Below are 115,343 nucleotides of genomic sequence, written 5' to 3' on the forward strand. Positions count from 1 at the left end.
GTCTTAGCTCATTGTCTGAAGAATGAGATGGTTCATCACCGTACATTTTTTTCACTGTACTCATAAAGTTTGAGACAGAACCATTGTGATTACCAAGGAACCACTTAATATGATTCGACAGATAGGCTTCTCTGATTTTTTTATCATTCAAATCTTTCGGAACTCTTTCCATTCTCGAATCAATACTGTCAAAGCCGAGGCAGGGCTTTTTGAGTCTTTGTTTTATCATTTCAACATATTCAGGATTCAGTTCAATGCCAAGACATTTTCTTTTCAGTTGCTGACAGACTCTTAATGTTGTCCCGCTTCCGGCAAAAGGATCAACAATTAAATCCGCCTCATCAGATGAAGCCAGCACCATTCTTTCAATCAGGCCCTCTGGTTTCTGGGTGGGATGATTTTGCCTGTTTTCATTACAATAATGAACATGAAAAAAGTCCAGACATCTCCGGGATTGGCTCCTCTCATGTTGTTTCTTGACCGGTAATATTTCTGAGGAACTCTGACATTATTTAAATTAAATTTGAATTTTTCTGATTTGGCGAACATCAGGATGTCATCATGTCGCGGAGAAAAGCCTTTGGTTTTGCCGATGCCCTGTGTATAATGCCAAGTGATCCAGCTATTAAAATACATTCCTAATTTTCGCTCTAAAATATCATACAGGTATGAGATAAATCTGACTCCCATGAACACATAAAGCGTGCCTGTACTCTTTAAAATGTGATGTGCTTCTCCGAGCCAACAGACCGAGAAATCCAAATATTCATTAAATCCCTTGAGATCATGGTTCATAATTTCTACCTAAATTATAAGGCGAAGCTGCAATAACAAGATCAACAGATGCGCTTTTAATATTCTTCAGTTCTGACAAGGCATCACTTTGAATAATTTGAATTTTATTGTTCATTATTTGATCCATTCATGTTTTTCCGCTATTTCCAGCCATTGTTGGTATCCCTTCTTTGAGGCAATAAATTTTCTGTCTAATAACTGACAAAACGCCCACACATTTCGATTTTCTCTTGTAACATAGTGAATATCTTTTATTTGTAGTTGTCCTGTCTCTAAGGCCGGGTTATAACTGATATCAGACTCAGAGATATATTTCAGATCATAAGCATTAAAGTCAACAACTTCCATAACTCCCATCATCATTTTTGTTTCTGAGTTCTTCTGACTAAAAACTTTATATTTTATTGAAAAAATAACAAAAATATAGTCAGGATCTTTTATGTACGCAGTTCTTATTCGGGCAAAAGAGGTTATATTCGGGGATATTGCACTATTTTTGATGTCTTTGCTTGTCGCTTTGACATCCACATTTGCTGTCACAGATGTCTGACGCTTTCTTTTCCTTTTGAACTGAAGAATGACATCAGCCATATTCAGACGTTCACCTGCTTCAACATTTATAAGCTGATATTCATTATTCTCATCTTCAAGAACCTCAGAAAAAGTTTCAAAAGCCCATGCTTCAATGAAAGGTCCGGCGATTTTATTAATATTCTCCATCGGAAGACCGAGTTTAAGGTTTGTGTTTATGATGATCTTATTTCGGTTCTCATCCATAGCAGTTCGCATAATATTCTCAATTGAATTTATTATAAAATCAGAATATTCCATGTAGTCTTCAGATTCCAGAGGAATTTTAAATTCGAGTTCATCATAAATCTTACTCAATTGATTTTTCTCCTTATATAATAAATTAAAGGCGCACAATCATAGCTTTTCAAAAGTTAAATTTCACAAGCAACTCACATGCGAAATGCTCCTGCTATTTTGTTGTAAACCCCAGTTGGTCAACGATCTCCAAATCCTGTTGCAAGGTCTGACCCGTTGTTGTGAGATAGTTTCCTGTCATGATGCCGCTTGCGCCTGCATAAAAAACCATCGGGTGGAGAGATTTGAGATTGGCTGTTCTGCCGCCGCAAATAAAAATATCCTTATTGGGTAAGATATATCGAAACAACGCAATGATTTTCAGACATCGGAGCGGTGTGAGTCCGCTGTGATTTTCCAGCGGTGTTCCTTTGATCGGAACCAGAAAATTAATCGGAACAGCATCAACATCCAAGTCCCTGAGTGCCAGTGCCAGTTCAAGTATCTGTAAATCTGTTTCTCCGATGCCGAATATACCGCCGGCGCACACAGAAAGCCCTGCTGCCTTGGCTGCCATAATTGTATCCACACGCTCCTGATATGTGTGCGTATTGCAGATATTTTTGAAAAAGCTTTCTGCTGTCTCCAAATTATGATGATATCTGCTCACGCCTGCGGCTTTCAATGTTTCAAAATCCTCCTGATCAAGAATTCCCAGGGAAGCGCAGTAACTCACCTTATCTGAGTCAAGCTCGGAAAACGCCTCAGCTACAGCCTCAACTTCTTTTTTGGAGAGACGCTTCCCGCTTGTGACAATGGAATATCTGTTTACAGGGGCCTCGGCAGCATATAATGCCCCTTCCTGAAGTTTCTCTTTTGACAGCAGCGGATAAACAGGCACGTCTGTTTGTGAAAATTTGGACTGGGAGCAGAACGTGCAGTTTTCTGTGCATCTGCCGGATTTGCCGTTGCAGATATTACAAAGATGAACTGTTTTGCCAAAATAATGATTGCGGATCATGTCCGCACCCGGCAGAAGGGTAAATGCGTCATGTTCGGGAATGCTTGCCAGTGTTTTACAAGTTTCAATCTCCGGGGCATTCCCGGCTATAATATCTTTTGCAAGCTGTAATAAAGTATTTTTATCCATGTGTTAAGCCTCAGCCTCAGCCTCAGCATAAGAAGCAGCCTCAGAGGTTTGAATGACAGGCCGCAATGCTTTTGCAATGGCAACAGCAGCCGCAATCTTCAAAACATCCCCCAAAAGAAAAGGAAGCATGCCCCCGATCAGTGCTTCGCCAAATCCCATGCCTGTTACGATTTTCAGCCATGTCACCCCCAGAGCATAGACAATGACTACCCCGCAGATCATTGCCACAATATCAAAAAGAACCCGGCCGTTGGCTTTTTCTGTTATCAGACCGATAATGTAAACAGCGGGAAGATAAGAAATAAGATAACCGCCGGTGGGACCTGCAAAGCGGCCGATCCCTCCGGCACCTCCGGCAAATACGGGAAGACCGCAGGCACCTGCCAGAAGATACACTGCCACACTTGCAAGCCCCCATCTGCTTCCCAGCAGAAGTGCGGAAAGCATGACAAAAAGGTTCTGAAGCACTATGGGAACAGGACCTATGGCAACTGAAATATAGGATCCGACTGCAATTAATGCAGCAAAAAGTGAAGCATACACAGTCATTCGAAGCTGGTTGGAAAGATTCATAATTTTTTTATTTTCCTTTGGTAATTTGAAACTTAAAACTTGAAATTCGGAGGCTCGGGGGATTTTCATGTATGTGACTGTTCCGAGTTTCAAGTTTCAGGTTTCATTGTTTCTCTTTTGATAATTTCTGGCAGAAAAAACCTGCTGTTTTGATTTTTATTAACAAATTAATTTTTCAGTGAAAATCATCAGCCATGCCACAGACTTCCGAGTGCAATACTGTGACCATAAGTTTATAAAGATACCTCAAATGTTCCAATGGGTCAAATATTATTTTTGTAGGGTTTTGCAATATATCGGTACAGGTTTGCTTAAATTGGGATTATTTTAAAATCAGATAGTTATTGAACGAATTAGACTGAACTTCGGACCGCTGAAAAAAATTTTTCCAGGGAATTAATTTGTTTCAAAAAACAACATTTCTATTCAGTGTGATATTTTTTTGGTTGACCTGACAGCTTTAAAAAGCTTAAAAAATGTTTTAAAATTAAAACTTGAAAATGCCATACAATAAGATAAGAAATCAGCAGATGCCGATTTTTCCTTGTTTTTAAAGGGATATGGAACAGTTTTGTCAATTTTATACCTTTGTAGCAATGACATCATTTAAATTTTAAAAAAGGAGAATTTTTAATGTCCTTTGAGACGATTTTGATTGAAAAAAAAGATAAGATGGGATTTGTCACGCTCAACCGTCCTGACCAGTTCAACACATTCAGCACACAAATGGGCCAGGAGATGAACGCTGCCCTGCTTGAACTGGAGGAAGACAGTGAGATTAGGGTAATAATTATCAGGGGAGCGGGCAAGGTATTTTCAACAGGGATTGACGTCAGCGAATTTCCCGAAAAAACACCGTCTGAGTATCAGAAATGGATCAGCCAGATGGAAGAGATGCACCTGACCATTGCATCTATGGGAAAACCTGTGATTGCCATGGCTCACAGATTTGCGGTGGCAAACGGTGCCGGACTTCTGGCGGCTGCGGATTTCGCTTTTGTGGCAGAAGGCACAAAAATAGGAACCACTGCCATTAACGTGGGATTGCTCTGTACCGGGCCGATTATTCCTATGAGTTATGTCCTAGGTAAACATAAAACCCTGGAGATGCTTCTGAGCGGAGATATGATTGAAGCTGAAGAGGCGGAGAGACTGGGACTGATCAATAAAGTTGTGCCTGCGGAAAAACTGGAGGAAGAAACAGTGGCGTTCGCTCAGAAGCTTGTTGACAAAAGCCCTGTGGCAGTTCAGATGGGGAAATCATTTTACTATAAAATGATTGACATGCCTTTCCGACAGCGGTTTGCCTATAACAGCGAAGTCTTTGGCAGATTGTGTACCACGGAAGATGCTAAAGAAGGTGTAAATGCGTTTCTTGAGAAACGGAAACCTGTTTGGAAAGGAAGATAAAGAAAAGCTCCTCTGCACAGATTAGTGATAAACAGGGGTTTCACATATGAACATTTCAAAAATGCAGCAGGTTTGCAGACCCCCGCCAGGCCCCTGGGGGGGCATATTTGTACATGTAAACATGCCATCTCCACGGGATTTTCCCGGCCCAGCATGATTTGCTACAAATATGCCCCCCTACGGGGTTTTCCCGGCTTCCCCAAAATCCGTTATAATCAGTGATTCTGTTCTCCGGCTCTCCGACAAACTGTCCCGTTTTTAACGATTTTAAAAATTTTTCAATTTAGACATCCTTCACAAAAGCTGAAAAGTAGTTTACACTTTTTTCGAGCTGTAAACTGTCAAATGAAGGATGCCGATAATTACCTCACTTTCACTGAACAACTATTCGGGATCATCTTCAATTCTGCCCCTTATCCCCCCGATAAATTTCATCAAACAGCTCTTCCGGAGTGGAAATGTCGCTGTTGCGTTTTATGGCATCCGCAATCAGTTGTTTTGCCTCCGGGGTTTTATGGCCCAACTGGGAAACAAGCACATCCAGCACCTGTTCCGCAAAATCTTCCACAACCGGATTTTCTTTTTGTTTAACATCCTGAAGCAGCGTAAATTTGCCCATTTTGCCGCCAAGTGTGGCAATAATCTTCTGGGCGGTTCTGGCTCCGATTCCTTTCAGATTCTTCAGCTTGCCGACATCTTCCGATTCAATGGCGTCTGCAATTTCAGAAACAGGGATATTCAGGGCTTTTACTGCTTTAAGAGGGCCGATGGCTTCAACAGAAACAAAATATTGAAAAAATTCTTTTTCAATTTCAGAATTAAAACCGATTAACACCGGCTTGGGCTGCCGTTCGGTCTGCTGATAATAAATATAAAGAGAAAGAGAATCACCAATGGCCTTTGTTTTGAGCGTTTGCATTACAATGGCGGGGAGCATCACCTCATAGCCCACCTGATTTGCAAGAAGAAGAATTCGCTCTTCCTCTTTTTTCAAGAGTTTGCCTTCTATATAACCAATCATTTTTATTTAACCGAAAAACTGATTTTTTTTCAGACTGTGTTCTGGTAGCGATATAAACCGATAAGGGCCAATGCCATTGCATCGGAAGCGTGAAAAGGTTTAATGGGAGTTTTCAGATTTAATACATGTCGAACGGCTTTTTCCAACTGAGCTTTGCTTGCGTTGCCGTTCCCGGTCAGCACCTGCTTGGCCTCACGAACCGGAACCTCTGTAACAGGGACATTCATCTGATAGCCGGCGAGCAGAATAACACCTGTGGCCTTTCCCAAGGTGATCCCTGATTTTGGATATTTTTCCACGGAAAAAATATCTTCCACAACCATCAGGTCGGGTTTCTCATCTTTCAATACAAGAAGAAGCCTGGAATATATATGACTGAGACGCTCCGGCAGCGGAAGCTTTTGGGATGTGTAAATAGTTCCAAATGAAAAGCCGTCAGCCTTAAGTCGCTTTCCCCGCACAACTCCCACCCCTGTCGCCGCCAGCCCCGGATCTATGCCGATAATTTTTATCACTTTGATTTAAACAGTTGTGACTCTGCGGCCACAACGAAATATAAAAATTTCAATATGTTTTTTAATAGTTAAACCTGGGGCATCCGTTCACTTCAATGAGCCTCCCTGTAAAATCAGGATATTATGCGAGAACCCCAGTTATCCGACAGCTTGCTGTTTTTTAGGTAAATCCGGGTAATTTTTCCGAAAAACCCCATTGAGTTGAACCAGCACTGGCGCGATACACATGGCATAATTTATTATTCACTCGTGCTGATTCTCATTCATCAAGGGTGTATCGCTAGATTATGCCCTTTTGGCAATCTGATTCACTTCATATATTAACCTTCTAATTTGACAAGTAAAACATAATTTTTAAATTTAAAATTCAGTATAGCCCTGTCCGATTCAATTAATTTTGGAAAAATGAGTTCAAAATTTTTTGTTTCATTATTGGCTATTATTACAGTTTTCTTAATTGTTGGATCGAAACGTTTCTTATTGTTATCAATAAGATAAAAATTACGGCTTTTGTTATTTTCAATATGAGTATATAATTTATGACTGTTTTTCATTACAACTCGAAGAGTTATGTTTTTTTGCCTTTTCTCATATTTTTCAATTTTAATACACAATCCCTCAATTGAAGTAAATTCCCCTATCCTTCCCCAAACAATCTTCTGATTATAACCTATCAATATTGATACAAGTTTATCTACATCAGTATAAGGATTAATTTTATAAATTTTCCCACCATTTTGTTTTAATTCATTTTCCATTTTATGACGCAGCCATGCTGCATTTTCCATTGCCCTGTCTATCTTATTTTTTAATTTATGATAAATTTGGGTTGCCTTTTCATACTCAGGATAGTGATCAGAACTATCCAAATAATTTATAATATCTTGAGATTTTGAAAATGGACTTTTGTTTTTCTCATAATGCAGTAACACCCAATGTTCAAAACATATACTTGAAAAACCAATCTTTACCTGTTTTCCTCTTTTTTTTGCGATTTTAAATGCTTCTGCATGTTTTGTATATCCATCTTTATCAAAAACTGCCCAGTATTGTGCGTCTTTATCATCCTTGCTTATATGAGACTGGGCCAATTCTACGAGTTCAAGTGCAGTGGTTTTATCAGTGTCTTTTACAATTACATCGAAGGCATAATCAGATTTTTCAATATCTTCTTTGATGCTTTTAAAGTATATTTCCTCTGTTTCACCTTCACAGACAATCAGTATGTAAGGTTTTAATTTCCGTTTTTTTCCTTTTCTTCTCATGCTATTCATCACCAAAAATAAATTGGATTTCCTTGATATTCGGAAGACCTCCGAATTTGCCTTTCATATACCATTGTTCAAATGGAATATCATCCGGTACCCCTTCAAAATCAGTAACAGAGAATAAATCGGTCTCTCCATATTTATTTTTTTCAGTAATCCATATCTGGTCCTTTCTGAATAATTCTTTATCTAACAATGTTGTCTCATGCGTAGAGAAGATCAGTTGGACATTTCTGGGGTTAACTTTGGGATGATGAAATAATTTAACAATAAACTTACATAATTTAGGATGTAAGCTACTTTCTAATTCATCAAAAAAAATAACGCCTCCGGTTTCAAATTTTTCCAGTATTAATCCGCCTAAAGCATATAATACTTTAGTACCATTAGATTCCTCATCAAAATTAAAAGGTGTTGCTTTTAAAATTTCTCCATTGTCATATACATTATGAACAGATTCAATTTTATACTTATTTTGACGAAAAATTTCCTGCTTTAATTCGTTAGGAAAATTTTCCGGGAGAATAAACTCATGTTCTTTTTTTTCACTAATTGATATACTATTTATTTGAGTATCTGCAATCCTGATGAATTTATCTAAGCGACGTTTTAGTTTGGCATTATCTTCTTTAACCAAAATTTCTAACATTTGTTTTGTATAACCTAGTTTTCTTATTAAATCTCCTGTTTTTATTCTGTTTTTAAAGTAGTTATAAATTCCGTTCATCTGTTTATGAGGGCTGTTACCAGTTTCGGACAGATACAAGTGATTTTCAAGTATCTTTTTGGGAACCTGCCTTTTGTCAGTAAAGTACCCACCTAGCTTAACCTCATCATTATTTGTTCGGATAAACAGATTAGCCTTCTGTCCTTTAGGATAAAAATCCAGTATTTCAGAAAAAATTTTCTTTTTATCAAATGATATAGAATAGTTGTATTTTATATTATCTATCCCTAAAAAAACGATTTTAAAATGTGAGGGCGAGGTCCGATATGACTCATCAAACTCAAAAGGTTCATAATAGAAAATATCGTCACCAATATATAATTTTGAAGAATCAAGAATAAATGAAGTTAAAGCAAAAAACGCCTTTATAATGTTTGTCTTTCCGGACGCATTAGCACCGTAAATCACTGCTGATTTTAGCAGGCATAATTTATTTTTACTCTCCGGAACAAAAGTGTTCTCTAATTTGAGTTTTCCAGAATCAGCAACCATCGTCAGAGTTTGCTCTTCTTTTATTGATCTGAAATTGCTTACCGAAAATTCAATCAACATATTAGCATACTCCTAATCGAAAAGACTTCTGTAATATTTGGTATTTTATGAAGTCCATTTTTTTTGGAAAAAAAATAATGTTTTGTATAACTCGACGTTCAATTTTTTTCTTGTTGACTGAATTTATTGATATTTTTTCAACAGGTGATTTTATATCCCAATCAATAAATTCAATAGGTTATATTTATACAATCTTAAAAACAGGATTGACTGAGTTTTTTAACCTCTTGGAAATAAGCATGTTTTAAAGTCAAGATCAAAAAATTTGAACATCGAGTTAAAAGATTGTTTTTGTCAGGATTAAGATACTGACACCTGATCCCCTATAACTGTTCAACATTAAAAACTGTTTAATTTTTGCTCCGCGATATCCGCTTCATGAGACTGAGGATATCTGTCAATCAGTTCCTGCAGGATAAGACGGCCATTGGCTTTGTCGCCTAAATTTAAAAAAGAGAATCCCTGCTTTAAAAGCGCAGCTTTCACCTTATTGCCAGTCGGATATTTTTCTATCACGGATTGGTATTCTAAGATCGCTTTTTCATACCATTTTTGCTGATAATAGATTTCACCGAGCCAGAACTGAGAATTGTCAGCTCGTTTTGAATTGGGATATTTTTCCAGTAAAAGTTTAAACCCATCACGGGCTTTTTCATACGCTTTCTGATCAAATGCCTGTTTTGACAAGACATAGAGTTCATTATCCGAAAGCCCCTGGTCAAAGCGGCCTCTCGAATCTCCGGACTCCCGGTTCCCGGAAGGCATTCCCGGTTCAGATCCGGGGGACATGGCTTCGGGGGTCCTGATTCCTGAATCATCTCTTTGAAATGTCCTGGAACGCAAATTCCGGTCTAACGCTTCTAATCTTTTTTGATTCTTTTTTACAGTGTCTTCAAAAGCAGCTATTTTTCGTTTCAGCAGATAATCAGATTCTTCAAGTTTTCCTCTCAGGGACTGGATTTCCTCTCTGAACTCGTCAAACATGGCTTGCAGGCCCGCGGATTGCTTTCTCAGCACCTGCTCTTTTTCTTCGCGGGTTTTGCTGTAATCTTCAATGCGGGATTTAATATCCCTTTTGGCCTGGGCTTCGCGTTGTTCCAATTCCCTGTTACGCTGTTCCATCAGAAGGATACGCTCATTAAGCGCGACTAAGTCACGTTGCAACGCACATCCGCATAAAACGGAACAACACATTGAAATAATAAAAATTTTAAGTGTCATGGTAGATACGCTTTCAAAAAGTATGATGAAAAGATGTTCAGTGTTTCGGGAATCAGCCAGCCGGCAACCGTGTCGTGTTCTCTCCGGAGTTTGCGAGTGCGTCTGTCCGATCCGCCGAGGCACGCAGTTCGGCTTCAACAAGTGCTTCCAACTCAGACTGTTTGCCTCATCATCATTAACGACAGTTACGGCGATTCACATATGTTACGCATATCGTCCTTCTTAGTTCCCACCCGGCCTGCGATGCTGCCGGAGTTGAGAATTCCTCACGGTTTTCTCTCCCACGCCTTGCGGCATGAGGGTTACATTGTCCTCCGGGCTCTCACACCCCGCCGTTACCGGCGACGCATGCCGGAGTAAGAAACTGTCGGCAACACGACAGGTTGAACTTTCACTCCTCATAATGAGGAATGAAATCAACAATCAGATCAGCGACTTCATGTCGCACCCGCTCCATTTCATGGTTAGGCTTTTTTATAAACGATATAAGAGTTTCTCATAATCAGAATGTAAACCTGCCCAGAACCAGATGAGTGTGTTTCCTTTTTTTACCCCCACAGCCCGATAATTGTCACTTATCCTGACAGAATAAACAAGACTTGTCCTGCTGAACTTTTTTGAAATGAAGGCTCGGATGATAAGGATCTTTACGGAATTGTTTATAAGTATTTCTTGCCTGTTTTCTGACATTGCCCGGCAGCTTCGCCATTGCTTTGCGAAATCGTTCTGTGGTGTGTGAGACAATCACAGTTTTTCAGGCTCCAGCAGTTCGGTTCTGCCCTCCTCAAACTCCGCAACAGCCTCATCCGCAAGCTGAGCCAGCAAATCCTGTGATTCGGCAAAAAGCCTGCTCCAGCGTTTTTCAGAAGCAAGTTCGTTAAGAAGCCATCTGCCCAACATATTCTGATCAGCTTCCGGCAGCTTCGAAGCCTCCGCAAATGCCTGTGTAAGAAGATGTGTCATCTAAGCACCTCTTTATTTTTATTGAAGTTAATAAATTATTTGGGATCCCGACTTAACAGAAAACCTGCAAGTGTCAATATTGAGAAAATTAGCCACTCTCTATCAATTGATTGTTTGTTGATGTTCATATTCCAATTTTATGTTTTCCAATTCTGAGCATGAGATATACAAAAAATTTTCCGCCTTTTCCCTATATTCTGTTGAGTGCCATAGAACATTACTGCTTTTCCATCCGCAAAATCTGATAACATTCAGACAATCAAGACATATACTCGGAAGGCCAGTCACTTCAATTGTCCATGTCTTCGGTTGAAAATGAATAAACTCATTTCGTAATGAATTAAGCTTTTTAATGCTCCAACCCTCGTTAGCTTCAGGAGCATATTTTTTGCTGTTGATATACTGAAGCATTAATTCGCTTTTAATCTTTTTGTAGAGATTCAGAAAATAATCCATTTTTTTCATTTGGAATATATATATTGCCATTTGCATAGTCATCAAGCCAAGATTTTTTATCATTACCAGACCGGATATACACCCAAATATTTTTTTAGAATTGCTTTTTTATGTTTTATATCTGTTTTCATTTTTCAGAGACTCCAATGATAAAATTTCATATTATGGTTTAAAGCCTAACCAGTTGATGTACGATTTTTTTTCGGCAACAATCCGCAACCGCATATTGGCCGGAAAGTTTGTTTTTAACATATGCCAAAGATAATTATATCTAAGTACCCGGCCAAAAGTTTTCCCATATTTTATCGGCGCTGTCCTATGACAATTCAAAATCTGATTCTGGAAAACATATGGCCGGGAACTTATGAAATGACAGATGAAAAATCAAATTTTTTTTCCGAATTTTTCGGATAAAAGATTTTTATATGCAAATTGGCATGAAATATAAATGATTGTCTTGTTGTCGAACAAATGTTGGAATTTTTACGGACTTGTTCCGGTTGTCATGGCTCTGTTTTTGCATTTTGTCCAACATGCAATTTTTAATATTGGCCGGAAGATGACCAGCTTCTCCAAGTTCCGCAATGATTTATGCCCATGTGGTGAACAAAGGCGGAAAAGGGGTTCGGGTCCCGGCCGCCGGACGAAGTTTGAAACCCCCATCCGGCAATCGAAATCTCTTTGCCCCCTTTGCGAGCAGATTTACTCTGCGACAAAATGGGCACGTCTGTTTTTTCTCCAGGCACGTTCATTACTTCCCGGATCCAAAGGACGTTCCTCACCATAGCTGATGGTGGTTAATCGTGACGGTGAAATTCCCAAATGCGTCAGGAAACTCTTTGCACTTTCGGCACGCCTGTCTCCCAGCGCCAAGTTATATTCATTGGTACCCCGTTCATCACAATGTCCTTCAATCACCACGGAAACCCCCGGATGATTCCGGAGCCATTCCGCTTTTTGTCTCAAAATATCCTGCGCCATCGAAGATAACGCTGCACTGTCATAATCAAAACGGATATCTTCCGCCATGACTGATCTTCTCTCAGCCATCGTACCCGGGGCAACAGATGCCTGATGACGACCGCCTCTGAGCTGTCTCTCTCGCTCCTGTCTGAGTCGCTCCTGCCTCAGACGTTCCTGCTCAATTGCCTGCTGCCTTGCCAGCCTATCCTTTTCAGAATTTCTCGGTGTTGTCTGTCTCGGCATCATTGTATCCTGAAGAAGCGCCTCTTCAGCCTTAATTTTTTTTTTTGCACATGAAGCCGTAAACATCAATCCGGTGACGACAAACACCAGAGCCAACATCATACACATTTTCCTTCGCATCCGTCCTCCTTTCTGAACAAAGTGTTAGGTGTTAGGTGTTAAGTGTTAGGAAAAACATCAAAACTTTCATCATTCGTTGTGACCGGCAGATCATGCCCGTTTATATTAAAAAAGGCGGCATTTCCCTGATAGGGAATAAACAGGAAAATTATTTCATCTTTCATCTTAATTATCCATATTTCCCCATTTGGGGTTTGTCTGCTGGCCTGGCAGGGTAAGCAGACGCCTCTGGTCCGTGCCATAAGCGGTCATCACATAAATTCTGGAGGGTCCCTCACGGGTTGAACTGAAAACAATCATGCTTCCGTCCGGAGACCATGAGGGCGACTCATTATCTCTTGCTTTATAGGTCAGTCGGACCGGACCCCTGCCATCAAAACCGACAACGCAGATATTGAACTCCCCGCTTTTTTCTCTGGCTGAATACGAAACCTTATCGCCCCTGGGGGACCAGGCAGGCTGGGTATTGTACTGACCCTGAAATGTCAGCCTTTCAACTCTTCCTGAATTGATATGCTTGATATAAATCTGAGGAGTTCCTGACCTGTTTGAAACAAAGGCCATTTTTGCGCCGTCAGGAGACCACGCGGGAGATGTGTCAATTCCCCATTGATTGGTCAGTTTTTTAATCTTTTCTCCTCTTCCGGTCAACAGATAAATATCCTGGTCCCCTTCATAAGAAAGCGTGGCAGCCAGTTTGAACTGACCCGGAACCCATGCGGGCGTGATGTTGATTCCCTTATTCTGAATTACAAATCCTCGTTTTTCTTGCAGATGTTTTATGAATATGTCGGGTTTGCCTCTTGCATATGAGGTGTAGGCGATCCATTTTCCATCTGAGGACCATGCCGGAAAAAGCGTGATTGTTTTGTGATGAGTGAACGCTCTGGAATTCTGGCCGTCAAAATCGCACAGGTATATTTCTTTGTTCCCTGAGCTTGTGGATACAAAAGCAATGTCACTGTCAAAAATGCCCTGTCTGCCGGTAAGATAATAAATCACCTCATTGCAGAAGGTTCGCATCACTTTCTTCAGCTTATCTTTCCCTGCCGTGTATTTTTTTCCAAGCAGTATCTGGCTTTTGAAAGTGTCAAACAGACGGAGTTCCATTGTCAGGGTTCCGTCATTTATCCAGATACCGCCTGTGATCAGCAGTTCGGCACCAATGCCCGTCCAGTTCCGGAAATTGGTGGTTGAGCCGGTAATATCGGATTCACGGGGATTTTCAAGAAAAGCGCCTCGGTCAAGTATTTTGAAATAGCCTGTAAACTCCAAATTTTCCGCACACAGGTCCGGAGCGTTTCTTGATACCTGCGTATTCACCTGGCCCTGAGGCATGATCCTGAATAAAGGGATGGCAATGGGAATTCTTCGCAATGAGGGATTGGTGATATCAATATAGTCCTGTTCTGCCAGACACGGGGCTGAAAAAATAAAAAGAAACGCCATTGCAATTTGGCAGATTAATTTAATACGACCTCCTGTCATAAGAATATCCATTATTTTTCGTTCAAAGCTTTGCTTCATTTTCTAGTTAAATCCCTCCGGCCCGAATCTCAGCCTGAGTTCACGAGAGGGTTCTCCTCCCGGAAGCGGGGGAAAGGGAGCTGATTTTCTGACGGCTTTGTATGCTGATTCATCCAAATATCTGTTTCCGGACTTTTTTTCAAACCAGACATCTGCTATGTTGCCGTCTGACAAAACCTTAACCGCCAAGATCGCTCGCAAGTCACTGCGTCCTCCGGCCAGATGCTCCGCAAATGCCCAGTTTTTCTCAATATGATACCGAAGCTGGGCTTTATATATTTCTGGCAGTTCTGAGGAGTAGCCGCCAGTGCCTCCCCGGCCTGTTCCCCCGGGTACGCCTCCCTTCTGACCGGTTCTGCTTTTTTTCTTTTTACTCACGGTCTTCTTTATTCCGGCAATAGCATTGCTAATCTGTTCAGACCTTTTCAGGCTTTCAGATTTTTTACTGAGCTTCTTCAGATTCTTAGGTTTCTTATTTGCCCATACCTTTGGTTTTTTCTTTTTCGGTTTTTTCGGCTTCTCTTCCAGCTTTTTCACAGGTTCCGGCTTTTTTACCGGTTCACATGCAAGGTCGCGGCCATTACAGTTCTGATCTATGCCATCACCGCATATTTCAGGCGCTCCCGGATGAACACTCGGGTCATTATCATTGCAGTCTCCCTGATTCTTTGTGTATCCGTCACCGTCATTATCTGTTTCTCCCGGATCCGGCTCCTTTGGCGTTTCCAGCTTTGCCAACTGAACTTCGGGTTCTTCAGGTTCTGCCACTTCTTTTTCCGGCGCTTCCGACGCTTCCGGCACTTCGGGTTCCGGAGTTACTTCTTCTTCGGGTTCCGGTTCTGCAACGGCTTCCTCAGCGACTTCTTGTTCCGGCGATTCCGGTGTCGCTGTCACCTCTTCAAATTCTTCAGGTGGTTCAGATGCATCATCCGTTGGTAATGTAATCATACTGACGTTTATAACAGAAGGCGAAAAATTTTTAACCGGCGCATGTGCGGGTGCAAAAATCAGACCTGCAAAAAAAATCAGATGAAATATTAATGAGATAACAAATGTTAAAGAAAATGTGCGAAAATTGTTTTCCATTCCATATCAACCCCCCTTCTGTCTCTTTTTTTATTATAAATCTGATCAGAAGTACAAGGAAATCAGATAAGAAAAGGAAAAAAAATTCCTCTTCTTATCCTTTTTCCTTGTACTTTTTTTACAGAGACAGAACGGCTGTTCTTTCATCAGCCTGTCGGGTTCTTATCTTCCTTATTTTGATCAGACGGCACTGTCACCAGCCCCAGATTTGTCACCCCGGCCCCTTTTATTTCAGACATAATGTGAATGGCGATCCCATAAGCGATATCTTTATCCGCCCGGAAATAGACCTCACGATCTGTGCGGCCATCGAGGACTTTTACCAGTTTCTCCTGAAGCATATCAAGAGGCACCTGATAATTATTAATATATACATGATTGGTTTTGTCAATAGTAACCACAAGCTGTTCCTGTTCCGAAGGAAGGGCTTCGGAACTCGCTTCCGGCAAGGCCACATCCACGCCCTGGGTCATCATCGGGGCCGTTACCATAAAAATAATCAAAAGGACCAGCATGACATCAACAAAAGGCGTCACGTTAATGTCAGACATAAGACGGTCGTTGTTTGTTCCCATTGCCATTAGTCTATCCTCAGTTGTCAGTGACAAGTCACAAATCACAATCAAGTTTTAAATCACAAATCAACATAAAGCTAACCGGCGGGCGGTGTTTACCCCGGCGTTTCAATGCCGGTCAGCCCGCCCGTCCGGTTGAGCGCTGGGTTAGGGCCAATTGAGACCGCTACAACATATTTCAATAGACCCTTCCTCGGGTATTCTTGTCCAATCATAAATATCCAATTTCGTTATAGCTTCAAATAGTTCAGGAATAACGATAAGTAATGGTTTAAAAGTTTCGGGTTCTAGCTTATCCCAAAGTTCCATTATGTTTACCCAAGGTTGGTTCCCTCTATGGGCACCAATGTTATTTCTAATTTCAATAATATCCTTTTCTACATCTTTCTTTGTGATGTGATACTTTTTAAAAAGAGATTTTATTTCTTCTGCCTCGGGTTCAGAGATATAACCTTTCGGCACTTTATTTTTTGGCTCACCCTTTATGATTGTAAAAATAATACCTTGAAGCTTTTCAAGCTGTTCAACAATCGAGCGAAGTTCGACAACGATATATTTAAAGAGCAGTTTTCTTTCATAATCTGTTTTGGTGTTCTTTCTGATTTTGGATAAACACAGAATGTCTTCCCAAGTGTGAGATATAATGCTTGGGTGGTGTTCCAAAACTGGATTTGACCCCATATTTGCAGAACTGATTCAATGGGTTAAAAAAGTTTAAGTCCATTTTCAGAACACTAGCCCTAATATTGCTGTTACCGAATATCCCGCTCAATGATATTTAAAAAATCAGCAGAAAAGCTTTCCAATTCAGATTCAATGATTTTTATCTTTTGCATGAAATAATTAAACCCAATTACCGCAGGTATTGCAACTGCGAGTCCTGCAGCAGTCGCCACAAGTGCTTCGGATATTCCGGGAGCCACAACAGCAAGGCTGGCAGAACCTCTCAGGCCAATGCCATGAAAAGAATTCATGATCCCCCATACCGTACCGAACAAACCAATAAATGGTGTTGTGTTTCCGGTTGTGGCAAGAAAAGGGATCATTTGCGTCATTCGGGTGACTTCCGTGTTAATGGCCCGTTTCAAAGAGCGTTTTACATTGTCTATCCCGGTAAATCTGCCGCTCAGGGTCGCATCAGCTTCTTTGTCAGACGGCAGCTGCGGCCCTGCCTCACTCAGTTTTTTCAGTTCAAGGTATCCAATACGGAATATTCTTGCAACAGGGCTTCCGCGAAGCTCCTGAGCCTCTTTAAACGCAACAGCAAGATCACGGCTTTCCCAAAAAATATCTGTAAAAAAGGCAGATTCTCTGTAGGCTCTTCTGATATAACGATACTTGATAAGAATGATTGTCCATGATGTGATGGAAAAAAAAAGTAAAAGAAGCAACACCATCTGAACCATAAGGCCGGCGTTGCGTATCATGTGGATGATATCTAATTCTCCGAAAACCATTAAAACAACTCCGATTTAACAAGGTGTTAAGTGTTAGGTGTTAAGTGTCAGGTGTTAAGTGTCAGGTGTTAAGTGTCAGGTGTTAAGTGTTAAAAAAAAAATTGTGAAACTTTTATGTTTTCACAGGGAATTTACCTGATTGTTCTGATTTAGTCATACTTACTTCGCAAATTGTTTTTAAATATTTTAGAATATAGCAATTCAATCATACTGTCAAGAAGTTTGACATGACTTCAATGGCATCCAAAGATCAAAAATCTGTTGACAGACTGAATCGGATTTAATAAAGAATGTAGTTTTAATTTTAAATTCTTATTTAGCAATACTTCGGATAATTTTTGGAGATGAAGGGATTCCTAAATTTTAACCTATTGAAATTAAAGATTTTTATGACTCTCATAAAATCAATATGTTATAAAAAAACCGTCCGACGTGCTGATGTGGAAAATGTGAATTTTATCTTCAAAATTAACTGATGATAACGGATTTAGGGGAGATTCGGCCAGGCCCTGTAAGGGCGACATATTTGCAGCAGCCAAGTGAATATGCCGCCTGACGGGGCCTGGCCGACCTCCCCGGAATTCGTTATCATCAGAAAATTGATATTTAAATTCTTAAACAAGGAGGAAAGAGATGAATTGGTTTGTAAACACGCTTGGAACCTCCATCGGGAAGAAGCTGATGATGGCCTTTACCGGCCTTTGCTTCTGCGGTTTCCTGGTGGTACACCTTGCCGGCAATCTTACTTTGTACGGAGGGAAAGATTTTTTTAACGGGTATGTGGCGCATCTGCATTCTTACGGGCCGTTAATCAACGTAGCGGAATTGATTCTTCTGACACTGGCGATCATCCATGTCCTGACAGGAACATTTTTGTTTTTTGGAAACCTGAGCGCAAGACCGAAAAGATACGCTGTCAATAAAAGCGCCGGGGGCCGCACCATCGGATCAGCAACCATGCCTTATACCGGCTTTCTTATGCTGATTTTTATTATTTTCCACCTTTTCAATTTCCATTTTGCAGATCATGCGACTCAGACTGTTTTTGATATCGTATCCAATGCATTTGCAGCAGGCGGATATGTTACCATTTACATCATCTCAATGGTTATTGTCGCCATCCATGTCAGCCACGGATTTTGGAGCGCATTCCAGACCCTCGGTGCCAATCACCCGAAATACATGCCCCTTATCCAGGGACTTGGCACTGCATTCAGTCTGATTGTCGGAATCGGTTTTGGTTTTATTCCGATTTATGTTTTTACGGCATAGAATCGGGGCGATGGGCAAGAGGCAAGGGGCTTGGGGATTGGAAAAAATCATAAATCAGACCCCCAACCCCCTCTCGCCTCTCGCCCCTCGCCTCATACCCCAAATCTAGAAAGGAAAAAATATGCGGCTTGACGCAAAAATGCCGGGAGGCCCTCTTGAGAAAAAATGGGATAAACACCGTTTTGAACTGAAGCTGGTGAACCCGGCCAATAAAAGAAAATTTAATATCATCGTCGTGGGCACCGGCCTCGCCGGAGGCTCGGCAGCGGCGACACTTGCCGAACTTGGCTATAATGTAAAAAATTTCTGCATTCAGGACAGCCCCCGCCGGGCGCACAGCATCGCGGCCCAGGGCGGTATCAACGCAGCAAAAAATTATACCAACGAAGGCGACAGCATCTGGCGTCTGTTTTATGACACTGTGAAAGGCGGCGATTTCAGAGCCAGGGAAGCCAATGTGTATCGTCTGGCCCAGGTCAGTAATAATATTATTGACCAGTGTGTGGCCCAGGGCGTGCCTTTTGCACGGGATTACGGGGGACTGCTTGCAAACCGCTCTTTTGGCGGCGCGCAGGTCTCAAGGACCTTTTACGCCAGAGGTCAGACAGGCCAGCAGCTTCTTCTGGGAGCTTACAGTTCATTGTCACGCCAGATCGCAGCCGGAAAGGTGGAAATGTTCCCCCGCCGGGAAATGCTTGATCTGGTTGTCATCAACGGACAGGCCAGGGGAATTGTGGTCAGAAATCTGATCACCGGTGAGATTGAAAATCACGAAGCGCACGCGGTTGTATTGTGTACTGGCGGCTATGGAAATGTGTTCTTTCTTTCCACCAATGCCATGGCATCCAACGTAACCGCTGCCTATCGGGCTTACAAACGGGGAGCGTTCTTTGCCAACCCGTGCTTCACGCAGATTCACCCCACCTGTATTCCTGTTCACGGCGATTATCAGTCCAAACTGACCCTCATGAGCGAGAGTCTGAGAAATGACGGCCGGGTATGGGTTCCCAAAAAGCCCGGGGACAAACGTCCGCCTCACCAGATTCCTGAATCTGAGCGGGATTATTATTTGGAGAACAAATATCCCAGCTTCGGAAACCTGGTTCCCCGGGATGTGGCATCCCGTAACGCCAAAGAGCAGTGCGACATGGGAAAAGGCGCGGGGGAAACCGGACTGGCGGTATATCTGGACTTTGAAGATGCCATCAAAAGAGACGGAAAAGATGTCATTGAGAAAAAATATGGCAACCTTTTCCAGATGTATGAGAAAATTACCGATCAGAATCCTTATGAGACCCCGATGATGATCTTCCCCGCGGTTCATTATACCATGGGCGGCCTGTGGGTGGATTACAACCTTATGAGTACCGTTGACGGTCTGTTTGTTCTGGGTGAGGCCAATTTTTCAGATCACGGCGCAAACCGTCTCGGAGCCAGCGCGCTCATGCAGGGCCTCGCGGACGGTTATTTTGTCATTCCTTATACCATTGGCGGCTACCTTACCGGCACATCCCTTCCGGATGTGGGAACCGATCACCCCGCGTTCAGAGATGCGGCCGGACAGGCAAGGAGTCGTATTAACAAACTTCTCTCCGTAAAAGGAAAGCGGACCGTTGATGATTTCCACAGAGAACTGGGACTGATCATGTGGGACCACTGCGGCATGGGCAGAAATGACGAAGGACTCCGAAAGGCGAAAAAGATGATTCAGGAACTTCGCGGGGAATTCTGGGAAAATGTGCTTGTTCCGGGTTCGGACGGCGATTTTAACCAGAGTCTTGAAAGAGCCGGCCGTGTGGCAGATTTTCTTGAGTTCAGCGAACTGATGATCAGGGACGCGCTTGACCGGAGAGAATCCTGCGGGGGTCATTTCAATGAAGCGTTCCAGACAGAAGAGAACGAAGCCATGCGGGATGATGAAAATTTCTGTCATGTTGCAGCGTGGGAATATGCGGGTGATGACAAGGAACCTGAATTTCATAAGGAACCGCTGGTTTTTGAAAACGTCGAATTAACGCAAAGGAGTTACAAGTGACAACAGCAAAGACCATCAATCTGACATTAAAGGTCTGGCGACAGAAAGGACCCAAAGACAAGGGCAAATTTGAAACTTATCAGGCAAAGGCCATACCGACGGATATGTCCTTTCTGGAGATGCTCGATGTGGTCAATGAGCAACTGACGCTTGAGGGAAAAGAACCTATTGCGTTTGATCATGACTGCCGGGAAGGGATCTGCGGCATGTGCGGAACGGTTGTCAACGGCCGTGCGCACGGTCCTGAAAAGGGAACCACCCTCTGCCAGCTCCATATGCGGCGTTTTTCTGACGGAGACACCATCGCGATTGAGCCGTGGCGGGCCATGGCGTTCAAGGTGGTCAAAGACCTGGTCGTGGATCGCAGCGCGTTTGACAAGCTCATCCAGGCCGGAGGGTATGTTTCCGTAAACGCAGGCGGTGCCCAGGATGCCAATTCTCTTCCCATTTCTCAGGAATTTGCTGAGAAATCCATGGATGCGGCCGCATGTATCGGATGCGGCGCGTGTGTGGCATCCTGTCCCAATGCGTCTGCCATGCTTTTTGTGGGCGCAAAGGTGTCTCAGCTTGCACTGCTGCCCCAGGGAAGACCGGAAGCTGCCCAGCGTGCCTTGTCAATGGTGAGAAAAATGGATGAACTCGGTTTTGGGAACTGCACAAACGAAAGAGAATGCGAGGCAGAATGTCCCAAAGAAATTTCCATCTCCAATATCGCGCGTCTGAATCGTGAATTTCTTAAAGCAGGCCTTTTTTCGTCTGTGAAATAGGGTTGTATTCTGAGCTTGCTACAGGGATGTTATACAAGAAAGATATAAAAATCAAATTGTTATAATCCTTTTATTCTATAGCATTCTTGTAGCAAAACCCAAAAATTCCACTTTCCTGCCTGATCGGAAAATGTGAACATCCGATCTCCGCTCCGTTTTGATCATCCCTTTGCTGTGGTACGGATCCACCCTGTTCTCCTCAATTGTCTGCCCCTGGCTACAGACCGACCGAAAATAACCCGGGCCCGGCTCAGATATTCGGGACGGATTTTCTCAGTTTCTCCGGTCCCGAAAAGATGGCTGAAAGGTTCGGGCTGCTTTGTTCTCCCTCCGGGACTCGGGAATCGGCAAATCTCACTTGAAAAAATCCTGAAAATCATTTAGCATGAAACTGTATGTTGAAAAAATCAGGTCTTCGGCTCCGACAGAAATCGGATTTTCGTGTTTTCATGACCGGGGATGAAACGTATTTTAATCGCTGACAAAAGGAGCGGAACAAGGCTGAGAACATGACAGAAAAACACGACTATGACACGCCCTGGAAAGAGGTGGTGGAACATTATTTTCCGGAGTTCGTGGCCTTCTTTTTTCCGAAAGCATTTCAGGATATTGACTGGAAAAGGGGCTATGAATTTCTGGACAAGGAACTGCAAAAAATAGCAAAGGATGCGGAGACTGGGCGGAGATATGTGGACAAACTGGTGAAGGTGTGGCTTAAAAACGGGGAGGATGCCTGGGCACTGATTCATGCGGACATTCAGATCGAAGGGGAAAAGAATTTTTCCGAGCGCATGTATATTTACAATTACAGACTGTATGACCGTTACCGCCGCCATGCGGCGAGTTTCGCCGTGATCGGATATGCGGGAAAGGCAGAGGACACCGGGAAGTTTGAAAAAAAGCTGTGGGACTGCGAAGTCAGGTTCCGCTTTCCGGTGGTTAGGCTGGGGGATTACGCAAAAGACCCGGAATCGCTGGAAAAAAGCGATAATCCTTTTGCGGTGGTCGTTCTGGCGCATCTGAAAACAAAGGCGACAGTCAGAGACAGCAAAAAACGGATGCGGGAGAAGATTGCCCTGATCAGGCATCTTTATCGCAAGGGCTTCTCAAAACAGGATATTGTCAGTCTGTTCCGGTTCATAGACTGGGTGATGTTCCTGCCGGAAAAGGAGGACGATCTGTTCTGGGAAGAAGTGTCAGTTTTTGAAAAGGAGGGAAAAATGCCGTATATCACAAGTGTCGAAAGAATCGGATATAAAAGGGGGATTCAGCAGGGAAGAACTGAGCAGGGACAGTCAATGTTGGCGAGGATGATTGCCAAAAAATTCAGAGTTCTGCCGGAGCAGGAGCTGTCAAAACTGGAAAAGCTGGGACCGGATGACCTGCTGGATCTGGGGGAGCAGCTTCTTGATTTTGAATCCCTGGAAGCGGTTTATCAGTGGATTGACAGGCGGACTGCGTGATTTACAGTCCCGGAGGGACAACCAAGCTGTGGGGTGGTCCTGGGGTCGGGGGCCGGAGTCGGGGGCGGACCATTCCAACCTCCTGAATATCAACAAAATATCTTCGAAAACACGCATCTCAAAGGCTTAGAACCCTGTTTTCTGGTATGAAATTGGCTGTTTAAGAAATTGCCCCTCTCTTAAAATGACGATTTTGCCCTCTGGAAACAGCGGTCTAAGTCTGAAAATCGCCTGTTTTTTGATGAATGCTTTTCCTGAAATAGCAATGAGATAACGTGGTCCGATCCTGAATCATTGACTGAATCACTGAATGAGATAACGTGGTCCGACCCTGAATCACTGAGAAGGACGATAATGTCTTAATTTCACGAGATGATTAAATGTCCATGTTTGTATCATCATATTTTTACTTCGTGTATTGTTTTAAACCAGTCTTTTGTTTTCATGATTACCTATCCTTCTCTCATACCATTCATCAATCTCGTTAATCAGCATATTCATACTTTCCTCTGTCAGCCTCTCAAATGGAACAGACTGGGTTTTCAGACTCAGATTTACGGCTTGGTCAAGCTTTGTTCTGTTAATCCAATTATAGTATCCGCTGTCATCCTCCATAACCATCAGCAAAAGTACCACAGGGAAAGGGATATCTCTGATGATTTCCAACGTGCTTACCGGATAACGGTATGTGATCAGATTATGACTTACCCTTCTGATATGCGACGCTGATCTTTCTGCTCTGATCCGAACCCCGAAAACCCTTCCGGTCAGAGTGCCGCTATGACAAATATCAATCAGTATGTCAATTCCTCTGTCATGCGTATGATTCTGTCTTTCGATAATCAGATCGTCTCTTCGGGATAAATACATATTTGCAAGGTATTCGGCACGCTGGTCAATATACCATAAGTTATTTTTATTCATTGTTTTGCTCCTTTCCATTCAGGGTCAGAAAAATATGAACAAAATCGGGGAAACTCCGAGTTCTCCCAAAAATTTCTAACCTCTTCCCATAAGATATTCTGAGTTTTCTCATTAATAGGATTATCCGTGGGTATGCTTGATATTCCACTCAATGACTCTCCGTTAGCAGAAATGACAAACCCCTCCTCTGATACTTCATCAATTCCCACAATATAGGTCGGGGCCGGATATGAAGATAGCGATAAAACATGTTTCTTCCTAACCTTTACTTTTAACCTTTGTTTTATCTTCGTATAACCTGATTTCGTTGATTTTACCTGAACAAAGAAAAACGGTTTGATTTTACCTGAATAATCTTCCAGTTCCACTATGAAATCCACATTTTGCCATTTATCTCCTAAAAACTGAGGTCTGAATATAGGTTTGTCTCTTCCGTAAAATTTCGTTATCAGCACGTAAAATATGGCTTCTCCTCGCTGTCCCACGCTATTTTTCATAGAACAATTACCTCATAATCTTTGGATAGTAACGCGTCAGAATGACATACATAATTTTCTGACAAAACAGAATCGTTGGGTTTTCTCGTTCCCATCTACATGGATTAGTGATAAGCAGGGATTTCACGCATATGCAGCGAAAAAATCCCTGTTTATCGCTAATCCCTGTAGATTGGCGGTGATAAGCAGGGACTGGTGACCTACTATCCGACCAAATAAATTCTGACGGGTAAGTCGGACATGAGACCTCCGAGGTTTTTAAAACCTCGGAGGTCTCTTAAACGGTCAGAGTCGCTGATCAGCCCCGCTATCCGATCCCAATCAGCGGCAAAAAAAAAGGGGGGGGCGATGTCCGGTGTTGATACAATTTCCCGATTTGGCATGACAGAATCCTTCCTGCTTTTAAGTCCTGTAGGGACGGCATGTTTGTAGTGATATGCCCCGTGTTTCCGAGTCCTGTAGGGACGGCATCTTTGTAGCATTTTCTCTGAAGTGTCAGGCGGGAAGGGGCTGAACCACAGATTCTCACGGATTACACGGATTCTTCGGATTGGAAAAATCCGTGTAACCCATATCACGAACCACAAATCACAAATTCCAAATCACAAATTCCAAATTCCAGATTTTCTCAGAGCCCTTCCTGTAACCATCAGTATTAATGCAATAACAAACCCGATACCGAGGTAAGAGATATTAATTTTTGAATTATCCGCGGCAGTGCTGATAAAACAGTTCGTATCTCCCTCACCTCCGCCATTTGAATTTACATCCGATCTTCTGGACATGATAGTTGTGGTTGTTGTCTCCTGAACTGTAGTTGTTGTACTCTGCACTGTGGTTGATGTCGTCGTCGTGTTCTGAACCGTGGTGGTGGTATTCGGAGCAGTCGTCGAGGTCGTTGTCGTATTCTGAACCGTGGTGGTGGTATTCGGAACAGTCGTTGAGGTCGTACTCGTGTTCTGAACTGTGGTGGTGGTATTCGGAACAGTCGTTGAGGTCGTCGTCGTGTTCTGAACTGTGGTCGTAGTTGTCGGAACAGTCGTTGAGGTCGTCGTCGTACTCTGAACCGTGGTGGTGGTATTCGGAACAGTCGTCGAGGTCGTGCTTGTACTCGATGTGGTCGAGGTGGTTGAGGTCGAAGTGGTTGTTGTAGTATCCGCAGAGAATACTGTTACGGTGTCCTTTGCAATAGCTTTAAGTCCTTCATTATCTGTTACGGTAAGCGTAATCTCAGGCTGTCCTGGTTCTGAAAAGGTATAGACAAAAGGATTTCCAGAGCCTACGGACTGACCTTTAACTGACCATTCATAAGACTCTATTGAACCATCCGGATCAAAGGAATCTTCCGCATCTAATTCCACTGTCAGAGGAGCCTTGCCTTCCCGGGGTGTGATGATGAAAGCGGCATGAGGCGGTTCCGGCGGTGCTTCATTACCGATTACGATACATTCATAATTATCATCAAACGGACCTAACCTGTCATCTGAATCATCACAATCTTTCTCAGGCTTGCAGGAATCGGGACAGGTTTCAGGTTTCTCTTCTGAGATTCCCCAGTTGCAATAGCCGTCTTCATCATTATCAACACATTGTATTTGACGAGACTTTGAAGTTATTATGGGATGCTTTACCGCATTGGTATTCATACTGAAATTATCCATATTAAGTTTGATATAGGCATATCCGTTTTCAGCATATCCTTGTTCCCAATATTCGCCCCATTGACTGCCACCATACTGTTTTAATCCTGCTTCTGCTCCCCAGCCTTTGCCCCAACTGTTTTTAAATATCCAGATTGTCCGCCCATCATTAGGGTCTTTTTTAAAGCCAACCAAATTCATGGCATGCCCCAGACTACTAATTGAGGCAGTGATGGGACCATTCTCAATTATCATCTCCTTCAAAATATCCTCAGTCTGCGGAGAGCCATAACCATCACGAGAATAAAATGCGATTCTTCCACTTATTCTGACTGATTCGCTTGGGTTACTACACTTATTACTACAAGGTTGATAAGCATCATACTTATTGGAGTATTCGGCATAGGGAAAACAAGCTTCATCTGAGATGCTGTTATCAATAAGATATTCTAACAATGTAAGTGCATACCCTCCGCTGTTACAAGTTCCGTCAGCACTAGCTATATTAGCACAAGAAAGCAAATCTTGTTCAGCCAAATCCAAATCCAAATGTTGATTGAAATAAACATTTGCGACAGCTTCCACTGCACCAGCGGTTGAAAACGTATAACAACTTCCACACTTACCCTGACCTTCACGGACAAGAGTTGTCCAATCTTCTCCATGTCTGTTCCTCCAATCAAAATTGTCAACTAACGAACTTTGTCTGGAAGTGTGTGATCTGCTTTCAGAGGAATTTTTTAATTCTGTCTCAAACGTACCCCCCCGATAATATTCAAAGCCGTGTAAATTGAATTCACCATCTGTTTCAGACGGATTCACCAAACGCTTTTTCTCCTCATAGGTCAGATTTGAAACCGAAGTCTCCCCCGCAATCCATCCCAGATCCTGCCGATTCAGTTCCCATATTTTTTTGGCATTCTGCTTTCGCCTCAGTTCCACGGGATCCCCGGGCACGGGCTTTTCAACATAAGCGATTTCACTGATTGAAACAGCGGCGTTTCTTCCTTCCAGCTTCAGTGAAAAGGAGCTGATAACTTCCGGCAGGATGCAGGTCTCCTCACATACGGATTCTATTTTTAACGGACTGCTGCTGTTATACTCCTCATCTGACAAATCCCGTAAAGATTTCTGAAAGACCAGATACTCCCGGTCATTGCTGTCATCAATGAGGACAATCCTGACAAACGCATTGGGATCATCTTCCAGATAGGTGACATTACCGGAACCGTCTGTAATTGAGGCCCGAAGACCGAATTCACCTGTTATGGAGAGGCCGTAAATGTTCTGCGGCGTGTCAATGGGAAATACTTCTGAGTCGTATTCATACAAACCCGTTTGCAGGCTTATATCTGCCTGTTCTGTCTTTATTTCGTCAGGCGGGGCAGGTATTGAGAACGGATAGTTGGAAACATTTATCACTATGCGAACAGTGTCCGTATCCGTCAGCGGCCCTCCCTCACCGGTGTGTCCCAAGTCATTTATCACGATTCTCAGTTCAGCTTCGCCGGTCCAGCCCGGCAGGGGGGTATATGTGAGTCCCGGTGGTGTTCTAAAACTGGACTTGTCCCAGTATTTACAGAATTGATTCAGAGAGTTATAAAGTTTAGCTCCATTTTTAGAACACTACCTGAGTCCCTTCAGTCGAGCGTTGATATCAGGAATGGTGTCTGTAATGGTGATCTCTCCTATTCCTTCGTCTGTACGTTCACCGTCCGGCAGCGAAAGGGTTCCCTGATCAACGCTGAGAGTCATCTGAACATCATCATCCACCCGGTTGTCATTCTCATCATAATGATATGCGTCAATATCGCTGATGAAAATCCGATTGTCCAAAGCTTCGCTGAAGGTCAGCGGCGTATTTGCGGGAGTGGATTGCAGCCCGGGCACATAGTTCACCGGAGGGTCATTCACAGCAATAACATTAACCCAGCATGTTGCCGTATCACTGCTTACTCCTTTTGCATCCGTGGCTACAAACTCAATGACACGTTCCGTCTCAATAGGATTCTCAGATGTGTTCTCAAAGGTGATTCTGCGAAAAACATTTGTGTAGTTATCATCCGTATCTCTCCCGCTGAGTGTCAGAACACCGTTCGCAGCGTCATAGCTGGCGGCGGTGATATTCGTACCCGAGGTGTCCGCGGCCAGCACATCACCGTCTTTTAAATTTGCAATTGTCACCGTGAGCGAGTCAATGTAATTCCCATCAGGATTCTCTATTATCGCATCATCATCCGTAAGCCTTACCGGAGAATCACCTTCCATAAATGTTGTGTCGAAGTCATACCCGGGTCTTCCGGGTACACCTCCGGGACCGTCCCCCCCGTCATCGTCAACATCAATATCCACTATGGGTCTGACAGAGATGACATCAATGGTCATCGTGGCCGCTGCGTCGGCTATTCCATCGTTTATATTTACAATCAGTGTGTAATCATCTGTTGTGTCGTGATTTTCCGGGTATGCCCCCTCTGCCACGGTAATCTGACCGGTCACGGGATCGATGTCAAACAATCCCTCACCGGTTCCGCCGGTTATGGTATAAGTCAGATCATCCGGCCCGTCCTCGTCAGTGGCAATGACCGATCCCGGGGCCAATTCCGTACCGGCCGGACTTCCCTCGTCAACCGTGAAAGGCTGAGGCTCAATAACCGGAGGCTCGTTCGGAAGGATGACCAGGATATCAAAGGCCAGCGAGTCGGACAGCCGAGGTTGTCCGGGTTCTTTATTTCCGTCATCATACACGGTGATCACGATATCCCTCCACAGTCCCACATGGCCTCCGTCATTAATCATGGCATTGTCCGTGGGGGTTCCGGACAGAGTTCCGGTTACCGAATCAAATGTGGCCCAGTCAGGCTTGTTCTGGATACTGTAAGTCAGTTCTTCCCAACCTGTGGGCATCTGCCAGTAATCATCTATGTCAACAGCCGAAGGAATATATTCATAGTCGGTTCCGAGACGCACCTTGTCCCGGGGCACACTGGCAATCTCAGGCGCATCATTGACATCCTCGACAAAAATATTAAATGCCAGGGTGTCGCTCAGTCCGGCGCTGTCCGTCACCGTGATCTCCACATTGCTGTAATACCCGACATCCTCATTTCCCGGCGTGCCGGTCAGCCTGCCGGTTGCCGGGTCAAATGTCGCATCCGCCGTCCAGGCTGGCTGATTCGAGATGCTGAAAACAAGTTCATCCCCATCCGGATCGTAAGCCGTGGGCTGAAAAAAGTAATCCCCGCCCTGTTTTATGACCGTGGGCGGATCCCCCTCAATTATGGGAGAATTAGCATCAGCCTTCAGTGGTTCAACCGTAATATTAAATGCTGGAAGCGAGGCTTTCAGACCAATCCTGTCTGCCACTGTAATCATGATGTCTGTGGTAGTTCCAATATTTTCTTTGCCCGGTGTGCCGGAAAGTACACCGGTCTCCGGGTCAAAACTAGCCCAGGCAGGCTTGTTTTCAATGCTGAAGGTGTGTTCATCCCCGCCAATGTGAAGCAGATCGGGATCATCAAGTATGGGGGTGAAATTGTAAGATTTGTTTTCCTGTAAAGTCTCCGCAGGTGTGCCGCTGATGCTGGGCGGATCATTCAGATTGTCAACGATGAGGTCAAACGGAGCCAGCGAAGCACTTAGGCCGGTGCTGTCTGTTACTGTAATCGTGATGTTGCGATATACTCCCACATTCTCATTCGTGGGAGTTCCTGCCAGCTCCCCCGTGGACGGATCAAACGCCGTCCACGCTGGCTGGTTTGAAATGCTGAAATCAATGGAGTCGCCGTCCGGGTCACTGGTTGTTGGTTTAAAACTGTAAAAGGTTCCCTGGATGGCGTTGCCTGATGGTTCGCCGCTGATAACTGGCGACGAATCTGCAAAAGCCAGACTCGCTGTCAAAATAAAAATTAACACAACTGCCCAAAAACTTTTTCGCCTAATAACATTCAACTGCATCTTAATCCTCCTTTTTTTAAAATGGTTATTAAATCCCTGGATAAAATTGGACATATTTACAAGTCAGGAGGAGCGTTTTTCAGTCCCTCCGGGACTGAAATTACTCCCCCAAAAATCATAAATACACCCAACAAAACTTTTCCACCTATAATTTTTTCAGTAATAAGACTTTTCTGATTATAACGGATTTGGGGGAGGCCGGTAAAGCCCCGTGGGGGCGGCATGTTTGTAGCAAATTATGTTGCGAATATGCCGCCCCCACGGGGCTTGGCGGGGGTCTGCAAACCTGTTGCTACAAATATGCCGCCCCTACAGGGCTTGGTCGGCCCTCCCCTAAATCCGTTATAATCAGAAAAATTCTGATTCTGACGAATTTTGCTGACATCGTCATATCCTGTACCAAAAGTACAGGGAAAGGGGATAAGAAAAGAAACCTCCCTTCCTCTTCTTATCCTTTTTCCTTGTAGTTTTCCCATACGAGCCGCCCCTCGGCACCCAGAACCAACCAGAATCAAAGTGATTTTTCCATTCTCACTTCCCCGTGCCTACGAACACCGGCACAACCCTGACACCTGTTTCCTCATCAATATAATCCGTCTCATACTGCCGTCGGTGTTCGTCGCCGATCTGCTCCACAAAAACCACAAGATGGATCACTTCCAGTTTCAGCGAATATGCGTAATCGGCGGCCTGTCTCAGGGCTTTCCGATAATCTCTTTCGTGAGTGAAGCTCTTGAGTTCGAGACCGTATGTTTCTCCGGCGTATCGGATGATAAGATCAATTACACCGTTTCCCGTGGGAAACTCGGGCCACACTTTGGCATCCGTGTTGGCGAGAAACCGGTTCAGATATTCGTAAAGATTGAAATGGAAGACCGCCTCGAATACACTCAGGTCTTTGCGCCGAGGCGCATCCTCCAGCATCCAGTCACGATTCTTCCGCAGATGTTTTTCATATCGTCGGATGAGATTTCTGATATTCAGTCCCTCTTCGGTGATGGTATCGCTCGTGTCCTCAAAGGGCTCGAATATCTGACCCATGTAGTCAAATATCTCGCCGGAGAAGTAGTTAAACAGCCGTTTCTGGATAAAAGGACAGGAGAACCGGATTATGCTGCCGGAACCCGGGATCCTTTTCCGGTCAATGACACCGTTCATATAGAGAAAATTCATCCGGGGCGCATCGAATCTGAACCGCATGACTTCCCGAGTCTTGAACAATTCCAGCACAACCTCCCTGTGAGGAGCCTGCTTCGCCTTGCTGATGATGTTCAGGACGGTGTTGTTGGGCAGCACATCAACTGCGTCTGTGAACACCTCCTCGAAATCCTTTGCAGTGAGGGACCTGCTGTGATCCGGCCGATAGTCCTCATATCCCTCGGTGAGCAGCTCCCCGAACCATGAGACCAGCCCCGGCTGTCCCCGGGTTTCGTAAAACAGCCTTTCAGGAACTGCCTGTTCCACCTTTTGGCCGCTCTCCCGCTCGTACCATTCAAACATGCTGCGAACCTCCTCATCCGTGAGGTTCGGAATGTGCAGGCTCCGCTGGACATTGAACGGTGAGCCTTTGACGTTCTCTATGCCCAGCACGCTCCGCACACCGATCAGGGCCACGCTGTGAAGCAGATACTCCTTTTTGGCCGAGGGGTTCGGATCCTTCTGGCGCATGTTGTGAATGTTTCTGAACACGCCGGCAAGCCCGCTGATGGCCTCCTCGGTCAGCGCGTCGAACTCGTCCAGAATCAAAATGAGTGGTTTGTCAAGCACACCGTTTCCGAACAGCCGTGTGAACTCCTTCAGCGTGCTGACACGAACATTTTTCAGATTCAGATATCTGATAATATCCTCAGCGATGTATGAGACGATCTCATCAGTGTCCTCAGTCGTTTTCAGGTCTTCCAGTTCCAGCTTCAGCACATGAAACCGTTCGTCCTTTCCCAGTCTGTGAAGCGTCTCGTTCATAATCCATGTCTTGCCGCACTGACGGGGTGCCCAGACCGTGATATAATGACCGCCTTCCTCCTCAGGGGATTCTCCGAGGAGCTGAGAACATCCCCTCTGAATCAGCTCTTCCCTTGGCACATAATAATGCAGGCTTTTGCTAACCGGCCCGTAAGATGAAAATTTTCGCATAACAAGCTCCTTTCCTGTAAGATTTCAGTCTTATATTGACGTAAATTTCAGGAAACCGCAAGGAGTCCTTCATGTCTGAAGAATTTTTTTTCTGACTGACTTATGAGCGATATGCGAAATGCTGTCTGTTTTCTGAAGCCACCGCGGAACTGAGAAATTCCGGGTAACAAAAAAATTTCTGATTCTGACGAATTCTGTTGATCCTGTCATATCCTGTTTCCCAAATTACAGGGAAAGGGGATAAGAAAAGGAAAACCGGCAGTAGTCCTGTTCCGAATATAAACGCTGTAATACCCTGAATCAATATGGTAAATATCGAAAAATATCCACGTTTGGAACCCAACCAATTTTTCTGAGATCAGTCCCTTCATAATAATTATATGTCATAAAAAAAATTTTCTTATATTTTAATCATTATTTTTTGGAATTTATTTTTGCTTACTCACCACTGGCAAAAATTGGCAGAATATTCTGAGGCCGAACCGAGATAATTCAATGCAGGAGGATACCATTTCAGCAGGATAAGCAGCGAAGAAGTGAGGAGTGGTGTGACCGTCAGGTCATGCCCATTTATATGAAAGTGTTAGGTGTTAGGTGTCAGGTGTCAGGTGTCAGGTGTCAGGTGTCAGGTGTTAGGAAAAAATGTATAATTTTCATTATTCGTTGTGACCGGCAGCTCATGCCCGTTTATATAATTTTTTCTTATTATAACGGATTTGGGGGAGGCTGGCCAAGCCCCAAAGGGGCGGCATATTTCTGGTAATTCATCATCCCGGGCCGTTCAAGCCCCGTGGGGGCGGCATATTTGTAGCATTCATCATGCCGGGCCGTTCAAGCCCCGTGGGGGCGGCATATTTGTGGCATTCATCATGCCGGGCCGTTCAAGCCCCGTAGGGGCGGCATATTCGCCTGGTTGCTACAAATATGCCGCCCCCACGGGGCTTGGCGGGCATATGCATCAGGCTAAGAATGCGGGACGGCTGCCGGACGGGGTTTGCAACCCCGTCCGAAACGTTTGCGGGCGGCGATCCGGAAAATATTCCGGACGGGGTTGCAAACCCCGTCCGGCAAAATCAGAGTTAATAAAAACAGTAGGTTGTAATCTTAGCCTGATGCATATGGGCTTGGCGGGGGCTTGCAAACCTGCTGCTACAAATATGCCGCCCCCACGGGGCTTGACCGGCCTCCCCCAAATCCGTTATAATCAGATTTTTTTTAAAAAAATTGGGATCAGCCAAATATAACAAACTGATTTATAATAAAATTAATCAGGAAGGCATATATTTCAGGCTGTAAGGCCGGAATGTCTGTGTTTTTCAAATGCATTCCCTGATAAATCTGTTTATTATTATGGTCTGACCCCGATGACCAGTTTATTTTATTCGTTTTTCAATGTATTTCATCAGGCCTCCGCTTTGCACAAGTTCCTGCATAAACGGCGGAATTGGTTTTGTTGAATAAGATTTCTCTGAATCCAGGAGGATAATCTCACCTGTGTCAAAATCAACAGAAAGCCTGTCTCCTGTTTTAAACGTATCCGCATCCTCACACTCAAGAATAGCAAGGCCCATGTTAAAGGCGTTTCTGTAAAAAATTCGTGCAAAACTTTTGGCAATCACACAGGAGACGCCCGCGGCTTTTATGGCGATGGGCGCATGTTCCCGTGAAGAACCGCATCCGAAATTCTTATCCGCCACAATAATATCGCCAGAGGCCACTTTGCCTGCAAATCCCGGATCAGCATCTTCCATGCAGTGTTTGGCAAGCTCGTTCGGATCACTGGTTGTTAAATATCTCGCGGGTATGATCAGATCAGTATCAATATCATCCCCGAATTTCCATACATTTCCTGTTACTTTCATTAGATACCTTTCTTCAGGTGCATTCCCGGAAAGTAAAAACTCCTCGTTCCCAGGCTCTGCCTGGGAATGCATTCTCAGAGGCTCCGCCTCGTGTGTCATGGTTCTGCCGATGTTTGCCGCACGAGGCAGAGCCTCGGGTATGCGTTCCCAGGCAGAGCCTGGGAACGAGGAGTTTTTGGTTTTTGGGAATGTCTCGTTTTTCTTCAGTGAAAAGTTGACGGTTATCAGTGATCAGTTGTCAGTGTTTACTTTTTGCTGATAACGGACTCGGGTCCGGCGATTTTTCCCATTATGGCAGACGCGGCCGCCACAACAGGGCTGGCAAGATAGACTTCGCTTTCAGGATGCCCCATGCGGCCCACAAAATTCCGGTTGGTGGTGGCCACTGCCCGCTCTCCTTTTGCAAGGATTCCCATATGTCCCCCGAGACAGGGACCGCAGGTGGGCGGACTGATGATCGCGCCCGCGTCCAAAAATATGTCAAACAACCCTTCACTCAGCGCCCCTCTGTAACTATAAGGCGTGGCCGGTATGACAATAAGGCGTGTGCCTTGTGCAACTTTGTTTCCCTTGAGAACGGACGCGGCCGAGCGCAAATCCTCCAGTCTTCCGTTTGTACATGAACCAATAACCACCTGGTCTATCCGTATGTCTTCCACCTCGCTGATGCCTTTGGTATTTTCAGGAAGATGGGGAAATGCCACCTGGGGCTCGATATTGCTCACATCGTATTCTTTTATCTCAGCATATACCGCGTCCTCGTCACTTTTGAGAAACGAATATTCCCGTACCGCACGGCCTGAAACATATGCTTCCGTGGTCTCATCCGGGGTGATAATCCCGTTTTTTGCGCCTGCTTCGATGGCCATGTTGGCCATGGTGAGCCTGCCTGCCATGCCAAGGGCTTCAATCACGGGTCCCGTGAGTTCCATGGCTTTATAAAGCGCGCCGTCCACACCAATGTCACCGATGGTATAGAGAATCAGGTCTTTTGCTTCGACCCAGGGATTCAGTTTTCCCTTATAGACAAACTTGATGGATTCAGGAACCTTGAGCCAGACCTCTCCGGTGATCATTGCGGCTGCGAGGTCTGTGCTTCCGGTGCCTGTGGCAAACGCGCCGAGTCCACCATAAGTGCAGGTATGGCTGTCCGCTCCGATGACAAGGTCTCCCGGGAGAACCAGCCCTTTTTCAGGCAGAAGTGCGTGTTCCACACCCATCTCCCCCGCGTCAAAAAAATAGGTAAGTTCCTGCTCCCCTGCAAATTCCCGAACCACCTTAGCCTGCATGGCCGAACTGATATCTTTGTTGGGCACAAAATGATCCGGAACAAGGACAACCCTGTCTTTGTCAAAAACTTTTTTTGCGCCGATCTTACGGAACCGTTCAATGGCAATGGGAGCCGTGATATCATTTCCCAGCGCAATGTCAACCCTTGCATTGATGAGATCACCAGGCTCCGTATGATCAAGCCCCGCATGAGCTGCAAGAATTTTTTCTGTTATGGTCATTCCCATTTGTAAAATCTCCTGGTTATTTAGATGATTAAGTGTTCAGCAGATCAATTTTTTTTTCCGGAGTGCAAAAATAGAGCGAAGCGGTTTTTTGCACCGGATATTAAAAAAATTCCATTTTTTTTCCGGAGTGCAAAAATAGAGCGAAGCGGTTTTTTGCACCGGATATTAAAAAAATTCCATTTTTTTTCCGAAGTGCAAAAATAGAGCGAAGCGGTTTTTTGCACCGGATATTAAAAAAATTCCGGCAGGATGCAAGAAACCGCTTTGCTTAATTTTTTGCACTCCGGATTTATGAAAATTTTCGAAGAAGCACTTAATCTTTATCTGTTTTTAATACCGACAAAAATGCCGACTGGGGAATCATGATTTTCCCCACCATTTTCATTCGTTTTTTTCCTTTTCTCTGCTTCTCAAGGAGCTTGCGTTTTCGAGAAATATCACCGCCGTAACATTTTGCCGTAACATCTTTTCTGAAGGGCGACACCGTCTTGCGGGCAATTATTTTTCCGCCGATGGCACCCTGTATGGCGATTTTAAACATCTGTCTCGGAATTTCTTCCCTGAGTTTTTCACACGCGTGCCTTGCCCGTTCAACAGACCGGTCTCTGTGAACCAGTTGGGACAGAGCATCCACGCGCTCTCCGTTAATGAGAATGTCCAGTTTTACAAGGTCTGTCTCCCTGTAGTCTATGATCTCATAGTCAAAAGACCCGTACCCCTGGGTCACGGATTTGAGCTTGTCATAAAAATCATAAACCACCTCAGCCAGGGGCAGCTCAAATATCATTTCCAGGCGGTTGTTGGTCAGATACTGATAATTTCTATTAATCCCGCGGCGATCCAGACAGAGTTTCATGACCGCTCCCATGTAATGATCCGGTATGATAATGGCAGCGCGGATAAACGGCTCTTTTGTGAGACTGATCATCGTGGGATCAGGATATAAGGCAGGATTGTCTATGATCAGAAGCGAGCCGTCATTCAGGACAATTTCATATTGCACAGAAGGGGCTGTCAGTATCAGGGAAAGATCATATTCCCGTTCAAGACGCTCCTGAACCACCTCAAGATGAAGCAGTCCCAGGAAACCGCAGCGAAATCCAAATCCCAGGGCGGCTGAGGTATCTTTTTCATAAATCAGGGACGCGTCATTTAATTTCAGCTTTTCCAGGGCCGTGACCAGGTCTTCGTATCCGTCAGAAGCCACAGGATATATAGAAGAAAAGACCACCGGCTTTGTTTCCATGAATCCGGGCATGGGCGTGTCACATTTTTGTTTCTTTAATGTGATGGTGTCACCGCACCGGGTATCGCTGACCGTTTTTATTCCTGCGATCATATAGCCGACCTGCCCGGCAGAAAGGGTCTTCTGGGGAACCCGGACAATCTGAAATATCCCGACTTCCTCAACTTTATACGTCGCGTTATTGGACATGAAGCAAATGCTATCCCCTGCCTTTATTTTCCCCTGATAGACTCGAAAATGAACCACAGTGCCCCGGAAAGGATCATAATGGGAATCAAAGATCAGCGCTTTAAGAGGCGCTTCGGTATCTCCCACAGGCGGCGGCAGATGGGTTACAACGCCCTCAAGCACGTCCTCAATACCGGTTCCTTCCTTGGCAGACACAAGAATTGCTGTTTCAGGGTCCAGCCCCAGGTCATCTTCTATCTGGTTTTTGACCCTTTCAATGTCCGCGGACGGCAGATCAATCTTGTTGATCACGGGAATGATTTCAAGATCATGCTCCAAAGCAAGATACAAATTGGCAAGGGTCTGAGCTTCCACGCCCTGACTCGCGTCAACCAGAAGCAGCGCGCCTTCGCACGAGGCCAGCGCGCGGGAAACTTCATAGCTGAAATCCACATGCCCGGGCGTGTCTATCAGGTTCAGAAAATAAGTCTGTCCGTCTTTTGCAGTGTACGGAAGGCAGACGGTCTGGCTTTTGATGGTGATCCCCCGCTCCCGCTCAATATCCATGCTGTCAAGTATCTGATCCTGAAAATCCCGGTCAGACACGATATCTGTTGTCTGAATAAGGCGGTCGGACAGCGTTGATTTTCCGTGGTCAATATGTGCGATAATACTAAAATTTCGGATGTTTTCCATATTTTATGATTAAAAGTCAGTTGACATGATTTAATTTTTTAATTATAGTAAAAAGTTATGGTCAGAAGCATAAGTCTTTTACCAAATTGTTGTTAATCATGTCAACCCCCAAAAATACTGATTAGACAATCAAAAATGAATATTCAGGTCTTAATAGTTGATGACGATGTTGCCCTGTGCGACGCAATGTATGAATTTATTAAGATGTTCGGATATCAAACCGCCCGGGTTTACAGCGCTGAACAGGCCATTGAATTATTAGAAAAACGCGGTTTTCACATTGTCATAACAGATATCATTCTGCCTGAAATGAGCGGTCTTGAGCTGACATGCCTGATAAAAGAAAAGTATGACGCTGATGTCATTGTAATGACAGGGCACAGAGAAGATTATTCTTATAAAGAAGCCATTGACAAAGGCGCAAGTGATTTTCTCTTTAAACCGCTACGGTTTGAAGAACTGCTGCTCCGATTGAAAAGAGTTTTAAGAGAACAGTTGCTCATCAAAGAGCGTGACCGGATGCTCAAAAACCTGCAAGCATTGGTCATAACAGATGATCTCACAGGACTTTATAACTCAAGGCATTTTCATGAAAGATTAAAAACAGAGGCGGACAGAGCCATTCGTTACAAGCGTCCGGTATCGCTTCTGTTTCTGGATGTTGACAGTTTTAAACAATATAATGATACTTACGGACATATGGAAGGTGACAGAATCCTGACCAGAATCGGTCAGATTATGAAGTCTGGCCTCAGAAAGACAGATTCCATATACCGATACGGGGGAGATGAATTTACAGCCATCCTGCCGGAAACCACAGGCAGGGATGCCCATGTCGCGGCTCAACGGATCATCCGCATGATGGAAACTGAAACATTTTTTACAGAAATCGGGAAATCGCTCGACATAACTGTCAGCATAGGTATTACAGAATATTATGCAGGAGAAGACTTGGCAGCATTTATAAAAAGAGCGGACATGGCAATGTTTCGCTCAAAACAACAAGGACGAAACAAAATTACATCGTTGTATGCTGAAAAACCTTCATAATCCGGATAAACCGGAAACAAGAAATTTCAAATAACAAAATACAAATAAATTCCAAATAACAAAATACAAATAAATCTCAATGCTCAAAAAACAAAATACAAATAAATTCCAAATCCCAATATCCGAATCTCAGATAAGACTAAATTTCAGTCATTGCAATTTGAGATTTATTTGTTATTTGTTTTTTGAGCATTGAGATTTATTTGTCATTTGTCATTTGAGCATTGTGATTTAAATGAAAATACCAACCTTCACTTTTCTGTCTGATCCGATGCCGGAACAGATATCCCAAATAACTGCCCTTTATCGTGCCGAAGGGTGGTGGACAGCAGACGCATCAGATAATCCTGAGATGGTAGCAGGAATTATTGCAGGCAGTCATTGTTTCATGGTTGCGACGATAGGAGATGAGATCATCGGCATGGGGAGGGCCATCAGCGACCGCGCCAGCGACGCATATATTCAGGATGTCACCGTAAAAGACGCATACCGGGATCAGGGAATCGGATCGGAAATTATCAAATTGTTAGTTGAACGGCTTCAGGGAGATGGGTTGTGCTGGATCGGTCTGATTGCGGAACGAGGCTCTCATGAGTTTTATATGGGGCTTGGATTTGAAAAAATGCCAGATTCCACGCCAATGCTGAAAATCATACCTGCTTAAATCATTTCAGTCGCTTACCCGCTCCAATGTTTTTCTTAAACGACGATGAAAAACTCAGTTTTTTAAGCGATGCGTTTTCATGGCAATGCCTAATAAAATAACAACCGGAATTTTTTTTGTAAATAATATTATGAAATCAGAACCTTTAACACCTTCGGATTATACAAGATTAGAAAATTTTTTTCAGCAACAGAAATATGAACTCTGTGCGTATTCACTCTCATCAATTCTTGTCTGGAGTACCAAAGTATATCAGCCTGTCGGTATCACAGACGGAGAAACTCTGATCATCGGCGTTGAATTCGACGCGACGCATGAGGACAAAAATCATCTGATACTTCCTGTTTCTCCGGTGAGAGAATATTCCCCGGAAGAATTACATGATCTTGCTGTAAACCTCGGATTTGAGAGATTCTGGTTTGTTCCGGGTGATTATATTGAGAGATATGGACAAAACCAGTTGGATGCTTTTTTTGAAACAGAGGAGCAGCCGGAGCTGGATGATTATGTTTATCTGACAGAAAACCTCGCGGAACTGAAAGGAAACAAATATTCCAAAAAACGGAATCTGATCAGTCAGTTTAAAAAAGAATATCGCGACAGAATTCTGATTGAAAAAATCACATCCTCCGCCATGTCGGAATGCGTTGATTTTCTTGAGGAATGGTGCGAAGAGCGTGACTGCGAAGCGGACCCCGAGACGGACCTTGCCTGTGAAAAACAGGCTGCAAAAAATGCACTTGAATATATAGACATTCTGGGAATGAACGGCATCCTGCTTCGTGTTGACGGTGTGGTCAGCGCGTTCGGGATCATGTCACGTCTCACTGAAAATATGGGGGTGCTTCATTTTGAAAAGGCATTTTCCCACATAAAAGGGCTTTATCAGTTTTTTGACAGGGCATGTGCGAGAACCCTTTTTAATGGCTGTAAATATATCAACAAAGAAAGTGACATGGGGATCCCGGGCCTTGCCAAAGCCAAACAGTCATATTATCCTGTTAAAATGATGAAATCATATAAACTGACTATTTCCCCAGCCGGATCACCTCAGTCTTAACCTTGACAATTCCCTTTCGTATCATACTGATTTTTTGAGCCGCACGGGCAGATAAGTCTATAATGCGGCCTTTGATGAACGGCCCGCGGTCGTTTACGCGTACCGTGACAATTTTCCCATTGAGCAAATTTGTAACACGGAGAACTGTTCCATGGGGATAAAATCGGTGTGCGGCCGTGAGCTTATTTTTGAGATATCGTTCGCCGTTAGCAGTCAGGCGGTTCTGAAACCTGTTACTGTAATAAGAGGCAATACCAATTTGTACTTTTGGATACTCAGCCAGACATTCCGAGAAAAAAAATGTCCATACAATCAATACAGTTATCAAAGGAATAATTTTTTTCATAGCATTTCCGATCCAATTAACACGTTAATCTTAAAAGTTATGCCATCTGAAAATTCCGACACTGATTGCTTTTCTCACAAAACAAAGGAATGCGTCAATGGGGGGAAAGATGTATTCAGGGGGGGATAAAAGGAGTAGTGAGGGGGTATAAAAAGACCACGCTATTGTTCCGTCCGGTAACGTCCGTAAGTTTTACAACACCCGCAAAAGGCTTTTAATCTCCTTTTTTGTCAGATAACGCCATGAGCCCTCGGCAAGTTTTCCCAGCTTTATATCTGAAATCCTTATGCGCCTCAATCTGACAACCCGGTTTCCCACCTTTCTGACCATGCGACGTATCTGCCTGTTTTTTCCCTCTTTCAGCACAATACGAAAAATTTTTGAGGAAATTCTTCTGACACGCGCAGGCCGGGTTATTGTTCCCATCATTGGCAGCCCCTTTGCCATCTTCCGAAGCGCGCCTTCAGGTATGGGGCTTGAAACAATCACCTCATATTCTTTTTCATGATCAAAAGAAGGATGTAACAGTCTGTGATGAATTCTGCCGTCATTGGTCAGCAGCAGAAGGCCGGTTGAGTCTTTATCAAGCCGCCCTATCGGATAAACGCGTTCCGGAATATCAATGAGATTCAGGACAATATTATCTCCGGGCTGATTGCAGCTTGTGACATATCCTTTTGGCTTGTTCAGCACAATATAGATCAGATCATCCTTTGCCTTTATCAATTTGCCCTGAACTTCCACCTGGGCTTTGTCCGGCTCAATCTTTGTGCCAAGTTCGGTGACAACTGCCCCGTTCACCCTGACATGCCCGTCTTTTATATATTTTTCACCTTTCCGCCTGGAACAGAATCCTGCTTCTGAAAGGAATTTTTGTAATCGTATTAACGCCATAATAAAAAAATCTACTTAATTCTTACTAAACTCAATCTCTGTGGTACAGCAGCTCATCAGCCAGGACCACACCCGTGTATATGTTCCTGTCCGGCTTTGCAAAGGGTATCTTGCCAATAAGCGCTCGTATAAAAATATTTTAAAATTTATATAATCTTTATTATTATTTTGAGACTATTCTTTTAATATAAGTGCTTAGGATAAAATGAACAGCCCGCCATGTCAATATGTTCCTAAAAATTTTAATTCCAGCATACTTTTGAACCGGAACCCGGTCAGTCATCTGAACGATGTTTATGTTCTGATTCTCTTCTTCTTTACGCCAGTAACCATCTGGAAAAATGAGATTTTTGCGAATTTTACGAAAAATATATTTCCCTTGGTTGACTGGGGCATAAATGTGGTGTATGAATTTTATTTATGGGTATGTTTTTATGGCTGTCAAGAGCGCGTTTTATCCTGACATTCCTATTCATGAAGGGACAACTCGTCCCATTCACATGACCGCCCCCTGAAAGAAGCATGATCAGTTGCAGCTTTTCGGCTGCGGTGGCCGCTCCGATACGGGCGGGCCATTTTCATGACCGAGATGGTTTTAAGGCATTATCCGTAGCCGAACCTGACCGTATTATCTCGGACAATGGTCATCACTGCGCGATTTTCCCTGCCAACGGAGCAAATACGCCCGCAAAAATCCTTGAGAGCAATACGCCGTTTTTGGCAGAAGCAAGAAAAATTGTCTGCGACTCCGGATGTCCCGGAAAAATGCGGGGCGGTCTGGACAGACCAATGGTAATCTGAATTCCGGATGATGAATACAGTCCTTTCGGGCCGGTCACGGTCGCGATTCATGCGGGCCATTTTCAATATCCCCCCTGGTGAATATTCGGAGAACCTTCCGGAACCAACGTAAATTTTCTCCGAGACAACCTGCCCGGATATCCCGGAGACGGATATCATTTTTACATTGCCAGCGGCCGATACGGAAACGCTCTGAACAGAGACCCGGTGTGCTGTTGAAAAAGTTGTCCTGTGCAAATATGTAAGCATTAACCGGGTCAAGGAAGGATTACGGGATTGTGACTGACCCTGTCACACTGAAAGCAAATACCGAAGCAAGAGAAATTGAAAGCTTCGCACTACACAAAACATTAAGGATCAATTAATGAAAAAAACCTTTATGCCGTCCTTTAGGGACATTGAGGAATTACAAGAACATCAGTTAAAAGGTCTCCGATGGACAGTGAACCATGCATATCATGGATCTCCTTTTTACAAAAAAAGACTTGAACAGGCAGGGGTCCGGCCGGATGATATTCAATCTCTGGATGATATAAGGCGTCTCCCCTTTACCACGGCAGATGATATGCGGGAAGGCTATCCTTTTCCGCTTTTGTCTGTTCCTGAATCCCAAGTGGTGAGAATTCATACCTCATCCGGTTCCACGGGAAAAAGAAAAATTCTTACTTATACACAAAAAGATATTGAAGACTGGGCGCATTTCTTTGCCAGATGTTATGAAATGGCCGAACTCACAGAAAACGACAGAGTTCAGATTGCCGTGGGATATGGTATCTGGACAGCAGGTGTGGGGTTTCAGATGGCCTGTGAAAAATTCGGAGCCATGGCCCTTCCCCTGGGACCCGGAATCATTGATATGCAATGCGAAATTCTTGTTGATCTTCAGCCTACGGTGATGTGTTCCACAGCATCCATGGCCCTGCTGATGGCCGAGGAGATTGAAAAACGAAATCTCAAGGATAAAATCGCCCTGAAAAAACTCATCTTCGGATCAGAGAGAAGCGGCGATGCCATCAAAAAGAGAATTAAAGAACTGACCGGCGTGGAAGATATGTTTGACATTCCGGGGATGACCGAACTTTACGGACCCGGCACAGGTCTGGATTGTCCGAAACATGAGGGAATCCATTACTGGGCTGATTATTATATCCTGGAGATATTAAACCCTGAGACATTGGAGCCGGTCGGAGAGGGAGAAATCGGAGAGATGGTTGTGACCACGCTTTGCAAAGAGGCTGCCCCGCTTATTCGTTATCGGACTCGTGACCTGACGCGGTGGATTGACCACCCGTGTTCCTGTGGAAATATTCTTCCTATGCACGACAGAATCATGGGACGCTCTGACGATGTGGTTATTTTCCGGGCCGTGAACATCTATCCCAAACAAATTGAAGATGTGCTTTCTTCTTTTCCCGAGGTGGGCAGCGAATACCAGCTCATTTTGGAAAGAAAAACAGATGGCAAGGATTATATGACTCTCAGAACAGAGCGTTATCAGGGGAACATCGGCGTGTCAGATGCCGAGCTGAAAGAAAAAATTGCCAGACGAATAAAGACAAAGATTTTCGTGAGCGCAGATGTGGAAATCGTAGATTATCAAACCTTGCCAAGAACCGACAGAAAAAGCAAGCGTGTGTTTGACAACCGAGAAAATTGAGAAGTGAGAAGTGAGTCGGATGGGTAAATCCGAACCCGGTTCGCCGAAATTACCACTCCCGCGAGAGGAATCTCGGACTTGAAATGAGACTTATCCGGAGTGCCAAACTTGCAGTTTGGCAGGAACAGTGTTTTGCTTTTCGAGCATCGGAAAAAATTGCCAAACTGCAAGTTTGGGACTCCGGATGGATAAATTTTTTTTCTGATTATAACGGATTCAGGGGAGGCCCCGCCATTCCGGGGAAAATCGTGATATTCTCAGAAAGTCGGACCGTATGCGACTTTTTTTTAACCGAAAAGAGAATGCCACAAAGACACGAAGACACAAAGAGACACGGAGAGCCTTCGTGAGACTTCGCGTCTTTGTGCCTTCGTGGCTTATAAGCCGCACATAGCGTCAGTTTTTCCCGGAATGACATTCGGAGAGAACAGCATGTTCTGATATGATAATTTCAGAAAGTTATATTCTCCCCTGAATCCGTTATAATTAGTTTTTTTTAAACTCATAAACCCAAAAAGGAGAATTTGAGTATGAAGCAAAAATCAGGATGGATTCTTATTGGAATATTTATCGCCACATTGCTTGTGGCGGCCTTTGTGAGCTCGCCTGCTACGGCGGGTCCCGCCACACTGAGTTACGCGAATTTTCCACCCGCCCCCACGTTTCCATGCGTTCAGATGGAAAGATGGAAAAAAGAAGTTGAAAAACGAACCGAGGGAAAAGTGGTCATTAACACCTTTCCCGGAGGCACGCTGCTCGGGGCCAAGAACATGATGGACGGTGTTATCGCGGGACAGGCGGATATCGGCTGTCTGTGTATGGCGTATCAGCCGGGGCGTTTTATGATTACCAACGCCACCAGTCTCCCGCTGGGAATACCCAGTGCAAAGGCCGGAAGCCTCGCACTCTGGGAGCTTTATAAAAAATACAAGCCCAAAGCGTTTGCCAAAGTAAAGGTGCTGACCATGTTCACCACAGCACCGTCAAATATCATGTCCAAAAAACCCGTAAAAACTTTGGCTGATATCAAAGGGCTGGATCTGAGAGCATCCGGCGGCGCGGCCCAGATTCTCAAAGCCTGGGGCGCAAATCAGGTGGGAATGCCCATGTCCGCAACACCGGAAGCCTTGCAAAAAGGCGTGGTTCAGGGCTTGTTTTCCTCCCTTGAAGTGATGAAGGATTTCAAATATGCGGAACTTTGCCGGTATGTCACAATGACCGACACGGTGATTTATCCCTTTGCCGTGGTCATGAACATGGATTCATGGAACAGCCTGCCCGAAGATGTCCGAAAAGTGATAGCGGATATGGGCGAGGAGCAGTCAGCGTGGACAGGGACTTATATGGATGCTCATGTCAAGGAATCTGTTGAATGGTCAAAAAAGAGCTTTAATGTTGAGTTTACAGAACTGCCAAAAGAGGAGAAGGCTAAGTGGGACAGCTTGCTTTCGCCGATTGTTGATGAATGGATCAGGGAGGCAAAATCAAAAGGGTTTCCTGCGGAAGCCATTGCAGAGGATATAAAGGCGTTTACCTGTAAAGAAAGTTCAGATAAATAATATACAGCCGAAGGCTGGGCGCTGACTAAGAAATAGTCAATAAATCGAAAATCTTTTCCGGAGTGCAAAAATAGAGCGAAGCGTTTTTTTGCAGCCTTCGGAAATCTTTTAATATTCTCCGGAGTGCAAAAATAGAGCGAAGCGGTTTTTTGCAGCCTTCGGAAATCTTTTAATCTTCTCCGGAGTGCAAAAATAGAGCGAAGCGGTTTTTTGCAGCCTTCGGAAATCTTTTAATCTTTTCCGGAGTGCAAAAATAGAGCGAAGCGTTTTTTTGCAGCCTTCGGAAATCTTTTAATCTTTTCCGGAGTGCAAAAATAGAGCGAAGCGTTTTTTTGCAGCCTTCGGAAATCTTTTAATCTTCTCCGGAGTGCAAAAATAGAGCGAAGCGGTTTTTTGCAGCCTTCGGAAATCTTTTAATCTTTTCCGGAGTGCAAAAATAGAGCGAAGCGGTTTTTTGCAGCCTTCGGAAATCTTTTAATCTTCTCCGGATGGACGGATGCAAAAAACCGCTTCGCTCTATTTTTGCACTCCTTTTTATCCTTTCTATTTTAATTAGACTTGATTTTTCCGGATGGACGGATGCAAAAAACCGCTTCGCTCTATTTTTGCACTCCTTTTTATCCTTTCTATTTTAATTAGACTTGATTTTTCCGGATGGACGGATGCAAAAAACCGCTTCGCTCTATTTTTGCACTCCTTTTTATCCTTTCTATTTTAATGAGACTTGACAATGGAATTTTTGAATAAGCTAAATGAACGGTTAAACCAGCTTCTTATTCAGATCGCTGGTTTTTTCCTGGTGATAATGATTCTCCTGACCTGCGCCAACATTTTTTTCCGGCTTGTCTGGGTTCCGGTTCGGGGCACATTTGAACTGATGGGTTTTTTTCAGGCCATTGTGGCCGCGTTTGCCCTGGGCTATACACAGATGAAGCAGGGGCATATTTCCGTTGATATTCTGATCAACAATTTTTCAGAAAAAACAAAACGCATTTTAAATGCGATAAATGACCTGATATGCTTTGTGTTCTTTGTTTTTGTGGCATGGCAGATGGTAAAAATGGCGGAAACGCTCAGGACGACCGGAGAAGTCACAGAAACGCTCAGGATCATATATTATCCGTTCACATATGCCGTGGCTTTCGGATGCTTAACGCTTGCGCTTGTGTTTCTCACCGGACTGATGAGTGCTATGATTTCAGGAGAAGGGGGGAAAAATTGAGTCTTGCAATGGTGGGGATCACAGGGATCATGGCCCTGCTCCTGATTTTATTCTTCCTGGGGATGCCGGTGGGATTTGCCATGGGCGTTGTGGGATTCTGCGGATTTTGCTATGTGGTTTCATTCAAAGCAGGGCTGAACATGATCAGCATGGTCATGTGGGAGACATTTTCCAAATATGGGCTTACGGTCATTCCTCTTTTTATCTTTATGGGGCAAATCGCATATTATTCCGGCGTGAATGAGAAATTATACAACGCGGCTTACAAATGGGTGGGTCAGATTCGCGGGGGCATTGCCATGTCCACCATTATGGCCTGCTCTGCTTTTTCCGCGATATGCGGATCAAACGCGGCCACGGCCGCGACCATGACCACGGTCGCGCTGCCTGAGATGAAAAAATACAAATACGACTCAAAACTCAGCACTGGAGCCATTGCATGCGGTTCCACCCTGGGCGTTGTCATTCCGCCCAGTGTCGTTCTCATTGTGATCGGCCTGTCCACGGAACAGTCCATCGCAAAGCTTTTTTATGGCGGAATCGGAGCAGGCGTGGTTCTGGCGATGCTCATGATGATCACCATTTATTTTGTCTGCACCCTGCATCCGGACTGGGGTCCTGTGGCACCGAAAAGCAGTTTTGTGGAAAAACTGAAGGCGCTTTCAGGCGCGTCTGAGATGCTTCTTCTTTTTTTGCTGGTCATGCTGGGGCTGTATCTGGGATTTTTCACGCCTGCCGAAGCCGGGGCCGCGGGATCTTTTTTCGCGGTGGTGATCAGTCTGGTCCAAGGCAAACTGACTTGGAAGGGTTTTACAGATTCGGTGACAGACACCCTGAGAATATCCTGCATGGTGATCGTCATTGTAAGCGGGGCCATGATATTTGGCCGTTTCCTGGCGGTCACCCGAATTCCTTTTGATATTGCCACATGGGTGGTGGGGCTTCCTGTGCCAAATGTGGTGATCATGGCGATTATTTTCTTTATTTATATTGTGGGCGGTGCGGTCATGGATGCGCTTGCCCTGCTTCTCATTACGATTCCCATTTTCTTTCCAGTGGCAATGAAACTGGGATATGATCCCATATGGTTCGGTGTGACCATCACCGTGATCACCACTTTGGGAGCGGTTACGCCGCCTGTGGGCGCGACCGTTTATGTGGTGGGAGGAATGGCCCCGGATATTCCGATGCGGAATGTGTTCCGAGGCGTGATCTTCTTTTTGCCTGCATACATTATCTGCGTCTTTCTTCTGATGATTTTTCCCCAAATGATACTGTTCCTGCCCGCAATGCTGCGTTAGTCATAAATTTCACTAGCGTATACTTTTTTAAGTAATATTACTAATTGAAATTGATATAAAAAATATAGACAAAACAATCTGACCATGATATGACAGCTTTAAAAAAAACAACCCGATAGTCAGATGGGAACACATCAGTATGTAACGGGCATCTCCGCCGGTGATGAAAATAAAACGGATGATATCCCCGACCGGTTTCCACAAAAGATACCATGTGAGACATCTGACGGTTCCGAGGTTTCCGGAGATCATCACTTCGGTTTCTCCGAACCACTCGGAGAAACTGAAGACTTTCGCGAGGCTCACCTTGTCTTTTTCCTGAAATTTTTTTTCGAACTGTCTTCGGGAACGAAGTATCCCACATAATTATTCTTCGCACGCGTAATAAGATGGACAGACTGTTCGCCATTTTCATTGACGGTGTCCTTAAAGGTCAGAAAAGCGGGCCCTGCGGAGAAATAAGCGTCGGGAGCGACGTAACACGGAAATCCCGTCTGTTCCGCTGTCCGGATGACAAGATTCGCCATCCGGGTCACTATGGTCGGTTCTCCTCCGATTTTTATGTCATGGCGTTTCGCACCGACCCCCTCATGAATCTGTCCGTGAAGCGGAAGACAGAAGGTTTTTTCGGGACCTCCGACAAGGAGACCGAGGTAGTGTTCTAAAACTGGACTTAATTTTTTTAAGGCATTGAATCAATTTAGCAAATATCGGATCAAGTCCAGTTTTAGAACACCACCGAGACCGACATATCCGAAGTGATGCCCCTTTATATGTTCGCCCTTTCCGCTGTTCTCCGAATCCTGGCGCAGAGATTTCACGCCCGGCGTCTTCGAGGATTCCTTCGTTATTTTTATGCCGTCCCCGATGAGAAGGGGGCGTCCGTTGAACGTGATGAGAGGATAGCGGCTGACTGCCGTCCGTGTCCAATGTTTCAGGAGTTCCTCCGACTCCCGCGAGTAGGCCCTGAAAAAGCGCGGCATCGGGTCATAACATGCCGGATCAAGCATAAGCCATCGGACAATGCTGCTTATTCCGTGATGGTCAAATCGGATTATAAGACCGAAAATAACAATCGAAAACCAGGAAAAAGCGGCATCACGGGAAAAACATTGACGAAATTCCGATATGACGGATTCAATAATACTGATCATAATAAAAACTCCTTTTATAATTGAATTTATTTTGCTATTATGATCACATCATATAATATAGTTTCACAAAAAAATCCACCGATTTTTTTATGAATTACTCAATTTACTAGTCAGAACTTTCTACTGTCCAGTGTAAAGAATGACCCGTAAGTTAAGTTGAACTGATTTCCGAATTGACTAAGTTCCTGAAACATTCTATTAACTCGATTATCAAGTTTTTTTGTCATTCCTGCGAAAGCAGGAATCCACGGCCTCCGGATTCGTAACAGCCGCAACAGATTCCTGCTTTCCCAAGAATGACAGGCCCTTTGATCGAAGCGGCTTAGAAAAACTGATTATTGAGATTACGCCATCTGTTCACAGAAATCTCAAACACTCTTAGCCCCGAGACCATCGTAAACATGCAATTTATACCCGACATCAACAATAGTGGATAAAAAAATGAAAAATAACAAACCCCATTCTGATTTACTCTCCCACCATAAAAAGTATCTTGCATCCTTAACGCGAAAATCGTCTTATGTACTTCGTATCGGGGAGAAAGCCAAATATCCTGTTCCTGTCCTTATTATCAAAGAAAGGCGTCAGCATCCTGACAAGAAAAATAAAACCAGACAGCTTCAGCTGCCTACGGAAGAAACTGTTAAAAAAACGCTGGTAGAAATTGGCTATCTGGCAGGAGAAGCCCAGCGCCGATGTCTTCCCATCCTGCGAAATATTGTTGCCAAAGTCCGAGATGACGCGGATATTTCTCTGAAGCTTCAGCGATATCTGACCAAAGAGGGATTGCAGCATCGTCTGACGCTTCCTTTGGATGAGGAAGCCGGAGCAAAACTGGGACTGATTTTCAGATTGCATTCAAGAATCAAGGAAATGGACCGGGTGGAGATCATCGCTCGGAGGGTTTCAAAATTTACCCGGGAAGAGGCGATTTACTGGCTCTCCCGTACAACAAGTTTTGGCCCTGATGCGAATCGCTGGGCCCTCGCGGGTCTGAGAATATTGTTGAGCGGACAGCCCGGAGACAAGGGGGCAGAAAGAATGCTTGAGAGCTTGCGGGAAAGTATTAAAGATTAACGGATTGAATTTAAAAACTCAAAGACAAGGAACAAGAAAACCAAAAGGCTTCTGATTCATAAATACCTGAGCAAAAGTTTTTTATACATATGTTTTTCTGCGAACCGCGGAGAAACCCGGCTTTTTCCTTCACGGGCGGCGGCTCATTCCGGGAAAAAAGCCGGGTTTCTTTCCCGTGTGAATATCGGAAACTTATGGCTAGTACTTATCAAGGGGCAGATGACGTTCGTATTGAATTTGAACCGACAACAATGATGATGATGATGATGATGATGATGGTGGTGGTGGTGGTGGTGGTGGTGGTGGTGGTGGTGGTGGTGGTGGTGGTGGTGGTGGTGGTGGTGGTGGTTAGGTGAGTTTCAGTTCGTAGTTCCGTTCATAGTTTCGTTCGTAGTTCCGCCTTTAGGCGGTGTCACACCGCCTAAAGGCGGAACTACGAATTGAGTCTTTTTCGAAAATTGCCTTAATGATATTCATTATAACTGGGAAATAATAAAAACGTATTGTTTTCTAAGCGAAAAGCTTATGTTAAGGAGGAATGACATGAAACTCAGTAAAGAAAGGCTGATGATTGTGTTGCTGGTTTCTTTTGTATCAATGCTTGCCGAAGGAATAGTATTCGGAGATGAACACGCTGTTCCGGAGGATCTGACGGAGCTGAGTATTGAGGAGCTGATGGAGGTTGAGGTGACATTGACTGCAAGAAAACCCCGAAAACTCTCTCACTCAGCCGCGGCGATTTTCGTAATTACAGCAGAAGACATTCGCCGTTCCGGTGTCACAAGCATTCCTGACGCATTACGCATGGCCCCGGGAATTCAGGTATGCAGGATTGATTCAAACAAGTGGGCTGTCACCTCCCGGGGATTTAACAGCCGTTACGCAGCCAAGCTGCTCGTTCTTATGGACGGGCGTACCATTTACTCTCCGCTTTTTTCCGGAACCTTTTGGGAAGTTCAGGACACGCTCTTGGAAGACATTAAACAAATTGAGGTCATACGGGGTCCCGGGGCGAGTCTCTGGGGGGCCAACGCAGTGAACGGAATCATCAATATCATTACCAAGTCCTCTGAAAAGACCCGGGGAGGGCTGGCATTCACGGGCTTTGGCACGGAAGAACAAGGTTTTGGGGGCGCACGTTACGGAGATACGCTCGGTGAGAAAGGCGACTACCGAATCTATGTCAAATATTTTGACCGTGATGAGGCAGCGAATGCCAACGGAGATGGGACTTCTGATGATTGGCGAATGTTTCGGACAGGATTCCGGGCGGATCAGAAACTGGCGGAAAAAAATTCGTTCACTTTGCAGGGAGATATTTACAGCGGAAAAAATGACAACAGGTCTGTCTTACCTTCTGTGAATCCTCCGTATGCGGAAATATATAATGAACAAGACAGTCGCATGTCAGGGGGAAACATATTAGGAAGGTGGCAGCACATCTTTTCAGGCACCTCTGATATGACCCTTCAGATTTACTATGATTACACTGAAAAAGAGGAATTCAGAGCTTCCTGGAACGGGGATCTTTTTGACATGGATTTCCAGCATCACTTTGCGCTGGGAAGGCGACAGGAAATGATGTGGGGACTGGGTTACCGTTATTATCAGAACGATATCCGACCTTCCTTTATCGTCACGTTTGACCCGCCCGAGCGGAAAGATCATCTTTTCAGCGCGTTCATTCAGGATGATATTACCCTTGTGAAAGAGCGGCTCTGGCTGACCCTGGGGGCCCGATTTGAGCATAATGACTCCACCGGGTTTGAATTTCAGCCCAATGTGCGTATCCTGTGGATGCCTTATGAAAAGAATACCTTATGGGCAGCCATATCCCGCGCGGTAAAAACCCCTTCGCAGGTTGATGATGATATAAAATTTACAGGGCAGATTATTCCGCCGAATACACCTGAAAATCAGCATCTGCTTCCTGTCGCGATCACTTTTACTGGTGATCGGAATATTCTTTCTGAAGAAATTATCGCACTGGAACTTGGATACCGTCTGCATGTTGCTGATCAGCTATCTTTTGACACGACTGCTTTTTATAATGTTTATGATAATCTCATAGCCACCGTTCCAGGATTGCCTGAAATCTGTCTTCAGCCGCAGTATGTGTCTGTTCCTTATGTTTTTACCAATATTATGAAAGGGGAAATCCGAGGAGTGGAAATTGCCGCGAATTGGAATTTGTCGGAGCAGTGGCGTCTGAAAGCCGCTTATACATATTTTGAATCGGATCTGCGCTTCAAAGGAAATGGCGTTCCCGAAGTTACCCCGCTGACAAAAGGTGTTCCCCCCTCGCATCAGTTTTCGCTGCGATCTTTCACGGATTTGCCTTGGAATCTGGAATGCGATCTTTGGCTTCGTTATGCAGATGATATCCAGGAAGGAGAGGTGGATGCTTACACCACACTGGATGCCCGCCTGGGCTGGAACCCTTTGAAAAATCTGGAGCTATCCATTGTAGGACAAAATCTCCTTGAACCACAGCACCCTGAATTTATTGAAATGTTTCTGTTCAGCGAGCCGACTCAGGTGGAACGTTGCGTGTATGGAAAAATAACCTGGCAATTTTAAGAGAGGGGTGTGAATGCGTCGAAAATATTTGGTTTATCTGTGGCTAATGATATTTATACCCCTGAATACAGCATCACAAACTGTAAAATCATCAGAATACGTTGTGAAAGCGACGTTTCTCTACAATTTTGCCAAATTTGTGGAATGGCCGGCCCATGCGTTTGAACGTCCTGATACCCCTGTGATTCTTTGCATCCTTGGCAAAGATATTTTCGGAGACGCACTGAAAACCATAGAAAATAAAGTCATCAGAGGAAGAACACTTTTAATCAGGCACTGTCAGGATACCAATGAGGCAAAGGGATGTCATATCCTTTTTATCAGTCCGTCGGGAGATAAAAATTTACAGGAAATACTGTCAGACATAAAAGACACGCCCTGTCTGACAGTCAGCGACACAGAGGCGTTCGCACAACGCGGCGGAATCATCCGTTTTTTCACAATGGGCAATAAAATCCGTTTTGAAATCAACCCGGAGGCTGCAAAACGATCTCATCTCAAAATCAGCTCCAGGTTGCTGAAACTTGCAAGAATATTTAAAGAGCCCCCTGAAAAAAAAGGAAACTAATCATGAAAACCTTTCGTTATTTTTTGATCAGACAAAAGCTGATTTCTTTAAGTATGTTGACAAGTTGTATTGTTCTGATGCTGGCGTCCGTGTTCCTCTTGGTGAACGAAGTCTTCACATTTCGGCACGGCATGATGGAGGAACTTTCCACACTCACCAAAGTCATCGGGAGCAACAGTGTCGCGGCACTCACTTTCAATGATCATATTGCCGCGGAGGAGACGCTGGCAGCCCTGCGTGTCGAACCCAATATTGTTTTTGCCGGGATATATACTTCGACAGGTGATCCGTTCGCTGAATATTATAAAAGAGGAGACATGGGGGATGATTTGCCCAATACAGAGAGAGAAGAGAGCAAAAAAATTTCCGAATTAAAAAAAACAGAGGATCAGGGTCTGCTGGAAGGGTACCCGCTTTTTGATGATTATTTTGATGTGTTTGAGGAGATTGTTTTTGATTCCGAGATTATGGGAATCGTCTATGTCCGGGCAAACATGAAAGAATTCCATTCCCGCATGAATTGGTATCTGCTGATCTTCGGGCTTGTCATACTGCTCTCTGTTTTTCTGGCGTATTACCTTTCTTCAAGACTTCAGGGGATTATTTCCACGCCTATTCTGGAACTGACCCGGACGATAAAAGTTGTTTCCGCCAGGCAGAACTATACCATTCGTGCGGAAAAGAAGAGTTATGACGAACTGGGCACACTGATAGACGGATTTAATGAAATGCTGAATCAGATTCAGTTGAGAGATCATAAACTGGAGGAGCATCGGGATCATCTCGAAGAGGAGGTGGCCATGCGAACGGCCGAACTTGCGGAAGCCAACAAAGGACTGGAAAAAACAGTGATCGAACTGAAACAGGCCAAAGAAGCCGCCGAAGTCGCTAACCGGGCAAAAAGTGAATTTCTTGCCAACATGAGCCATGAAATCCGCACTCCTATGAACGCGATTTTGGGTTTCAGTGAGATATTGCTGGATAAGAATGATGATCCGGATCAGAAAAACTGTCTGGAAAACATTCAATCCAGCGGAAATGCTTTGCTAGCTTTAATCAACGATATTCTTGATCTTTCAAAAATTGAAGCAGGCAGGTTGGAAATCTGCCCGGAACCTTTGAATATCAGAACTGTGTTAGATGAAATACATCTGTTATTTTTGAGAGAATTTCAGGAAAAAAGGTTAGAATTTAAGTTGGATGTGGGCCAGGAAATAACCAGGGCGTTGCTTCTGGATGCGATAAGAATTCGCCAGATTCTGATCAATCTGGTGGGAAATGCGATAAAATTCACATCGCGGGGATATGTGAAGGTATCAGTAAAGACTTATCAGTTCTCAGGACAGAAGCAGGTCTCGGAAGTCCTGAAAACAAATGTGCTCTTCGAAATTGAGGACACTGGCATCGGAATTCCCAAAAATCAGCAGGAACTGATTTTTGAGAACTTCCGTCAGCAGGATGGTCAGGCAGCTCGGAAATACGGCGGGACAGGTCTCGGACTGGCCATAACAAAGAAACTGACCGAACTGATGAACGGGGAGATATCTGTTGAGAGTGAGGTGGGCCAAGGGAGCATATTCCGGATTATTTTTTCCAATGTCTGTATGTCCGAAGAATTAAATCCCACTGAAATTTTTTCAGAATCAGATGGAATTCATTCAGAAATCGAATTCAGACCCGCGTCAATTATGATTGTTGATGACATTCGTTTTAACAGGGAAGTAATAAAAAAGTTTTTGAAAGACGCTCCTTTTTCCATAACCGAGACGGAAAACGGCGAAGAGGCTCTGTCGCTGCTCGGCAGTCCTCACGCTCACAATCCCACGCCTCACGCCTCACGCCTCACGCCCCGCTTTGATCTTATCCTGATGGATATGAAAATGCCTGACAGAAGCGGTTACGAAGTCACGGCGATCATCAAAAATGATGATACGTTAAAAGATATCCCGGTAATTGCGGTAACTGCTTCAGCCATGAAAGATACGGAAGACAAAATAAGAGACCTGTGTGACGGATATGTAAGGAAACCCCTCAGCAAAGCTGAACTGATTTTTGAACTGAAGAGGCATCTGCCTCATACTGTTAAAAAAAGACCGTCTGTCGCTGAAAAGAAAACCGCGGAAGACATTGTATCCGAGGATACTATTTCCCCTGAGATGGCCGCCCGGCTCCCGGAACTCATACAAATCCTTGAGAATGAATTTATTGCAAAATGGGAAGATATCAGAGAGACGCTTATTTTTGACGAGCTCAGAGAGTTCGCAGATCAGGTAAGCGCGGAAGGGATGAAATGTGCGTGCGGACCACTGACAGACTGGAGTAAAGCGGTGATTCGTCAGATGCAGAATTTTGAGTTGGAGTATCTGGCGGTTACTTTTGAGAATTTTCCTGAGATAATCAAAATGTTGAAAAAAATTGCAGATTCATAACATCTCTTCAAAATCCCTTTGACAACCTGAACCGCGGATTCAACAGTGAGTTCACGGCCATCACAATCCTGGTCTGTTCCGTGCCCGCAGATTTCTCCAGTTGCTCCTTCCGCAGGCTTATTTTTTGTTTCGGAGAAGTATTTTCCGAACGGGGAACACCTGTAAATAGCATCCGGCAGTCTCCTGGCATGAGCCGCAGGCAAAAACAAAAATCATGCCAATCCTCAAATCAGGTGAATCAGGGTTCGGGTAGCTACAATGACAAAATCGTTATGTGTTCCCACACGGAACAAGAGCCAAAGCAATAAGGCTTTACATAAATAAAATCTGATTATAACGGACTTAGAGGAGGCAGGCAAAGCCCCGCGGGGGCGAGGCGGGGCAATGCTGCTGTCTTAATAGGAGGCGAATTTTTCCGGAGTGCGAAAAATGCTTTTTCGCAAGTGCAAAAATAAAATTTTTGCACTCCGGATCCGCCCGTAACTTCTTAATCGGGGTGGGAGGGCTTGCGAACCTCATGCTGCAAATATGCTGCCCTTACAGGGCTTGGTCGGCCCTCCCCTGAATCCGTTATAATCAGAATCATAAAATCATATACCGGATAAAAATTTACTTTTGGTGGCATAAGTCATAAAATTTAAAGAAATATTCAGAGGAAACGGAGAAAACTTGAATCGCATCAGTAAATTCATCAGCATACTCGCTCAGATTGAGAAGAACGCGTCTGAGATGGTCAAATCCGAGTCTGAAAATGCTTTTTACGCGCTAGCCGTGTTTTTTGAGAGTGACAGGCTTTGTTTCATCCGATTTGTCACCGATGAGATAAACCCATACGAAAGCTATTGCCACAATTCCGAGCAGTTTGTCTGTCTTCCCGAAAATCCTGAGATGAGTGGATTCGAATCTGAATCCCCGGGTTTTGAGACAGGCGAACATAGTCTCAATCTGTCACCGTCTGGCATATGTTTCCAAAGCTTTCCCCGGAGCCTCGAAGGTTACGACAATGAGGAATTCTCCGCCCGGCAGTCTTATGCCGCAGACGTAAACTTCCGCATCTCCTATTTTCCGAAGACCTCTGAGAATACGGTTTTCTCCGGTTTTCAGATCACGGAAAAGCTGAGATGCCCGTGTGAAAATTCCTCGGGAATTGGTGACATTCTGATTTTCTCTGATTCGGATGACAATACCTATGTTATTAGCCTTCAGCCACAGAAACCACAGATTCCCGATAAATTCACGGTCGGCGATAACGGATTTTATCCGCTCTTTTCCGAACAGCCTGATAAACCGTTCCGTCAGATCCTTCCGCTCTCCGGTATTCGAATGGCCTTTTTTTCCGCTGTCCGGATCATTTTTTTCTGATTATAACGGATTTAGGAGAGGGCCGGCAAAGCCCTGTGGGGGGCGACATGTTTGTAGCATCCGTCATGCCGGGGCGGCCGAGCCCTGTAAGGGCTTGGCAGGGAGTCCGCAAATCTGCTGCTACAAATATGCCGCCCTTACAGGGCTTGATCGCCCCTCCCCTAAATCCGTTATAATCAGAAAATATGAAATTAAAAGTCAGCAGGGAAACTGTGGAACGGCTGAAAAAAGAACTCGGCATTGCCCAACGTCTTAATAATCTCAGACTTTATAAAATAGTGAAGGCTCTGCTGCTGATTTACGAAGAGGAACCTGCTGAGAACATAGCGAGGCTCCTCGGTGTCACCGTCAGAACGGTTTTCAACTGGTTAAAACGATTTATGTGGGAAAGATTTTCATGGCCGGGACGGATGCATTCTAAAGGAAAAGGACGTAAGCCGAAGCTGAACGGAGAACAGAAAAGAAAGTTGTACAGGATTGTCGAAGGCGGACCTGGGAAATACGGATCTGACTGCGGAATTTGGAATTCGGCGATGATTCTCATAGTCATAAGGAAAGAATTCAATGTCACATGTAATCCGAGATATGTCAGTACGTTGCTGAAAAGTATCGGACTGACGTGTCAGAAGGCAAAATTTGTCTCAGACAGGTCGGATGATGAGAAACATCGCAGGAAGAGGAAACAGCGGGATGAGGAAACATGGCCGGAAATTCTGGAAAAAGCGGATGAGATGAAGGGGGGGATACTTTTTACCGACGAGGTGTCATTCGCCCGGTGGGGATCATTGGCAAGGACATGGGCTCCGAAAGGAAAGCAGCCGGTGGTAAAAACGTGCGGAAAACGGAAAGGACTGAAAATGTTCGGAGCTGTCGAATTCAGAGGAGGAGGCTTTGTATATGAGGAATGTGACGGAAAATTCAACGGAGACTCTTATATGAAGTTTTTAAAACAGGTTCTGAGCGGCTGTTGCTGTCCGGTTTTTCTTATCGAAGACGGCGCTCCGTATCACAGAAGAAAAGATGTGAACGAGTTCAGAAAAGAGATGGAAATAAGGAAACGGATGTTTGTTTACATACTGCCGTCTTACTCTCCCGACAAAAATCCGATTGAAAAACTGTGGAAAAATACCAAAAGAGATGCCACGCATCTGAAATACTTCCCGACTTTCGACGATCTGCGTTCCGCAGTAGTCGGAGCATTTGAAAAATATCTCACAGATGCGACAAAAGTGATCTGTGTCATGAAAAAATTACGAAAAAAAGCAGGTATTGCCTGATAAATAAGTACCTCACCAAAAGTTTTTTATAAATCTCATTGCCTGTTGTCTGCTTATTCTCAGATCGGAAAATATTAAAAACTTTTGCACAGGTACTTATGTTGTGAAATTATTTTTCTGAAAAACTATAAAAGGGGTTCGTCAGACTGACTAACCCCTTTTTTGATTCCGGATTTTTTTTATGAACATTGGCAAACCTCTCAATGCTATAAATATGCCGTTCCTACAGGATTTTTTCATCATCCGAACAGTTCCCTCCATGACTGAAATTTCGTAATCTTATCCTGCCCGAACGGCTCAAGTTCACGCTTAATATCGTCAACAGACTTTTCACTTGCAACTGAATCCCGATTTTTGGAAAAGAATTTATCTGCATAGCATACAATTTGCTCCTCTGTTGAAATCGGAACCATATCATAAACAGGAAGCGGAAGATGTCGGGCTTTGATATCTTTGACAGTGATCCCGACCCCCACATGACGCTCACACACAAGCGCGTGTTTCGGCAGTCCTTTTTTTTCAAGAATCACCCGCCCTAAAAAACCGTGACAAATATATGGATGCTGGCCTGTGCAGCCCAGACCCGGGGCATTTGTCATAAAAATTCCGATATCATGCAACATGGCCGCCTCTTCAATAAATTTAAGATCAGGGTTGAGATGGCTCACTTTGGCGGCTGCGTCAAGAGCCTTTTGAGCGACATGCTCACTATGCTGAACGAGAATTTCATAAGCTTTGGAACCAGGTTTGTAAAATTCACTTATTATATCAATTGGATTTGTCATTTATGGTTTGTGGTTTATGATTCGTGGTTTGTGGTTCGTGATTTGTCATTTGTAAAATGGTCCGCTGCAACTGACAACGGACCGCAGACAGATACTACTACCTGACCAAATAAATTATGACGGGTGGAAATTTTCGAAAATCCTTTTATAAAAGGGGGTTGCAGAATCCGGAACCCTCCATAATTTATTTGGTCATGTATTACTAAAATTTCTTTGAAAGCAGTACCTCTTCTATAAACGGATCAATTCCTCCGTCAAGGACACTGCTGACATTACCGATTTCAAGGTTGATCCGATGATCTTTTGCCATTTGGTAAGGATGCAGAACATAAGAGCGGATCTGACTGCCCCAGGCGATATCATCCTTGCTGTTGTGCATTTCCTGCCATTTCTCATTCTGCTTATTTTTTTCCTGTTGGTACAGTCTGGCTTTGAGAACCTTCATTGCCATATCCTTGTTTCTGTGCTGGGATTTTTCCTGCTGGCATTGTACAACAATTCCGGTCGGAAGATGGGTAATACGAACCGCGCTGCTTGTTTTATTTACATGCTGACCTCCGGCACCGCTGGCCCTGAAAACATCAATACGCAGTTCCTTTTCCTCAATATCAATCACAATCTGGTTATCAAATTCAGGATAAACAAACACTGAGGCAAAAGACGTGTGCCGCTTTCCGTTCGCATTAAAAGGTGAAATTCTTACCAGACGATGGACGCCTGTTTCTGTTTTCAGATACCCATACGCATAGTCACCGGCTGCTGTAAACGTGACACTCTTAATTCCGGCTTCGTCACCTGGCTGAAAGTCAATAATATTGCTCTTAAACCCTTTTTGCTCGACCCATCGGGTGTACATTCTGAAGAGCATTTCCGCCCAGTCCTGGGCCTCGGTTCCGCCAGCACCTGCGTTGATAGAAATAATGGCGTTATTTTCATCGTCCTCACCGTCCAGCATAAGGTCAAGTGAAAATTGTTTTATCCGTTTCTCAATTATCTGAATTTCCTGATGAACCTCTTTGATGGTTTCCGGGTCAGATTCGTCTGTGGCAAGCTCCAGCAGAATTTCACTTTCTTCAAGGTCGTTGGAAAGCTTGTGAAAGCTTTCGATCTTTCCGGATAATAACGTGCGCTCTTTCAAAAAAGATTTGGTGGCGTCAGGATTATCCCAAAAACCATCTTTGGCGATAATGGTTTCAATTTCCGCTAATCGTTTTTCTTTGTCAGACAGGTCAAAGACAACCTCTTAATTGTTCCAATTTCGAGTAAAGTTCCCTGACGGTCTGTTTAAGTTCTAATGACATTTTATGTTTCTCCTTCCTCTGAAATAATGATCAAAAGTGAAATTTATTTCCATGTATGAAAAAAATATAATATAATAAGATTATTATGATGTCAAGAACACTGTTTGTTTCAATGGTCTGATGTTTCAACTATCTGATATAAAATCTTTTTTATGTCAGACAAAAGCATATTTCATTAAAAAAAAGAAATGAATGTGTTTTGCATTTTTAACATCCAGTGAAAAAAATCTTGACTTAACAATATTTATACATTATATAACTTATTGAATTTATAAATATGAATAAACATAAACACATCATTTTTCATTTCTCATACCTAACTTAAAGGAGTTATACATTAAATGAGAAAATTTTTTTTCCTTTGCATTCCCGTATTGTTTTTTTTTATGAGTTGCTTTGACAACTCCGCCAAAGATGAAAAAAACGAACTGCTTCTTATGGAACTTAAAGAACAACAAATTGAGATGATGAAGCAGATCAGAGAAAACAGCGACACCCTTAAAAGGCTGGAAACTCAGAACCAGAAACTGCAAAGGCTTGTTGAACGCCAGCAAATTTTGTCTGACAGACGTTTTGAAAGAAAGCGACGCTCCTCAAATGCCCACCGTCTGACCCGGATGATTGAAGCCATGAGCCGAAAGCACTCACCCTCAGAAATTTCTGAAATGCTTAATAAAAAACACATCACAACCCCTGAAGGACAGGAATGGACAGAACAAAATGTCCAGGCTTTTCTGAACAAAATTCATCCCCAAAACACAAAAGCTGAATAATGGGAAAAGGGAAATCAGGTGATAAGGGAACTCGAAATAAATAATATACCCGGTTCAGGAGAATGTAGGGTGGGTGCAGCGAAGCGAAACCCACCGTCTGTGCTTGTTTATATTTTATCGGCAATCAATGATCGCTGAATGTAGCTGTCCATAAATTTCCCGGCATTTTTCCCATCCGGAGTGCTGAAATTTCATTTTCAGCATTTTTTCCATCCGGAGTGCTGAAATTTTATTTTAGCACATGCAAAAATGAAATTTTTGCACTCCGGATAAACACGCTTTTTGCACTCCGGATAAACACGCTTTTTGCACTCCGGATAAACACGCTTTTTGCACTCCGGATAAACACGCTTTTTGCACTCCGGATAAACACGCCGGGATATATCATTTATTCTTGCTTTCAACCCGGAGTTTGGGTAATGAGATCAAAATCGGAGTTTAAGAACGAGGTCAGTCAAGTCAGGTAATTTGCCCCATTGGCTTTAGCTGATAATCGTTGAACTTATGCGCTTCCCTGTTTTTCGTCCAAAGGGAATCCCCAGTTTTTTCATCCGTTTTCTCAGCGTGGAGGGATGAATGTTCAGCACCCGGGCCGCGCCCCGCTCACCTTCCACACGCCCCCCGCACATGTCAAGGACCCGCCGAATATGCCCGGACATCACAGCATCCAGTTCCATTGATTCTTCTGTTTTCATATGATTGTGAACATTTCTCATCGTGAATGCACTTTTTACCCGGGCACTGACTTCTTTGAAAAGAAGCACATCCCCCGGGTTGAGGATCAGGGAACGTTCCACCGTGTTTTCCAGTTCCCGTATGTTGCCGGGCCAGTGATAAGCCATGAGCCGGTCAAGCGCGTTCGGGGCAGGAGAGGGAACTGTGGCCCGCTTCATCTCACGGGATTTTTTCAGAATAAAATGCTGTACCAGCGCGGGAATATCTGTTTTCCGTTCCCTGAGCGGCGGAATGAGGATGGGAAACACCCCGAGCCGGAAGTAAAGGTCCGCCCGAAATTTTTTTTGATCTGCCATTCCTTCCAAATCCCGATGGGTGGCCGCGATGACCCTGATATCCACTTTTACCGGGGCAGTACCGCCGACCCGGTCAATTTCCTTTTCCTGAAGCACCCTGAGAAGCCTTACCTGGGCCTCGGCAGGAAGTTCTCCGATCTCATCCAGAAACAAAGTGCCGCGGTGGGCGCGTTCAATACGCCCCCGTTTTCGGGAGAGCGCACCTGTGAACGCTCCTTTTTCATATCCGAACAGCTCGCTGTCCATCAGTGTTTCAGGGATGGCCCCGCAGTTCACTTTTATCAGAGGACCGTCTTTGCGAAGTGATGACTTATGAATGGCATTGGCGATCACCTCCTTGCCCGTACCGGTCTCCCCGAGCAGCAGAACAGGGCTGTCCAGCGGCGCGACCCGGCGCACCATTTCCATGACTTCTTTCAGGCCAAAGTCTGATCCGATAACCTCCTCCCCGGTCAGGCGTTGCAGCTCATCCTGTAAATAACGGTTGTCATCGGCCAGCAGGTCCCTGAGTTTCATCAGTTCCCGATATCTCAGGCTGTTGGTCAGCGCAATGGCAAAGGGTTTGTTCAGCAGATACAGCAGCCGGATATGTCCGGGATCAAATTTTTTTCCCGGGGTGCAGAAAACAGATAGCACCCCCAGCATGGTTTTTTCCAGCACAAGATCCATGACCACGCCGGATAAGTCTGACGCGTTCAGTTTTTCAGCGACCGGGCCTGTGACCGGATCATCTCCCAGCCGGTCAATAATTCGCACACGAATTGACCGTTGTTTCACAACCTGTCTGCGGCCTTCCTCGGCCAATGGGCTTCTGACTGACATGGCCTCGCCCGATTTCGAAGTCGCACGGGCCACCGTTTCAACGACGCCCTGATCCCGATGATAAACATGAAAATTCATCTGTTCTGCCGGAATAAATTCGCGTATGTACAAAAGACACTGATGCAAGGCTTTTTCAATCTCCAGGCTCTCACAGATTCTGAGAGTGGCTTCACGAAAAAAATGTTTTTCATCTGTTGTCATGCTTCCCTCTGATGAATTGATAATTGATAATCAGTAGATCAAAAAGTTTCCGGGCTGTACGGAGGACATCGGAGAAACCCGGCTTTTTTTCCCGGACAGAACCCCCTCCCCAGCCGGAAAAAGCCGGGTTTCTTTGCCGACCTAAAAGCCGGGTTTCTTTTCCGACCTCGGAGAAACCCGGCTTTTCTTCCCGGACGGAATCCCCGGCCAGCCGGAAAAAGCCGGGTTTCTTTGCCGACCTAAAAGCCGGGTTTCTTTGCCGACCTAAAAGCCGGGTTTCTTTGCCGATCTAAAAGCCGGGTTTCTTTGCCGACCTCGGAGAAACCCGGCTTTTTTTCCCGGACGGAACCCCCTCCCCAGCCGGAAAAAGCCGGGTTTCTTTGCTGACATGTTATAAAAGTGATTTGTGATCTGCAATTTGTTATTGTCTATATCCGTACTATTTTCCAGTTTATATCAAAACTGGAAAATAGCAAAGCTTTTTCTTTACTATGGAACAGAAATTTAAACGCCATTTTGTAATCCTTTGTTTTTATAAGAAACAAAAATTTGGCACGCTTTATGCTATGTAGTAAGAATAAAACGTCAAGCAGGAAAAAATAAACAAAAAAGGAGCAGGCCATGACAGAAAAAACTTATCCGCCCGGAGAGCATTATGATTATCCGCTGATCATCAAAAAACTATTAAATACTCCTCTGATTTATGCGCCGGATCAGGAAATCATTTACAGAGACAAACTGCGATATACATACCGTGATCTCAAAGACCGTATTCATCGTCTGGCTAACGGTTTGGAAAAACGAGGCATAAACCCCGGAGACACAGTGGCGGTCTTTGACTATGACAGCAACCGCTTTCTGGAATCTTTTTTTGCCATCCCCATGATGGGGGCCGTGTTGCAAATGGTCAACTGGCGTCTGTCCGCTGAACAGATTCTTTACACGATCAATCATGCTGAGGCAAAGATGATCCTCATCAATTCAGATTTCCTTCCTATCTTGGAAAATATCCGGGAAAAACTGGAAACTGTGAAAACGGTTGTGGTGATTGCCGAAAACGACGAAATTCCCGCCACATCCCTGGATATAGATACGGTTTATGAAGATATGCTGGCCGATGCCTCTTCTGAATATGATTTTCCTGATCTGGACGAAAACACCAAAGCGACAACCTTTTACACCACTGGCACCACCGGCGATCCCAAGGGTGTCCACTTCACCCACCGGCAGCTTGTTCTTCATACGCTTTCCGTGTCCATTGCTCTTGCTTCATATGATACCTTGGGGCGTTTCCGGTCTGACGATGTTTATATGCCCATGACCCCCATGTTTCATGTTCATGCTTGGGGACTTCCTTATGTGGCAACTCTGCTGGGTGCGAAACAAGTATATCCCGGAAAATATGAGCCGGAAATGCTGCTGAAACTTATTGCCAGCGAAAATGTCACGTTCTCTCATTGTGTTCCCACAATCCTTCAAATGCTTACCACCAGTCCGGCCGTAAAAGACTTTGATTTATCTCGCTGGAAAGTAATTATCGGCGGAGCCAAGCTTTCCAAAGGACTGGCAAAAGCCGCTGAAGACATAGGTATCACCATATTTACGGGTTACGGCATGTCCGAAACCTGTCCCATCATCAGCCTTGCCACCCCTAAGACCCATATGACGGACATTGATGATGACACGCGCCTGGATATTGTTGTCAAAACAGGGCTTCCCCTTCCTCTGGTGGAATTTGAGACTTTGGATGCAGAAGGCAAACCCTTTCCTCATGATGGCGTATCCGCAGGTGAGGTGGTTTTCCGTGCGCCCTGGCTGACAAAGAGCTATTTCAAAGCCCCGGATAAGACCAAAGAACTCTGGCAGGACGGATGGCTCCACAGCGGTGATGTGGGTCACATAGATGAAGAAGGGTATCTTCAGATCACTGACCGGGTCAAGGACGTGATCAAAAGCGGCGGAGAATGGGTATCTTCCCTGGACTTGGAAAACCTGATGAGCCAGCATGAGGCAGTTCTGGAATCCGCGGCCATCGGCATACCAGATGAGAAATGGGGAGAGCGTCCCATGATGCTTGTGATGCTTAAACCTGAATTCAGGGGCAAAGTCAGTGCGGATGATTTTAAGCAATACATGAAAAAAGCCGCGGAACAAGGAAGACTGCCTAGATACGGTGTCCCGGACCGCTATGAGTTTGTACAAGAAATTCCCAAAACCAGCGTGGGAAAACTGGATAAGAAAGTGATTCGGCAGATGTATCAGTAACCCGCCAGAGATGTACGGAGAAGAACACACATGGAATGGCTGGAAATTATAAAAGTGCAGGGAGCCGCAACAGGCTATCACGGAGCAGATACCGAGTTGCTGAAGCAGCTAAATGAGGGAATGAAGTGTTCCGGTCTGAAAGATGTCCGGGTTTATGCCCATGCCTCGGTTCCCGAAGACCTGATGATTATCCTGATATGGGATAAGGAGCCGCCTCAGTCCTGGGGGAGTGATCTGGCTCACAGCCTCACCCGGGATCTGAAAAGACATGGGCTGGTGGATCATTCTGTGTGGATCGGAATTTTTCAGCAAAGCGTATCAGAATAACAAAAGCGCAGGGAGAAATATAAGAATGGAAATCAGAAAGGTATGTGTGTTAGGCGCGGGAATTATGGGCGCAGGCATTGCTCAGACCGTGGCAAAAGCGGGTTTTGATGTGGCCATGCGGGATATGGAAGACCGTTTTGTGGAAAACGGAATGGGTGCCATCAGGAAGAATCTTGACCGGGCCGTGTCCAAAGGAAAGATGGAACAAGCAACGGCCGCGGAAATCATAAACCGTATCCAGGGAACCACGGATCTGAAAGCAGCTGTGGCGGATGCGGATCTTGTGATTGAGGCCATTGTGGAGGTCATGGATATAAAAAAACAAGTTTATAAAGAACTTGATGACTTATGCAAGCAAGAGACCCTCTTTGCCTCAAACACCTCAGGGCTTTCCATTACTGAAATGGCCAGTGCCACCGGGCGACCGGAGAAGGTCATCGGAATGCATTTCTTTAACCCGGTGCCGGTGATGGAACTGGTTGAACTGATCCGGGGATTTGCCACAGGAGATGAGACATTTTCCGTAAGCAACGCTTTTGTTGAAAAAATTGGAAAAACACCCGTGGAGATCAAAGAAGCCCCGGGATTTGCCGTGAATCGCATTCTTTGCCCCATGATTAACGAAGCAGTGTTTGTGCTGTCAGAAGGGACTGCCTCGGCAGAGGACATTGACCGCTCAATGACGCTGGGCGCGAATCATCCCATTGGTCCGCTTGCATTGGCTGATATGATCGGTCTGGATACCATCCTCTTTGTTATGGAGGGATTTCATAAGGAACTGGGAGAAGATAAATATCGCCCTGCCCCGCTGATGCGGAAAATGGTGCGGGCCGGTTATCTGGGAAGAAAAAGCGGCCGAGGTTTTTACAATTACACTCAGTAGATCGCAAATTTTCATACATCCGGAGTGCAAAAATTAAGCGAAGCGGTTTTTTGCACCGGCTATTTAAAGAATTTCATTTTTGCCGGACAGGGTTGCAAACCCCGTCCGGCAACGTCCGGAATATTTTCGGATTACCGCGAGTGAACTTTGTCAAGAGCCCGGCAAAAGATAAAAATCCGTCCGGCAAAATGGCAAAAGGCAAAAAAAATTGGGAAGTATCTGAAATAAAAACATTTCTTAATATTTAAAACCATATTTTTAAACTTATAAAATTCGGAGGTTATTCATGGCACAGGTTATCGCGGATCGCAGAGATGTGGATTTTGTCCTTCACGAACAGTTTGAGGTGGAAAAACTGAGCAAATACGAACAATTTGCAGACTTCAATAAAAAAACAGTGGATCTGATTATATCTGAAGCGCGTAATCTTGCGGTCAAAGAAATTCTGCCCACTCAGAAACCCGGAGATGAGGAGGGATGCACATTAAAAAACGGGGAAGTGACGGTTCCGGAATGCTTCCATAAAATCTATGATCTCCTCAAAGAAGGTGAATGGGTTGCCATGTGCGATGATCCTGAATGGGGGGGACAGGGAATGCCCCAGTCGGTCGCACTGGCCGCGGAAAATTATTTTAACGGAGCCAATTTTCCGTTTATTCTCTACTCACTTCTGACTCACGGGGCAGGAAAACTGGTCGAAACCTTCGGGACCGAGGAACAGAAAAAACTGTTTCTTAAAAATATTTACACCGGACACTGGGGCGGAACCATGCTTCTCACAGAGCCGGAAGCAGGTTCGGATGTGGGCGCGCTGACCACCGTTGCCGTGAAAAATGATGACGGAACTTATTCCATCACCGGAAATAAAATATTTATTTCCAGCGGCGAGAATAATCTTGTGGAAAACATCATCCATCCTGTGTTGGCAAGAATCGAAGGAGCGCCTCCGGGAACAGCCGGGATTTCTTTGTTTCTCGTGCCCAAGATATGGGTCAATGAGGACGGAAGCCTTGGCGAATTCAATGACGTGGTATGCACCGGCATTGAAGAAAAAATGGGACTTCACGGAAGCTCCACCTGCTCCCTGGCACTCGGGGGAAAAGGACAGTGCCGGGGGACGCTGCTGGGCAAAGAGAACAAGGGGATGAGCGCCATGTTCGTGATGATGAACGAAGCCCGTCTGCATGTGGGGGTCCCGGGATTCAGCTGTGCATCAGCATCCTACATCAACGCGGTGAATTACGCCAGAGAACGGGTTCAGGGAAAAAATCTTGAGGCCACAGCTAAAGATGCGCCTTCGGTTCCGATTATTCAGCATCCTGATGTGCGGCGTATGCTTCTGACCATGAAAACCTATACAGAAGGAATGCGGAGTGTTCTCTGTTATATCGGACTTTGCGAAGATATGATCAAAATCAGCGAAAGCCCGGAAGAAAAGTCAAAATACCAGGGGCTGATTGATGTGCTGATTCCCATTGCCAAAGGTTATATCACAGACAAGGCTTTTGAAATGTGCGGCCATGGCGTCAATATCTATGGCGGATACGGATACACCCAGGAATATCCCCAGGAACAGCTTCTCAGGGATTGTAAAATTACACAACTTTACGAGGGAACCAATGGCATTCAGGCCATGGACCTGATAGGCAGAAAGCTGGGACTCAACAAGGGGCAGTCATTCAAAGACCTTCTTGCAGAAATGAACAACACTGTTGAGACCGCAAAAGGAGTAAAGGGACTGGAAGGATTTGCCGCAACAATGGAGAAAGCTGTCAGCAAACTGGCAGAAACTGGCAAGCATCTCACCACCGCAAAATCAGAAAAAATAATGAACGCGTTTGGCAATGCCTATTCTTTCCTGGAAGTCACCGGCGACGCCGTCATGGCATGGATGCTCCTGTGGCGGGCTGTTATTGCGGCTCAGAAACTGGAGGCGGGTCCCAAGAAGAAAGATATTGCTTTCTATGAGGGACAGATCAAAAGCGCCCAGTTCTTTATCAATACCCTCATACCGCTCACTTTGGCCAAAATGGACGTTATTTCTACAGATGACGGGGCTGTTGTGGAGATATCTGAAGACGCTTTTGGCGGCAAGTAACTTGAAACTGGAAACTTGAAACTGAAAACTGGAAACTGGAAACTTGAAACTGAAAACTTGAAACTGGAAACTGGAAACTGGAAACTGGAAACTGGAAACTGGAAACTTGAAACTCGGAACCCGAAACTCGGAACAGGCATATATACAAATTCGCCGGATTTCAAGTTTCAAGTTTTAAATTTCAAATTTCAAACTTCAAACTTCAAGTTTCAAGTTCCGAGTTTCAAGTTTCAAGTTTCAAATTTCAAGTTTCAAACTTCAAACTTCAAATTTCAAGTTTCAAGTTCCGAGTTTCAAGTTTCAAGTTTCAAATTTCAAGTTTCAAGTTCCGAGTTTCAAGTTTCAAGTTTCAAATTTCAAGTTTCAAGTTTCAAGTTTCAAGTTTCAAGTTTCAAATTTCAAGTTTCAAGTTCCGAGTTTCAAGTTTCAAGTTTCAAATTTCAAGTTTCAAATTTCAAATTTCAAGTTTCAAATTTTAAAGGAGATACTATGAAAGACGTCGTAATTGTTTCCGCGTGCCGGACCGCTATCGGCTCATTTGGCGGAACCTTAAAAGATATGAACGGCACAGTTATCGCCAGCATAACCATGAAAGAGGCCATAAAAAGAGCTGGAATTGACCCGAGCATTATCAATGATGTGCGGTACGGATGCTGTCTGGAACATCATGACACCCTGAACATTGCCCGTGTGGCTGCGCTTCTGGCCGGAGTACCGCATTTTGTGCCGGCTGCCACGATAAACCGCGTGTGTATCTCCGGAATGGAGGCGGTTCTTTCCGGTGCGGCCATGATTCAGGCTGGTATGGCCGACGTTATCCTTGCAGGCGGAGTCGAACATATGTCCGGTGTGCCTTATACCGTTCCCAATGCCCGATGGGGATGCCGCCTTCAGGATCATACCTTTGTTGATGCCATGATTCATGGGCTTCATTGCGGTTCCTATTTCTTTCCGCTTTCTGATGACTGCCCCCTGAACACGGAGGAAGCCCCTGCCAGCCAGTTTATGGGCAAACCTTTTATTATGGGGCATACGGCTGAATTTGTGGCGCAATATATGAATATTGACAGAGAAGAAATGGATGAGATCGCGCTGAGAAGCCATAACAACGCGGAAAGAGCAACCAATGACGGGGCATTCAGAGAGGAAATCGTGCCTGTTGAGGTGCCGCAGCGAAAAAAAGATCCGATCATATTTGACAAAGACGAGCATTTCCGAACTGGAATGACCCTGGATCAACTTAGAAAACTCCCGCCGGCCTTTGTGCCGAAAATCGGAAAAATCACGGCTGGAAATTCCAGCGGACTCAATGACGGCGCTTCAGGTATGGTCATTATGTCAGCCGAAAAAGCCAAAGAACTGAATCTGACCCCTCTTGCAAAAATTAAGGCTGTTGGCATGGGTGCATGTCATCCGTCCGTGATGGGAATGTCTCCTGTGCCCGCGGTGAAGCAGTTACTTGAAACAAGTGGTCTCGCACTTGAAGACTTTGAACGCCTCGAGGTCAACGAAGCTTTTGCGGCTCAGTATCTTGCTTGTGAAAAAGAGCTTGGCCTGAACCGTGAAATCACCAATATCAACGGATCAGGGATCGGTCTGGGCCATCCCATCGGTTCAACCGGATGCAGAATCATGACCACCCTGATTTACGGTATGAAAAAAAGCGGAGAAAATCTCGGACTGGCAACGCTTTGCGGCGGCGGCGGTGTTTCCATGGCCTGTGCGATAGAAATGGTTTAAATGAGGTCCCCATCCTTTCCGTCTTCTCTTTCTCCTCGATTATTATAAGTACCTGGACAAAGGGAGAAACTAGGTTATTTTCAAGAAACCTGGTTTCTTTCTTGTCTGAAATTTTTATACTGAAAAAAATATCATAAAATTTATGTCCGGGTACTTACTTCTCATACGAATAAATCTGTATTCATGCCCTGAACATTCCTGAATAACGCAATATCAGCGTATCCCGAATTCTCCTGGTTTCCTTGTTTTCACGCTTTGCGTGAAAATGCTTTGCGTCCGAAACGACTGCCGGAATCAGGACGCGAAGCGTCTGCTCTGCATTCCCACGCAAAGCGTGGGAACGAGATCAATGATATCAAGGTACGGTTTAAATCAGAATAACAGCGATTTCTGATGCCGGACGGGGTAAATTTTCCGGGTCTGTCTTCTTTGCCGACATTTCAGCGCCTTCCAAAAATATTGACATCCTGCCTCCGTCAGGATATCCTTATTTTAATCAGATCGCCAAAAGAACGCTGACCAAAAGAAATGAACACAATCTCCGGACAGTCGGAGAAAAATATTCAGGGATTCATATATGCCCGAAAGCGATTCGCCGAAAGACAAGACTGCTATGGAAAAAGACACTTTTTCGGGAAGATGCCGGTATCAGCCATTTGTGAGGAGTACGGGACCCGGTCTGAGATTTTCAGACGGTGGGAGACGGCGTTTTTTGAAAACGGAGAATTGTTATTCAGACAGATTTCAAGACGACATGGATGACTTTCAGAACTGCGACGTTATATTCAACAGGCTCTCGGATGCATTTCTCGGTCAGACGCGTGACATTATGGGAATCAGAAATGGCAGGAAAATCCGAAGAGCCTGTTCCTTCAATGCACGAGAGCGAGATATCAACACTAAAGAGAAAAAGGAGAGAAAAATTATGATGCTCTGCCTTCTGAGACACGGAGAAATTGAACAGCGGAAAGAAAAACGCTTTATCGGACAGACAGATCTTCCGCTGAATGACACAGGCTTGCGCCAGGCACATTGGTGGGCCCGGAAACCGAATTTCATGGTTTTTGACCGAATTTACTGTAGTGATCTCGCACGTTCTCACCACACCGCCAAAATCATCGCTGAGACCCGGGAGGACTGTATCCGGCTCATACCCCAGTTCAGAGAAATTCATCTGGGGGAATGGGAAGGACTTGCCATGTCCCAAGTTCGCGCCCGCTTTCCTGAAGAATGGCGGAAACGCGGGGAAAATATAGTATCTTACCGCCCCCCTGGCGGAGAAAGTTTTGCAGATTTGCGTGACAGGGTCATACCGGCTTTTGAACACATCATCAGCCACCCCCGGGAAAACAGCCTTATTGTTGCCCATGCGGGTGTCAACCGGGTTATCCTATGTCATGTTCTGGGGATGGCACTGGCCAATCTGTTCCGTGTGGGGCAGGATTATGGCGCACTCAGTATCATTGATTGCAAAAGAGACCCCTTTCGGGTAACAGCCATGAATATGCAGCCGACATTATGAGAAGAGCGGGGCAACCGCGGAAGGATTGCCCCTGAGTGAGATGAGACATTCAGACCTGACGCGTTCGCTTATTCATCAAAAATTTTAGATGCAAGCTCAATATCCTCCGGGCAAAACACAAAGAGACATTTTTCATCGGGTGAAGAAACAGATCCGTAAACATAGTTAATATTTATCCCTTCCTCTCCGAATTTGCTCGCGATTTCAGCCAGAGAACCGGGCTTGTTGTCAAGTTTGATAGCAATTACCGGCAGAATATCAAACAGATAATCGTTTTCTGATAACAGGTCAATGGCCGCGTCTGTCTGGTCAACCAGCAGGCGTATCAGAGCGAACTGGGCAGAATCCTTTCGCATTGAGTTATAACTTGCCACCGAGGCAATTCTTTTTAAAGACTTTCCTCTGGCTTCAAAAAGCTTCTGCACATAGCTTGACGCGTCCTGAATCGTCATTGCGTCGATATTTATTCCCTGGTCTGAAAATAAAGAGGCCAGCTTTCCCAGTTCCCCGGGAGCATTTTTCAGAAAAAGTGATATTTCTGTTCTTACCATTTTTTGCTCCTAAAAAAATAATGAAGTTATTGTCAGTTGTCGGCGTTCAGTTGTCAGCTATCAGTTGTGCCGTTTCAATGTTTGACAGATGTGTGTTTCCACATCTGTCATCCCCCTGCCTGGCGCAATGCTGCTGACTTAGGCAGTTCCGAACGGATCCGGAGTGCAAAAATTATATTTTTGCGCCTGCGAAAAAGCATTTTTCGCACTCCGGAGAAAACACCGGAAAACCCGCTTACGTTTAAGTCAACAGTATTGCCCGCCTGCCGGGCAGGATCCTGGTTCCTCATGGCATTCCGAGCTTCCAATGGCTGAAAACTGGCGGCCGAGGCCGGGACTCATCTTAAATTAAATGAAATCTAATAATTTTAATCAAAATAAGCCATTAAGTCAATAGCTAAATTTATTCATAAAATAAATATTTATCCTTGACTAAACAGAAAGTATCAATTATACATTTGTGTTTTAGTAATCTATAATTATGATAACATAATTTGACAGATTACTGATTATACGTTAAATACGTTTTTTAACACGCGGGACCGCTTTATCCCGGTCTGTCAGGATCAGGTTGAATTTAAAGAACAACTTCGAAAAAAACGCGAACCGGGTTGTTTTTTTTTATTGAGTTTGCGGATGTGAGGGATATGAGGTTTCAGCGTGTCCAAATTGCTGTACAACACCTTTATTCCGGCCAGCTTCCATAAAAATCAGGTGTCTGATAGTTCCCCAACTACAGAAAAATATTCACGGAACTGACAGGATGTTTTGCAGTCAGATAACCCGGCAGATGGAAAATCATCGCGCCTGCGGAGGCTATTCCGGTCATTCTTCCGCGGCTACCCGGGAAAATTGTGTGTCCCGGACAGGGATTGAAAATCTTCGTGTTTATCATTTGGCTGAAGAAAAAGCTGATGTTGCACGGGGCCGGCCGATAAAAGGAACTGCTTGGCTGACACGACTATTGGTAAGCAGGTGATTAACACGGCAAACAGTTTAGACGATAATATGGCGGAAGAGGACAGGACGCTGACGTTTTGCTGATAACCGGAGATTTGCCCAAATCGCAAGAAAATCACCGGTTGAAGTAAGACATTGGCCTGACAAAGCTTATAACGAAAAATAATTTTTTCAAGAATCGCTTAAAGAACCAACTCCTAAACTAAGCGCCTATATTAATTCAATTTAGTCAGTCGTCGGTTGTCAGTGAAAAAGTCGCAGCAGACAACAGATAACTGGCAAATAAGGGAGGCAAAATGGCAAAAAAAAGCGGATCAGTGATGGTTGTAGGTGCCGGTGTCGCAGGCATGCAGGCATCATTGGATCTGGCCAACTCGGATTATAATGTGTATCTGGTGGATAAGTCGCCCACCATCGGCGGTATGATGTCCCGACTGCCTTGTATCGGATTCCGCGGAGTGGAGTGTCAGCGCAACATGTCTGCCGACAACGGCGCAGCACCTCGATCTGAAGACAGTTTTCCGACTAATGATTGCGCGATGTGTATGTTTTCACATAGATTGAACGATGTCGGCGGGCATAAGAACATCAATGTCATCACAACCAGCGAAATCAGAAACATCGAGGGGGAACTTGGAAACTTCGACGTTACACTGGTTGATTACTCGGATGATGAGAAGGAGAGCAAAGTTCAGGTCGGATCCGTGATTCTTTCATCCGGAAGCCAGACATTTGATCCTTCTGCTCTTGATTTTCTGGGATACCAATATCCCAATGTGGTCACGGGTGAGGAATTCGAACGGCTCATAAATGAGTCAGAACCAGGAACGGGTCGCCTCATGCGGCCTTCTGACAAGCAGGAGCCGAAAAAAATCGCCTGGATGCAGTGCGTGGGGTCCAGAGATATCAACCGCGGCGGAAACGGCTACTGCTCCTCGGTCTGCTGTCTGTATGCGATCAAAGAGGTGTCCCTTGTAAAGGAACGCATGGGCGCGGACCTCGATTGTGCTGTTTTTAATATGGATATACGGACATTTGGCAAAGATTATGAAAAATTTTATAATAATGTCAGATGTCAGGACGGGGTCCGTTTTATGAAGGCCCGAATCCATACCATCAGCGAAGACCCGGAGACCGGAGACCTGAACGTGAGATATATGGATGAGGCCGGGACAGTGCTGGATGAAACCTTCAGCATGGTGGTTCTCTCGACGGGTCTGGAAATACCGAAGGCGTCCGTGGAGTTGGCGAATCGCCTCGGCATTGAACTGAACCATTACAATTTTGTCAAGACTGATCCGTTCCAGCCTGTGCAGAGTTCTCGTCCGGGAATCTATATCTGCGGTTTGTTCCAGGGTCCCAAAGATATTCCCGAGTCTGTCACCGAGGCCAGCGCTGCCGCGTGTCTGGCCGGCACGGATATCGTGGAGTCAAGGGGAGACGACCTCGAAAAAGTTGAATTCCCTGAAGAGATTGATGTTTCCGGTCAGGAGCCTCGGATCGGCGTCTTTGTCTGTAACTGCGGCGTTAATATCGGCGGTGTTGTGGATGTGAATTCAGTTCAGGAATATGCATCAACACTTCCGAATGTGGTGTTTACAGACTCGAATCTCTTTACCTGTTCCGATGAAACCCGGGACAGAATAAAAGAGATGATTATCGAACATAAGCTGAACCGGGTTGTGGTTGCTTCATGCACGCTCGAGAACCGCGGGGAAATGTTCATGGAGACGCTTGCGTCATGCGGGCTTAACAAATATCTTCTTGAAATGGCCAATATTCGGAATCAGGCTGCATGGGTGCATGCCAATGCTCCGGATATGGCAACGCAAAAGGCAAAGGACATTGTACGCATGTCCGTTGCCAGGGCCGCAAATCTGAACCCGCTTCAGGAAAAGATTATTCCGGTGAGCAAACACGCACTGATTATCGGCGGAGGTATTGCCGGAATGAATGCGGCGCTGAGTCTTGGCAAACAGGGATTCGATGTTGTTCTTCTGGAAAAAGATGCCCAACTGGGCGGCTTTGCCCGAAAGCTTCACCATACCATTGAGGGCAAAGATATTCGTGCATATGTCGAAGAACTCGTCAGCGAAGTAAACGCCAACGACAAGATTCAGGTGATGACTGAGGCCCGGATTATCGGCTCCAAAGGCTTTCAGGGAAACTTTGTCACACAGGTCGCGGTGGGGTCCGGGGATGACATGCACAATATCGAACATGGTGTCACTATTGTTGCCACCGGTGCCAGTGAGTATCAGCCCAAAGAATTTCTCTACGGAGAAGATGAGCGAGTGCTTACCCAGGTGGAACTGAGTGACCGACTTGAAGAAAAAGGCGCGTCTGATATTGAAAGCGTTGTGATGATTCAGTGCGTGGGATCCCGCAACGAGGAACACGAAAATTGTTCGCGGATATGCTGTCAGAGCGCTGTCAAGAACGCCATTCATATCAAAAAGCTCAATCCGGATGCCCGGGTATATGTGCTTTACCGGGATATTCGGACTTACGGACTGCTTGAGGATTACTATACTGAGGCAAGGCGGAGAGGCGTTATCTTTATCCGCTTTGACAGGGAGACTCCGCCGGAACTGAAAAAAACATCCGAAGGTCTTGTGGTTAAAATCAAGGACCCTGTTCTGCAAAGGGAGCTTGAGATAAGCACCGATCTTGTGACCCTCAGCGCGGGCGTGGTAGCCAATGATACGGCTGAGATAAGCCGGATCATGAAACTGGACCGTGATTCGGAAGGTTTCTTCACAGAGGCGCATATCAAACTTCGCCCCGTGGATATGCTGAACGAAGGTATTTTTGTTTGCGGAACAGCCCACGGACCCAAACTGATTTCAGAAAGTATTGCTCAGGCCCAGGCTGCCGCGTCAAGAGCCACAACATTCCTGGCCAAAGATGTTATCAGACTGTCGGCTGTAACCGCCAAGGTTGATACTGATCATTGTGTGAAATGTCTGACCTGTGTCCGTTCATGTCCCTTTGATGTGCCTGTTTTTAATGAAGAGGAAAATTGCATTGAAATCAGTGAGACGCTCTGTCAGGGATGCGGTATATGTGCCAGTGTGTGTCCGAGACAGACGATTCAGTTGAGCTTCTATGAAGATAATCAGGTAACCTGTAAAATTGATGCCCTGCTTGCAGGCTGAGAGAAGTGAGAAGTGAAGCGTGAGAAAAGTGAGACCTGACACTTATCGCATATCACTTCCCTCTTGAAAGGGAATATAATGGCGGATTTCGAACCTACTATAATTGCATTTTGTTGCGATTACTGCGGTGCTCCGGCTGCGGACCTGGCAGGTTCCATGCGGCTCGAGTATCCTTCAAATATAAAAATAATACAGATCCCTTGTACTGGAAAAGTTGATGTCATGCATCTGTTGCGGGCCATTCAGAAAGGCGCTGACGGTGTTTATTGTGTGGGCTGTGTGGAAGGGACATGCCACTATAATAATGGAAATTTCAGATGCCGTGAACGGGTAAATTATGTTCGAACGCTGCTTGAAGAAATCGGTATTGAAGGAGACAGAGTAAGAATGTATAATCTTTCTTCAAACGAGGCAACTGCTTTTGCGGCGTATGCAAAAGAAATGACCGACCATATAAGAGAACTTGGACCAAACCCGTTAAATTAAGATTGAAAATTGAAGGTTGAAAGTTGAAGACAATTCTCAGCCTCCAATTTTCAAGCCACTGGAGGAATTATGGCAGAAGAAGCAATCAAACTTGGAGGAAAAAAGAAGAGCATTTTCATGGACAAGGTTAAGGAACTTCTCCCCGAGGGAGGAAACCTTAATCTTTGTCTGACGTGCGGCGCCTGTTCTTCAGGGTGTCCTGCCACCGGACTGGAGGGGATGGATCCCAGGAAGTTTCTGCGTATGGCAGCGCTCGGAATGGATGAGGAAATCACAAGCACTCCGTGGGTGTGGATGTGTACGATGTGCCAGCGGTGCATCTATGTCTGTCCCATGAAAATTGATATTCCGCAGCTGGTTTATAGCGCCCGGGCAAGCTGGCCCAGAGAAGAGCGTCCCAAAGGTATATTGGGTTCCTGTGACATGGCATTGAGAAATGAGAGTCGCAGCGCCATGGGCGCATCTCCGGACGATTTTCGATTTGTTGTCGAAGATGTTCTTGAGCAATACCAGGAAGAGCAGCCGGAATTTGCAGATATGGAAGCTCCCATTGACAAAGAAGGGGCTGAGTTTTTCCTGAACCAGAACTCCAGAGAGCCGGTAACAGAGCCGGATGAAATGGTTCCGTTATGGAAAGTCCTTCATCTTGCCGGAGTTGACTGGACTTACGGCAGCAAAGGATGGGGCGGAGAAAATTACTGTATGTTCCTTGCAGATGATGATGCATGGGAAACACTCGCCAGAACGACAATCAATCATGCCGATGATCTGGGGTGTAAGACGTATCTCAATACCGAATGAGGGCACGTCACCTTCTCAGTCCTGGCAGGACTGAAAAAATTCAATATTGAACACAAAGTTGTTGTAAAAAGTATTTACGAATATTATGCAAAATGGATCCGTGAAGGCAGACTCAAAGTCAATTCAGATTGGAACAAAGACCTGAAAATTAAGTTTACAGTTCAGGATCCTTGTCAGATTATACGCAAGGCTTACGGAGATCCTGTGGCAGAAGATCTGCGCTTTGTTGTAAAATCAATTGTCGGCGAAGAAAATTTTGTTGATATGGTCCCCAACAGATCAAATAACTACTGTTGCGGCGGCGGCGGCGGCTTTCTCCAGTCCGGATATAAAGATCAGCGTCTGGAATTCGGCAAACTGAAAGACGACCAGATCAAGGCAACCGGAGCCGATTACTGTATTGCGGCGTGTCATAACTGTCATGCCCAGATTCATGAGTTGAGCGAGCATTATGGCGGCAATTACCCTGTTGTTCACCTGTGGACGCTCCTTTGTCTTTCTCTGGGCGTACTCGGACCAAATGAACGTGAATACCTCGGAGATGATCTTAAAGATGTCTTAGTCTTTCATCCCGAGACAGCGATGTAGTGACTGGTGGTTGGTGATTTGAGATTGGTGATTTGGGATTCTGCTGACTCTTGTTACAAATCCCGAATCCCGAATCACTAATTACAAATAACCAATCACTAATCACAATTAGGAGGGTCTATGATAGTTGCCAAAAGGAAACCTTTTGACGAAATAAAAGATATGCTCAAGGGCTATAAAAAAGTCCTGAACGTCGGTTGCGGGACGTGTGTGGCTGTGTGTCTTGCAGGCGGAGAAAAAGAAGTTGATGTTTTAAACGCTGAACTGGATATGGCCAGGAGACTGGAGGATAATCCCATTGAAATCAGCGGATTCACTGTGGAAAGACAATGCGACAGGGAATATCTTGAAGCCTTGGATGCCGTAGTGGATGAGTATGAGGCGCTTCTGTCCATGGCGTGCGGAGCCGGGGTTCAGTTTCTGGCTGAAAGATATCCGAAAAAACCGGTTTTCCCCGCGGTGAATACCAGCTTTATCGGAGTAAATCAGGATGTGGGATGGTATGAAGAGCGATGCCGTTCATGCAGCAGCTGCGTTCTGGGGATGACTGGCGGTATATGCCCTGTGACCATGTGTGCCAAAGGATTGTATAACGGACCCTGCGGCGGTACCAACAACGGAAGCTGTGAAATTAACAAAGATCAGCCCTGTGCCTGGTACATGATTTACGAACGTCTGGCCGCCCAGGGCCGTCTGGACTGTATAATGGATGTCGTTCCGCCGCAGGACTGGCGAAACCAGACACCGAGGACAGTCATTCAGCCGGGTTACAAAAAACCGGAAGCAGCCTAAAAAGAGAAACTGAAAACTTGAAATTCGAAACTGGAAACTTGAAACTTGAAATTCGACACCGATAATCAGATTTCAAGTTTCAAGTTTCAAATCTCAAGTTTCAAATTTCCAAAGGAAAAGCCAAGATATGAAATCAGGAAGTAATTTAGAAAAAGTCTTAACTGCTGGTCATTTTGCATTTACAGGTGAGCTTGGTCCGCCTCGGGGAGCGAATGTTGAGGAGGTAAGAAAAAAAGCTGCTTACCTGAAGGGTAAGGTGGACGCTGTCAATATCACCGATAATCAGACAGCTATGGTGCGTATGTCCAGCTGGGCGGCCTCTTTACTGTTGATTCAGGAAGGTCTTGAACCCAATTTTCAGATGGTATGCCGGGATCGTAACCGTCTGGCAATGCAGGCTGATATTCTGGGGGCTTATGCTCATGGCATAAGGAACATGCTGTGCCTTTCCGGAGATCATCAGCAATTTGGCGACCATCCTCAGTCCATGGGGGTATTTGATATAGATTCCATGCAGCTGATCAGCATGGTGAAGAAGATGCGGGATGAGAAAACATTTCTCAGCGGTGCCGAACTGGACGAGGCTCCCAATATGTTTATCGGCGCTGCGGCCAACCCGTTTGCGGAACCTTTTGAATGGCGGGTTCATCGTCTTGCCAAAAAGATAAACGCGGGTGTGGATTTTATTCAGACTCAGTGCATTTATAATATGGAAAAATTCCGGGAATGGATCAGACGGGCAAATGATATGGGACTTACAGAAAAAGTCTATATTCTTGCCGGTGTCACGCCCATGAAGAGCGTGGGTATGGCAAGGTACATGAAGAGCAAAGTGCCCGGAATGGATGTGCCGGATGAGGTCATCAAAAGACTTCAGGGCGCGGGAAAAGGAAAAGTCGCCGCAGAAGGAATCAAGATGGCGTGTGAGCAGATTGAGGAATTCAAAGAGATGAAAGGCGTGGCCGGTGTTCATCTCATGGCGATTGAATGGGAACACAAAGTTCCGGAGATAGCGGAGCAGGCAAACGTGTTGCCAAGACCGCAGGTGGATTAAAACCTTCCCAAACGGGGATACTCATATAAAAAAGCCCGGCTTTTTAAAGCCCGGGCTTTTTTTATTTCATGCAGAACAATTTTTCAAATTTTCCGAAAAACAATTTGAAAAATTGCCCGCAAAGTAGGGTGGGTGGAGCGAAGCGCAACCCACCTTGTGCGGTGGGTTGCGCTTCGCTCCACCCACCCTACATTTTTTGTATCGGGTATATTCGTTTCTCGTTCCCACGCTTTAGGTGGGAATGCAGCCGGGACGCTTTGTGTCCTAATAACAAGCAAATAAAACAAGAAAAAGTAGTCCCAGACCTTTTATTTCTGCCTTCCCGACAGCACCCACCATATCACACCGACAATCATGGCCCCGGTGACCATCAGTATCAGCCGGAAACCGTCTTCTGTTGTCTTCATATTCGTGGTTGCGCCACCAATGCCCAGAAACACACCGATAATGGCAAGCCCCCATTCAATACGGCGCTGGCCTTTTTCCCGGCGCTGTTCGATTTTCAGGCGTTCCCGGGTCATCTGGAATTCAAGAAACTGTAGCTGACTTTCCATTTCCTCAAGCCCCGCACGGGCATAGCTCAGATCATATTCAGTCTGCTTCCGGCTTTTCCGGGCTTGTCTGAGTATGGGCGCAAAAAGAGGGCTGTCTCCGATGCCGTATTCTTCACAATAGTTTTCAAGAATGAGAATATTGATATCCAGTGTCTCACGGAGTTTTGTCAGGCGGGCCGTGTTGCGCTGAAAATAGAACTGATGTTCCTTCATATCCGGGAATTTTTCACTGATCTCTTCGTAACGATTCACATCAAGGAGTTTCTGAACCTGTTTTTCACTTCTGAGGTTCTGAGTTTTGATTTTTTCCAGTTGCTCATGCTCATACTCCAGTTTTCGGATGGCAGAGAACATGCCCGGAAAATCCCGGGACAGAAAATCATCAGGGGATGTGCGGGAAACAAACAGATAATTGTGATTTCCCATATCATACAGGGTTCCGCTTTTACGGAATTTGGCATGTTTTTTTTCAAAATCTGCTTTCTGAAACAAATTCATGTCCGAGGGAGAAAAAAGGACTCGTGCGCTGCCAAAATAAGGGGGGACCGTGCGAACAGATTCAAGATCAGTTGTGCTGTTTTTCCAGAATTCAAAAGGATCACCGGACTGAATCTGTCTTTGCTCGATTTCAAAAATGTCAATGTCGTGAAACCGGATAACACAGACTGCCATGTCTTTTCCCGCGGCGAGCCGCTGCATGAGGAAATCCGGGTTCTTCATTTCCTCGGGCGGATATTCTTTCAGTCCGTGACACTTCATCCATTGTTTGAAAAACAAGCGTACCGGGGGATTTTCTTTTTTTCCGTTCTGGTATTCGGAAGGTACACGGAAAAGCAGATAAGTACAGACGCGGGAAGTCAGGCTCATTGGTCTTTGTCCTCGTGGGATTCTTCGGAATCGGGCTGTTCAACAGCTTCGATGATTTCATTGGCATAAGTTTCAACATCCGACTCTGAGAGTTTGTCCCCGGGAAAATATTTTTCAGCATTCACAAATTGGGACAGATGTTTCCCGCAGAAAAAGGAAAATTCATTGCTGAGGTTTCCGGAACGAATCACCGCCTTAATATGGCTGACTAATTCTTTGCATAATGACTCATCCAAGTTCTCAGAAATGGATTCACGATGCTGATGCAATTGAAATAATAAGGTTTCAAGGTTCATTTATATCTCCTTAGCTGGTGACAATAAGTACAAGGAAAGGGGATAAGAAGGGGAAAGGCGTATTGCTTTCCTTTTCTTATCTGCTTTCCCTGTACTTGATCTCGTTGACCTCGTTCCCACGCGAAGCGTGGGAATGAGATTGTGTGTGAATTTTCCATCTATTGATAATTCATAAAGTTATGATATGCATTCCGGATGTATAATAGCTTATTTCTCTGTCAGTAATACGGACAACCTTACCCATTCGTTTTGATTTTGTGCTGAATTCCGGATAGCGAAACAGTATTCTCAGGCTTTGGGAAATTTCCTCACTTCGTGAGTCAGGCAGGGTAAAACAGACCACACAGTATTTATTATTAGCAGGTACTTTAAGCCAGAAATCTTTTTCGTTAATTGTAACAAAAGTCGGCTGTTTCTGCTGGCGAAGCAACTTAGGAATAGCCTCATCTTTAATAACGGTGCGAGGTCGCAGTTCAATGACGAATTGAACTGCTCCCCGATACCACTTTGCTATCTCTGTCTCAATATTGCGTCCCAGCAATTGTTCATCCAAAATAATCATTAAGCAGCCTCAGGTATGGTTTCGATAAAATGGGATGTCACCAGTCTGATGGCTTCCGTAATGGCTTCACGGGGGACACGGTTACGGTATCCTCTGACAATATCGTCAATATTTTCACCTGTAGCCAGGCGTTCAAGCGTCCCTGCTATTTCAATTCGTGTGTATTTGAAAGTGGGGCGTCCTCCGCAGATTCCGACAGCTTTCACAACATAGTCACCGAGCGGATAATATTCGTAAGATTCCCCTTCAATCGTTTCTGTAATCAGTCCGGTCATCAGATATCTCCTTTTTTTCTGAAATGACTCCGAAAATTTGTGTAATACTACAGATTCATAAGAAAAAGATCAGATTCATGCTTGTCTTTCGGCACAGCTTGGCTCTTGAACAAGTACAAGGAAAAGGGATAAGAAGGGGAAATGAGAACGTCCCACTACGGAATTTGGTTTCCTAAAATCGGTGGTGGGCGGCGTTCCCTGAGCCTGTCGTTCCCTGAGCTTGTCGTTCCCTGAGCTTGTCGAAGGGAACGGCAGGCTCAGGGAACACCGCCCAATGAGATATTCTTTTCTGGAAATCGTCTTTCTTACTTTCCTTTTCTTATCTGCTTTCCCTGTACTTTTTAACCCCAATTCCCGGCACAGGTAAACGCTCCCCAGTAATACGGGTGTGCAAAGGGCCGTTCCTCATCCGGCTTATTGTCATATTCTCCGAGCAGCATGAAATATGCAGGCTTTTCATCTTCATTTCCCGAGCGTTCAATGCGTGTTTCGATGATGGGACGAATCTCCTTCACTGTCATATCCCGGACATATTGCTGTGCCTCTCTGAGTGCGGCGGCCTTGCCCATGTTTTTGGCGATGATGTTGTCATAAAGCCGCTGCATGAGAAAGCTGGTGGAGATGTCGCTCACAGCCCAGAGCGAGGAGACCACTGCTGATGCGCCTGCGTATAAAAATCCCGAGGATATGCCAATGTATTCATCCCCGGATTCAAGTTTCACCATGCCGGTTTCACATGCGGAGAGCGTGACAAGGGCCGCTTCCGGCAGTTTCAGGTTTCTGAAGATTTCCCTGAGGGTCAGGTTGTTTTTGTCATCCGCTTTCCCGTGTGCGAGGATAAGCTTGGAATCGAGGGGGCTGGCATTCTGAAAATTCCCGTGACAACTGAAATGAACAGCGTTTCCTTTGCCCGCATGTTCCAGCACGGCTGATTTGACAGCTTTATCATGCCATAAAATATGGGACTGGTCAAATTGTTTTTTTATGCCCCGAACCTCGGTATCTGTGAATGCAAGGTCTTTTGTGGGATTGGCGGCCGCAAAGAGCTTTTTCTGCGGTGACACCTCCCGATTCAGGGTGAAACGGAGCATGGAAACAGAAGGGGCGTAAGCAATTTCATAGATGTCAATGAGGCGAGGGGCGAGGGGCGAGGGGCGAGGGGAATCGCTCTCACCTCTCGCCCCTCTCGCCCCTCGCCTCTCGCCCCTCGCCGGAATCAAATGCAACGGCAGCAGATGCAGACCGCTGTGGGGAAGGAAGAGGATGCGCTCGGCTCCGGTGTTTTGTACGAGTGCGGAGAGGGATTTGCCGGTTTCATCTTCTGCGTACCAAAATTTTTCTGCGAGCAGGGCCGGAGTGGTTTCTATGGCGTTGTACCATGCCTCACGGGTTTCAGGGGTTCGGTTTTGCAGATAGTCGAAATAGGGACGCAGCCAGTTTTTAATGGCAAGATTGTTGAACAATTCTGCGGCGGTCAGGTCTTTCAGCACAAGATGATTTTGGCTGATGTCGTTTTTCCCGTCCAGTACGAAAAGATATGTGCCGTCATCTCCGGTGAAGCATTCCACGAACACGGTTTTTTCGGGGATCATTTCCTGTATTTCAGATACAGATATGGGCTGCACCCGCTCGGATGCGGCAAATTTCGGGTCAAGCTCACGAATCTGTTCCAGCAGAATGTCATACGCTTTTTGCGCTTCTTCTGTGAGCCTCCGGGTTTCGGTTTTGGGTGATGCCATTGTGACCGGAACAGGACGAAACTTCACCCGGCGTTCGGAAAAATCATCTGTGTCTCTGTCCTGGGGAGAAGGGGTTCTGATTTCAAAATCACGGGGAATTTCATGCTCTCCTGATTCCTGGGCCTGGCGCAGTTGTTCGAGCTTTTCCCGCAGGGCAAGAAAGGTTTCCCGCACATCTTTTGGCACATCTTCCGAAGGCTCGAGCCGGGACGCATGAAGCATTTCCACCAATGTGCGGCTTTTGCCCCGCTCCGCAAAACTGATTGCCTCTTCTCGTTTGCCCAGGCGGATGCACAGGGAGACCATGCGGTGATAAATTTTTGCCTGTTTTTCAGCTACAGCCCGGTTGGTCTCGGCAGATGAGACGGCCCGCACACGGGTTTCCAAAACTTCGATGGCATGGGCACAGGTGTCATAAGCTTTCTGCCAATCCCTGAGAAAATCATCATCATAAGCCAGGGCCAGGTTATACAGCGTATCCACACGCTCTTGCGGGAAGTCGTTTTCGGAATAAACCCGCAAAGCGTTGTGATAACATGCGATGGCGTTTCTCAGGTTCTCTCCCCGGTCCCCCGTGGGAAGGTCACTGTACGCAGTCCCCAGATTGTTCTGCGTCATGGCATAGTCCTGCGGGAAGTCGTTTTCGGAATAAACCCGCAAAGCGTTGTGATAACATGCGATGGCGTTTCTCAGGTTCTCTCCCCGGTCCCCCGTGGGAAGGTCACTGTACGCAGTCCCCAGATTGTTCTGCGTCATGGCATAGTCCTGCGGGAAGTCGTTTTCGGAATAAACCCGCAAAGCGTTGTGATAACATGCGATGGCGTTTCTCAGGTTCTCTCCCCGGTCCCCCGTGGGAAGGTCACTGTACGCAGCCCCCAGATTGTTCTGCGTCATGGCATAGTCCTGGGGGAAGTCGTTTTCGGAATAAATCCGCAAAGCGTTGTGATAACATGCGATGGCGTTTCCCAGGTTCTCTCCCCGGTCCCCCGTGGGAAGCTTCAAATACGCATTCCCCAGATTGTTCTGCGTGGTTGCATAGTACTGCGGGAAGTCGTTTTCGGAATAAACCCGCAAAGCGTTTTCATAACATGCGATGGCGTTTCCCAGGTTCTCTCCCCGGTCCCCCGTGGGAAGCTTCAAATACGCATTCCCCAGATTGTTCTGCGTGCCCGCATAGTACTGCGGGAAGTCGTTTTCGGAATAAACCCGCAAAGCGTTCAGATAACATGCGATGGCGTTTTCCAGGTTCTCTCCCCGGTCCCCCGTCGGAAGGTCACTGTACGCAGTCCCCAGATTGTTCTGCGTGCCCGCATAGTACTGCGGGAAGTCGTTTTCGGAATAAACCCGCAAAGCGTTGTGATAACATGCGATGGCGTTTCCCAGGTTCTCTCCCCGGTCCCCCGTGGGAAGGTTTTTGTACGCAGTCCCCAGATTGTTCTGCGTCATGGCATAGTCCTGGGGGAAGTCGTTTTCGGAATAAACCCGCAAAGCGTTGTGATAACATGCGATGGCGTTTCCCAGGTTCTCTCCCCGGTCCCCCGTGGGAAGGTCACTGTACGCAGTCCCCAGATTGTTCTGCGTGGTCGCATAGTCCTGGGGGAAGTCGTTTTCGGTTCTGACCCGCAAAGCGTTCTGATAACATGCGATGGCGTTTCCCAGATTCTCTCCCCGGTCTCCCGTGGGAAGGTCACTGTACGCAGCCCCCAGATTGTTCTGCGTGGTTCCGTAAGCCTGTTCATTTCCGATGCACAATGCTTTTTCAGCGGCAAGTTCGTAAGCGGCAATGGCCTCGTTTAATCTGGGATAGGGACGAAATTCCTGTGCTACATGGGCAAGGGTGAAAGCACAATACATAATGAGATTGTCATTTCCGGTCTGCCCTGCCCGCTCCAGATTGACGGCCGCACGGAGATAGGCCACATTAGGCTCAGTCATTCTCAATTCATTGATGGCATCATTTTCGGCTTTGATTTCAGCTTTTTCGCCGGAAAAGCCTGCCTGCCCGCCTCTATGAGAAGCCATCTGCTGGCGCACCTGCCGCAACATCTGCCCGGTCTGCTCAAAGAACCGTGCAATTTCCTCATTGCCCTCGGCTTTTTGCGCCTCGGCCACCTCTCCCAGCACCGCAAAAAAAGCATCATCGCATTCATGCAGATGCTCGCTGGCAAACCGGGCAAGATCTTCATTGCTGTTCACCTCTTCAGAAAGTTTTTGCACAAGCCCGGCGGCCCGCTCCACCGCATCTTCAGACACGGCTTCATTTTCCTCCCCGCCCTCATCATCTGATGGCGACAGAACACTCAGCAGCACCTGTCCCACCTGCCTGAAGAAGCCGGCCACATTCTCATCCCCGGCCTCATCCGCATCTTTCACCACACCGGCAATCCCGGCCAGAAAATCGGTATCCAGTTCATGTCCGTATTTCTGAACAAACGCCTGCAAATCCTCTGCGCTGTTCACATCATCCCATAAAATCTGAAGAAGCTCTTTAATGCGTTGGTGGGTCATGGGGTTTCCTTTTGTTTTGTTTGTTTGTCCGAACCCTGATTTGGTTGTCCGAACCCTGATGAAACATTCATAAAAAGAAGCCGGGTTTTTCACCTCGGAGATGAAAAAAATATCCGCTTAAAAAACCCGGCTTCTCAATTATATTTTCATGAAATCGTTTGTCCGACCCCTGATGAAACATTCATAAAAAGAAGCCGGGTTTTTCACCTCGGAGATGAAAAAAATATTCGCTTAAAAAACCCGGCTTCTCAATTATATTTTCATGAAAAAGGACTGAGGTATTTTTTACACGGACAACCAAACTATTTTTTACCAAATAATTGCACAATCAAATCTTCACGGCTTAAGTGAAAATGTTGCGCCACGTCTTTTAAAACAGCAGTCAGCGTACCGGTACGTAATACCCCATGTTTGGGAATTGTAATGTGATGCTCACCGGATTCCAAAGTTGTCAGACGCATGTGGCTGCCTGTCTGGCGGGTCATTTTATAGCCAAAAGATTTAAGCTTTCCTGCCAACTGGCTGCCTGAAATATCACGAGGTGTTTTCACGCGGCAATCACCTCTTCACGCACGAATTGCAAGCGAATTTTTTCCGGTCTCTCGTTCTTTTCAAAATGACAGTTTACCGCATCACGAACCTGATTATGCAAGTCAGATATATTTTCAGCTTCAGTATAAACTGACTGACCGAGTGCATGGGCCGTATAGCCGCCTTCCGGGGCTTCTTCTACAATAAAAGTTATCTCATTTATTTTTTTCATTTAATCCTCTGAATCTTTTAATCTTATAACACATTTTTCAGGAGACACACCATGTCCCCTATCTTTCAAACCTGGTCAGAACATGACTGTCCCGCTCATGGCTTGAAATGTCAGTTTCTTTGTTTTCAATATGTTTTCTTCCAATATGTCACGGGTATTGCCTATAAGATTGATAACGACCTGTTCGGTTGAATTATATCCGAGCTGACGCGAGGCAAATCTTTGAATCTGATAAGCTGCCGCCTGAGAGCGGATTTATGAACTTTTTAATCTCCTGACTTTTCAGGTAGTTAGTATCTGATACCTAACACATGTTTTTATGATAGAGAATTGGCAGGATTGATGTCAAGCCAAATCAGCAGAAAGCTTTGTGCTGGTGGGAAAAGCGTGCAGCAGGACTGCAAAACCGAAATCCTGAAAATCCTTTTATCCTTATAAGCAGGGTTCGGACAAAAGGATTGGCAGGATTTATGCCTCGCTCCCAACCTTTCGAATCCTTACAAAAGCCTTGGCAACCAAAAAAATTTTGCTTGTAATAAACGCATCATCCATGATAATCTTTTCCTGTTTCCACCAACCAGCCTAAAAACAGATAAGGATATTGCCTTTGCAGTTGTTCGAACCATAATTAAGGATATGCGCCAAATATGCCAACATTACTATTGCAGGACGGATTTAAATTTTTCTTTTATGCTAATGAACATGAGTCAAAGCATATCCATGTGATGAAAGGCGGAAACTTTGCCAAAATTGAGTTGTCCGGTCTGCGTGTCTCAAAAAATTATCTCAGACCCGCGGAACTCAAAAAAGCACTTGCTATTGTAAAAAATTACCGTGAAGAATTTGAAAGGAGATGGGATGAATACTTTCAGGGGTAAGGCCGTTCATTTTGATGTCAAGTATCTTCATGTCGAACTTGCAGACGGAAGAATCATATCAACCCCCATGGGATGGTACAAAGAGTTGCAGCAGGCTTCTCCGGATCAGTTGTCTGATTATCAGTTTATCTGTCAGGATACCGGTATTGAGTGGCCTGAACTGGATTATCATCTGAGTATTGAAAGCATGATGGCTGCTGATATTCGAAAAAGGGCTGCTTAATCATTTCTTGCTTCTCGTTCTCCACACTCCTGTGCGGGAATGTATGACCATGATTCAGATAAACCTGATTATAACGGATTTAGGGGAGGCTGACAAAGCCCCGTGGGGGCGGCATATTTGTAGTAGTGGCATTCATCATGTCGGGCTGGTAAAGCCCCGCGGGGGCGGCATATTTGTAGCAAATCTGCTGCTACAAATATGCCGCCCTTACAGGGCTTGGTCGGCCCTCCCCTAAATCCGGTATAATCAGGAAAGATACCTGTTTCTTGTTAAAAAACGCTTAAAGTATATTACACAGAAATTTTTTTTTACTTACGCAAAAAAATCTGATAACGCATTGATACCCAACCGCAATGATTCTGACGGATGACATGAGACCTCCGAGGTTTTGAAAACCTCGGAGGTCTTCTGTTGACTGAGCCTTATCCTTGCATCTCTTTAAGACAAATCAGCTTTTCATAAGCCTTGCCGCTGGCCAGGGATTCTTTTGCCATTTGCGTGCCTTTGGCGTAATTTTCGGCAAAGCCTGATACATACAAAGCTGCCCCGGCATTCATACAAAAAAAATCTGCCTCGGGCGTATCATATTTCCCTGTCAGCACATCCAGAACCCGGCGGGCATTTTCCTGGGCACTGTGGCTGCTGGCGATTTTTGAAATATCAACGGTCTTCAGGCCAAAATCCCGGGGGGTTACTTCATAAGTCTCAACAGCACCGTGTTTCAGTTCCACAACCCGGGTAGGCCCGGCAAGGGAAAATTCATCCATGCCCTGATCTTTTTCAATCCCCTCGGCCATACCAAAAGGCGCAAGGGCAGAGGGCATGCCAATTTCCCTGAGCACTGCGATAAGCTGATCACAGACCTCGGGGCTATATGCCCCGATAACAATGCAGTTTGTCTGTTCGCAGGGCCGGGTAAGGGGACCGATGATGTTAAACGCGGAAGTAAAACGCATGGACCGTATCAGACGCGCCCAGCCGGACTTGAGAAACGCCTCTCCGGGAAGATAACATATACCGTGTGTCTCAAGGCATTTTTCAGCTTGGGAAAGCGGCGCGTTCAGGTCAATTCCCAGGATTTCCAGAATATCCGACGCACCTGAAACACCGGTAACGAGTCTGGCTCCTTTTTTCGCCACAGGCAGTCCGTATGAGGCAGCGATAAAAGATGCGGGCGTGGAACAGTTTACTGTTTTGACAGGATCGGAACCTGTTCCCACAATGTCACAGACAGGGCCGTCCGCATGAATTTTTATTTTTGCGGTGTCATACCGGTCCAGGGCATCCCAGGCCCCGGAAAGCTCCTCAATTGAAGGCCCTCTGGCAATATGAGCCATGAGAAATGCCCCCTGCTGGAGTTCTGGTTGTTCATTTAAAATAATCTGGCGATACGCGTCGCAGGTTTCTTCCCTGGACAGATACTGACCCGCGGCCACCGAACATATCTGATGTCCGAATTCACGCAACTGGTTTTCCAAAGACATCTATCATACCTCTTTCGTTAGAAAAAGCGGGACACAGTCTGCATTGTCCGCGTTATAATTTTACAATAAATTTCAGTGCCTGTCCCTCAAGAATTTTCGGCAAAACAGCAGGAACCTGCGCTAATTCAATATGGTCATCAATAAGAAGGCACATTTCATCCTTATACGCTGACAGCAATTTCAAAGCGTTTTTCATTTGTAAACGGGTGCATCCGTAAGCTCCTGTAACCTGAAGCTGGCGGTAGTGGATTTCGTTGACAACAGCAACAGGGACGGGGCTTTCATCTGTCAGACCGCTGAACAGACAAAAACGCCCCCCGTGTCTGAGATCACTCAGCCCTTTTAAAAACGTATCCTGTGAAGGTGCCGCGTTGATCACCACATCAAAACCACCAGGGTTATCCGGGGAGGCATCAGCGTTTTCTATACGGATCTGTTTTTGAAAATCCGCACTCCGACGCAGCTTTTCGGGGCTGATGTCTTTGATAAAGGGAAAAGCCTTTTGCGCGTGTGCTGCCAGCCCCGCCATCAGTCCTACGGGACCGGCTCCGTAAATAAGAACCCTGTCCCCTTTCCTGACTTTGGCCTGTTCCAACGCGTTCAGGGTACACGCGAGAGGTTCTGCAAGACTGGCAATGTTTCCGGCGAGATCATCAGGAACGGGAATTAAGCTTGATTCAGGCACGGCCGCGTATTCTGCAAACCCGCCATCTTTATGAAACCCCATGATCTCCATTTCCCGGCAAAGATTTTCCGATCCGCGCCGGCACTGCTGACAATGACCGCAGGCTTTGCCGGGCCACACCACAAAACGTTTTTTGCTTTGTTCTGAGACACCGCATATCTCATGCCCTAAAATCCGAGGCAGAACAAGATCACGCTGGCCCCTTTCCCACATTTTGGCATCTGTTCTGCATACCGCGCAGTGAGTCACTTTAAGAAGAATTTCGCCGGAACTTATCTCAGGCAGAGGAGACGGTTTCAGTTTCAGGGAACCGATTTTTTCTAATTGTAATGAATTCATTTTTGAGTCAGATTTTTTAATAAGCAGTAAACGTCAGATATCCGCAGTTTCGAAAACTTCGGATGCCTCATCCGTTGCTATGGTATAAATACAATAAGTTCAATTTATTATAACGATATATATGACAAAAGAACAACTGATTGTCAAGAAAATGCCGAAACCCGGTTGTAAAACGATTTTGCAAATCATTTTAATGATATAATCAGAAATTTTTTATTTACAAGTTTTGTAGAAATCTGTAAAGTTTTCTGTGCTATTTTTCATTCATAAAATGAGCAGTGAAGATAAATGCCGCCCCTCCGGGGCTTTTGGCGGTCTGCGTGATAAAAATGCTATAAATATGCTGTCTCCGCATGGCGTTACCGGCATCCCCCAAATCCGTTATAATCAGAGAAATTGTTTTACAGCAGAGTGACAAATGAAGGCATCCGATTTTTTAAGATGACACTCGGGAACATTCCATAATTTTTTCATCAATCGGAGTTATGTAAAACAATTTTTCAAATTGTTTTTTTCAGCATTCAGAACTTAACCATAACAGATAAAGGAAAACAACAATGAAGGGATATGTGCAAGTTTACACAGGAAACGGAAAAGGAAAAACTACGGCATCTTTGGGCCTGTCAGTACGGGCTGCGGGTGCAGGGCTGAAGGTCTTTATCGGCCAGTTCATGAAAATGGGGGATTACAGCGAAATGAAAGCCCTGAAAAAATTTTCCGATCTTATTACCATAGAACAGTACGGGGCCGGCCGTTTTGTCAAAGGCAAACCTTCGCCGGAGGAAATTAAATCTTCCCGGGAAGGGCTTGAAAGAATAAAAGCGGTTGTGGCCTCGGGAGAATACGATCTGGTTATCATTGAGGAAGGAAATGTCGCGGTGATGGTCGGGCTTTTTTCTGTTCAGGAGCTTCTTGATATTATAGATTCAAAGCCGGAACATATGGAACTTGTCATTACCGGCCGGGGAGCAGATCTGAAAATTATCGAAAAAGCGGATCTGGTTACGGAAATGAAGGAGATCAAGCATTATTATCAGAAAGGAATTCAGGCCAGAGTGGGCATTGAAAAATAATTCAGCGGATTATCCATAAAGGCCCTCTTCCTGATGAAAGAAGGTCTTTATGGATAAAATTAAAAGGGTTCCCATTCACAGAAATTTTTCAACAAAGCAAGCCCCGGTTTTCCGCTCTTTTCAAGATGGAACTGAGTGGCAATGATATTTTTAAACCCCACAACCGAAGCAAAAGAAATACCATAATCTGTTTCCGCGATAACATGGGCAGCATCTGCCGGAGCCGGATAAAATCCATGGACAAAATAAAATTCATCTGTCTCCCTCACCCCGGAAAGCACGGGATGATTATTTCTGATGCTGATACGATTCCATCCCATATGCGGAATCTTTAAGGAACTTCCGTCCTCAGCCTTCATTTCTGAGGGAAATGCCCGGACCTCTCCGTTGATAATTCCAAGACACGACGTATCATTTTCCTGGCTATGACCCATGATAATCTGAGTACCGAGACAAATGCCCAGCACAGGCTTTCCATCTGCAAAAGCTTTCTTTATGGCAAAATCAAGGCTGAGACGTTTCAGACTGTCCATCGCCGAGCCTGCTGCCCCGACTCCTGGAAAAACGATCCGTTCAGCCCTTTCAATCTCCTTAATATTATTTGTAACAACACATTGAAAACCGATATGTGACAAAGCACGAGCCACACTCGTAAGATTACCCGCATCATAATCTATAATTGCAATCATAAGAACTAAGTGTTAGGTGTTAGGTGTTAAGTGTTAGGTGTTAAGTGTTAAGTGTTAAGTGTTAAGTGTTAGGTGTTAGGTGTTAAGTGTTAGGTGTTAAGTGTTAGGAAAAACGCTTAAAATTGGCATCCTTCATTTGCCAGTTTACGCTTTATTGTAGAACAATTTTGCAAATTACTCCGCAGTTCAGATTTCTTTATGACCGACAGGTCATGACATTATAGAAATGTCATTGCTAATTTTCAATTTTCAATTCTCAATTCTCAATTCTCAATTTTTTTAGCTTTTTCCCACAATTCATTCATTTCATTCTGTGAGACAGTATTTATGTCTCTTCCGCTGTCTGAAATTGTTTTTTCCATATATTTAAAACGCGTTTCAAACTTTTTGATGGCATCTGTCAGGGCAGTGTCAGGATGAATCCGAATAAAGCGGGCCACATTGACAAGCGTAAAGAGAAGATCACCAAGTTCCAGGGCGATGTCATTCTTTTTTGTTTCGGACGCAGTTCCTTGTTTTAATTCGGATTTGAATTCAGCCCATTCTTCTTCCACTTTTTCCATAACCCCTGAAATATCTTCCCAGTCAAAACCTGTTCCCGCGGCACGTTCGGAAATTCTGTAAGCACGCATCAGGGCAGGAAGATGAACAGGAACCGAATCAAGAACCGATGTTTGTCGGAAATGGTTCTTTTCTCTTTTCTTAATCTTCCGCCAGTTCTCTCTGATTTCCTCCTCGCTGCTTACTGTTTCATTGCCAAAAACATGGGGATGGCGATGAATCATTTTATCGGTAATTCCCCGCGTGACATTTCCGATGTCGAAATGCCCCTTTTCCTCATACAGCCTGGCAATGAACAGAATATGAAAGAATACATCCCCCAGTTCTTCACGAACCTCATCGGGCCTGCCTGACTGAATAGCCTCGAGAAGTTCATAAGTCTCTTCCAGCAGATAAACGCCCATAGTCTTAGGGATCTGCTTCCGGTCCCAGGGACATCCGTTTTCCCCCCTCAGCGTTGCTATCAGTTCAATTAATGCTTCGATATTTTTAACACTCATGCTTTTCCAAGTTCTGACCTGCTCTCCTTATCTACATGGATTAACAGGAGAAATTCTTCATGATAAAGATATTGAATCCTCTTCTTATACAAAATCCCTGTAGAAAAAAGAAGAAATTCAGTTTTTTTTCTTCCAGATTTCTTTAAAACATTTTACTTTGACTGCAAACTTGTCTTTCATGTCTTTGGAAACAACTTTGGACACCCTCTCAGAGATGAATGTCAGATGGGGGGCGAGCCTGGAATCCCTGATAATCGGTGCTCCGTTTTTAAGGAAAGCAATAAAAGTCATCAGCAGAACCGATACAATCAATATTCCTCTGATAAGCGCAAGCACTCCCCCTGACACACGATCAGGCCAGCCAAAAGGCACGATTTTCAGCAGATATCTGATAATAATCCCAAGCACACCGATAATAATGAAAGTCCCGCAGAAAATAATCAGGAAGCTTAATGTATTCAGATAGGAAGGGTCTGACATCCATGTTGAGAGATATGTTGCAATCTTCATGTAATACATACACGCAAGATAAAGCCCTCCCAACACACCAATTAACGATGCCACTTCTCTGAAAAGTCCTCTTACAACCCCCATTATCACACAATAAATTAATATAATTATCATTAAAACATCAAGCGGATTCATAGCACCTTTATCATTCTTTTGCTAATAACAAAAAACAAAAACAGATTAATAACAATCTTTATATGAAAGTGATTTGTGATTTGCAAATGACTTTCATATAAACTCTGTATGGTTAAAAAGAATCAGATTTTACGAATCAAATAAGATAACAAAACAGATATTTTGAGTCAAGGTGTTTCTTTTTCATTTGCATACTTGCTGTAATGAACGGTCGTCAGTGACCACTTTATTGATTACAATTTAAAAAAAATATGGTAAACTTCAGTTTTTTTAAGTAAGCGACGAAACTCTGCTTCAAGATAAACACATATTAAATGTCAGCTGTTTTTTTCAAGCTTCTAAGCTGGTACTCTTGAACAGGATTAAATCAGAGGGAAAAAAACGATGAAAAAAGGTCTTGTCAGACGAAAAATGGGTACGATTTCTTTTATTATGATCCTATTTTCAATATCTATTGCAAGCGGGTTCAGTGTTTATGACTATGTTCGGGAACGCGCCCGGCTGACGCTGGATTTCAATGAAAACATAGGCCCCGTTGTAAAACGTCTGTCGAATAACCTGCAAAAACCGCTGTGGGTTGCCAATGAAAAGCAGGCTCTGAAAATCATTGAATCAGAAATGATAAATAAAAGGATATACGCGATTGTTATCAGGGAATCCGGTGAGAAAACAGTTTTCTGTGCCAGATCGAGGGATGGCAATTGGAAAATCGTGGCATCCGAGGGAAACATTTCCGGTGATTTTATTCTTAAAAAAGCAGAAATTATCTATGAAGAAGAATCTATGGGGCTTGCTGAGATTTATTTCACCACCCGTTTCATCAGGGAATCGCTTAAAAAGTTAATTCTGTTCATGGTAATAAAGGTTCTTCTGATAAGCATATGCCTTGTATCTGTTCTTTTGCTCACTGTTCATTTCTTCCTTGTCAGACCGTTATCCAAACTCATCAGCGGACTGGATTTAGTGGGAGCCGAGGTCGGGTTTGCTTCCGGTCGGATTGCATCTTCCGGCTGGACTCTGAGGACAGGAGCATCAAAACAGGCAGCGGCCGTTGGTGAAACCTCGGCCGCTTTGGAAGAAATGGACGCCATGATTCGGCTCAATACGCAAAATGTCAGTCATGCAAATAAGCTGATGACTGAAACTTCCGAGGTCGTTCATCAGGCAGCTGCTTTTATGAAGGACCTGACCTGTTCAATAGATAAAATATCAGAGACAAGTGAGGAAACCCGAAAAGTGATTAACACCATTGAGGAAATCGCTTTCCAGACAAATCTGCTGGCGCTGAACGCCGCAGTCGAAGCCGCTCATGCAGGGAAGGCCGGGGCCGGATTTGCTGTGGTTGCAGAGGAAGTGAGAACGCTGGCACTGCGTTCGGAACAAGCTGTTGAAAATACGTCAAAATTGATAGAAGCCTCCATTGAAAAGACCAAAAGCGGCATAGAACTGGTTTGTAAGGCCAGCGAGGCTTTTACCCGGGTAACAGAAGGCTCCAAGAAGATGGAGGCTCTCCTTGACGAAGTTGCAGCCTCCTCTCAGGAGCAGGCACGAGGAATCATCCAGGTCAGTAATGCCATGAATGAGATTGACAAAGTGACACAGGAAAATTCAGTCAGTGCTGAAAAAACATTTTTTGCCATTGAGGAGATAAAGGGACAGATAGAGACAATGAAAAAATTTATGAAAAAACTGGGAACGTTAATTGGAATCAGAACCATAAAAAAACACAGCAATAAAAGTAAGACAGCTCCCCGAAAGAAGCATCATACCTTCCATTTCAGAGAAAATATATCGGAAACTGCATCTGACATCCACAGGCCGGACAATCATGACAGAACTTGAATATTTTTGGAATGTTTCGCCACAAAATGTTGCGATATCAGAAACAGAGGTTCATGTCTGGCGTGCCTGTCTTGAACCGGAGGAACCGAAGCTTCGGGAACTCTCGCAAACCCTTTCTTCAGATGAACGGACAAAGGCTGACCGCTTTTACTTTGAGAGGGACAGAAATCATTTTATCGCGGCCCACGGATTTCTGAGGGCAATTCTGGGCAGATATTCGGATATGAACCCGGCGCACATCACGTTTTCTTACAGCCCTCATGGCAAACCTTTGCTGACATGGCCTCTGGAGAATATCTGTTTTAATATGTCTCATTCAAACGGATTGGCGCTTTATGCGGTAACAAGTAACCGTCACGTGGGCATTGATGTTGAATATGTCCGTCCCATGCCTGACGCGGAAGAACTGGCAAAACATTTTTTTCTCCCCGTGAATATGCCCTGATTCGTTCTCTTCCACGGGACCGGAAGGAAGACATTTTCTTCAAGGCGTGGACCTGCAAAGAAGCGTATCTCAAGGCCACGGGTGAAGGTCTGAGCGGTCTGGAAAAAGTCGAGGTGTGCCTCACTCCGGGAGAATCCCCGTGGTTGCTGAGTATTCAGGGAAATTCCTGTATAACCTCCGGATGGTCTGTGCATCAGCTGACGCCTGCCCCGGGATATGCCTGTGCCTTAGTTTCAGAAGGCCCTGTGGGCCGGCTGCGTTGTTTTTCCGAGCGGATATCCCGCTGCTCATCTCACTGACGATGTTATCTCCGGTCTTTTTGACGCAATAACGATCAGTTGGTCATCTTTGTCAAACCGGTAGCTGTTGTCGGGGTTTGAGATAAGGTTTTTGCCGGTTTTGTCTTCAACCCCGAGACAGAGAACATCATGTTTTTTTTTCAGCTCGCACATGACTTCAAAAAAATTTTTATCTGCCATACGGGGGGGCAGCTTTATTTTGTAAATTTCTTTGCCGTAACGATTGCTGACAAGTTCGCTGATCATTCGGGTGATGCCGTGATCAAGGGCGGCCTGCACAAGCAGATTTGTACACAGATCACCCGCGACAATAACTTCATCTGCCTTTGCCATCTGACAGTGTTCCATATTTTCAGCATCCATAAGCTCCACACAAGTATAAACAGCAGGATTTATATTTTTTATGGTCAGGGTGTTGAGGATGGTCTTTGCGTCCCGCGCATAAGCGTCAAGATTGTCATCGGAAAGGATGATGACCACATGGGCGGCGTTCAGACTTGCTTTTTCCAGAATATCGGCTTTGACTTCACCGCGTATAAAATAAACCCGGGGATCATCAAGGGGTTTTTCCGGTATATCTGCAATAATCACGATGGGGACATCAGTACATTTCGGGTCTGCCCGAAGTTCTTCAACAATCTCATTTCCCCTGAAATTCCAGCCGCAAATAATAAAATGATCCGTTACTTGGATGGATTTCATACCTTTATTCTCCAAAAGTCTTTTTTCAACAAATATTGTGGCAATGCTGGCGGTGAGTATTCCCAAAAGACCAATTCCCATCAGCATCACCGCCATACCGACAAGCCTGCCGCCGGTGGTTGCAGGAGAAATATCACCGTATCCCACGGTTGTCAGAGTAACAACAGACCACCAGAGAGCATCCATCAACTTAAAATTCTTTTCAAAAAACATAAAAGCGGTGCTTCCTGAAAGGATAACAACAAAGGTGATCAGGAATACTTTGAAAATTTTTTCCCGGCGAATAATCGCAATGATTTTTTTCATGGACGCTCCATCCGGATCGTTAAAACCGGCGGGTTCGGATTTCCCAAAAAACTTCCGCCGGATTTAGAAATCCGGCGGGTTCGGATTTACTTTTTTTTAAGCGAACGATATCCTGCAAGCAACAACACTGCTCCGCCAACAGCAATGAGCAGGCTGCGAAGATCAAAGCCCCTGAAAGAACCGAAACCGATAACTGAGCTGATAAATCCGCCAACAAAAGCGCCCCCGATGCCGATGAGGATTGTGACAATTAATCCTCCCGGGTCTTTCCCCGGCATAATCCATTTTGCAAGAACACCCACGATCAGTCCCAGCACGATCCAAGACAAAATACCCATGTTTCATCTCCTTATTTAGATGGTTAAGGTTCAGATATTTATGTCACTCGAGTCAGAAAACTTGATCATCGAGTATCACAAATTCCCATATCTTTCAAATTTAATTTTTTCCCTCATTAGGTGATTTCCGGAAAAGAACATACGAGTCATTTTTTTAGTTCGTAGTTCCGCCTTTAGGCGGTGTGACACCGCCTAAAGGCGGAACTACGAACTGGAAATCACCTTAGTTGGAAGCACAGCACACCGTTCCACGGCAGCCAGCACCTTTTTAATCACAGGCTTGCGGCTGAAAACCAGCACTTCCCCTGCTGAAACCGCCTTGAAAAATCCCTCTGCAACCTTGGCGCTTTCATAGAGCAGCAAAATAAGGTCTTTTCTTCCGGCTTCCTGCACTTTTTTTAATTTGCGTTGAAGATACCGGGGATGCCAGAAGCCAACAATCTCAATCAGCGCACGCCGTCCGTGTTTGCGGTGCGTCAGGGAAAAGTCAGGAATCATCACGGTATCCCCGAGGAGAATAAGTTCATCCTCGCGGTTCAGTTCCCACACCCGTTTTGCCCCGCCATACTTGGCTTCAAACTCGGCGGCGAAATCCGCTTCCAGTTGGCTGTCAAAGGTCCCGGAGGCTTTGAAATGGGTGTGTAATTCGGTCCTGTCATCCAGAGTGTAACGCAGAGGACGAGGTGATTTGGGGAGCTGCACATCCGCATCCATATGCCAGTGCCTGCACAGCAGCAGGGCCGGCAGGAATTTCGCAAATTGCAGACCATAACGAATCGTTGACTTCACAAAAGGGGAAATAGGCCCGTGAAGTATAATATCATATCCCCCGGAATGACCCGGGGAAATCGTGTGCATCAGCTTGAACAGCTTAATATATTTGAACACATCCTTGTAAGTGTCCTGAACAGTGATACGGACTTCACGGGCCCAGTAGAGCAACCCGCGGGCCACTTCCATGTTGTAACGGACAATCAGGTCCCCGGGGCCCAAAGCATCGCCTGTATCAAGAAGCAATTTCTCTTCTGGCAGATCCGTAAAAAAGTTTGTTTCGACCTGTTCCTCGGTCAGACCGTATCTCGCGGCTGTCTCAGCCACAGCCTGCGCCCGGTCTGTCCGGGCAAACAGGTCCTGTTTGTAAGTGACCGGTCCCTGCCGGAACAAGTCTGTCCGCAATTCCACCGGATTCACCAATGAGCCGTTTTCACCGAATGTGCAGCGATTCACCAGCACAGCAGCCAGCCCCCGAATGATGGGATAATCCAGACTGTCTCCCTCATATTCTCGGATAGCGTCATTGAATTCACCTCTGGTATGTCCCGCACACGTCTCTGTCACACGGATTAATTCGTCAGCAACGGTCAGATAATGATCATCCGCGGGCAGCGTCAGGGGCATGACATCATTACCGCGTATTTTCACGCGGCGGAGAATCAGTTCGGATTTCAGCATTATTTCTTCTTTTTCTTCTTTTTCTTACCAAAATCCGTCCGCTTATTCTTACCAAATTCTATGCGCCCTGTCCGCTGGCGGAAAATGAGCCGAATGGGTGTCTTGTCAAGTTTTGCTCCCTCCCGGATTTGGTTGATCAGGTATCTTTTATAGGAAAAATGAACTGCATCCGGATAACTTACAAAACAGACAAAAGTGGGTGGTTTTGAAGAGACCTGCGTGGCATAATAGAATTTAAGACGTTTTCCTTTGTGAAGCGACGGCTCATTTCTCTCAATGGCCGTTTCCAGGATTTTATTCAGCTGCCCGGTTCCGATACGGGAGGCATATTGGCTGTAAACATCGTCCGCGAGTTTGAATATCCGCTGAACCCGGAGACCGGTGAGGGCTGAGATGGTCATGGCAGGGGCAAAGCTTAAAAACTTCGCTTCCATTCTTAACCGTTCATAGAATCTTTTTGCAGTGTTAGTGTCTTTTTCAATGACATCCCATTTGTTCAGCAAAAACACACAGCCGCAGCCCCGCTCATACGCATATCCCGCGATGCTGATATCCTGTTCCGTGATTCCCTCGTCCGCGTCCATGACAATCAGAGCAACATCACATCGGTCAAGGCTTCTTAACGCTTTAATGATGGAAAATTTTTCAATTTTTTTTGATACTTTTCCTTTTCGCCGGATCCCTGCGGTATCAATGAGCGTGTAGGATTTTCCATTGATATGACAAACAGAGTCAATCGCGTCCCGGGTGGTTCCCGGAACCTCGCTGACAACCAGGCGATTTTCTCCTAACAAACGGTTTATCAGGGAGGATTTACCCGCGTTGGGTCGGCCCACAACCGCGAGTTTGATCATTTCTTCCTGAGACGGCGTTGAATCCGCCCGGGGAAGCGCACATATGAGATCATCCAGAAAATCGTTTATGCCATATCGGTGTTCCGCGGAAACCGGGTATAAGTTTTCCACGCCAAGGGCATAAAAGTCATAGAGCCTGTCTTCCTGTTCAAGACCGTCTATTTTATTGACCGCGTAAAACACCGGCTTTGTCACGGTGCGAAGAATTTCAATAAGGTCTCTGTCAAACGGAGAGACTCCGCTTTTGCCGTCCAGCACAAGCACAATAACGTCAGCATCTTCTATGGCCTGACTGATCTGGAAACGGATATGATGCGCAAAATCATCTTCATCATTCTCAAGGAATCCGCCAGTATCCACCAGCGTAAATTCGACCCCTTCCCAGTTTACATCCCCATAATTCCGGTCTCTTGTGACACCGGGAAAATCATCAACAATAGCATCTTTTGTCCGGGTGACACGATTAAAAAAAGTGGATTTACCCACATTGGGCCTGCCTACAATTGCAACAATTGGTTTCATAGCACTCATTCATCAGTTATCACTCGATGTTCAAGTTTTTTTCTGTCATTCCTGCGAAAGCAGGAATGACAGGGTTTTTAGTCGAACCGGGTCAAAAAACTTGAACATCGAGTATCAGATAATATCAGCAGATGGAAAAAACCTCAGACGATCTCGTTCCCACGCTTTGCGTCACTGCCATTAAGTTAAGCTTCCGGAGTGCGAAAATTATTTTTCGCATCCTTGCCGGAAACTCTTTTTGCCACCCCGGATGAGTCTTAACTTAATGGCAGTGACACTTTGCGTGGGAATGCAGAACAGACAGTTCGCGTCCTGATTCCGACACTCGTCCCGGACGCGAAGCGTGGAAACGAGAATACATATAAAATTTGCATCTGCTGAATATGGAAATTTTTTATTAAAACTCAAATTTTTACAAAATAAAACCAGCTTATATTTTGATTTTAAAATCAGCAAATAGCATATGATCATGTCAAAAGTATATAGAAAAAAACGTTGAAATCAAAAAATTTCTTGAAAATTTGGAAAAAAAGGACATATATATGGAATTAACAAAAGCCGGGGGATCAATCCCCCGGGTGACAGCCAAAGTACGCTAAAGCGCACTATACCTGTCTTTGAGATGATTTAGCTTTCAGCCCTGACATTGAGTCGGGGGGATTGCTTGGCAACCGCAATATCATATAATCATCTATGTCCTGATTGCCACGACAAAGCATGAAAGCTGGAGCAAATGAACCAATCACAAATCACAAAAATGAACCTTCCGATCATTGACGCGCATGCCCATTGCGGCATCCAGGATCGCTATCCGGATCAGTCGTCTGAGGCATATCTGAGCTATGCCGGGAACACGGGGATTTCAGGCGTGGTAATGTTTTCACCTGTTACGGAAATCTATGATCGTTATGATTTAAAATCAGACTTCCCCTTCGGAACCCCCCGATATGAAATTGAAAAAATTCTGAAGTTTAAAATCCCGCAGGAAACAAAACAGGCCGTCATCAGCTTGAACGTGAAACATATGCTGGCTGAGAATGTGTGCTGAAGCTGCGTTCCGAAATTTTCCACATCAATTTTAACAAAAAGGAAAACAAATGGATTTCAAAGAATTATGGCAAAAAGTTCCTGATAAATGGAAACCATTTTCAGATAAATGGGCACGGATTATTATTTGGCCGAGAGCTTTTTTCAGCGAATGGGATCACAACGAAGATTACAAGCATGTCATTATTTTCAATATTATCTGCGGTGTGCTTGCCGGTGTGCTGAAAACAATCCTCACCTTTGGCGGGGAATTTTCCGCAATCATCCGCTGTCCCCTTACACTGATGCTACTTACCTTTGTCGGGGGGTCGGTTTTTTATCTTTTTCTCAAACTCTCCGGAGGAGAAGGAGACATTGAACCTACAATAAAGATGGTGGGTTACACGCAGGCAATTGGCGTATTTTCATACGGAATTCCCACATTAGGCCCGCTGATCGGTTTGTATCAGATATGGCTGCTTACTGTTATCGGAGAAGTTTTGCATAAATTAGACACTCGCCGGTCACTCATTGCGGTTTTGCTTCCCATTGCTTTGTTTATGTTTATTATGATAATGATTTCTACAATTCTTGGTCTGAAATTTTTTGGCGGCATCCTCTCTCATGAAAATCAGATGTTTTAAAAAATGTTCGGGTTGAACAGCGGGAGGTTAATTGGTATCCCGCCCCCGCCATGGACTTTCCCATTCTTATCCGTTTTCCCTGTAGTTTTTAAGTACCAGACCATCAGTTTTCTGATATCTGACCAGAAAAGAAACCCGGGTTTTTTCCCCGGGATGATGCTCTCTCCCGCACAGGAAAAACCCGGGTTTCTCCCCCTTCACAGGTAAGATTTATAAAAACTTTTGCTCATGTACTTATAAACGGCCATGATCCGCCGGCCACAACGAATGATGAAAGTTTGCTGTTTTTCCTAACGCTTAACACCTAACACCTAACACTTAACACTTAACACTTTCATATAAACAAGGTTGCAATTGCAACGAAATAAACAAGGAACGGCAGTGCCCCCGGACAAAGAAAAATCTTGTATTTTTTTTCATAGTTGAGTAGTTAGATGTCAGGTGTCAGGTATCAGGTACTCGGATATCCGGGCATTGTTTTTCCTAACACTTAACACCTGACACTTAACACGTTCTTAACTTTTTGCTATAGGTATAAAAAATAATGAAAACAGATAAAATTCTTTTGGATCACGGAAACGGCGGAAAAATATCGCACCACCTGATTTCTGATATGTTGCTGCCCATATTTGACAATCCCATTCTTTCCCAACTGAATGACAGTGCCATATTAAATATCCAGGGAAAGAGCCTGGCTTTTTCCACAGATACGTTTACAGTGGATCCTGTCTTCTTTCCCGGAGGCAATATCGGTGATATCGCAGTCAACGGAACCGTAAATAATCTCGCCATGTGCGGTGCGTCTCCGCTGTATCTCAGCGTGGGGCTGGTCATTGAAGAGGGATTTTCAATGGCTGATCTGGAAAAGATACTCAAAACAATGAAGACTGCGGCAGGAAATGCCAGCATGCAGATTGTCACCGGAGATACAAAGGTCGTGCCAAAAGGTGCCGCGGATAATATCTTTATTAACACATCAGGCATCGGGCTGATACCTGCTGTTGCTGATATTGCAGTTCATAAGGCTTGTGTCGGCGATAAAATCATAGTGAGCGGAGATATCGGTGATCACGGGATTGCCGTTTTGTCGCAGAGAGAGGGAATGAGTTTCGAGTCGTCAGTGATAAGCGACACTGCCCCGTTAAATTACGTGGTGAAAAAGATGCTGATGAGAACCAAAGAAATTCATGTGCTTCGGGACCCGACCCGGGGCGGCGTGGGAACGGCTCTGAATGAGATTGCTGATAAATCTGATGTGGGAATACAGATTTATGAAGATAAAATACCGGTAAAGGACGAGGTTGCCAGGATTTGCGAACTTTTGGGGGTTGATCCGCTTTATGTTGCCAACGAGGGAAAATTCCTTGCTTTTGTGAGGGAGGATCATGCGGAAATGATTCTTGAGGCAATAAGGAGAGATAAAGTCGCTAAGGGCGCGTGCATTATCGGAGAAGTGGTTTCGGACCATCCCGGGAAGGTGGTCATGGAAACCCGCATCGGCGGAACCCGGATTGTTGACATGCTGACCACTGATCAACTGCCTCGGATATGCTGACATAAACGCTTTATCCGGAGTGCGAAAATTTTATTTTCGCAAGAGCAAAAATAAAATTTTTGCACTCCGGAGCAGTTCGGCGTATTATGACAAAGGAGAGACATGACTTCACGCGATGATTACGACAGCCCGTGGAAGGATATTTTAGGCGAGTATTTTGAACAGTTCATGCGTTTCTTTTTCCCGGATATTGCGGAAGAAATAAATTGGGAAAAGGGCTATGTCGTGGCAGACAAAGAACTGCGCCAGATAACCCGATAGGCTGATACCGGAAAACGCCTGGCAGACAGTCTGTTTCAGGTGTGGAAGAAAAATGGAGATGAGGCATGGGTAATGATTCATGTCGAGGTTCAGGGATGGAAAGAAAAAGATTTTCCCCGCAGGGTTTATGTTTACAATTACCGTATTCATGATTTGTACAATCGCCCGGGCGTGAGCCTTGCCGTGCTTGCGGACGACAATGAAGAATGGTATGATTCTGTTTATATTCATAAATTGTGGGGATGCCTGACCGTATTCCGTTTCCCCACAGCCAAAATTTTTGATTATAAAAAGCGGCTGGAAGAACTTGAAAAATCAGATAATCCGTTTGCGGTGGTCGTGGCGGTGCATTTACGGACAATGGAAACGAAGGGAAATGATACCAGCAGGTGGAATTGGAAAATCGAGCTGACCAAAAGCCTTTACAGGCGAGGCTTTAAAAAGCAGGATATTCTGAATCTTTACCACTTTATAGACTGGATCATGGCATTGCCGGAAGCGCTTGAAAAAACATATCACCAGGAAATCATGAGATTCGAGGAGGAACATAAAATGCAATATATAACCACAGCCGAGCGCATCGGGATGGAAAAGGGAAGGACAGAGGAAAAAAATGAGACAGCAAAAAACATGCTGAAACTGGGCATGGAGATCGGGCTGATCTGCCAGGTGACAGGGTTGTCCGAGGAAGATGTCAGGAAGCTGTCAAAAGGCCATGGGGAGGTGACGCACTGAAACCGGAAAAATCATCTGATTATAACGGATTTTGGGGAGGCCGTTTCGACAAGCTCAACGACCGGTTCCGGGCGGTTTCCAAATACTGAAAGCAATCTTTCATTCAAAAAGAACAGTAAGGGAACTCGAAATAAATAATATACCCGGTTCAGGAAAATGTAGGGTGGGTGCAGCGAAGCGAAACCCACCGTCCGCGCTACATTTCGGGCAGATTATTTTTTGGGAAATTCCTAAGTCTACATTTCGGGCAGATTATTTTTTGGGAAATTCCTAAGTCTGGCGGGTTTCGCTTCGCTGCACCCACCCTACATTTCGGGCAGATTATTTTTTGGGAAATTCCTAAGTCTGGCGGGTTTCGCTTCGCTGCACCCACCCTACATTTCGGGCAGATTATTTTTTGGGAAATTCCTAAGTCTGGCGGGTTTCGCTTCGCTGCACCCACCCTACATTTCGGGCAGATTATTTTTTGGGAAATTCCTAAGTCTGGCGGGTTTCGCTTCGCTGCACCCACCCTACATTTCGGGCAGATTATTTTTTGGGAAATTCCTAAGTCTGGCGGGTTTCGCTTCGCTGCACCCACCCTACATTTCGGGCAGATTATTTTTTGGGAAATTCCTAAGTCTGGCGGGTTTCGCTTCGCTGCACCCACCCTACTGTCCGACCAAATAAATTATGAGGGGCAGAGCCGCTTCAGTTTGCCCCGGGCATCCGCGTTAGTGAAACGCCATGTGATTTTTTCGGATTTCTCGTTCCGCTCCTTTTCCCAGGCGGAGATTTCTCTCCTCAGGGTCTCCTCATCGGCGATGCGTCTGTCCGGGCACTGGCCGGACAGCACGGATATCTCTATTTCCGCCATGTTCAGCCAACTGGCGTGCTTCGGCGTATGGTGAAATTCGAGGCGGCGGAGTATTCTCCGGGCCTCCTCCGGTTCGAACCGCTCATAAAGGGAGTACTGGTTATGCGTATTCAGATTGTCCATGACTATGCGGATTTTCTCCGCATCGGGATAAAGTTCGTCCGCCAGCAGTTTCATCATGTCGGCGAAATCCTTCTTCGTCCGCCGCTGCGTCACCACGATGCGACGCCGTCCGGCGGCAGGCTCGGCTATTATAAAAAGATTCGCCGTTCCGTTCCGCTCGTATTCATAGTCGTAACGCATCGGTCTGCCCGGCGCGGCGGGAATCGGAACCGCTGTCTCGCCGATGAACTGATACAGCTTCTCATCGAAACATATGCACGGAAACGCCGGATTGTAAGGCTCCTCATAAAGATCGGGAACATCCTCCATATGAAAGACGTATTCCGGACCGACCGTCGGAATGCACCACTGCTTTTTCTGCCAGGGCTTTACGTCGCTGTTTTTCAGTATCAGACGGACGGTCTCGTCCGAGATCGAATCGGCAAGACCGAGTTCCACCACCCGATCCGCCAGCAGCATCATTGTCCGTCTGACGCGGCCTTCCGGTGCCTCGCTGCAAGCCTCGGCGATGAGGACGGCCTCGTCTCTTCCGCTCAGAATTCTCGGAGCGCCGTTCCTCGGATCATCGTTCAGAGCTTTCTCCGGCCCGCCTTCGACGAACCGTTTTCTGATGCGTTCCACGGTGGAAACTCCGGTGCGGAGAATCACCGCTATTTCCTTGTCTGTCCTGCCCTCATCGGCCAGGAGAAGGATATGCGCTCTGTTAATTTTCCTCGCACCGGTCTTACCTTTTTTCGTCAGAGCGATCAGTTCGTCTTTTTCTTCGTCAGTCAGGCTGACGATATATCTTTTAGCCATAATCTCCTCCTCTTTAAAAATATGAGAAGGAGATTATCATATGGAAGTCCACCCGTCAAAACTTATTTGGTCGGGCAGTAGGGTAGGTGGAGCGAAGCGCAACCCACCGCACAAGGTGGGTTGCGCTTCGCTCCACCTACCCTACGTTTTTGTATCGGGTATGTTATTTATTTCGAGTTCCCTTATTAAAAGAAACTTTGCCAAATTTTTGAAACGGGAATTCTTTTTCTCCTATTTTTGGCAGGTTAAACTGCATTGCCCCTGTGACTTCATACCCTGATGAAGATTTTGTCAATAAATGATACGCGGACCGTCCCAGTTCCAGCAAATTCATATTAAAAGGAATTTCTATGGTTGTTTTGCCATGCTTAGTAATAGGTGAAATATTGCCGGCAATCCCTTGTGCGAACTCTTTTCCTCCCAGTTTTATGTTGTAATCCAGGCCGGTCAGATTCACAGTAAAGGGATTGGAATTGGTCACATCAAGGGAAAACATCATGGATGCCTTGGTAAAAGAAAGATTGGAAACCTCAACTTTGTTTAATGATACTTTTGGGAGCGTCGGCACCGTAAGATTGCCCTTTGTGTGATAAGGAATATCAAAAGGGCCCACACCAACTGAACCGGACAGATCATAAACCAGCTTGTCCGACTGAATAAATGCCGTAACGGATTCAAAAAGATCTAAGTAACTGACCGTGACAGGCAGTTCCAACATATTTGAACCATTGGCTTTTAATGTAATGCTTTTATTCAGAACATTTTTGACAAATGTTTTATCGTTAAATCTGAGATCATAAGCCACGTTTCTGATGGTCGCGCCTATGGGGTTGGGATTGGTCACTTTGAACTTAAACAACAGATTTCCCTCAGCCAATGACGCACTTTCCAACGACATTCCCTCAAACTGAACCTCTGGTTTTTGGATAAATTGCTGAAGGGTTTCAAGTGTTGCGCAACCCCCTGTCATTATCGTTATAAGAATTGATACAAATAAAGCTGTTTTTCGATACATAATATACCTATTTCTTAAAATGGTTACAATTATCAGCTGTTTTATTTGCTCTCCATCACCCACACCCCGTCCCAGTCATCAGGGGGCGCACTTTCGGCAAAAGCCTGACATCTGAGGAGATAGAGACGGGAGACCGGGTCATTTTCGTTCAGTCCGAGCGCCCGGCTGAAAAATTGAGTTCCCCTTTGCCAGTCCCGGCCCCGATAACAAGTCAGCCCTTTTTGAAAAAGCTCAAGCACATCATCCCGGTATGGAAAGGATTTTTTATCGTAGTAATCAAGTATCTGATAGATTCCTACGGGTCTGATCTTTCCCTTGACCCTGATGAGGTCAACTTCCCGACAGACATAACTGTCTCTCAGTCCTTTGTAGGTGAACTCGCTCATCAGGATACTGGTTCCGTAGAGTTTGTTGGCGCTTTCGAGACGGGCCGCCAGATTGACCCCGTCGCCGATGACTGTGTAATCCATCCTTTTCAGGGAGCCGATATTGCCGGATAACACTTCGTTGCTGTTAATTCCGATACCGATGCTGATGGATTCCTTGACCTCGGATTTTCTTTCCCTGTTGAATTCTCCGAGGGCCTCCAGCATGTCTATGGCTGTTTTTACAGCACGGTCCGGGTCTTCACCAGTACTGAAAGGCGCACCGAATACCGCCATGATAGCATCGCCGATGTATTTATCCAGTGTGCCTTTATACTTAAAAATAATATCCACCATAATGCTGAAATATTCGTTCAGCAGACAAACAGTGTCCTGGGGACCGATCTTTTCGGAAATGGTGGTAAAGCTTCGAATATCTGAAAACATGACTGTAGCTTCCTGGGTCTTACCGCCCAGCATCACATCTCCGCCCTCTTCCATGAGTCTGTCCGCAACCTCTTTGGTCATGTAGCGGGCGATGGTTCCCTTGAGCCGTTTTTCACTGGTAATATCTTCCAGAACCAGGAGGGAACCGATAAGGTCCTGCTGAATATTTATGAGCGGAACAACAGTGAGATTGACAGAAACCCTGGTTCCGTCAGCCACGATCAGGTCCGCATCCATTGTCAGGTCAGCGGTTCTGGTTTTCATAACTGTTTCAATGCTTTCAGATATCCATGGATTGGCCTCAAAAATTCGAAACTGAGAATTCCAGCTGTTCTTATTAAACTGATCAGATTCGGAATGCACGCGGAGTATCCTCAGAGAAGCGGAATTACATTTCACGATATTTTTACTAACATCAAATGAAATCAGACCGTTACTCATGCTCTCCAGTACGCTCTCATTGTAGTTCTTCATGTTCAGGACATCTTCAAACAGTTTGGCGTTTTCCAAAGCAATAGATGTCTGGGCAGAAAAGGCCTCAAGCCGGCGTTCGTCTGTTTTTGTAAACGGACCGCCTTTTTTGTTAAGTACCTGTGTCACACCGATAATTTTGCTTTTCTTATTTTTTACCGGCATACAGAGAATAGACCGGGTGAGATAGCCTGTTTTTCTATCCACTTCCGGATTAAAACGGCTGTCCATATAAGCATCTGGAATATTGACAGTTTTACCGCTGGTGAAAACGGATCCGGCAATGCCCATATGACAGGAGAACCTTATTTCCTGAATCTCCAGGCCCTGAGCAACCTGGGACCACAGCTCACAGTTTTTTTCGTCGTACAGGAAGAGGGTACAGCGATCTGCTGACAGGAGTTCCTTGGTGGTGTCCATAATTTTGGCAAGCAGCCGTACCAGATTGAGTTCAAATGACAGTGCGGTGGTCATCTCCAGGAGCTGCATCTCTTCGGCCCTGGCTTTCATTAATTCGGCCGTGCGTTCTGCCACCAATTCTTCAAGAGAATCCCGGTGTCGCTTGATTTCCAGATGGGTTTCCACTCTTGCCCTTACAACAGGCGGGCTGAAAGGCTTTGTAATGTAATCCACAGCCCCGAGTTCCAGTCCCATGGCCTCGTCTTCCACTTCGTTTTTGGCAGTTATAAAAATCACCGGAATGTTTCGAGTCCGCTCATTCGCTTTTAAACGCCTGCATACCTCATATCCGTCTATGCCGGGCATCATGATGTCAAGCAGAATCAGGTCAGGCGGGTCTTCTGACGCTGCGATTTCAAGGGCTTCCGTTCCTTCCCTCGTAACACTGGCCTCGTAATCAGACTTTATTATTTGCCATAAGACACTGATATTTGAGGGATCATCATCCACGATTAATATTTGGGGTAATTTTCTGTTCATCTGATATTTTGAATAAACGGTTATGACTTGGCAGACACAACAAATGATGAAAGTTTTAAAATTTTCAATAGATTAAAAATTTTTCGGGCTGTCGCATGGCGGCCACGGCAGACGGAGGAGAAACCCGGCTTTTTCCGACAGGGGAGACACTTTGTCCGGGAAAAAAGCCGGGTTTCTTTGTTCTCCCGCACACAGTCCGGAAGCTTTTCGATTTGCTGATTTTTTCTGACACCTGACACCTCATTGGCGATTTTTAACCCGGGATATTATCCGGGGTGTCTTTGTGTAAGAGCCAAGAAGGCACGAAGTCTCACGAAGTTTTTTTGTGTGTCTTTGTGACATTTTTATATAGTCAGGTACAAAAAACTTGATCATCGAGTGATTTGCAATTTGTAATTTTGTGTAAGAGCCACGAAGGCACGAAGTCTCACGAAGGCTCTTTGTGTGTCTTTGTGTCTTCGTGTCTTTGTGGCATTTTTATCAATATCGTTCGGCATGATTTTTGCATAGCCGGACGGAAATGCCCGGCATTTCCGCATTTTGGAGAAATTGTTTCCGAAAAACGCCCGGCGGACATTTCGGGATTTCAGTTTTCCGGATATATGAATTCAGTTAGTTACAAATGTATGCAAAAATCGTGCCGAACGGTATTGCATTTTTATATAGTCAGGTACAAAAAATTTGATCATCGAGTTATCAATAATTTTTTTCAAATATTTTTATTAAACATATGATGTCGGCTTTGTCAAAAAAGAATTGAAAATTAAAATCGGGGATTGAGAATTCGAGGATCACTCTGAACATTTTGGGTTTTTCAGTTTCAGCAGATCAAAAAAGCTTCCAGACTTTGGCGGGACAGACATCTGTGGCAGGGCAATTCTTGTCTGGCTGTCCCGCTCAGTCTCCCTGCTCACCAAGCTTCAGCCTCTGACAGTATAGGGTGGACAGTGTGTCCACCCTCTCCCCCTGCTAGCCTTCATAAAGCACAGCCAATATCGTTGCACTTCCGTTTTTGGAACCCAGAACATGGGGCGTTGTTGACAGATAGTACGCACTGTCTCCGGGTTCAAGCTCGAACCTGTCTTCTCCGATTTTCAGCATGACCGTACCGTTCAGCACATAAATAAATTCTTCGCCTTCATGTACAGACACCTCTTCATCGGGGTTCTGTTCCAGTTGCACCACCAGCGCCTCCATGTGACGGCCTTTCACTTCAGGCGCGAGGGTCTTGTAGGTGTAGAGATTTTTGCTGCCTTTCTGGGATGTGGATCTGGATACCACCTTTTGTTCTTCTTTCCGGGTGATGGAATAAAGTTTTTCGCCAACGCCCGAAACCAGACGGCCGAATGCGCTGTCAAGCGCTTTTGAAAGCTTAATCACCGTACCAAGCTGAGGCTGGACCTCGCTGTTCTCTATCTGAGACAGCAGTTCCACATCAAACCCGGTCATGTTTGACAGCTCGTCGAGGGACAGCCCTTTATCTTCCCTGAGCGTCTTAATCCGATTTCCTATTTCTTCAAAACCTTCGGACCCTGATTTTGAAATATCCCCTGTCAGGTCTTCAAAAAAATCAACATTAATATAAGGCTTTTGTTCCTTTATCTCCATTTTTTGCTCCTAGGTTGCTAATCGCTTATAGTCGAAATCGTGAAAGCAGAGCGGGTGAGGTGCGGCATAATCCGCCATTTCAGAAACCCAGATCCGGTGGGTCGCGCCACACTTCACCCTTCCTGCATTGACTATGAGTTAAACGCTATTTTTGTTGTTCCGGACACTATTTGGCACGGTATTTTTCAGGCAAAACAGCTTTGGCTGCCCATTCTTTCGGGATATTCTGTTCCGGATCCTCGCCAAGTTTTGCCTTTCGTTTTTTCAGCCCGGGCCGGGCAAATTCCATATGACCTTCTTTCAGGGTACGGCCATTGAGCATAGCCTCAGAGCGCAGTCTCCGGCCGATGGTCTTTTCCATCAGTCTGCCCAGTTCAAGAATCCGATCCACATCATATCCGTGTTCAATGTCCATTTCATCAATCTGAACCAGGGTATCCTCAAGGGTGACAAGGCCCACATAACGAGGATCCGTGTAATAATATTCTCCGGTTCCTTTGGTGGGACAGTCATCCAGGAAGTTGGCAGGCTGTCCGCCCAGTCCGCCCAGGGTGGCTTCAAAATTCGTAATCCCTGCCTGCAAAGCAGCCAGAACAGAGGCGGCAGCCACACGTTTTGTTTCATGGAAATGGGCAATATGAAGATCGGTGTTCGGCATTTCATCCAGGATCATGGAAAAATAACGATACACATCCGGAGACGAGGCACTGCCATCATGGTCCGCATGTTCAATATCATGTGCTCCGATTTCCAGCCATCGTTTGGAGAATTCCACAGCATCTTTGAGTTCCGTGGCACCGCCAATGGGACTGCCCCATATGGTGCTGACCGTGCCGCACATCTTCATGCCCGCGTCATTACATTTTTTGGTGCATCGCTCTGCTTCTGCCCAGTAATCCGGAAGGGTTGTCCCGGAGTTGGCAAAATGATGCTCCTCCTCAGTGGAAACCATCATCAGGAGACGATCCGGTCCGATCCCTTCCTGTCTGAGCCGAATGGCCCGGTCAACTGCGGACTCTCTGATGGTGATGCAGGTCAGACAAATATCATCGTAATTGATGCCCTTTCTCTGGCAGCGGTTTTTAAACCGGTCGCTTCTCAGATGTTTCAGCAATTCCTCCGCATCTCTGAACTGGGGCATTAAATACGGATTTCCCAGGTTCGTCACCTCGATGTCGCGGCACCCTGCAAAGATAAGCTCCTCAAGATAAAAAATCTTTGCAGGGGTTGAAATAAATTTTTCTTCATGCTGAAACCCGTCCCGAATGGTGATATCCCCGACCGTTACCTTTTTGGGCATTCTGGGGAAAATTTTCCAGTAATCATACTCTGTCATATAAAATAATCTCCTTTTTTACAAAAATTTATAGGCGATGATCATTGTTTCATCCGAGTTCGAGGAGAATGACATTCTGTTACAGGCCAAACAATCATCATGACCCAGTGACAGTTAAAGACTTCCCAAGTTTTGAAAACTCCGAAAGTCTGATGTTTGTTTACAGATACAAAGTCTTAAGAAAAAGATTATCCAAAGCGACAAATCCGCGGTTTGACGGCTCCCCTGGTTTGCGGGCGGCCAAACTGCAAGTTTGGCACTCCGGATTTAAACATTTCCCAGGTCCTGAAAATTTGTTTATTTGCCCTTATACACAGGTCTGCGTTTCTCACGAAACGCGGCAAGTCCCTCCAGGCGGTCTTCGGTGGGTATAGTTACCCAGTATGCGTTTGATTCAATGGCAAGGCCCGTATGAAGGTCTGTCTCAAGACCGTAGTTTATCGCGTATTTGACCTGTTCAATGGCGACAGGACCGGTTTCACAAATCATGGCCGCCATTTTCCTGCATTCGTCAAGCAAATCTTTCTGTTCACAGATTTGGTTGACAAGGTTGATCCGCAAGGCTTCTTCCGCCCCCACTCTGCGGCCCGTGAACATGAGTTCCTTTGCCTTTCCTTTTCCAATCAGCCTCGGCATCCGCTGTGTCCCGCCTGCCCCCGGAATAATGGCAAGGCGGGTTTCCGTAAGTCCCATTGTCGCATTCATCGAAGCAATGCGAATATCACTTGCAAGAGACAGTTCTGTTCCGCCTCCAAAAGCCGCACCATTTACCGCTGCGATCACTGGCTTATTCAGTTGCTCAATGGACGTGAAAAGGTTTCGTATCGTAAAAATATACTCCTTGACCTGAATCGGGGTGAGGGTTCTGCGTTCCTTTAAGTCCGCGCCCGAGCAAAACGCCTTTTCCCCCGCGCCCGTAACGATGATCACGCGGACATCTGTTCTGAAACGGAGGGATTCTATCTGGTCTCTTAATGCGTGAAGCAGGGCAAAGTTAAAGGAATTCATCACCTCGGGG

The 115,343-nt window shown here is 45.3% G+C and carries 102 protein-coding genes (2 of these 102 running past the window's edge); 44 read left to right on the top strand and 58 right to left on the bottom strand.

What is annotated here, in order from left to right; all coding sequences use genetic code 11:
- From dnm_RS10910 to dnm_RS10935, 6 genes are all read right to left on the bottom strand, one after another.
- Window positions 1–361: the 5' portion of a DNA methyltransferase gene (locus tag dnm_RS10910; protein ID WP_207682680.1), read on the bottom strand. It extends 23 nt beyond the left edge of the window; only the first 361 of its 384 coding nucleotides appear in the window; its start codon is at window positions 359–361; its stop codon lies off the left edge, out of view.
- A gap of 8 nt (window positions 362–369) precedes the next feature.
- Window positions 370–795 (bottom strand): DNA methyltransferase, encoded by a 426-nt coding sequence (locus dnm_RS10915; protein WP_207682681.1) that lies wholly within the window; start codon window positions 793–795, stop codon window positions 370–372.
- Window positions 785–922 carry a hypothetical protein gene (locus dnm_RS10920; protein ID WP_207682682.1) on the bottom strand — a complete coding sequence of 46 codons (138 nt, stop codon included), beginning with the start codon at window positions 920–922 and terminating at the stop codon, window positions 785–787. The genes dnm_RS10915 and dnm_RS10920 overlap by 11 nt, the downstream gene beginning before the upstream one ends.
- A complete protein-coding gene (locus tag dnm_RS10925; protein WP_207682683.1) occupies window positions 910–1,683 on the bottom strand; it encodes a hypothetical protein in 774 nt (257 codons plus the stop codon). Before dnm_RS10925 ends, dnm_RS10920 begins: the two co-directional genes overlap by 13 nt.
- 94 nt (window positions 1,684–1,777) lie before the next feature.
- The gene (bioB, locus tag dnm_RS10930) at window positions 1,778–2,752 is read right to left on the bottom strand and encodes a biotin synthase BioB (protein WP_207682684.1); all 975 of its coding nucleotides are present in this window, start codon (window positions 2,750–2,752) and stop codon (window positions 1,778–1,780) included.
- Between the two features lie 3 nt (window positions 2,753–2,755).
- Window positions 2,756–3,418, bottom strand: a complete 663-nt coding sequence (locus dnm_RS10935; protein ID WP_337833603.1) for a biotin transporter BioY — start codon at window positions 3,416–3,418, stop codon at window positions 2,756–2,758.
- Window positions 3,419–3,958: 540 nt separating this feature from the next.
- Between dnm_RS10935 and dnm_RS10940 the strand changes: the two genes are divergently transcribed.
- The gene (locus tag dnm_RS10940) at window positions 3,959–4,735 is read left to right on the top strand and encodes an enoyl-CoA hydratase/isomerase family protein (RefSeq protein ID WP_207682685.1); all 777 of its coding nucleotides are present in this window, start codon (window positions 3,959–3,961) and stop codon (window positions 4,733–4,735) included.
- Window positions 4,736–5,135: 400 nt separating this feature from the next.
- Here the strand turns inward: dnm_RS10940 and ruvA are convergent, their stop codons facing one another.
- The 13 genes from ruvA to tolQ form a co-directional block, all read right to left on the bottom strand.
- The gene (gene ruvA, locus dnm_RS10945) at window positions 5,136–5,756 is read right to left on the bottom strand and encodes a Holliday junction branch migration protein RuvA (protein ID WP_207682686.1); all 621 of its coding nucleotides are present in this window, start codon (window positions 5,754–5,756) and stop codon (window positions 5,136–5,138) included.
- A gap of 29 nt (window positions 5,757–5,785) precedes the next feature.
- Window positions 5,786–6,271, bottom strand: coding sequence for a crossover junction endodeoxyribonuclease RuvC (locus dnm_RS10950; protein ID WP_207682687.1), 486 nt, complete (start codon window positions 6,269–6,271; stop codon window positions 5,786–5,788).
- A gap of 320 nt (window positions 6,272–6,591) precedes the next feature.
- Window positions 6,592–7,536 carry an RloB family protein gene (locus tag dnm_RS10955; RefSeq protein WP_207682688.1) on the bottom strand — a complete coding sequence of 315 codons (945 nt, stop codon included), beginning with the start codon at window positions 7,534–7,536 and terminating at the stop codon, window positions 6,592–6,594.
- Between the two features lies 1 nt (window position 7,537).
- Window positions 7,538–8,818 carry an AAA family ATPase gene (locus dnm_RS10960; protein WP_207682689.1) on the bottom strand — a complete coding sequence of 427 codons (1,281 nt, stop codon included), beginning with the start codon at window positions 8,816–8,818 and terminating at the stop codon, window positions 7,538–7,540.
- Window positions 8,819–9,157: 339 nt separating this feature from the next.
- The gene (ybgF, locus tag dnm_RS10965) at window positions 9,158–9,982 is read right to left on the bottom strand and encodes a tol-pal system protein YbgF (protein WP_207682690.1); all 825 of its coding nucleotides are present in this window, start codon (window positions 9,980–9,982) and stop codon (window positions 9,158–9,160) included.
- A gap of 531 nt (window positions 9,983–10,513) precedes the next feature.
- Complete coding sequence (locus tag dnm_RS31780) at window positions 10,514–10,729, bottom strand: ParE family toxin-like protein (RefSeq protein WP_435051588.1); 216 nt, start codon at window positions 10,727–10,729, stop codon at window positions 10,514–10,516.
- 54 nt (window positions 10,730–10,783) lie between these two features.
- Complete coding sequence (locus dnm_RS10970) at window positions 10,784–11,002, bottom strand: hypothetical protein (RefSeq protein ID WP_207682691.1); 219 nt, start codon at window positions 11,000–11,002, stop codon at window positions 10,784–10,786.
- A 1,158-nt stretch (window positions 11,003–12,160) separates the two neighbouring features.
- Window positions 12,161–12,784: a peptidoglycan-associated lipoprotein Pal gene (pal, locus tag dnm_RS10975; RefSeq protein WP_207682692.1), complete on the bottom strand. Its 624-nt coding sequence runs from the start codon at window positions 12,782–12,784 to the stop codon at window positions 12,161–12,163.
- Between the two features lie 165 nt (window positions 12,785–12,949).
- Window positions 12,950–14,311 (bottom strand): Tol-Pal system beta propeller repeat protein TolB, encoded by a 1,362-nt coding sequence (gene tolB / locus dnm_RS10980; RefSeq protein ID WP_246556291.1) that lies wholly within the window; start codon window positions 14,309–14,311, stop codon window positions 12,950–12,952.
- Window positions 14,312–14,314: 3 nt separating this feature from the next.
- Window positions 14,315–15,397 (bottom strand): cell envelope integrity protein TolA, encoded by a 1,083-nt coding sequence (tolA, locus tag dnm_RS10985; RefSeq protein ID WP_207682693.1) that lies wholly within the window; start codon window positions 15,395–15,397, stop codon window positions 14,315–14,317.
- 146 nt (window positions 15,398–15,543) lie between these two features.
- On the bottom strand, window positions 15,544–15,978 hold the full coding sequence (locus tag dnm_RS10990) for an ExbD/TolR family protein (protein ID WP_207682694.1): 435 nt from the start codon (window positions 15,976–15,978) through the stop codon (window positions 15,544–15,546).
- 141 nt (window positions 15,979–16,119) lie between these two features.
- The gene (locus tag dnm_RS10995) at window positions 16,120–16,653 is read right to left on the bottom strand and encodes a hypothetical protein (protein ID WP_207682695.1); all 534 of its coding nucleotides are present in this window, start codon (window positions 16,651–16,653) and stop codon (window positions 16,120–16,122) included.
- A 71-nt stretch (window positions 16,654–16,724) separates the two neighbouring features.
- Window positions 16,725–17,429, bottom strand: a complete 705-nt coding sequence (gene tolQ / locus dnm_RS11000) for a protein TolQ (RefSeq protein ID WP_246556293.1) — start codon at window positions 17,427–17,429, stop codon at window positions 16,725–16,727.
- Between the two features lie 633 nt (window positions 17,430–18,062).
- On the opposite strand from tolQ, the gene dnm_RS11005 reads away from it, so the two are divergent.
- The 4 genes from dnm_RS11005 (at window position 18,063) to dnm_RS11020 (ending at window position 22,966) form a co-directional block, all read left to right on the top strand.
- Window positions 18,063–18,701, top strand: a complete 639-nt coding sequence (locus dnm_RS11005) for a succinate dehydrogenase cytochrome b subunit (RefSeq protein ID WP_207682696.1) — start codon at window positions 18,063–18,065, stop codon at window positions 18,699–18,701.
- Between the two features lie 121 nt (window positions 18,702–18,822).
- On the top strand, window positions 18,823–20,736 hold the full coding sequence (locus dnm_RS11010; RefSeq protein ID WP_207682697.1) for a fumarate reductase/succinate dehydrogenase flavoprotein subunit: 1,914 nt from the start codon (window positions 18,823–18,825) through the stop codon (window positions 20,734–20,736).
- Entirely contained in the window at window positions 20,733–21,503 is a 771-nt protein-coding gene (locus dnm_RS11015) for a succinate dehydrogenase/fumarate reductase iron-sulfur subunit (RefSeq protein ID WP_219739703.1), read from the top strand. Before dnm_RS11010 ends, dnm_RS11015 begins: the two co-directional genes overlap by 4 nt.
- A 509-nt stretch (window positions 21,504–22,012) precedes the next feature.
- Entirely contained in the window at window positions 22,013–22,966 is a 954-nt protein-coding gene (locus dnm_RS11020) for a DUF4351 domain-containing protein (protein WP_207682698.1), read from the top strand.
- A 423-nt stretch (window positions 22,967–23,389) separates the two neighbouring features.
- Here the strand turns inward: dnm_RS11020 and dnm_RS11025 are convergent, their stop codons facing one another.
- From dnm_RS11025 to lepA, 8 genes are all read right to left on the bottom strand, one after another.
- Window positions 23,390–23,890 carry a DUF4365 domain-containing protein gene (locus dnm_RS11025; RefSeq protein ID WP_207682699.1) on the bottom strand — a complete coding sequence of 167 codons (501 nt, stop codon included), beginning with the start codon at window positions 23,888–23,890 and terminating at the stop codon, window positions 23,390–23,392.
- Window positions 23,887–24,387 (bottom strand): DUF4365 domain-containing protein, encoded by a 501-nt coding sequence (locus dnm_RS11030; RefSeq protein WP_207682700.1) that lies wholly within the window; start codon window positions 24,385–24,387, stop codon window positions 23,887–23,889. The genes dnm_RS11025 and dnm_RS11030 overlap by 4 nt, the downstream gene beginning before the upstream one ends.
- A 602-nt stretch (window positions 24,388–24,989) precedes the next feature.
- Window positions 24,990–27,515, bottom strand: a complete 2,526-nt coding sequence (locus dnm_RS11035; protein WP_207682701.1) for a C1 family peptidase — start codon at window positions 27,513–27,515, stop codon at window positions 24,990–24,992.
- Window positions 27,516–27,653: 138 nt separating this feature from the next.
- Window positions 27,654–29,984 carry a putative Ig domain-containing protein gene (locus dnm_RS11040; protein ID WP_207682702.1) on the bottom strand — a complete coding sequence of 777 codons (2,331 nt, stop codon included), beginning with the start codon at window positions 29,982–29,984 and terminating at the stop codon, window positions 27,654–27,656.
- A 531-nt stretch (window positions 29,985–30,515) separates the two neighbouring features.
- Window positions 30,516–32,117: an AAA-like domain-containing protein gene (locus dnm_RS11045; RefSeq protein WP_207682703.1), complete on the bottom strand. Its 1,602-nt coding sequence runs from the start codon at window positions 32,115–32,117 to the stop codon at window positions 30,516–30,518.
- A gap of 1,373 nt (window positions 32,118–33,490) precedes the next feature.
- Window positions 33,491–33,979, bottom strand: coding sequence for a 3-isopropylmalate dehydratase small subunit (locus tag dnm_RS11050; RefSeq protein ID WP_207682704.1), 489 nt, complete (start codon window positions 33,977–33,979; stop codon window positions 33,491–33,493).
- 245 nt (window positions 33,980–34,224) lie between these two features.
- Window positions 34,225–35,496, bottom strand: a complete 1,272-nt coding sequence (gene leuC, locus dnm_RS11055; RefSeq protein WP_207682705.1) for a 3-isopropylmalate dehydratase large subunit — start codon at window positions 35,494–35,496, stop codon at window positions 34,225–34,227.
- 313 nt (window positions 35,497–35,809) lie between these two features.
- Window positions 35,810–37,606: a translation elongation factor 4 gene (gene lepA, locus dnm_RS11060; RefSeq protein ID WP_207682706.1), complete on the bottom strand. Its 1,797-nt coding sequence runs from the start codon at window positions 37,604–37,606 to the stop codon at window positions 35,810–35,812.
- A 135-nt stretch (window positions 37,607–37,741) separates the two neighbouring features.
- Between lepA and dnm_RS11065 the strand changes: the two genes are divergently transcribed.
- From dnm_RS11065 to dnm_RS11075, 3 genes are all read left to right on the top strand, one after another.
- Window positions 37,742–38,656 carry a GGDEF domain-containing response regulator gene (locus dnm_RS11065; RefSeq protein ID WP_207682707.1) on the top strand — a complete coding sequence of 305 codons (915 nt, stop codon included), beginning with the start codon at window positions 37,742–37,744 and terminating at the stop codon, window positions 38,654–38,656.
- 235 nt (window positions 38,657–38,891) lie between these two features.
- A complete protein-coding gene (locus tag dnm_RS11070) occupies window positions 38,892–39,320 on the top strand; it encodes a GNAT family N-acetyltransferase (RefSeq protein ID WP_246556295.1) in 429 nt (142 codons plus the stop codon).
- 130 nt (window positions 39,321–39,450) lie between these two features.
- Complete coding sequence (locus dnm_RS11075) at window positions 39,451–40,380, top strand: DUF2156 domain-containing protein (protein WP_207682708.1); 930 nt, start codon at window positions 39,451–39,453, stop codon at window positions 40,378–40,380.
- Here dnm_RS11075 and dnm_RS11080 read toward each other — a convergent pair.
- Both dnm_RS11080 and dnm_RS11085 read right to left on the bottom strand, forming a co-directional pair.
- Window positions 40,349–40,726 carry a septal ring lytic transglycosylase RlpA family protein gene (locus dnm_RS11080; protein WP_207682709.1) on the bottom strand — a complete coding sequence of 126 codons (378 nt, stop codon included), beginning with the start codon at window positions 40,724–40,726 and terminating at the stop codon, window positions 40,349–40,351. The two genes, dnm_RS11075 and dnm_RS11080, sit on opposite strands and share 32 nt — an antisense overlap.
- A 192-nt stretch (window positions 40,727–40,918) precedes the next feature.
- Entirely contained in the window at window positions 40,919–41,620 is a 702-nt protein-coding gene (locus dnm_RS11085) for a pseudouridine synthase (RefSeq protein ID WP_207682710.1), read from the bottom strand.
- A 522-nt stretch (window positions 41,621–42,142) separates the two neighbouring features.
- On the opposite strand from dnm_RS11085, the gene dnm_RS11090 reads away from it, so the two are divergent.
- The 3 genes from dnm_RS11090 to dnm_RS11100 all read left to right on the top strand — a co-directional run bounded on the left by dnm_RS11090 (window position 42,143) and on the right by dnm_RS11100 (window position 45,637).
- Window positions 42,143–42,421 (top strand): hydantoinase B/oxoprolinase family protein, encoded by a 279-nt coding sequence (locus dnm_RS11090; RefSeq protein ID WP_207682711.1) that lies wholly within the window; start codon window positions 42,143–42,145, stop codon window positions 42,419–42,421.
- A gap of 364 nt (window positions 42,422–42,785) precedes the next feature.
- Window positions 42,786–44,078, top strand: a complete 1,293-nt coding sequence (locus dnm_RS11095; RefSeq protein WP_207682712.1) for a phenylacetate--CoA ligase family protein — start codon at window positions 42,786–42,788, stop codon at window positions 44,076–44,078.
- 530 nt (window positions 44,079–44,608) lie between these two features.
- Complete coding sequence (locus dnm_RS11100; protein WP_207682713.1) at window positions 44,609–45,637, top strand: TRAP transporter substrate-binding protein; 1,029 nt, start codon at window positions 44,609–44,611, stop codon at window positions 45,635–45,637.
- Window positions 45,638–45,989: 352 nt separating this feature from the next.
- On the opposite strand, the gene dnm_RS11105 is transcribed toward dnm_RS11100, so the two are convergent.
- Window positions 45,990–46,139, bottom strand: a complete 150-nt coding sequence (locus dnm_RS11105) for a hypothetical protein (RefSeq protein WP_207682714.1) — start codon at window positions 46,137–46,139, stop codon at window positions 45,990–45,992.
- A gap of 228 nt (window positions 46,140–46,367) precedes the next feature.
- On the opposite strand from dnm_RS11105, the gene dnm_RS11110 reads away from it, so the two are divergent.
- Both dnm_RS11110 and dnm_RS11115 read left to right on the top strand, forming a co-directional pair.
- Entirely contained in the window at window positions 46,368–46,859 is a 492-nt protein-coding gene (locus tag dnm_RS11110; protein ID WP_207682715.1) for a TRAP transporter small permease, read from the top strand.
- Entirely contained in the window at window positions 46,856–48,160 is a 1,305-nt protein-coding gene (locus dnm_RS11115) for a TRAP transporter large permease (protein WP_207682716.1), read from the top strand. Before dnm_RS11110 ends, dnm_RS11115 begins: the two co-directional genes overlap by 4 nt.
- 27 nt (window positions 48,161–48,187) lie before the next feature.
- Here the strand turns inward: dnm_RS11115 and dnm_RS11120 are convergent, their stop codons facing one another.
- Complete coding sequence (locus dnm_RS11120; protein WP_207682717.1) at window positions 48,188–48,466, bottom strand: hypothetical protein; 279 nt, start codon at window positions 48,464–48,466, stop codon at window positions 48,188–48,190.
- A gap of 83 nt (window positions 48,467–48,549) precedes the next feature.
- Between dnm_RS11120 and dnm_RS11125 the strand changes: the two genes are divergently transcribed.
- The gene (locus tag dnm_RS11125) at window positions 48,550–48,825 is read left to right on the top strand and encodes a hypothetical protein (protein ID WP_207682718.1); all 276 of its coding nucleotides are present in this window, start codon (window positions 48,550–48,552) and stop codon (window positions 48,823–48,825) included.
- 30 nt (window positions 48,826–48,855) lie between these two features.
- Here the strand turns inward: dnm_RS11125 and dnm_RS11130 are convergent, their stop codons facing one another.
- Window positions 48,856–49,314: a hypothetical protein gene (locus tag dnm_RS11130; RefSeq protein WP_207682719.1), complete on the bottom strand. Its 459-nt coding sequence runs from the start codon at window positions 49,312–49,314 to the stop codon at window positions 48,856–48,858.
- Window positions 49,315–49,755: 441 nt separating this feature from the next.
- Between dnm_RS11130 and dnm_RS11135 the strand changes: the two genes are divergently transcribed.
- From dnm_RS11135 to dnm_RS11165, 7 genes are all read left to right on the top strand, one after another.
- Window positions 49,756–50,391 (top strand): DUF7680 family protein, encoded by a 636-nt coding sequence (locus dnm_RS11135; RefSeq protein ID WP_207682720.1) that lies wholly within the window; start codon window positions 49,756–49,758, stop codon window positions 50,389–50,391.
- Between the two features lie 194 nt (window positions 50,392–50,585).
- Complete coding sequence (locus dnm_RS11140) at window positions 50,586–50,747, top strand: hypothetical protein (protein ID WP_207682721.1); 162 nt, start codon at window positions 50,586–50,588, stop codon at window positions 50,745–50,747.
- Window positions 50,748–50,934: 187 nt separating this feature from the next.
- Complete coding sequence (locus dnm_RS11145) at window positions 50,935–52,971, top strand: TOL_0244 family TonB-dependent receptor (protein ID WP_207682722.1); 2,037 nt, start codon at window positions 50,935–50,937, stop codon at window positions 52,969–52,971.
- A 13-nt stretch (window positions 52,972–52,984) separates the two neighbouring features.
- The gene (locus tag dnm_RS11150; RefSeq protein WP_207682723.1) at window positions 52,985–53,539 is read left to right on the top strand and encodes a TOL_0243 family YfiR-like periplasmic protein; all 555 of its coding nucleotides are present in this window, start codon (window positions 52,985–52,987) and stop codon (window positions 53,537–53,539) included.
- Window positions 53,540–53,541: 2 nt separating this feature from the next.
- The gene (locus dnm_RS11155) at window positions 53,542–55,968 is read left to right on the top strand and encodes a sensor histidine kinase, YfiR-like protein-associated (protein WP_207682724.1); all 2,427 of its coding nucleotides are present in this window, start codon (window positions 53,542–53,544) and stop codon (window positions 55,966–55,968) included.
- A gap of 669 nt (window positions 55,969–56,637) precedes the next feature.
- On the top strand, window positions 56,638–57,330 hold the full coding sequence (locus dnm_RS31785) for a hypothetical protein (RefSeq protein WP_207682725.1): 693 nt from the start codon (window positions 56,638–56,640) through the stop codon (window positions 57,328–57,330).
- 185 nt (window positions 57,331–57,515) lie between these two features.
- Window positions 57,516–58,607 carry an IS630 family transposase gene (locus dnm_RS11165; RefSeq protein ID WP_207682726.1) on the top strand — a complete coding sequence of 364 codons (1,092 nt, stop codon included), beginning with the start codon at window positions 57,516–57,518 and terminating at the stop codon, window positions 58,605–58,607.
- Between the two features lie 239 nt (window positions 58,608–58,846).
- Here the strand turns inward: dnm_RS11165 and dnm_RS11170 are convergent, their stop codons facing one another.
- A complete protein-coding gene (locus tag dnm_RS11170) occupies window positions 58,847–59,392 on the bottom strand; it encodes an HD domain-containing protein (RefSeq protein WP_207682727.1) in 546 nt (181 codons plus the stop codon).
- A 202-nt stretch (window positions 59,393–59,594) separates the two neighbouring features.
- Window positions 59,595–60,693, bottom strand: a protein-coding gene (gene prfB / locus dnm_RS11175; protein ID WP_207682728.1) for a peptide chain release factor 2 whose coding sequence is annotated in 2 segments (ribosomal slippage) — window positions 59,595–60,623 and window positions 60,625–60,693 — 1,098 coding nt in all. Because the reading frame shifts where the segments join, the coding sequence is not laid out codon by codon here.
- A 341-nt stretch (window positions 60,694–61,034) separates the two neighbouring features.
- Here prfB and dnm_RS11180 point away from each other — a divergent pair.
- A complete protein-coding gene (locus tag dnm_RS11180) occupies window positions 61,035–61,466 on the top strand; it encodes a recombinase family protein (protein ID WP_207682729.1) in 432 nt (143 codons plus the stop codon).
- A 482-nt stretch (window positions 61,467–61,948) separates the two neighbouring features.
- On the opposite strand, the gene dnm_RS11185 is transcribed toward dnm_RS11180, so the two are convergent.
- The gene (locus dnm_RS11185; RefSeq protein ID WP_207682730.1) at window positions 61,949–63,520 is read right to left on the bottom strand and encodes a sigma-54 interaction domain-containing protein; all 1,572 of its coding nucleotides are present in this window, start codon (window positions 63,518–63,520) and stop codon (window positions 61,949–61,951) included.
- 621 nt (window positions 63,521–64,141) lie between these two features.
- On the opposite strand from dnm_RS11185, the gene dnm_RS11190 reads away from it, so the two are divergent.
- The 6 genes from dnm_RS11190 to dnm_RS11215 all read left to right on the top strand — a co-directional run bounded on the left by dnm_RS11190 (window position 64,142) and on the right by dnm_RS11215 (window position 72,355).
- The gene (locus tag dnm_RS11190) at window positions 64,142–65,785 is read left to right on the top strand and encodes a fatty acid--CoA ligase (protein ID WP_207682731.1); all 1,644 of its coding nucleotides are present in this window, start codon (window positions 64,142–64,144) and stop codon (window positions 65,783–65,785) included.
- Between the two features lie 30 nt (window positions 65,786–65,815).
- Entirely contained in the window at window positions 65,816–66,112 is a 297-nt protein-coding gene (locus dnm_RS11195; protein WP_207682732.1) for a hypothetical protein, read from the top strand.
- Between the two features lie 25 nt (window positions 66,113–66,137).
- Window positions 66,138–66,995: a 3-hydroxybutyryl-CoA dehydrogenase gene (locus dnm_RS11200; protein WP_207682733.1), complete on the top strand. Its 858-nt coding sequence runs from the start codon at window positions 66,138–66,140 to the stop codon at window positions 66,993–66,995.
- Between the two features lie 286 nt (window positions 66,996–67,281).
- Window positions 67,282–69,093: an acyl-CoA dehydrogenase gene (locus dnm_RS11205; protein ID WP_207682734.1), complete on the top strand. Its 1,812-nt coding sequence runs from the start codon at window positions 67,282–67,284 to the stop codon at window positions 69,091–69,093.
- Window positions 69,094–69,582: 489 nt separating this feature from the next.
- The gene (locus dnm_RS11210) at window positions 69,583–70,833 is read left to right on the top strand and encodes a thiolase family protein (RefSeq protein ID WP_207683652.1); all 1,251 of its coding nucleotides are present in this window, start codon (window positions 69,583–69,585) and stop codon (window positions 70,831–70,833) included.
- A 712-nt stretch (window positions 70,834–71,545) separates the two neighbouring features.
- Window positions 71,546–72,355 (top strand): histidine phosphatase family protein, encoded by an 810-nt coding sequence (locus tag dnm_RS11215; RefSeq protein ID WP_207682735.1) that lies wholly within the window; start codon window positions 71,546–71,548, stop codon window positions 72,353–72,355.
- Window positions 72,356–72,423: 68 nt separating this feature from the next.
- Here dnm_RS11215 and dnm_RS11220 read toward each other — a convergent pair whose 3' ends face one another.
- Window positions 72,424–72,906, bottom strand: a complete 483-nt coding sequence (locus tag dnm_RS11220; RefSeq protein ID WP_207682736.1) for an ACT domain-containing protein — start codon at window positions 72,904–72,906, stop codon at window positions 72,424–72,426.
- A 1,256-nt stretch (window positions 72,907–74,162) separates the two neighbouring features.
- On the opposite strand from dnm_RS11220, the gene dnm_RS11225 reads away from it, so the two are divergent.
- The 5 genes from dnm_RS11225 (at window position 74,163) to dnm_RS11245 (ending at window position 80,745) form a co-directional block, all read left to right on the top strand.
- Entirely contained in the window at window positions 74,163–77,024 is a 2,862-nt protein-coding gene (locus tag dnm_RS11225) for an FAD-dependent oxidoreductase (protein ID WP_207682737.1), read from the top strand.
- A gap of 75 nt (window positions 77,025–77,099) precedes the next feature.
- On the top strand, window positions 77,100–77,510 hold the full coding sequence (locus dnm_RS11230) for a hydrogenase iron-sulfur subunit (RefSeq protein ID WP_246556357.1): 411 nt from the start codon (window positions 77,100–77,102) through the stop codon (window positions 77,508–77,510).
- A 69-nt stretch (window positions 77,511–77,579) separates the two neighbouring features.
- On the top strand, window positions 77,580–78,899 hold the full coding sequence (locus dnm_RS11235; protein ID WP_207682739.1) for a (Fe-S)-binding protein: 1,320 nt from the start codon (window positions 77,580–77,582) through the stop codon (window positions 78,897–78,899).
- A gap of 120 nt (window positions 78,900–79,019) precedes the next feature.
- Window positions 79,020–79,691 carry a methylenetetrahydrofolate reductase C-terminal domain-containing protein gene (locus dnm_RS11240; RefSeq protein ID WP_207682740.1) on the top strand — a complete coding sequence of 224 codons (672 nt, stop codon included), beginning with the start codon at window positions 79,020–79,022 and terminating at the stop codon, window positions 79,689–79,691.
- Between the two features lie 127 nt (window positions 79,692–79,818).
- A complete protein-coding gene (locus dnm_RS11245; protein ID WP_207682741.1) occupies window positions 79,819–80,745 on the top strand; it encodes a methylenetetrahydrofolate reductase in 927 nt (308 codons plus the stop codon).
- Between the two features lie 308 nt (window positions 80,746–81,053).
- Here dnm_RS11245 and dnm_RS11250 read toward each other — a convergent pair whose 3' ends face one another.
- The 7 genes from dnm_RS11250 to dnm_RS11280 form a co-directional block, all read right to left on the bottom strand.
- On the bottom strand, window positions 81,054–82,166 hold the full coding sequence (locus dnm_RS11250) for a hypothetical protein (protein ID WP_207682742.1): 1,113 nt from the start codon (window positions 82,164–82,166) through the stop codon (window positions 81,054–81,056).
- Window positions 82,163–82,462 carry a hypothetical protein gene (locus dnm_RS11255; RefSeq protein ID WP_207682743.1) on the bottom strand — a complete coding sequence of 100 codons (300 nt, stop codon included), beginning with the start codon at window positions 82,460–82,462 and terminating at the stop codon, window positions 82,163–82,165. Before dnm_RS11255 ends, dnm_RS11250 begins: the two co-directional genes overlap by 4 nt.
- A 169-nt stretch (window positions 82,463–82,631) precedes the next feature.
- The gene (locus dnm_RS11260) at window positions 82,632–83,024 is read right to left on the bottom strand and encodes a hypothetical protein (protein ID WP_207682744.1); all 393 of its coding nucleotides are present in this window, start codon (window positions 83,022–83,024) and stop codon (window positions 82,632–82,634) included.
- Complete coding sequence (locus tag dnm_RS11265; protein WP_207682745.1) at window positions 83,024–83,299, bottom strand: DUF433 domain-containing protein; 276 nt, start codon at window positions 83,297–83,299, stop codon at window positions 83,024–83,026. Before dnm_RS11265 ends, dnm_RS11260 begins: the two co-directional genes overlap by 1 nt.
- A gap of 341 nt (window positions 83,300–83,640) precedes the next feature.
- Window positions 83,641–87,546 (bottom strand): CHAT domain-containing protein, encoded by a 3,906-nt coding sequence (locus dnm_RS11270; RefSeq protein ID WP_207682746.1) that lies wholly within the window; start codon window positions 87,544–87,546, stop codon window positions 83,641–83,643.
- Window positions 87,547–87,848: 302 nt separating this feature from the next.
- Window positions 87,849–88,097 carry a type II toxin-antitoxin system HicA family toxin gene (locus tag dnm_RS11275; RefSeq protein WP_207682747.1) on the bottom strand — a complete coding sequence of 83 codons (249 nt, stop codon included), beginning with the start codon at window positions 88,095–88,097 and terminating at the stop codon, window positions 87,849–87,851.
- A complete protein-coding gene (locus tag dnm_RS11280) occupies window positions 88,094–88,309 on the bottom strand; it encodes a hypothetical protein (RefSeq protein WP_207682748.1) in 216 nt (71 codons plus the stop codon). The genes dnm_RS11275 and dnm_RS11280 overlap by 4 nt, the downstream gene beginning before the upstream one ends.
- Window positions 88,310–88,956: 647 nt before the next feature.
- Here dnm_RS11280 and dnm_RS11285 point away from each other — a divergent pair.
- Both dnm_RS11285 and dnm_RS11290 read left to right on the top strand, forming a co-directional pair.
- The gene (locus dnm_RS11285; protein WP_207682749.1) at window positions 88,957–89,187 is read left to right on the top strand and encodes a DUF4160 domain-containing protein; all 231 of its coding nucleotides are present in this window, start codon (window positions 88,957–88,959) and stop codon (window positions 89,185–89,187) included.
- On the top strand, window positions 89,168–89,410 hold the full coding sequence (locus dnm_RS11290; RefSeq protein ID WP_207682750.1) for a DUF2442 domain-containing protein: 243 nt from the start codon (window positions 89,168–89,170) through the stop codon (window positions 89,408–89,410). The genes dnm_RS11285 and dnm_RS11290 overlap by 20 nt, the downstream gene beginning before the upstream one ends.
- A 422-nt stretch (window positions 89,411–89,832) precedes the next feature.
- Here the strand turns inward: dnm_RS11290 and trpD are convergent, their stop codons facing one another.
- Window positions 89,833–90,894, bottom strand: a complete 1,062-nt coding sequence (trpD, locus tag dnm_RS11295; RefSeq protein ID WP_207682751.1) for an anthranilate phosphoribosyltransferase — start codon at window positions 90,892–90,894, stop codon at window positions 89,833–89,835.
- 52 nt (window positions 90,895–90,946) lie between these two features.
- Complete coding sequence (locus dnm_RS11300) at window positions 90,947–91,918, bottom strand: alcohol dehydrogenase catalytic domain-containing protein (protein ID WP_207682752.1); 972 nt, start codon at window positions 91,916–91,918, stop codon at window positions 90,947–90,949.
- Window positions 91,919–92,475: 557 nt separating this feature from the next.
- Here dnm_RS11300 and dnm_RS11305 point away from each other — a divergent pair.
- Complete coding sequence (locus dnm_RS11305) at window positions 92,476–92,991, top strand: cob(I)yrinic acid a,c-diamide adenosyltransferase (RefSeq protein WP_207682753.1); 516 nt, start codon at window positions 92,476–92,478, stop codon at window positions 92,989–92,991.
- 59 nt (window positions 92,992–93,050) lie between these two features.
- On the opposite strand, the gene hisH is transcribed toward dnm_RS11305, so the two are convergent.
- The 3 genes from hisH to dnm_RS11320 form a co-directional block, all read right to left on the bottom strand.
- The gene (gene hisH / locus dnm_RS11310; protein WP_207682754.1) at window positions 93,051–93,680 is read right to left on the bottom strand and encodes an imidazole glycerol phosphate synthase subunit HisH; all 630 of its coding nucleotides are present in this window, start codon (window positions 93,678–93,680) and stop codon (window positions 93,051–93,053) included.
- Window positions 93,681–93,943: 263 nt separating this feature from the next.
- The gene (gene mazG / locus dnm_RS11315; RefSeq protein WP_207682755.1) at window positions 93,944–94,741 is read right to left on the bottom strand and encodes a nucleoside triphosphate pyrophosphohydrolase; all 798 of its coding nucleotides are present in this window, start codon (window positions 94,739–94,741) and stop codon (window positions 93,944–93,946) included.
- A gap of 117 nt (window positions 94,742–94,858) precedes the next feature.
- Window positions 94,859–95,365 (bottom strand): CvpA family protein, encoded by a 507-nt coding sequence (locus dnm_RS11320; protein ID WP_207682756.1) that lies wholly within the window; start codon window positions 95,363–95,365, stop codon window positions 94,859–94,861.
- Between the two features lie 405 nt (window positions 95,366–95,770).
- Here dnm_RS11320 and dnm_RS11325 point away from each other — a divergent pair, with 405 nt between their 5' ends.
- From dnm_RS11325 to dnm_RS31600, 3 genes are read left to right on the top strand one after another with little or no spacing between them, the layout of a single operon-like run.
- The gene (locus tag dnm_RS11325) at window positions 95,771–97,228 is read left to right on the top strand and encodes a methyl-accepting chemotaxis protein (RefSeq protein WP_207682757.1); all 1,458 of its coding nucleotides are present in this window, start codon (window positions 95,771–95,773) and stop codon (window positions 97,226–97,228) included.
- Entirely contained in the window at window positions 97,215–97,673 is a 459-nt protein-coding gene (locus dnm_RS11330; RefSeq protein ID WP_207682758.1) for a 4'-phosphopantetheinyl transferase family protein, read from the top strand. Before dnm_RS11325 ends, dnm_RS11330 begins: the two co-directional genes overlap by 14 nt.
- The gene (locus tag dnm_RS31600; RefSeq protein ID WP_353740344.1) at window positions 97,673–97,972 is read left to right on the top strand and encodes a 4'-phosphopantetheinyl transferase family protein; all 300 of its coding nucleotides are present in this window, start codon (window positions 97,673–97,675) and stop codon (window positions 97,970–97,972) included. The genes dnm_RS11330 and dnm_RS31600 overlap by 1 nt, the downstream gene beginning before the upstream one ends.
- Here dnm_RS31600 and dnm_RS11340 read toward each other — a convergent pair.
- The 4 genes from dnm_RS11340 to der form a co-directional block, all read right to left on the bottom strand.
- Entirely contained in the window at window positions 97,961–98,980 is a 1,020-nt protein-coding gene (locus dnm_RS11340) for a potassium channel family protein (protein WP_207682759.1), read from the bottom strand. The genes dnm_RS31600 and dnm_RS11340 overlap by 12 nt on opposite strands.
- Window positions 98,981–99,066: 86 nt before the next feature.
- The gene (locus dnm_RS11345; RefSeq protein WP_207682760.1) at window positions 99,067–99,318 is read right to left on the bottom strand and encodes a GlsB/YeaQ/YmgE family stress response membrane protein; all 252 of its coding nucleotides are present in this window, start codon (window positions 99,316–99,318) and stop codon (window positions 99,067–99,069) included.
- Window positions 99,319–99,522: 204 nt separating this feature from the next.
- Entirely contained in the window at window positions 99,523–100,770 is a 1,248-nt protein-coding gene (locus dnm_RS11350) for a DUF790 family protein (protein ID WP_207682761.1), read from the bottom strand.
- Complete coding sequence (gene der / locus dnm_RS11355) at window positions 100,770–102,146, bottom strand: ribosome biogenesis GTPase Der (protein ID WP_207682762.1); 1,377 nt, start codon at window positions 102,144–102,146, stop codon at window positions 100,770–100,772. Before der ends, dnm_RS11350 begins: the two co-directional genes overlap by 1 nt.
- 733 nt (window positions 102,147–102,879) lie before the next feature.
- Between der and dnm_RS11360 the strand changes: the two genes are divergently transcribed.
- The 5 genes from dnm_RS11360 (at window position 102,880) to dnm_RS11380 (ending at window position 106,367) form a co-directional block, all read left to right on the top strand.
- Window positions 102,880–103,194 (top strand): hypothetical protein, encoded by a 315-nt coding sequence (locus tag dnm_RS11360; protein WP_207682763.1) that lies wholly within the window; start codon window positions 102,880–102,882, stop codon window positions 103,192–103,194.
- A 49-nt stretch (window positions 103,195–103,243) separates the two neighbouring features.
- Window positions 103,244–103,816 carry a YIP1 family protein gene (locus dnm_RS11365; RefSeq protein WP_207682764.1) on the top strand — a complete coding sequence of 191 codons (573 nt, stop codon included), beginning with the start codon at window positions 103,244–103,246 and terminating at the stop codon, window positions 103,814–103,816.
- A 544-nt stretch (window positions 103,817–104,360) separates the two neighbouring features.
- Window positions 104,361–105,371, top strand: coding sequence for a hydrogenase expression/formation protein HypE (gene hypE, locus dnm_RS11370; protein WP_207682765.1), 1,011 nt, complete (start codon window positions 104,361–104,363; stop codon window positions 105,369–105,371).
- A gap of 102 nt (window positions 105,372–105,473) precedes the next feature.
- Window positions 105,474–105,632: a hypothetical protein gene (locus dnm_RS11375; RefSeq protein ID WP_207682766.1), complete on the top strand. Its 159-nt coding sequence runs from the start codon at window positions 105,474–105,476 to the stop codon at window positions 105,630–105,632.
- Window positions 105,633–105,671: 39 nt separating this feature from the next.
- Entirely contained in the window at window positions 105,672–106,367 is a 696-nt protein-coding gene (locus tag dnm_RS11380) for an Rpn/YhgA-type helix-turn-helix domain-containing protein (RefSeq protein WP_207682767.1), read from the top strand.
- 670 nt (window positions 106,368–107,037) lie between these two features.
- Here dnm_RS11380 and dnm_RS11385 read toward each other — a convergent pair.
- The 6 genes from dnm_RS11385 to dnm_RS11410 all read right to left on the bottom strand — a co-directional run.
- Window positions 107,038–108,144 carry an IS630 family transposase gene (locus tag dnm_RS11385; protein ID WP_207682768.1) on the bottom strand — a complete coding sequence of 369 codons (1,107 nt, stop codon included), beginning with the start codon at window positions 108,142–108,144 and terminating at the stop codon, window positions 107,038–107,040.
- Between the two features lie 163 nt (window positions 108,145–108,307).
- A complete protein-coding gene (locus dnm_RS11390; protein WP_207682769.1) occupies window positions 108,308–109,159 on the bottom strand; it encodes an LEA/WHy family protein in 852 nt (283 codons plus the stop codon).
- 41 nt (window positions 109,160–109,200) lie between these two features.
- Entirely contained in the window at window positions 109,201–111,381 is a 2,181-nt protein-coding gene (locus dnm_RS11395) for a response regulator (RefSeq protein WP_207682770.1), read from the bottom strand.
- Between the two features lie 969 nt (window positions 111,382–112,350).
- On the bottom strand, window positions 112,351–112,989 hold the full coding sequence (locus dnm_RS11400; RefSeq protein WP_207682771.1) for a helix-turn-helix domain-containing protein: 639 nt from the start codon (window positions 112,987–112,989) through the stop codon (window positions 112,351–112,353).
- A gap of 166 nt (window positions 112,990–113,155) precedes the next feature.
- Window positions 113,156–114,325 carry a hydroxymethylglutaryl-CoA lyase-like TIM-barrel protein gene (locus dnm_RS11405; protein WP_207682772.1) on the bottom strand — a complete coding sequence of 390 codons (1,170 nt, stop codon included), beginning with the start codon at window positions 114,323–114,325 and terminating at the stop codon, window positions 113,156–113,158.
- A 297-nt stretch (window positions 114,326–114,622) separates the two neighbouring features.
- A protein-coding gene (locus dnm_RS11410) for an enoyl-CoA hydratase-related protein (protein ID WP_207682773.1) crosses the window boundary here: on the bottom strand, window positions 114,623–115,343 show its 3' portion. 62 nt of this gene lie beyond the right edge of the window; only the last 721 of its 783 coding nucleotides appear in the window; the start codon falls outside the window, past its right edge — the gene reads right to left on this strand; its stop codon occupies window positions 114,623–114,625.

It is taken from the genome of Desulfonema magnum (genome assembly GCF_017377395.1).
Taxonomy (GTDB): Bacteria; Desulfobacterota; Desulfobacteria; order Desulfobacterales; family 4be13; genus Desulfonema_C; species Desulfonema_C magnum.

Coding starts and splice junctions, on each gene's coding strand:
- dnm_RS11285 (WP_207682749.1), top strand. CDS start 88,957: ATGCCAACATTACTATTGCAGGACGGATTTAAATTTTTCTTTTATGCT.
- dnm_RS11085 (WP_207682710.1), bottom strand. CDS start 41,620: ATGGCGTTAATACGATTACAAAAATTCCTTTCAGAAGCAGGATTCTGT.
- dnm_RS10990 (WP_207682694.1), bottom strand. CDS start 15,978: ATGGCAATGGGAACAAACAACGACCGTCTTATGTCTGACATTAACGTG.
- dnm_RS11195 (WP_207682732.1), top strand. CDS start 65,816: ATGGAATGGCTGGAAATTATAAAAGTGCAGGGAGCCGCAACAGGCTAT.
- hisH (WP_207682754.1), bottom strand. CDS start 93,680: ATGATTGCAATTATAGATTATGATGCGGGTAATCTTACGAGTGTGGCT.
- dnm_RS11210 (WP_207683652.1), top strand. CDS start 69,583: ATGAAAGACGTCGTAATTGTTTCCGCGTGCCGGACCGCTATCGGCTCA.
- dnm_RS11320 (WP_207682756.1), bottom strand. CDS start 95,365: ATGATAATTATATTAATTTATTGTGTGATAATGGGGGTTGTAAGAGGA.
- dnm_RS11250 (WP_207682742.1), bottom strand. CDS start 82,166: ATGAGCCTGACTTCCCGCGTCTGTACTTATCTGCTTTTCCGTGTACCT.
- dnm_RS11190 (WP_207682731.1), top strand. CDS start 64,142: ATGACAGAAAAAACTTATCCGCCCGGAGAGCATTATGATTATCCGCTG.
- dnm_RS10915 (WP_207682681.1), bottom strand. CDS start 795: ATGAACCATGATCTCAAGGGATTTAATGAATATTTGGATTTCTCGGTC.
- dnm_RS11140 (WP_207682721.1), top strand. CDS start 50,586: ATGGCTAGTACTTATCAAGGGGCAGATGACGTTCGTATTGAATTTGAA.
- dnm_RS11040 (WP_207682702.1), bottom strand. CDS start 29,984: ATGCAGTTGAATGTTATTAGGCGAAAAAGTTTTTGGGCAGTTGTGTTA.
- dnm_RS11385 (WP_207682768.1), bottom strand. CDS start 108,144: ATGGCTAAAAGATATATCGTCAGCCTGACTGACGAAGAAAAAGACGAA.
- dnm_RS11135 (WP_207682720.1), top strand. CDS start 49,756: ATGAAAAATAACAAACCCCATTCTGATTTACTCTCCCACCATAAAAAG.
- dnm_RS11260 (WP_207682744.1), bottom strand. CDS start 83,024: ATGATTATTTTGGATGAACAATTGCTGGGACGCAATATTGAGACAGAG.
- dnm_RS11265 (WP_207682745.1), bottom strand. CDS start 83,299: ATGACCGGACTGATTACAGAAACGATTGAAGGGGAATCTTACGAATAT.
- dnm_RS11070 (WP_246556295.1), top strand. CDS start 38,892: ATGAAAATACCAACCTTCACTTTTCTGTCTGATCCGATGCCGGAACAG.
- tolB (WP_246556291.1), bottom strand. CDS start 14,311: ATGAAGCAAAGCTTTGAACGAAAAATAATGGATATTCTTATGACAGGA.
- dnm_RS11360 (WP_207682763.1), top strand. CDS start 102,880: ATGAACCAATCACAAATCACAAAAATGAACCTTCCGATCATTGACGCG.
- mazG (WP_207682755.1), bottom strand. CDS start 94,741: ATGAGTGTTAAAAATATCGAAGCATTAATTGAACTGATAGCAACGCTG.
- dnm_RS11325 (WP_207682757.1), top strand. CDS start 95,771: ATGAAAAAAGGTCTTGTCAGACGAAAAATGGGTACGATTTCTTTTATT.
- dnm_RS11185 (WP_207682730.1), bottom strand. CDS start 63,520: ATGACAACAGATGAAAAACATTTTTTTCGTGAAGCCACTCTCAGAATC.
- dnm_RS11075 (WP_207682708.1), top strand. CDS start 39,451: ATGAAATCAGAACCTTTAACACCTTCGGATTATACAAGATTAGAAAAT.
- der (WP_207682762.1), bottom strand. CDS start 102,146: ATGAAACCAATTGTTGCAATTGTAGGCAGGCCCAATGTGGGTAAATCC.
- tolQ (WP_246556293.1), bottom strand. CDS start 17,429: ATGGTTTTCGGAGAATTAGATATCATCCACATGATACGCAACGCCGGC.
- dnm_RS11330 (WP_207682758.1), top strand. CDS start 97,215: ATGACAGAACTTGAATATTTTTGGAATGTTTCGCCACAAAATGTTGCG.
- dnm_RS11155 (WP_207682724.1), top strand. CDS start 53,542: ATGAAAACCTTTCGTTATTTTTTGATCAGACAAAAGCTGATTTCTTTA.
- dnm_RS11010 (WP_207682697.1), top strand. CDS start 18,823: ATGCGGCTTGACGCAAAAATGCCGGGAGGCCCTCTTGAGAAAAAATGG.
- dnm_RS11025 (WP_207682699.1), bottom strand. CDS start 23,890: ATGAATAAAAATAACTTATGGTATATTGACCAGCGTGCCGAATACCTT.
- dnm_RS10995 (WP_207682695.1), bottom strand. CDS start 16,653: ATGGGGTCAAATCCAGTTTTGGAACACCACCCAAGCATTATATCTCAC.
- bioB (WP_207682684.1), bottom strand. CDS start 2,752: ATGGATAAAAATACTTTATTACAGCTTGCAAAAGATATTATAGCCGGG.
- dnm_RS11050 (WP_207682704.1), bottom strand. CDS start 33,979: ATGAAAGTAACAGGAAATGTATGGAAATTCGGGGATGATATTGATACT.
- dnm_RS11100 (WP_207682713.1), top strand. CDS start 44,609: ATGAAGCAAAAATCAGGATGGATTCTTATTGGAATATTTATCGCCACA.
- lepA (WP_207682706.1), bottom strand. CDS start 37,606: ATGGAAAACATCCGAAATTTTAGTATTATCGCACATATTGACCACGGA.
- dnm_RS11365 (WP_207682764.1), top strand. CDS start 103,244: ATGGATTTCAAAGAATTATGGCAAAAAGTTCCTGATAAATGGAAACCA.
- dnm_RS11130 (WP_207682719.1), bottom strand. CDS start 49,314: ATGATCAGTATTATTGAATCCGTCATATCGGAATTTCGTCAATGTTTT.
- dnm_RS10960 (WP_207682689.1), bottom strand. CDS start 8,818: ATGTTGATTGAATTTTCGGTAAGCAATTTCAGATCAATAAAAGAAGAG.
- dnm_RS11150 (WP_207682723.1), top strand. CDS start 52,985: ATGCGTCGAAAATATTTGGTTTATCTGTGGCTAATGATATTTATACCC.
- dnm_RS11005 (WP_207682696.1), top strand. CDS start 18,063: ATGAATTGGTTTGTAAACACGCTTGGAACCTCCATCGGGAAGAAGCTG.
- dnm_RS11245 (WP_207682741.1), top strand. CDS start 79,819: ATGAAATCAGGAAGTAATTTAGAAAAAGTCTTAACTGCTGGTCATTTT.
- dnm_RS11395 (WP_207682770.1), bottom strand. CDS start 111,381: ATGAACAGAAAATTACCCCAAATATTAATCGTGGATGATGATCCCTCA.
- ruvA (WP_207682686.1), bottom strand. CDS start 5,756: ATGATTGGTTATATAGAAGGCAAACTCTTGAAAAAAGAGGAAGAGCGA.
- pal (WP_207682692.1), bottom strand. CDS start 12,784: ATGCGAAGGAAAATGTGTATGATGTTGGCTCTGGTGTTTGTCGTCACC.
- dnm_RS10970 (WP_207682691.1), bottom strand. CDS start 11,002: ATGACACATCTTCTTACACAGGCATTTGCGGAGGCTTCGAAGCTGCCG.
- dnm_RS11300 (WP_207682752.1), bottom strand. CDS start 91,918: ATGAATTCATTACAATTAGAAAAAATCGGTTCCCTGAAACTGAAACCG.
- dnm_RS11090 (WP_207682711.1), top strand. CDS start 42,143: ATGATCAGTTGCAGCTTTTCGGCTGCGGTGGCCGCTCCGATACGGGCG.
- trpD (WP_207682751.1), bottom strand. CDS start 90,894: ATGTCTTTGGAAAACCAGTTGCGTGAATTCGGACATCAGATATGTTCG.
- dnm_RS11030 (WP_207682700.1), bottom strand. CDS start 24,387: ATGAAAAATAGCGTGGGACAGCGAGGAGAAGCCATATTTTACGTGCTG.
- dnm_RS11110 (WP_207682715.1), top strand. CDS start 46,368: ATGGAATTTTTGAATAAGCTAAATGAACGGTTAAACCAGCTTCTTATT.
- dnm_RS10940 (WP_207682685.1), top strand. CDS start 3,959: ATGTCCTTTGAGACGATTTTGATTGAAAAAAAAGATAAGATGGGATTT.
- dnm_RS11220 (WP_207682736.1), bottom strand. CDS start 72,906: ATGGTAAGAACAGAAATATCACTTTTTCTGAAAAATGCTCCCGGGGAA.
- dnm_RS11240 (WP_207682740.1), top strand. CDS start 79,020: ATGATAGTTGCCAAAAGGAAACCTTTTGACGAAATAAAAGATATGCTC.
- dnm_RS11290 (WP_207682750.1), top strand. CDS start 89,168: ATGAATACTTTCAGGGGTAAGGCCGTTCATTTTGATGTCAAGTATCTT.
- dnm_RS11225 (WP_207682737.1), top strand. CDS start 74,163: ATGGCAAAAAAAAGCGGATCAGTGATGGTTGTAGGTGCCGGTGTCGCA.
- hypE (WP_207682765.1), top strand. CDS start 104,361: ATGAAAACAGATAAAATTCTTTTGGATCACGGAAACGGCGGAAAAATA.
- dnm_RS11255 (WP_207682743.1), bottom strand. CDS start 82,462: ATGAACCTTGAAACCTTATTATTTCAATTGCATCAGCATCGTGAATCC.
- dnm_RS11200 (WP_207682733.1), top strand. CDS start 66,138: ATGGAAATCAGAAAGGTATGTGTGTTAGGCGCGGGAATTATGGGCGCA.
- dnm_RS11165 (WP_207682726.1), top strand. CDS start 57,516: ATGAAATTAAAAGTCAGCAGGGAAACTGTGGAACGGCTGAAAAAAGAA.
- dnm_RS11095 (WP_207682712.1), top strand. CDS start 42,786: ATGAAAAAAACCTTTATGCCGTCCTTTAGGGACATTGAGGAATTACAA.
- dnm_RS11400 (WP_207682771.1), bottom strand. CDS start 112,989: ATGGAGATAAAGGAACAAAAGCCTTATATTAATGTTGATTTTTTTGAA.
- dnm_RS11125 (WP_207682718.1), top strand. CDS start 48,550: ATGGACAGACTGTTCGCCATTTTCATTGACGGTGTCCTTAAAGGTCAG.
- dnm_RS11375 (WP_207682766.1), top strand. CDS start 105,474: ATGACTTCACGCGATGATTACGACAGCCCGTGGAAGGATATTTTAGGC.
- dnm_RS11405 (WP_207682772.1), bottom strand. CDS start 114,325: ATGACAGAGTATGATTACTGGAAAATTTTCCCCAGAATGCCCAAAAAG.
- dnm_RS11145 (WP_207682722.1), top strand. CDS start 50,935: ATGAAACTCAGTAAAGAAAGGCTGATGATTGTGTTGCTGGTTTCTTTT.
- dnm_RS11080 (WP_207682709.1), bottom strand. CDS start 40,726: ATGAAAAAAATTATTCCTTTGATAACTGTATTGATTGTATGGACATTT.
- dnm_RS10920 (WP_207682682.1), bottom strand. CDS start 922: ATGGATCAAATAATGAACAATAAAATTCAAATTATTCAAAGTGATGCC.
- dnm_RS11390 (WP_207682769.1), bottom strand. CDS start 109,159: ATGTATCGAAAAACAGCTTTATTTGTATCAATTCTTATAACGATAATG.
- dnm_RS10955 (WP_207682688.1), bottom strand. CDS start 7,536: ATGAGAAGAAAAGGAAAAAAACGGAAATTAAAACCTTACATACTGATT.
- dnm_RS11045 (WP_207682703.1), bottom strand. CDS start 32,117: ATGCGAAAATTTTCATCTTACGGGCCGGTTAGCAAAAGCCTGCATTAT.
- dnm_RS11270 (WP_207682746.1), bottom strand. CDS start 87,546: ATGACCCACCAACGCATTAAAGAGCTTCTTCAGATTTTATGGGATGAT.
- dnm_RS11180 (WP_207682729.1), top strand. CDS start 61,035: ATGAGAAAATTTTTTTTCCTTTGCATTCCCGTATTGTTTTTTTTTATG.
- dnm_RS11205 (WP_207682734.1), top strand. CDS start 67,282: ATGGCACAGGTTATCGCGGATCGCAGAGATGTGGATTTTGTCCTTCAC.
- dnm_RS11340 (WP_207682759.1), bottom strand. CDS start 98,980: ATGAAAAAAATCATTGCGATTATTCGCCGGGAAAAAATTTTCAAAGTA.
- dnm_RS31780 (WP_435051588.1), bottom strand. CDS start 10,729: ATGTCAGAAAACAGGCAAGAAATACTTATAAACAATTCCGTAAAGATC.
- dnm_RS11170 (WP_207682727.1), bottom strand. CDS start 59,392: ATGACAAATCCAATTGATATAATAAGTGAATTTTACAAACCTGGTTCC.
- dnm_RS11305 (WP_207682753.1), top strand. CDS start 92,476: ATGAAGGGATATGTGCAAGTTTACACAGGAAACGGAAAAGGAAAAACT.
- dnm_RS11350 (WP_207682761.1), bottom strand. CDS start 100,770: ATGCTGAAATCCGAACTGATTCTCCGCCGCGTGAAAATACGCGGTAAT.
- dnm_RS11280 (WP_207682748.1), bottom strand. CDS start 88,309: ATGAAAAAAATAAATGAGATAACTTTTATTGTAGAAGAAGCCCCGGAA.
- tolA (WP_207682693.1), bottom strand. CDS start 15,397: ATGGAAAACAATTTTCGCACATTTTCTTTAACATTTGTTATCTCATTA.
- dnm_RS11065 (WP_207682707.1), top strand. CDS start 37,742: ATGAATATTCAGGTCTTAATAGTTGATGACGATGTTGCCCTGTGCGAC.
- dnm_RS11345 (WP_207682760.1), bottom strand. CDS start 99,318: ATGGGTATTTTGTCTTGGATCGTGCTGGGACTGATCGTGGGTGTTCTT.
- leuC (WP_207682705.1), bottom strand. CDS start 35,496: ATGGGAATGACCATAACAGAAAAAATTCTTGCAGCTCATGCGGGGCTT.
- dnm_RS11020 (WP_207682698.1), top strand. CDS start 22,013: ATGACAGAAAAACACGACTATGACACGCCCTGGAAAGAGGTGGTGGAA.